Annotated in this window: 107 protein-coding genes (2 of these 107 only partly in view); 45 read left to right on the top strand and 62 right to left on the bottom strand. The window is 53.9% G+C overall.

Going from position 1 to position 115343, the window contains the following annotated elements; translation table 11 throughout:
- Positions 1 to 627, top strand: partial view of an ADP-ribosylglycohydrolase family protein gene (locus GN112_RS20390; RefSeq protein WP_155311906.1) — the 3' portion only. 270 nt of this gene lie to the left of the window's left edge; the window shows 627 of its 897 coding nt (coding positions 271-897); its start codon lies beyond the left edge, outside the window; its stop codon occupies positions 625 to 627.
- Positions 628 to 665: 38 nt separating this feature from the next.
- Here the strand turns inward: GN112_RS20390 and GN112_RS20385 are convergent, their stop codons facing one another.
- Genes GN112_RS20385 through GN112_RS20375 form a run of 3 tightly spaced genes read right to left on the bottom strand, consistent with a single transcriptional unit; the run spans position 666 to position 3206 of the window.
- Positions 666 to 1706, bottom strand: a complete 1041-nt coding sequence (locus GN112_RS20385; RefSeq protein WP_155311905.1) for an MlaD family protein — start codon at positions 1704 to 1706, stop codon at positions 666 to 668.
- A gap of 39 nt (positions 1707 to 1745) precedes the next feature.
- Complete coding sequence (locus tag GN112_RS20380) at positions 1746 to 2423, bottom strand: ATP-binding cassette domain-containing protein (RefSeq protein ID WP_155311904.1); 678 nt, start codon at positions 2421 to 2423, stop codon at positions 1746 to 1748.
- A 6-nt stretch (positions 2424 to 2429) separates the two neighbouring features.
- Positions 2430 to 3206, bottom strand: a complete 777-nt coding sequence (locus GN112_RS20375) for an ABC transporter permease (protein ID WP_155311903.1) — start codon at positions 3204 to 3206, stop codon at positions 2430 to 2432.
- A 161-nt stretch (positions 3207 to 3367) separates the two neighbouring features.
- Here GN112_RS20375 and GN112_RS20370 point away from each other — a divergent pair, with 161 nt between their 5' ends.
- Entirely contained in the window at positions 3368 to 4279 is a 912-nt protein-coding gene (locus GN112_RS20370) for a TP0624 family protein (RefSeq protein ID WP_155311902.1), read from the top strand.
- 9 nt (positions 4280 to 4288) lie between these two features.
- Positions 4289 to 4660: a hypothetical protein gene (locus tag GN112_RS20365; RefSeq protein ID WP_155311901.1), complete on the top strand. Its 372-nt coding sequence runs from the start codon at positions 4289 to 4291 to the stop codon at positions 4658 to 4660.
- Between the two features lie 78 nt (positions 4661 to 4738).
- On the opposite strand, the gene ahcY is transcribed toward GN112_RS20365, so the two are convergent.
- The 9 genes from ahcY to GN112_RS20320 all read right to left on the bottom strand — a co-directional run bounded on the left by ahcY (position 4739) and on the right by GN112_RS20320 (position 18531).
- Entirely contained in the window at positions 4739 to 6193 is a 1455-nt protein-coding gene (ahcY, locus tag GN112_RS20360) for an adenosylhomocysteinase (protein WP_155311900.1), read from the bottom strand.
- A gap of 108 nt (positions 6194 to 6301) precedes the next feature.
- Positions 6302 to 7468, bottom strand: coding sequence for a methionine adenosyltransferase (gene metK, locus GN112_RS20355; protein ID WP_155311899.1), 1167 nt, complete (start codon positions 7466 to 7468; stop codon positions 6302 to 6304).
- Between the two features lie 268 nt (positions 7469 to 7736).
- Positions 7737 to 8369, bottom strand: a complete 633-nt coding sequence (locus tag GN112_RS20350; protein ID WP_155311898.1) for a cytidylate kinase-like family protein — start codon at positions 8367 to 8369, stop codon at positions 7737 to 7739.
- Positions 8370 to 8427: 58 nt separating this feature from the next.
- Entirely contained in the window at positions 8428 to 9306 is an 879-nt protein-coding gene (locus GN112_RS20345) for a universal stress protein (RefSeq protein ID WP_155311897.1), read from the bottom strand.
- Between the two features lie 56 nt (positions 9307 to 9362).
- Positions 9363 to 9755 (bottom strand): response regulator, encoded by a 393-nt coding sequence (locus GN112_RS20340; RefSeq protein ID WP_155311896.1) that lies wholly within the window; start codon positions 9753 to 9755, stop codon positions 9363 to 9365.
- Positions 9756 to 9930: 175 nt separating this feature from the next.
- Positions 9931 to 14712: a PAS domain S-box protein gene (locus tag GN112_RS20335; protein ID WP_155311895.1), complete on the bottom strand. Its 4782-nt coding sequence runs from the start codon at positions 14710 to 14712 to the stop codon at positions 9931 to 9933.
- A 38-nt stretch (positions 14713 to 14750) separates the two neighbouring features.
- Positions 14751 to 15638 (bottom strand): universal stress protein, encoded by an 888-nt coding sequence (locus GN112_RS20330; RefSeq protein ID WP_162459045.1) that lies wholly within the window; start codon positions 15636 to 15638, stop codon positions 14751 to 14753.
- Between the two features lie 17 nt (positions 15639 to 15655).
- Positions 15656 to 17218 (bottom strand): sodium:proton antiporter, encoded by a 1563-nt coding sequence (locus GN112_RS20325; RefSeq protein ID WP_231717079.1) that lies wholly within the window; start codon positions 17216 to 17218, stop codon positions 15656 to 15658.
- Positions 17219 to 17472: 254 nt separating this feature from the next.
- Positions 17473 to 18531: a S1C family serine protease gene (locus GN112_RS20320; RefSeq protein WP_162459044.1), complete on the bottom strand. Its 1059-nt coding sequence runs from the start codon at positions 18529 to 18531 to the stop codon at positions 17473 to 17475.
- A gap of 141 nt (positions 18532 to 18672) precedes the next feature.
- Between GN112_RS20320 and GN112_RS20315 the strand changes: the two genes are divergently transcribed.
- Together GN112_RS20315 and GN112_RS20310 are read left to right on the top strand one after the other, a co-directional pair.
- Positions 18673 to 19536: a DMT family transporter gene (locus GN112_RS20315; protein ID WP_155311892.1), complete on the top strand. Its 864-nt coding sequence runs from the start codon at positions 18673 to 18675 to the stop codon at positions 19534 to 19536.
- A 92-nt stretch (positions 19537 to 19628) separates the two neighbouring features.
- Complete coding sequence (locus GN112_RS20310) at positions 19629 to 20162, top strand: type I restriction enzyme HsdR N-terminal domain-containing protein (RefSeq protein WP_162459043.1); 534 nt, start codon at positions 19629 to 19631, stop codon at positions 20160 to 20162.
- A 15-nt stretch (positions 20163 to 20177) separates the two neighbouring features.
- On the opposite strand, the gene GN112_RS20305 is transcribed toward GN112_RS20310, so the two are convergent.
- The gene (locus GN112_RS20305) at positions 20178 to 20741 is read right to left on the bottom strand and encodes a nucleotidyltransferase domain-containing protein (RefSeq protein WP_155311890.1); all 564 of its coding nucleotides are present in this window, start codon (positions 20739 to 20741) and stop codon (positions 20178 to 20180) included.
- Positions 20742 to 20914: 173 nt separating this feature from the next.
- Complete coding sequence (locus GN112_RS20300) at positions 20915 to 21592, bottom strand: zinc ribbon domain-containing protein (protein ID WP_155311889.1); 678 nt, start codon at positions 21590 to 21592, stop codon at positions 20915 to 20917.
- A gap of 465 nt (positions 21593 to 22057) precedes the next feature.
- Here GN112_RS20300 and GN112_RS20295 point away from each other — a divergent pair, with 465 nt between their 5' ends.
- Positions 22058 to 22396: a hypothetical protein gene (locus GN112_RS20295; RefSeq protein ID WP_155311888.1), complete on the top strand. Its 339-nt coding sequence runs from the start codon at positions 22058 to 22060 to the stop codon at positions 22394 to 22396.
- 291 nt (positions 22397 to 22687) lie between these two features.
- Here GN112_RS20295 and gltA read toward each other — a convergent pair whose 3' ends face one another.
- A complete protein-coding gene (gltA, locus tag GN112_RS20290; protein ID WP_155311887.1) occupies positions 22688 to 24100 on the bottom strand; it encodes an NADPH-dependent glutamate synthase in 1413 nt (470 codons plus the stop codon).
- 79 nt (positions 24101 to 24179) lie between these two features.
- Complete coding sequence (locus GN112_RS20285; RefSeq protein WP_155311886.1) at positions 24180 to 25016, bottom strand: sulfide/dihydroorotate dehydrogenase-like FAD/NAD-binding protein; 837 nt, start codon at positions 25014 to 25016, stop codon at positions 24180 to 24182.
- Between the two features lie 222 nt (positions 25017 to 25238).
- Here GN112_RS20285 and GN112_RS20280 point away from each other — a divergent pair, with 222 nt between their 5' ends.
- Entirely contained in the window at positions 25239 to 26042 is an 804-nt protein-coding gene (locus tag GN112_RS20280) for a TatD family hydrolase (RefSeq protein ID WP_155311885.1), read from the top strand.
- A gap of 5 nt (positions 26043 to 26047) precedes the next feature.
- Here GN112_RS20280 and GN112_RS20275 read toward each other — a convergent pair whose 3' ends face one another.
- From GN112_RS20275 to GN112_RS20265, 3 genes are read right to left on the bottom strand one after another with little or no spacing between them, the layout of a single operon-like run.
- On the bottom strand, positions 26048 to 27238 hold the full coding sequence (locus GN112_RS20275) for a vWA domain-containing protein (RefSeq protein ID WP_155311884.1): 1191 nt from the start codon (positions 27236 to 27238) through the stop codon (positions 26048 to 26050).
- A 2-nt stretch (positions 27239 to 27240) separates the two neighbouring features.
- A complete protein-coding gene (locus GN112_RS20270; protein ID WP_155311883.1) occupies positions 27241 to 28095 on the bottom strand; it encodes an AAA family ATPase in 855 nt (284 codons plus the stop codon).
- Between the two features lie 32 nt (positions 28096 to 28127).
- Positions 28128 to 29198: a uroporphyrinogen decarboxylase/cobalamine-independent methonine synthase family protein gene (locus GN112_RS20265; RefSeq protein WP_155311882.1), complete on the bottom strand. Its 1071-nt coding sequence runs from the start codon at positions 29196 to 29198 to the stop codon at positions 28128 to 28130.
- Positions 29199 to 29499: 301 nt separating this feature from the next.
- Here GN112_RS20265 and tatA point away from each other — a divergent pair, with 301 nt between their 5' ends.
- Complete coding sequence (tatA, locus tag GN112_RS20260; RefSeq protein ID WP_155311881.1) at positions 29500 to 29682, top strand: twin-arginine translocase TatA/TatE family subunit; 183 nt, start codon at positions 29500 to 29502, stop codon at positions 29680 to 29682.
- An 87-nt stretch (positions 29683 to 29769) separates the two neighbouring features.
- Here tatA and GN112_RS20255 read toward each other — a convergent pair whose 3' ends face one another.
- Complete coding sequence (locus GN112_RS20255; RefSeq protein ID WP_155311880.1) at positions 29770 to 30969, bottom strand: phospholipase A; 1200 nt, start codon at positions 30967 to 30969, stop codon at positions 29770 to 29772.
- 214 nt (positions 30970 to 31183) lie between these two features.
- On the opposite strand from GN112_RS20255, the gene GN112_RS20250 reads away from it, so the two are divergent.
- On the top strand, positions 31184 to 31369 hold the full coding sequence (locus tag GN112_RS20250; protein ID WP_155311879.1) for a DUF2065 domain-containing protein: 186 nt from the start codon (positions 31184 to 31186) through the stop codon (positions 31367 to 31369).
- A gap of 14 nt (positions 31370 to 31383) precedes the next feature.
- Here GN112_RS20250 and GN112_RS20245 read toward each other — a convergent pair whose 3' ends face one another.
- The gene (locus tag GN112_RS20245; RefSeq protein WP_155311878.1) at positions 31384 to 31980 is read right to left on the bottom strand and encodes a lytic transglycosylase domain-containing protein; all 597 of its coding nucleotides are present in this window, start codon (positions 31978 to 31980) and stop codon (positions 31384 to 31386) included.
- Positions 31981 to 32192: 212 nt separating this feature from the next.
- Here GN112_RS20245 and GN112_RS20240 point away from each other — a divergent pair, with 212 nt between their 5' ends.
- The 3 genes from GN112_RS20240 (at position 32193) to cmoB (ending at position 35414) form a co-directional block, all read left to right on the top strand.
- The gene (locus GN112_RS20240) at positions 32193 to 33518 is read left to right on the top strand and encodes a uracil-xanthine permease family protein (protein WP_174247667.1); all 1326 of its coding nucleotides are present in this window, start codon (positions 32193 to 32195) and stop codon (positions 33516 to 33518) included.
- A gap of 196 nt (positions 33519 to 33714) precedes the next feature.
- Entirely contained in the window at positions 33715 to 34440 is a 726-nt protein-coding gene (gene cmoA / locus GN112_RS20235) for a carboxy-S-adenosyl-L-methionine synthase CmoA (protein ID WP_155311877.1), read from the top strand.
- Positions 34437 to 35414, top strand: a complete 978-nt coding sequence (gene cmoB, locus GN112_RS20230; RefSeq protein ID WP_155311876.1) for a tRNA 5-methoxyuridine(34)/uridine 5-oxyacetic acid(34) synthase CmoB — start codon at positions 34437 to 34439, stop codon at positions 35412 to 35414. Before cmoA ends, cmoB begins: the two co-directional genes overlap by 4 nt.
- Before the next feature lie 41 nt (positions 35415 to 35455).
- On the opposite strand, the gene GN112_RS20225 is transcribed toward cmoB, so the two are convergent.
- Complete coding sequence (locus tag GN112_RS20225; protein WP_155311875.1) at positions 35456 to 36202, bottom strand: hypothetical protein; 747 nt, start codon at positions 36200 to 36202, stop codon at positions 35456 to 35458.
- A gap of 138 nt (positions 36203 to 36340) precedes the next feature.
- Between GN112_RS20225 and GN112_RS34470 the strand changes: the two genes are divergently transcribed.
- Genes GN112_RS34470 through GN112_RS20210 form a run of 3 tightly spaced genes read left to right on the top strand, consistent with a single transcriptional unit; the run spans position 36341 to position 38326 of the window.
- Entirely contained in the window at positions 36341 to 37033 is a 693-nt protein-coding gene (locus tag GN112_RS34470) for a YbjQ family protein (RefSeq protein WP_231717078.1), read from the top strand.
- A 9-nt stretch (positions 37034 to 37042) separates the two neighbouring features.
- Entirely contained in the window at positions 37043 to 37492 is a 450-nt protein-coding gene (locus GN112_RS20215; protein ID WP_155311874.1) for a YbjQ family protein, read from the top strand.
- A complete protein-coding gene (locus tag GN112_RS20210; protein ID WP_155311873.1) occupies positions 37493 to 38326 on the top strand; it encodes a M48 family metallopeptidase in 834 nt (277 codons plus the stop codon).
- Positions 38327 to 38359: 33 nt separating this feature from the next.
- On the opposite strand, the gene GN112_RS20205 is transcribed toward GN112_RS20210, so the two are convergent.
- The gene (locus GN112_RS20205; RefSeq protein ID WP_155311872.1) at positions 38360 to 39952 is read right to left on the bottom strand and encodes a PilT/PilU family type 4a pilus ATPase; all 1593 of its coding nucleotides are present in this window, start codon (positions 39950 to 39952) and stop codon (positions 38360 to 38362) included.
- A gap of 221 nt (positions 39953 to 40173) precedes the next feature.
- Between GN112_RS20205 and GN112_RS20200 the strand changes: the two genes are divergently transcribed.
- Together GN112_RS20200 and sat are read left to right on the top strand one after the other, a co-directional pair.
- Positions 40174 to 40971 carry a sulfite exporter TauE/SafE family protein gene (locus tag GN112_RS20200; RefSeq protein ID WP_155311871.1) on the top strand — a complete coding sequence of 266 codons (798 nt, stop codon included), beginning with the start codon at positions 40174 to 40176 and terminating at the stop codon, positions 40969 to 40971.
- Positions 40972 to 41169: 198 nt separating this feature from the next.
- The gene (gene sat / locus GN112_RS20195; protein WP_155311870.1) at positions 41170 to 42441 is read left to right on the top strand and encodes a sulfate adenylyltransferase; all 1272 of its coding nucleotides are present in this window, start codon (positions 41170 to 41172) and stop codon (positions 42439 to 42441) included.
- On the opposite strand, the gene GN112_RS20190 is transcribed toward sat, so the two are convergent.
- Entirely contained in the window at positions 42438 to 42746 is a 309-nt protein-coding gene (locus GN112_RS20190) for a hypothetical protein (RefSeq protein WP_155311869.1), read from the bottom strand. The genes sat and GN112_RS20190 overlap by 4 nt on opposite strands.
- Before the next feature lie 33 nt (positions 42747 to 42779).
- Between GN112_RS20190 and GN112_RS20185 the strand changes: the two genes are divergently transcribed.
- Together GN112_RS20185 and GN112_RS20180 are read left to right on the top strand one after the other, a co-directional pair.
- Positions 42780 to 43184: a YajD family HNH nuclease gene (locus GN112_RS20185; protein WP_155311868.1), complete on the top strand. Its 405-nt coding sequence runs from the start codon at positions 42780 to 42782 to the stop codon at positions 43182 to 43184.
- Positions 43185 to 43207: 23 nt separating this feature from the next.
- Positions 43208 to 43732 (top strand): pyridoxamine 5'-phosphate oxidase family protein, encoded by a 525-nt coding sequence (locus GN112_RS20180; RefSeq protein WP_155311867.1) that lies wholly within the window; start codon positions 43208 to 43210, stop codon positions 43730 to 43732.
- A gap of 4 nt (positions 43733 to 43736) precedes the next feature.
- On the opposite strand, the gene GN112_RS20175 is transcribed toward GN112_RS20180, so the two are convergent.
- The 6 genes from GN112_RS20175 to GN112_RS20150 all read right to left on the bottom strand — a co-directional run bounded on the left by GN112_RS20175 (position 43737) and on the right by GN112_RS20150 (position 47539).
- Positions 43737 to 44081 (bottom strand): hypothetical protein, encoded by a 345-nt coding sequence (locus tag GN112_RS20175; protein WP_155311866.1) that lies wholly within the window; start codon positions 44079 to 44081, stop codon positions 43737 to 43739.
- A gap of 7 nt (positions 44082 to 44088) precedes the next feature.
- Positions 44089 to 44520: a DUF120 domain-containing protein gene (locus tag GN112_RS20170; RefSeq protein WP_162459042.1), complete on the bottom strand. Its 432-nt coding sequence runs from the start codon at positions 44518 to 44520 to the stop codon at positions 44089 to 44091.
- Positions 44513 to 45250, bottom strand: coding sequence for an HAD family hydrolase (locus GN112_RS20165; RefSeq protein WP_155311864.1), 738 nt, complete (start codon positions 45248 to 45250; stop codon positions 44513 to 44515). Before GN112_RS20165 ends, GN112_RS20170 begins: the two co-directional genes overlap by 8 nt.
- 131 nt (positions 45251 to 45381) lie before the next feature.
- Positions 45382 to 46464 (bottom strand): type 2 isopentenyl-diphosphate Delta-isomerase, encoded by a 1083-nt coding sequence (gene fni / locus GN112_RS20160; RefSeq protein ID WP_162459041.1) that lies wholly within the window; start codon positions 46462 to 46464, stop codon positions 45382 to 45384.
- Positions 46465 to 46610: 146 nt separating this feature from the next.
- Positions 46611 to 47357 carry a LysR family transcriptional regulator substrate-binding protein gene (locus GN112_RS20155; protein ID WP_155311862.1) on the bottom strand — a complete coding sequence of 249 codons (747 nt, stop codon included), beginning with the start codon at positions 47355 to 47357 and terminating at the stop codon, positions 46611 to 46613.
- Positions 47354 to 47539: a LysR family transcriptional regulator gene (locus GN112_RS20150; protein ID WP_155311861.1), complete on the bottom strand. Its 186-nt coding sequence runs from the start codon at positions 47537 to 47539 to the stop codon at positions 47354 to 47356. The genes GN112_RS20155 and GN112_RS20150 overlap by 4 nt, the downstream gene beginning before the upstream one ends.
- A 422-nt stretch (positions 47540 to 47961) precedes the next feature.
- Here GN112_RS20150 and GN112_RS20145 point away from each other — a divergent pair, with 422 nt between their 5' ends.
- The 4 genes from GN112_RS20145 to GN112_RS20130 all read left to right on the top strand — a co-directional run bounded on the left by GN112_RS20145 (position 47962) and on the right by GN112_RS20130 (position 52713).
- Positions 47962 to 49629: an AMP-binding protein gene (locus tag GN112_RS20145; protein WP_162459040.1), complete on the top strand. Its 1668-nt coding sequence runs from the start codon at positions 47962 to 47964 to the stop codon at positions 49627 to 49629.
- Between the two features lie 35 nt (positions 49630 to 49664).
- Positions 49665 to 51173 carry a UbiD family decarboxylase gene (locus tag GN112_RS20140; protein ID WP_155311859.1) on the top strand — a complete coding sequence of 503 codons (1509 nt, stop codon included), beginning with the start codon at positions 49665 to 49667 and terminating at the stop codon, positions 51171 to 51173.
- A 152-nt stretch (positions 51174 to 51325) separates the two neighbouring features.
- Positions 51326 to 51967 (top strand): UbiX family flavin prenyltransferase, encoded by a 642-nt coding sequence (locus GN112_RS20135; protein ID WP_155311858.1) that lies wholly within the window; start codon positions 51326 to 51328, stop codon positions 51965 to 51967.
- Between the two features lie 575 nt (positions 51968 to 52542).
- Entirely contained in the window at positions 52543 to 52713 is a 171-nt protein-coding gene (locus GN112_RS20130; RefSeq protein WP_155311857.1) for a hypothetical protein, read from the top strand.
- A gap of 88 nt (positions 52714 to 52801) precedes the next feature.
- On the opposite strand, the gene glnA is transcribed toward GN112_RS20130, so the two are convergent.
- From glnA to GN112_RS20100, 6 genes are all read right to left on the bottom strand, one after another.
- The gene (gene glnA, locus GN112_RS20125) at positions 52802 to 54214 is read right to left on the bottom strand and encodes a type I glutamate--ammonia ligase (RefSeq protein WP_155311856.1); all 1413 of its coding nucleotides are present in this window, start codon (positions 54212 to 54214) and stop codon (positions 52802 to 52804) included.
- A 243-nt stretch (positions 54215 to 54457) separates the two neighbouring features.
- Positions 54458 to 54796 carry a P-II family nitrogen regulator gene (locus GN112_RS20120; protein ID WP_155311855.1) on the bottom strand — a complete coding sequence of 113 codons (339 nt, stop codon included), beginning with the start codon at positions 54794 to 54796 and terminating at the stop codon, positions 54458 to 54460.
- 62 nt (positions 54797 to 54858) lie between these two features.
- Positions 54859 to 56148, bottom strand: coding sequence for an ammonium transporter (locus tag GN112_RS20115; protein WP_155314312.1), 1290 nt, complete (start codon positions 56146 to 56148; stop codon positions 54859 to 54861).
- A gap of 70 nt (positions 56149 to 56218) precedes the next feature.
- Positions 56219 to 58861 (bottom strand): [protein-PII] uridylyltransferase, encoded by a 2643-nt coding sequence (gene glnD / locus GN112_RS20110; RefSeq protein WP_155311854.1) that lies wholly within the window; start codon positions 58859 to 58861, stop codon positions 56219 to 56221.
- 355 nt (positions 58862 to 59216) lie between these two features.
- Positions 59217 to 60623: an ammonium transporter gene (locus GN112_RS20105; RefSeq protein ID WP_155311853.1), complete on the bottom strand. Its 1407-nt coding sequence runs from the start codon at positions 60621 to 60623 to the stop codon at positions 59217 to 59219.
- 71 nt (positions 60624 to 60694) lie between these two features.
- Entirely contained in the window at positions 60695 to 61033 is a 339-nt protein-coding gene (locus GN112_RS20100) for a P-II family nitrogen regulator (RefSeq protein WP_155311852.1), read from the bottom strand.
- 666 nt (positions 61034 to 61699) lie between these two features.
- On the opposite strand from GN112_RS20100, the gene GN112_RS20095 reads away from it, so the two are divergent.
- From GN112_RS20095 to GN112_RS20085, 3 genes are all read left to right on the top strand, one after another.
- Complete coding sequence (locus tag GN112_RS20095; RefSeq protein ID WP_155311851.1) at positions 61700 to 62881, top strand: pyridoxal phosphate-dependent aminotransferase; 1182 nt, start codon at positions 61700 to 61702, stop codon at positions 62879 to 62881.
- A 64-nt stretch (positions 62882 to 62945) separates the two neighbouring features.
- Entirely contained in the window at positions 62946 to 63350 is a 405-nt protein-coding gene (gene mce / locus GN112_RS20090; protein ID WP_155311850.1) for a methylmalonyl-CoA epimerase, read from the top strand.
- Positions 63351 to 63396: 46 nt separating this feature from the next.
- Positions 63397 to 64677, top strand: a complete 1281-nt coding sequence (locus GN112_RS20085) for a (Fe-S)-binding protein (RefSeq protein WP_231717077.1) — start codon at positions 63397 to 63399, stop codon at positions 64675 to 64677.
- A gap of 318 nt (positions 64678 to 64995) precedes the next feature.
- Here GN112_RS20085 and GN112_RS20080 read toward each other — a convergent pair whose 3' ends face one another.
- From GN112_RS20080 to GN112_RS20065, 4 genes are all read right to left on the bottom strand, one after another.
- Complete coding sequence (locus GN112_RS20080; RefSeq protein WP_155311848.1) at positions 64996 to 66816, bottom strand: molybdopterin-containing oxidoreductase family protein; 1821 nt, start codon at positions 66814 to 66816, stop codon at positions 64996 to 64998.
- A 3-nt stretch (positions 66817 to 66819) separates the two neighbouring features.
- Entirely contained in the window at positions 66820 to 67050 is a 231-nt protein-coding gene (locus tag GN112_RS20075; RefSeq protein ID WP_155311847.1) for a hypothetical protein, read from the bottom strand.
- Positions 67051 to 67780: 730 nt separating this feature from the next.
- Positions 67781 to 69046, bottom strand: a complete 1266-nt coding sequence (locus GN112_RS20070; RefSeq protein ID WP_155308364.1) for an IS4 family transposase — start codon at positions 69044 to 69046, stop codon at positions 67781 to 67783.
- 223 nt (positions 69047 to 69269) lie between these two features.
- On the bottom strand, positions 69270 to 72332 hold the full coding sequence (locus GN112_RS20065; protein ID WP_162459039.1) for a DUF5714 domain-containing protein: 3063 nt from the start codon (positions 72330 to 72332) through the stop codon (positions 69270 to 69272).
- Between the two features lie 211 nt (positions 72333 to 72543).
- Between GN112_RS20065 and GN112_RS20060 the strand changes: the two genes are divergently transcribed.
- Genes GN112_RS20060 through yedF form a run of 3 tightly spaced genes read left to right on the top strand, consistent with a single transcriptional unit; the run spans position 72544 to position 74545 of the window.
- Entirely contained in the window at positions 72544 to 72783 is a 240-nt protein-coding gene (locus tag GN112_RS20060; RefSeq protein ID WP_155311845.1) for a DUF1858 domain-containing protein, read from the top strand.
- Positions 72784 to 72833: 50 nt separating this feature from the next.
- Positions 72834 to 73895 (top strand): selenide, water dikinase SelD, encoded by a 1062-nt coding sequence (selD, locus tag GN112_RS20055; protein ID WP_155314311.1) that lies wholly within the window; start codon positions 72834 to 72836, stop codon positions 73893 to 73895.
- Positions 73896 to 73948: 53 nt separating this feature from the next.
- On the top strand, positions 73949 to 74545 hold the full coding sequence (yedF, locus tag GN112_RS20050; protein WP_155311844.1) for a sulfurtransferase-like selenium metabolism protein YedF: 597 nt from the start codon (positions 73949 to 73951) through the stop codon (positions 74543 to 74545).
- On the opposite strand, the gene GN112_RS20045 is transcribed toward yedF, so the two are convergent.
- The gene (locus tag GN112_RS20045) at positions 74535 to 75746 is read right to left on the bottom strand and encodes an aminotransferase class I/II-fold pyridoxal phosphate-dependent enzyme (RefSeq protein WP_155311843.1); all 1212 of its coding nucleotides are present in this window, start codon (positions 75744 to 75746) and stop codon (positions 74535 to 74537) included. The two genes, yedF and GN112_RS20045, sit on opposite strands and share 11 nt — an antisense overlap.
- Positions 75747 to 76391: 645 nt before the next feature.
- Between GN112_RS20045 and GN112_RS20040 the strand changes: the two genes are divergently transcribed.
- From GN112_RS20040 to GN112_RS20030, 3 genes are all read left to right on the top strand, one after another.
- Positions 76392 to 77153, top strand: a complete 762-nt coding sequence (locus GN112_RS20040; protein WP_155311842.1) for a YdcF family protein — start codon at positions 76392 to 76394, stop codon at positions 77151 to 77153.
- A gap of 266 nt (positions 77154 to 77419) precedes the next feature.
- Entirely contained in the window at positions 77420 to 78346 is a 927-nt protein-coding gene (locus GN112_RS20035; RefSeq protein WP_162459038.1) for a tetratricopeptide repeat protein, read from the top strand.
- A gap of 12 nt (positions 78347 to 78358) precedes the next feature.
- Positions 78359 to 78814, top strand: a complete 456-nt coding sequence (locus tag GN112_RS20030; protein WP_155311840.1) for a hypothetical protein — start codon at positions 78359 to 78361, stop codon at positions 78812 to 78814.
- Between the two features lie 18 nt (positions 78815 to 78832).
- Here GN112_RS20030 and GN112_RS33660 read toward each other — a convergent pair whose 3' ends face one another.
- Genes GN112_RS33660 through GN112_RS20015 form a run of 3 tightly spaced genes read right to left on the bottom strand, consistent with a single transcriptional unit; the run spans position 78833 to position 81202 of the window.
- Positions 78833 to 79501 carry a response regulator gene (locus GN112_RS33660; RefSeq protein WP_162459037.1) on the bottom strand — a complete coding sequence of 223 codons (669 nt, stop codon included), beginning with the start codon at positions 79499 to 79501 and terminating at the stop codon, positions 78833 to 78835.
- Between the two features lies 1 nt (position 79502).
- Complete coding sequence (locus GN112_RS20020) at positions 79503 to 80408, bottom strand: sensor histidine kinase (protein WP_162459036.1); 906 nt, start codon at positions 80406 to 80408, stop codon at positions 79503 to 79505.
- Positions 80409 to 80443: 35 nt separating this feature from the next.
- Positions 80444 to 81202: a MinD/ParA family protein gene (locus tag GN112_RS20015; protein WP_155311838.1), complete on the bottom strand. Its 759-nt coding sequence runs from the start codon at positions 81200 to 81202 to the stop codon at positions 80444 to 80446.
- 237 nt (positions 81203 to 81439) lie between these two features.
- Here GN112_RS20015 and GN112_RS20010 point away from each other — a divergent pair, with 237 nt between their 5' ends.
- Both GN112_RS20010 and GN112_RS20005 read left to right on the top strand, forming a co-directional pair.
- Positions 81440 to 82831, top strand: coding sequence for a TolC family protein (locus GN112_RS20010; RefSeq protein ID WP_155311837.1), 1392 nt, complete (start codon positions 81440 to 81442; stop codon positions 82829 to 82831).
- A 33-nt stretch (positions 82832 to 82864) separates the two neighbouring features.
- Positions 82865 to 84277, top strand: a complete 1413-nt coding sequence (locus tag GN112_RS20005; protein ID WP_162459035.1) for a TolC family protein — start codon at positions 82865 to 82867, stop codon at positions 84275 to 84277.
- Between the two features lie 108 nt (positions 84278 to 84385).
- On the opposite strand, the gene GN112_RS20000 is transcribed toward GN112_RS20005, so the two are convergent.
- The 5 genes from GN112_RS20000 to GN112_RS19980 all read right to left on the bottom strand — a co-directional run bounded on the left by GN112_RS20000 (position 84386) and on the right by GN112_RS19980 (position 87574).
- Positions 84386 to 85714, bottom strand: coding sequence for an ABC transporter permease (locus GN112_RS20000; RefSeq protein WP_155311835.1), 1329 nt, complete (start codon positions 85712 to 85714; stop codon positions 84386 to 84388).
- 1 nt (position 85715) lies between these two features.
- Positions 85716 to 86468 (bottom strand): ABC transporter ATP-binding protein, encoded by a 753-nt coding sequence (locus GN112_RS19995; RefSeq protein WP_155311834.1) that lies wholly within the window; start codon positions 86466 to 86468, stop codon positions 85716 to 85718.
- A gap of 3 nt (positions 86469 to 86471) precedes the next feature.
- Complete coding sequence (locus GN112_RS19990) at positions 86472 to 86726, bottom strand: phosphopantetheine-binding protein (protein WP_155311833.1); 255 nt, start codon at positions 86724 to 86726, stop codon at positions 86472 to 86474.
- A gap of 64 nt (positions 86727 to 86790) precedes the next feature.
- Entirely contained in the window at positions 86791 to 86994 is a 204-nt protein-coding gene (locus tag GN112_RS19985) for a DUF6485 family protein (protein ID WP_155311832.1), read from the bottom strand.
- A 1-nt stretch (position 86995) separates the two neighbouring features.
- The gene (locus GN112_RS19980; protein WP_155311831.1) at positions 86996 to 87574 is read right to left on the bottom strand and encodes an HDIG domain-containing metalloprotein; all 579 of its coding nucleotides are present in this window, start codon (positions 87572 to 87574) and stop codon (positions 86996 to 86998) included.
- Positions 87575 to 87804: 230 nt separating this feature from the next.
- On the opposite strand from GN112_RS19980, the gene surE reads away from it, so the two are divergent.
- Genes surE through GN112_RS35325 form a run of 3 tightly spaced genes read left to right on the top strand, consistent with a single transcriptional unit; the run spans position 87805 to position 89174 of the window.
- Positions 87805 to 88488: a 5'/3'-nucleotidase SurE gene (gene surE, locus GN112_RS19975; RefSeq protein ID WP_155311830.1), complete on the top strand. Its 684-nt coding sequence runs from the start codon at positions 87805 to 87807 to the stop codon at positions 88486 to 88488.
- Between the two features lie 4 nt (positions 88489 to 88492).
- A complete protein-coding gene (locus GN112_RS19970) occupies positions 88493 to 89044 on the top strand; it encodes an NUDIX hydrolase (RefSeq protein ID WP_155311829.1) in 552 nt (183 codons plus the stop codon).
- A gap of 28 nt (positions 89045 to 89072) precedes the next feature.
- Positions 89073 to 89174: a hypothetical protein gene (locus GN112_RS35325; protein ID WP_155314310.1), complete on the top strand. Its 102-nt coding sequence runs from the start codon at positions 89073 to 89075 to the stop codon at positions 89172 to 89174.
- A 158-nt stretch (positions 89175 to 89332) separates the two neighbouring features.
- Here GN112_RS35325 and GN112_RS19960 read toward each other — a convergent pair whose 3' ends face one another.
- The 7 genes from GN112_RS19960 to GN112_RS19930 form a co-directional block, all read right to left on the bottom strand.
- On the bottom strand, positions 89333 to 91399 hold the full coding sequence (locus GN112_RS19960) for an invasin domain 3-containing protein (RefSeq protein ID WP_162459034.1): 2067 nt from the start codon (positions 91397 to 91399) through the stop codon (positions 89333 to 89335).
- 160 nt (positions 91400 to 91559) lie between these two features.
- Positions 91560 to 93920 (bottom strand): type IV pilus secretin PilQ, encoded by a 2361-nt coding sequence (gene pilQ / locus GN112_RS19955; RefSeq protein ID WP_155311827.1) that lies wholly within the window; start codon positions 93918 to 93920, stop codon positions 91560 to 91562.
- A gap of 1 nt (position 93921) precedes the next feature.
- Positions 93922 to 94536, bottom strand: coding sequence for a pilus assembly protein PilP (locus tag GN112_RS19950; RefSeq protein WP_155311826.1), 615 nt, complete (start codon positions 94534 to 94536; stop codon positions 93922 to 93924).
- Between the two features lie 13 nt (positions 94537 to 94549).
- Positions 94550 to 95185: a type IV pilus inner membrane component PilO gene (locus GN112_RS19945; RefSeq protein ID WP_155311825.1), complete on the bottom strand. Its 636-nt coding sequence runs from the start codon at positions 95183 to 95185 to the stop codon at positions 94550 to 94552.
- Between the two features lie 11 nt (positions 95186 to 95196).
- Positions 95197 to 95760 (bottom strand): PilN domain-containing protein, encoded by a 564-nt coding sequence (locus GN112_RS19940; protein ID WP_155311824.1) that lies wholly within the window; start codon positions 95758 to 95760, stop codon positions 95197 to 95199.
- Positions 95757 to 96815 carry a type IV pilus biogenesis protein PilM gene (gene pilM / locus GN112_RS19935; RefSeq protein WP_155311823.1) on the bottom strand — a complete coding sequence of 353 codons (1059 nt, stop codon included), beginning with the start codon at positions 96813 to 96815 and terminating at the stop codon, positions 95757 to 95759. The genes GN112_RS19940 and pilM overlap by 4 nt, the downstream gene beginning before the upstream one ends.
- 11 nt (positions 96816 to 96826) lie before the next feature.
- Positions 96827 to 97024: a helix-turn-helix transcriptional regulator gene (locus GN112_RS19930; RefSeq protein ID WP_155311822.1), complete on the bottom strand. Its 198-nt coding sequence runs from the start codon at positions 97022 to 97024 to the stop codon at positions 96827 to 96829.
- Between the two features lie 657 nt (positions 97025 to 97681).
- On the opposite strand from GN112_RS19930, the gene GN112_RS19925 reads away from it, so the two are divergent.
- A complete protein-coding gene (locus tag GN112_RS19925) occupies positions 97682 to 99106 on the top strand; it encodes a sensor histidine kinase (protein ID WP_155311821.1) in 1425 nt (474 codons plus the stop codon).
- Entirely contained in the window at positions 99106 to 100488 is a 1383-nt protein-coding gene (locus tag GN112_RS19920; RefSeq protein ID WP_155311820.1) for a sigma-54-dependent transcriptional regulator, read from the top strand. Before GN112_RS19925 ends, GN112_RS19920 begins: the two co-directional genes overlap by 1 nt.
- Positions 100489 to 100542: 54 nt before the next feature.
- Here the strand turns inward: GN112_RS19920 and GN112_RS19915 are convergent, their stop codons facing one another.
- The 5 genes from GN112_RS19915 to recN form a co-directional block, all read right to left on the bottom strand.
- Positions 100543 to 101229 (bottom strand): tetratricopeptide repeat protein, encoded by a 687-nt coding sequence (locus GN112_RS19915; protein WP_162459033.1) that lies wholly within the window; start codon positions 101227 to 101229, stop codon positions 100543 to 100545.
- Positions 101229 to 102218 (bottom strand): adenosine kinase, encoded by a 990-nt coding sequence (locus GN112_RS19910; protein ID WP_331457536.1) that lies wholly within the window; start codon positions 102216 to 102218, stop codon positions 101229 to 101231. The genes GN112_RS19915 and GN112_RS19910 overlap by 1 nt, the downstream gene beginning before the upstream one ends.
- Before the next feature lie 24 nt (positions 102219 to 102242).
- On the bottom strand, positions 102243 to 102680 hold the full coding sequence (locus GN112_RS19905) for an SH3 domain-containing protein (protein WP_155311818.1): 438 nt from the start codon (positions 102678 to 102680) through the stop codon (positions 102243 to 102245).
- 198 nt (positions 102681 to 102878) lie between these two features.
- The gene (locus tag GN112_RS19900) at positions 102879 to 103130 is read right to left on the bottom strand and encodes an FmdB family zinc ribbon protein (RefSeq protein ID WP_155311817.1); all 252 of its coding nucleotides are present in this window, start codon (positions 103128 to 103130) and stop codon (positions 102879 to 102881) included.
- Between the two features lie 78 nt (positions 103131 to 103208).
- On the bottom strand, positions 103209 to 104906 hold the full coding sequence (gene recN, locus GN112_RS19895; protein WP_155311816.1) for a DNA repair protein RecN: 1698 nt from the start codon (positions 104904 to 104906) through the stop codon (positions 103209 to 103211).
- Between the two features lie 565 nt (positions 104907 to 105471).
- Here recN and GN112_RS19890 point away from each other — a divergent pair.
- The 6 genes from GN112_RS19890 to GN112_RS19865 all read left to right on the top strand — a co-directional run bounded on the left by GN112_RS19890 (position 105472) and on the right by GN112_RS19865 (position 114860).
- Positions 105472 to 107532, top strand: a complete 2061-nt coding sequence (locus tag GN112_RS19890; protein WP_155311815.1) for a serine protein kinase PrkA — start codon at positions 105472 to 105474, stop codon at positions 107530 to 107532.
- Positions 107533 to 107737: 205 nt separating this feature from the next.
- Entirely contained in the window at positions 107738 to 109132 is a 1395-nt protein-coding gene (locus tag GN112_RS19885) for a DUF444 family protein (protein ID WP_155311814.1), read from the top strand.
- A gap of 25 nt (positions 109133 to 109157) precedes the next feature.
- Positions 109158 to 110807 carry a SpoVR family protein gene (locus GN112_RS19880; protein ID WP_155311813.1) on the top strand — a complete coding sequence of 550 codons (1650 nt, stop codon included), beginning with the start codon at positions 109158 to 109160 and terminating at the stop codon, positions 110805 to 110807.
- Between the two features lie 16 nt (positions 110808 to 110823).
- Positions 110824 to 113115 (top strand): serine protein kinase PrkA, encoded by a 2292-nt coding sequence (locus tag GN112_RS19875; RefSeq protein WP_155311812.1) that lies wholly within the window; start codon positions 110824 to 110826, stop codon positions 113113 to 113115.
- Between the two features lie 26 nt (positions 113116 to 113141).
- A complete protein-coding gene (locus tag GN112_RS19870; protein ID WP_155311811.1) occupies positions 113142 to 113765 on the top strand; it encodes an alpha/beta hydrolase in 624 nt (207 codons plus the stop codon).
- Between the two features lie 441 nt (positions 113766 to 114206).
- A complete protein-coding gene (locus GN112_RS19865) occupies positions 114207 to 114860 on the top strand; it encodes a cytidylate kinase-like family protein (protein ID WP_155311810.1) in 654 nt (217 codons plus the stop codon).
- 35 nt (positions 114861 to 114895) lie between these two features.
- Here the strand turns inward: GN112_RS19865 and GN112_RS19860 are convergent, their stop codons facing one another.
- Positions 114896 to 115343 carry the 3' portion of a DMT family transporter gene (locus GN112_RS19860; RefSeq protein WP_197743360.1) on the bottom strand. Its footprint extends 461 nt past the window's final position, so 448 of the gene's 909 nt are visible here — the last part of the coding sequence; the start codon falls outside the window, past its right edge; the stop codon is at positions 114896 to 114898.

Raw genomic sequence — 115343 nt, 5'->3', positions numbered from 1 at the left:
GAGGATTACGCCGGCTATTTCGACAAGGCCACCAAGGCCACCCTGGAAAAGATGAACGCCGGCGGAGACCTGACAGAGTGCGGCTCCGATTCGGACGACCTGGCCGGTGCATCGCGGCTGGCCGCCCTGCTGCCGGCCTACCCGGACGACCCAGAACAATTTGCGGATGCGGCCCGCGATCAAACCGCGATTACCCACGCCAACCCACTGGTGATCGCCAGTGCAGATTTTTTTGCTCGTACGCTTGCAGTCGTTCTGAGCGGAAAACCGCCTGTGGCGGCACTGGAAGAGACCCTTGCGGCCCGCTTTGCCGACAGCCCGATTGCCCGCCAAATCACCATGGGCCTTGAAAGCCGGGAGCGGGATACCCGCGAAACCATCGCCGAATTCGGCCAGATGTGCAGTGTTGACGCAGGCCTGCCCGGAGCGGTGCATCTCATTGCCCGTTACCCTGACGATTTTAAAACGGCCATGGTGGAAAATGTAATGGCTGGCGGAGATTCATCGGCACGCGGGAGCCTGGCGGGAATGGTGCTGGGCGCGGCCCATGGCATGGCTGCGATTCCCGAGGCGTGGATATCGGAAATGGCTGCCGGCCAGCGGATCAAGGCCCTGCTTACCCCATAGGCAAGCGTTAAAACAGGGAGGGGAAGCAAACAATGCCTTCAGGGACGCAGGCCGGCATCCGTATCCATGGAGGTCGGTCCCTCGGGCAAATTGGAACGGATGATGATATTGCGCTGCAGGCTCTTGACCACCCGATCGATATTTGCCACCCCCTCGCGGATCTCGCGGATGCCATCCCGGGCCGTGGCGGTGACCCGGGGAATATCCAGACTACCCTTTTTGAGGTTCTCCAGGGTGACCTGGGTCGTGGCCACGGACTGGCGGACATCTTCAAGAAGTCCCTTGAGGGCTTGCACATTTTCCACCACCCCGTTGCCGGCCGTCTGAATCGTGGCCAGATTGCCGCCAACCTGTTCCATGATCGCCGGGCCTCTGGATGAGGCTGTCTGCAGATCGCTTAACACCGCATGGATCTTCTCCAGATTCGACAGGACCCCCGCCACCAGTTCACGGGAGGCCACCAGTGATCCCAGCGTCCCCCGCCCATCTTGGATACCGCCGGTGATCTGCGCCAAGTGCGCCGATGTTTTTTCCAGGTTGGACAGGGTCGTCAGCAATGGACCCTGGGGATCTTTCAGGATGGAGACCAGCCCGGCGATTTGTTTGATCATCTGCACCATCAGCATGGCTGTTTTTTCGACTTCGAACTCTTTGAGAATGTCCGAAATGGATTTCTTTTCTATGGACGGGATCGTACCGTCGGGGGGAATTTTCGCGGCGGTGGGAGGACCGGGAGCAATGGAAATAAATTCCGATCCGATCAGCGTGGGACTGTCCACCACGGCTACGGAGCCTTCACGGATCCGTGAAGCATAGCGGGATAGGATGGCCAGTTGGACCTTGACGTTGTCCTCTCCCAGCGATATCCGCTTGACCTTGCCGATATCGGCCTTGAAGAGCTTGACGGCCGCGTTTGCCTGAAGGTTATAACTCTCTTTGAAAACAGTGTAAAAAACAACCTCTTCGGCAAACCAGTCTTTTCCCCGGCCGAGCATGACCACTGTGGTAAGCAGCAGAAGCGCAATACAAACCACAAAGATACCGACGCTCTTTTCCGCCCGGGTGTATTGAGTTTCCATTGGATCGCCACCTTCCGGGGTCAAGTCGTTTTCGCCCTGTCAGACGGATTGCAAGTGGATCTCGCCGCCCGACAACGTCAGCTGTGACGTGGCAAGATCGATCATACCGGGATTCTGCGAAAAAAATACCACGGCAGTTCCCGACTGGACCATATTTTTGAGGGCGTTAAAAATGGCGTCCCTATCCGCAATCGCGATAAAATTTTCCGGCCGATGCACCAGCATCAGCAGGGGCGCTTTGGCCATCTCCCGGATCGTAATGGCCTTGAGCAGTTCCGCGTCACTGAGCGCCGCCGGGCGCTGGTCGAGTTTTGATCCCAGACCGGCATCACGGCACAGAACGTCCACAGTTTCGTCAAGCTCGATGGCCAGGTTGTTTTCGAAGTAAAACCGCGATAAAAGCAGGTTCTCCCGCAGGGTCAGATTACTGATCATGGCGGCGTCCGCGGCCACGTAACCGATCCGCCGCTTTACCGGCAGGCACTGACGGTAGTCATCCAGATCCAGCGGACGGCCGTCGAACCGGATGGCCCCCTGTACCGGACGGTCCAATGTGGCCAGCATCCGCAAAAACGGTCCCGCGTCCACCGGCTGATCACACACCACGGCCATGACCGCCCCGGGCTCCACGGCAAACCGGGGGCTCGCATAGCGCCGTGAAGTGCCGGGTGGAAGAACCACCAGATCGGTGATCTCAACGATGGGTAAAGAGCTCATTGGCGTCTACACATAAAATATAAAAGAGACGAAAATATTGATCACCAGGCAGTAAAAAAAGCAGTCCATGGCAGCCCGGGAAGTGGCTACCGGGACCTGGGTGATCTGGCTTTTGCGGGCAAGTCCGTGGTAAAGGCAGGTGACCGTGATGGTGATGCCGAAAAAAAAACCTTTCAGCAGGCCCACAACAATATCCGTACCCTCAACCCCCTTGGCAATCTGCTGAATAAAGCCCTCCACCGGCAGACGGGTGACGCCCCTGACAACGGCATACCCACCAATGATCGCCGTCAGGTCAAACACCAGCACAAGACTGACAACAGCGGACGTAATGCCCATCAACCGGGGCAGGCAGACCGTATGCATGGGATCGATTCCGGCCATCTCCAGAGTGTCGATCTCATTTAAAACCCGCATATAGGACGTTTCGATGGTCACGGCCGTGGCCGAACGCAAAATCACGACGATCGCGGTGATCATCGGGCCAATCTCCCGCAGCATTAGCAGAACCACCAGCTTTCCCAGGTCCACCTGGCCGGACAGCTGCGAAAACTGGACGATCATCAGGCTGCCGATGATCAGTGCGACGGGGATGATCACCGGCAAGGCCTGAACCGCGGTAAAGTAAACCTGCTCTACCATTACCCGCTTGATCAGCACCCGTCCGATATGGGGTAATTGGATGGAAATCGCCAGCAGACGGTAGGTCAACGCACACAGATCCATCAGACGGTTGAGGGAATGAATGGTGCTTCTGCCCAGTACGCCAATCAGGTTTCCCATGGTGCCTGAAAATCCCTTTTTGTGATGGACGATTACGCCGACATGCCCGTGTTGACTTATCTGACTTCTTACAATATAACATTCAAATGGGTCAACCCAATAGGCGTAACTGTCAAGAATTGAAAGCAAATTTTAATTTTTTGCATATGCTTGGGCGCTTGTTGCCGCTCGTTCTGCTGTTGTTACCACCGGCTGAACCGGCCGTGGCCGATGAGCCTGTGATCCAACAGCTTGAAACCGGCTGCATCAACTGGAGTGCTGCCGTGGTGCAGGCAAAAGGACGCAGCACCCCGGCTGAGGCTGACGCCGAACGGTCGACGGACGCATCCACAGCACGCCTTGATGCCGCCCGGCAGGCAGCGGTGGGAAATATTCTGGAAACCGTTGCGGCCATCCGTATTGATGCCACCGCCCGGGTGTCCTCGCGTATGGCGGCAGCCTCGTCTTTCCGGGAAGGGTTGGTCAATCTGGCCCGCAACGCTACCCCCATCCGCCAGGAATACCTTTCCGACGGCACCCTGGAAATTGAATTGAGCATGCCGCTGACCGGTGGTTTTGCCCAGTTTGTACTGCCCGCGGAGATCCGCCAGGTGGATACGGTCACTGCCACGGTATCGGCCCATCCATCACCGGACAATTTACCCCAAGGGGAAAAAAACGGCACTACTGGCACCCACACCGGGTTGATTCTTAATGCCATCGGCATCGGCGCCCAACCGGCCCTGGCGCCACTGGTGGTGGACGAAACCGGTGAAGTGGTCTATGGGCCGGCCTTTGTCAGCCGCGAGTATGCGGTATCCCAGGGGATGAGCGGTTTTTCCACGACCCTGGCGGCGGCCCGCGAAAATATCCGGCGGGTGGGTGAGCGGCCCATGGTCATCAAGGCCATCCGAACCGATGCACGCGGTTCATCGGCATTGGTCATCGCCAACACCGACGCAGCCCGCCTGCGCAGTTCTGCCGCCTACCTATGCTTCCTGAAGGCGTGCCGGGTCTGCATTGTGCTTGGCCCACCGCCGCCACCCGTCACGTCGCCAGACCCTGCACCCATTCCATCCGACGGCGACGAATAAGGAGCGTTTATGTATCGAAACATACCGCTTGCCGGGCTGATTCTCTGGATGCTGCTGCTCGGTGCCTGTGGCCCGGATACCATCTTCCTGCGGCCCGGCCTGGACACGCCGGATCAGCATGTTAAAAACGGTCTCAGCCTGCTTTCTTGTGGGAAAATCGATGCCGCGCACACCGAATTCTTGCACGCAAAACGTCTGAATGGCGCCTTTGCGCCGGCATATGTGGGCATTGCCCTGGTTCAGGGCCATCGGGGAGACATCACCGGCGGTTTTGAAACCCTCCGGCAGGCCAGGCAACTGGCCATTACACAGAAAGAGATCGGCACCGTGGATCAGGGGGTTGAACAACTGCGTGCAATGCAGTTGGAAACAGGGAAATAAAAAGGAAATCAACCACCTGTGGCCGGTTCACCGGTGACCGGCCGGTTGACGTCCCGGCCGCCACCGATGAACAACGCCTCAATAGCGGTAGTGCTCCGGCTTGAACGGTCCATCCACCGAAACCCCCAGATATTCGGCCTGGACCGGAGTCAGCGTGGTCAGCTTGACGCCCAGGCGGGCCAGATGCAGCCGGGCCACTTCTTCATCCAGTTTCTTGGGTAGGGTGTAGACATTTTTCTCATACTCCCCCGAGGCTAACTCGATCTGAGCCAGGCACTGGTTGGTAAAGCTGTTGCTCATGACGAAACTGGGGTGGCCGGTGGCACAACCCAGGTTGACCAGCCGTCCTTCGGCAAGCACAATGATCGTGCGGCCGGATTCAAGCGTCCACTTGTCTACCTGGGGTTTGATGGGAGTTTTCTTGCACGCCGGATTGTTTTCCAGATAGCTCATCTCGATTTCATTATCGAAATGGCCGATGTTGCAAACGATGGCTTCGTTTTTCATCAGCTCCATGTGGGCGCCGGTAATCACCTGGTAGCAACCGGTGGCAGTAACGAAAATATCGCCTTCGGCAAGGGCATCGGCCATGGTGGTCACCTCAAACCCCTCCATGGCGGCCTGCAGGGCGCAGATGGGATCCACTTCCGTTACCAACACCCGCGCGCCATAACCGCGCATGGAATGGGCACAGCCTTTGCCCACGTCACCGTATCCGCAGACCACCACCACCTTGCCGGCCATCATCACATCCGTGGCCCGCTTGATGCCGTCGGCCAGGGATTCCCGGCAGCCGTACAGGTTATCGAACTTGGATTTGGTCACCGAATCATTGACGTTGAAGGCCGAAAAGAGCAGTTCACCCTTCTGGGCCAACTGGTAAAGCCGGTGCACCCCGGTGGTGGTTTCTTCGGAGACGCCGCGCACGGTTTTGGCGATACGCGTCCAGAACCCGGGGTCCTTCTGGTAACTGGTCTTCAGTCGGGCCATCAGAAGCTGCATGTCGGCGGAGTCGTAGGCTTCTTCCAACAGAGCGGGATTGTTTTCGACCGCCACGCCCTGGTGGATAAACATGGTGGCGTCGCCACCGTCATCCACGATCAGGTCCGGTCCGCTGCCATCGGGCCACACCAGGGCCTGCTCCGTACACCACCAGTACTCGGCCAGGCTCTCCCCCTTCCAGGCAAAGACCGCTGCCGAGCCTTTCCGGGCGACGGCGGCGGCAGCATGGTCCTGGGTCGAAAAAATATTGCACGATGCCCAGCGAATATCGGCCCCGAGCTGTTTGAGGGTGTCGATGAGCATGGCGGTCTGAATGGTCATGTGCAGACTGCCGGTAACCTTCATTCCCTTCAGCGGCTGCCGTGAACCGTATTTTTCACGTACGGCCATGAGACCGGGCATTTCATTTTCCGACAGTTGCATCTCCTTGTCACCGAAATCGGCAAGGGCAGGATCGGCAATCTTATATGGCAATGACGGATCGTAGGCCAGCGGGCCATCGATCGCCACGACAGGATCGGCTTGTGTCATTGGAACGTCCTCCACGTCGCACCGGGGCGAGCACCCGGCAGGACAATCAATGGAAATGGGACCAGACTGTCTGTTTCCATCTCCTTTTTTTAAAATCTGTTGGCGAGTCTACAGTCCGGCCTTTTCACGTATGATATCGGCCTTGTTGGTATGCTCCCAGGAAAACTCCGGTTCGGTCCGGCCAAAATGGCCATAGGCCGCGGTATTGCGGTAGATGGGACGCAGCAAATCGAGGTACTCGATAATGGCCGCCGGTCGCAGGTCGAAAACCTCTTTGACAATCTCCTCCACCCGTTCCTTGGGTACTTTTCCGGTATGCATGAGATCGATCATCACCGACACCGGTTCGGCCACCCCGATGGCGTAGGCAATCTGGACTTCGCACCGCTTCGCCAGCCCCGCGGCAACAATGTTCTTGGCCACATGCCGCCCCATGTAGGAGGCGCTGCGGTCAACCTTGGAGGGATCCTTGCCGGAAAAACACCCGCCCCCATGGCTCCCCTGGCCGCCGTAAGTATCCACGATGATCTTACGCCCGGTAAGCCCGCAGTCACCCATGGGCCCCCCCACAACGAACCGGCCGGTGGGGTTGACGAAATAGCGCGTATCGCCATCAATCATGCTGGCCGGGATCACTTTTTTGATCACCTCTTCGATAATCGCTTCGCGCAGGTCCTCGTGGGTCACATCGGGTTTGTGTTGGCTGGAAACAACGATGGTGTCCACCCGTTTGGGTTGGCCGTCTTGGTACTCAATGGTCACCTGGGATTTCCCGTCCGGCCTGAGAAAGTCCAGGGCGCCATTTTTACGCACCTGGGTCAGGCGACGGGTCAGTTTGTGCGCATACATGATCGGCATGGGCATCAACTCCGGTGTCTCATCCGTGGCGAAACCGAACATCAGCCCTTGATCGCCAGCTCCCTGATCCTTGTAAAGCCCCTGCCCCTGGTTGACCCCCTGAGCAATGTCCGGGCTCTGGTGATCAATGCTGGTGATGACCGAACAGGTCCGCCAGTCAAACCCCATCTGGGAGGAATGATAACCGATATCCTTGATGGTGTCCCGGACGATCTGGGGCATATCCACGTAGCAATCGGTGGTGATTTCGCCGGCGATGAAGGCCAGCCCGGTGGTAACCAGGGTTTCGCAGGCCACCCGGCACCCCGTGTCCTGGGTCATGATGGCATCCAAAATGGCGTCTGAAATCGCATCGGCCACTTTGTCCGGATGGCCTTCGGTTACCGATTCGGAGGTAAATAAAAAATTGTTGGTCATGCAGGTCTCCTTCTATGGAATAAACGGGCAACCCCGAAACATATAAAATACCTTCTCTTAAAGTCATTAGCAAGGTCTGTGGCGTACGATTTGCTAACAATACAACAAGCAAGAAAGCCGCTGGCACCCGTTGTCCACCAGCCACGTTTTATCCGTAATCTATTTCGGACACATACCGGAGCCGAAATCTCCTGTGGCTGGCAGCCGTTAGCGGTCAAAGCGGCTCTTCATGATAAAGGCAACCGGATTGGGGCATAAGCCCGCTCGTTCAAGCGGAGTTCGCGGCCATGCGTTCTTTGACGGCATCACAAATCATATCACGGGCCGTTTTCATATCCATCTTTCCCATGTTTAACACCAGATGATATAAACGCGGATTCTCAAAATCCGTTTTACCCAACCGTTTATACAGGCTGACCCGCCGCCGATCTTCACTTTCCACCGTACGCCGAGCCTTTTTTTCAGGCATATCGTATTGCTTCATCATGAATTTGACACGGTTTTCAAACTCATCCATCAACAGCACATGGATGGCGTCGGGATGATCGTTAAGGATGTACTGGCTTCCCCGCCCGATAATCACCACATTGCCTTCATCGGCGAACTGGGCAATAATCAGAACCAGATAGTCAAGATAGATCTTTTCATCCAGGTAGCCCCGCTCGTCGCCAAGCACTCGATCGATCCAGCGTTTGGACACCATGCTGGAAACAAGCCGGGAAAGTTTGCTGCCGGCTTCTTTTTCAAAGGATTCGACCCAATGGGTGGAAACATTGGCCTCTTTGGCCACACGCTGAATGATATCACTGTCGGCGAACGTGTAGCCCAAAGAATCGGCAACCATTTTGCCAAGGGTAATGCCGCCTGCGCCAAACTGACGCGATATTGTAATGACCGCCATCGTGCCTCCTCAATCTCGTTGCGGGTTAGATTCGTTTTTTTAACGGTTGCTCCGGTGGCTACCCCTCCTGGGGGGGGACGAGCAGCACCGGGAAAACCGATTTTTCCGTCAAGCCTTTACTGATGCTGGTTCCCCATCGGTCCTTCCACAGACGCTTTCCCGGAGAACCGGCAATGATCATGGATGATTGGCACTCCCGGGCCGCCTTGTCGAGTTCCTCGACCGTCTCTCCGACATAAACATGCGGTTTGGCCGTGATGCCGACATCCTCCAGTTCATCACACAAGGTTTCCAGCTTTTTGCGGTTTTCCTTGCGGGTCTTCTGGATCGCCATGGCAGAAGTGCCCTTGAGTTCCTTTTCGCTGGCCACATAGACCACATCGACTTCACGAATGACCGCTTTCAGGGCCTTCAGATAGTCAATGGCACGCCGGCTGGCATCGGACCAGTTGGTCGCCAGCAATGGTTTTTCAAACGGATTTTCGGCCAGTGGCCCCTTACGCGAAAGGTATTTATAGACCAGTACCGGCGTGGCGGAACGGTGGACAATTTCGGTAATATCAGAACCGGAATAAAGCTGCTCCAGCCTTCCTTTTTTTTCGGGACTCAACACGATCAGGTCCACCGTCTCTTTTTCGGCGGCCTGGATCACCTGAGCCGCAAAACTGCCCACGACAATGTAGACTCCGACCTCCATACCTTGCTCGAAAAGGGTCTCCGCCCAGTCGATGAAACGGATGTTGGCTTTTTCGCGAAGCCGTATCTCAGCGCTTTTCTCGTACCCTTTGCCCCTGCGCATGGCCACTTTCTCACGCTCAATAACATTGAGAAAGACCACATGGTTGAGGGCCGCTTTCTTCAGGTCCATCAGCGACTGCAGCGCATCAAAACGGAGATTGTTAAACCGGGTCACAAACAGCAGCTTTTTTATCTCCATGATATTTCATCCTTGCCTGCCAAAGGAATAAAATGGGCGCTTCGCCCGCGGGCCGGCTACTTCAAAAACTTTTCCATCTCCGCAGCCAGCTCATCCGGCTCGACCGGTTTTTCCAGATAGCTTTCCGGCTCGGGAACCGGTTTATCACCGAATTCCGTGAGGGCCTTCTGTGATCGCAGGAAGGTCCGCTTGGCCACGCCGGACAGCATGATCACCGGAATATCCAAAAAGGCTTCGTCGGATTTCAGCTCCCGGTAAAACCGGATTCCGCTCTGTTTGGGCATCAATACATCTAACAGCACCAGGTCGGGCTTCTCTTTCTTGACCAATTCGAGCCCGTCTTCGCCGTTTGCCGCCTCAATCGGTGTATAGCCGTTTTCTTCCACTACCGTTGCATTGAACAGTCTGACGTCCGGATCATCGTCTATAATCAATACCTTTTTGCTCATTGCAGGGCCTCCTATTAAGTTAATCACAATATTGAAAATGTTCCAAATTCATTTGTTGGCAAAATCGATAGCAAACGGGCCGGCTGGTGGCCAGCACGGCTGAAAAAGCCAAACCAAGGCGACGCGCCGGTCATCCACCGCCCCCGCATAAGACGATACGAATGCGGGCATATTTTCAGTTCGGGTTGACGGTCTTGGGCAGCCTTGCCGGAAAACGAAGGGTAAAGGTGGTCCCCTTCCCTTCCGTGGAGGTCACGTCAATGGTGCCTTTTTGCTCTTCAACCAGTTTTGCGGTCACCAGCAGACCGAGACCGGTTCCCTTGACCCCCTTGGTGCTGAAAAAAGATGAAAAGAGTTTGGCCTTGACTTCCTCGGACATGCCGCTGCCGTTATCACAGATATCGAAGCGGACCATGTCCCCGCCGTCTTCACGACTGGTGATCACCGTTACCTGGTGCTGTTTGTCCATCGCTGGATCAAAAATACACGCATCAATGGCATTTGTCACCATATTCATCAAACTGCGATGAACGCTTCGTGGATCCAAGACCATAGGTTCGATTTTCTCAGAAAGTTGCCTCACCAACCGAACGTCGTGATCCTCTGCAACCCCGCTGAGCAATTCGCAGACGTCCTCGGCAATCTCGTTGGGATGACACGATTCGTATTCCGGCTCACGTTCCTTGGAGTAGGAAAGCAGGTCCATCACCAGGTCCGATGTCCGCGTGATGTTCCGCTGGATCATCTCCCAGCCCTTTTTCAATTTATCGGCATTGTCCCGGTCCAGCCCCACATCCACCAGATAGCTGCCGCCTTTGAATCCATGCAGGATGTTCTTGATGCAGTGGGCCATGCCGGCAACGGTCTGGCCGACGGCAGCGAGGCGTTCGCTGTTGACCAGGTCCCGCTCCAGCCGTTTGATCTCCCGCAGGTCCTGGAAGAAACTCACCGTCCCCATGTTTTTTTTGTTTTCGCGCAATACCGACCCGGAAAATCTCACCGGAATCGTCTCACCGGTGCTGGCGGTGATTTCAGTTTCCGCCCAGGGTGAACTTGCGTTGGCATCGATAACGGCATCCGAATTGGACAGCAGCGTTTCCTGCACCAGCTGCGGCAGATAATCCCTGGCGTCTTTGACCGTAACCACGTCGTCGGCAACATAACCGAAAATCCGCTCCGCCCCCGGATTGAAAATGACTGTTTTCCAGTGTTCATCGGTGGCGATAATTCCTTCGTTGGCGCTTCCGATCAGTTTCGCCTGAAAGTTGGATTTGCGGATGATTTCGTCGTGTAGAATGGCATTTTCGATGGTGGCGCCGATACGGTTGCCGATGAGATCCAAAAGATGCAGTTCTTCGGCAGAAAAACGGGCGTTGGCCTTTTCAATGCGCATGACGCCAATTCCCTTGGTGTCCTTGGCGCTGATGGGAATATAAGCAAACGCCGTCGCCTCGGTCTTTCCGTTTTCCCCGTCATGGGTTTCGATATGATGGACCTGGGGCTTATCGGTACGCGACACCGTTTTGATAATTTCGGGCTCCTCCGCCGGGCCGGCCTGGCCATACCCCGGTTCGGCATAGCAGGCATTGAAATACCGCAGGTCAAAGCCTCCCGAATCCTCGGCCATATACAGGCAAACACTTTCCGCGCTTAAAAAGTCGCGGATTTCCAATACTGCCCCACCAATCCGGTCCTGAAGGGTCGTGGGGGCATTCAGGGCCGTGTAGATCGAACACAGGGTTGTCAATTCACGGTTGCGCAGGCGCTGCTCCTCCTGCGCCCGCTTGACTTCGGTGGTATCAAAAAGAGTTTCAATGGCACCGATCAGACTGCCGTCAGCGGCCTTCAATGGCGCAGCGGTAAACCAGCACCAACGGCCACCATGTCCCAGCCTGGGGAAAAAGACCTCCGCCTCGTAGCCCCCTTCGATCAGTTCCGATTTTTTACATCGGCCGCCGTAAAGATTCCAGATTTCATGCTCACTGGATTGATCGAGAATCAAATCCCCTATGGAGGGTCGCTCATTATCCCAGAACGGCGCCCACTGACGATTGGTCCCCACCATCTCCGAGGATGCATGGCCGGTGAATTTCTCCATGGCCTGGTTCCAGTGGGTAATGACATGATCCGGATTTAATACAAAGGTGGGAATCGTGCTGCCCTGAATGATCTGGGACAGGGTTCGCTGATTCTCTTCCAGCTTACGCGTATATTGCCGTCGATCGTTTTCAGCCTGTTTTTTACCGGTATTGTCCCACAAGGTTTCAATGGCACCGACCACGCTGCCGTCGGCGGCCTTGATGGGAGCGGCGGTAAAAAAGAGCCATTTGCCTTCATTACCCAGTTTGGAGAAAAAAACTTCGGCTTCGTAAGCCCCCTCGATCAGTTCCGATTTTTTCCATTTGCCACCGTAAAGATCCCAGACCTCTTCATCGCCTTTCTGATCCAGAATCACGTCGGCCATGGTGGGCCGTTCCTGATCCCAGAACGGCACCCACTGGCGGCTGGTCCCCACCATCTGGGCGGCCGGAAAACCGGTCAGGCGTTCGAGGGCCCGGTTCCAGTGGGTGATCAGGTGAGCATCGTTGAGCACAAAGGTAGGAATGGTGCTGCCTTGAATGATCTGACTGAGGGCCCGTCGACTCTCTTCGAGTTCACGGGTATACCGCCCCCGCTGGGCTTCGGCCTCTTTTTTCTCCGTGGTGTCCCAAAACGTTTCGATGGCACCCACGATATTGCCGTCGGCAGATCGGATCGGTGCGGCGGTGAAAAAGAGCCATTTGCCGCCTTTACCCAACTTGGGAAAAAAAACTTCCGCCTCGAAGGCGTCTTCGATCAGTTCTGATTTTTTCCATTTGCCCCCGTAAAGGTCCCAAATCTCATGATCGCTGCTCTGATCGAGGATAATGTCGGCCATGGTACGCCGTTCCTGATCCCAGAATGGCGCCCACTGATTGCGGGACCCCACCATGCGCAGGGCGGAGTGGCCACTCAACCGCTCCAGGGCCCGGTTCCAGTGGGTGATCACATGCTCCTGATTGATCACAAACGTGGGGATGGTGCTGCCCTGGATAATTTGACTGAGCCGGTGCTCGCTCTCCTCGATGCGCAGCATGTCCCGACGATGTTCGGCTTCGGCACGCTTGGTATCCGTGCAGTCCCACAAGGTCTCGATCGCCCCTACCAGCGTCCCGTCCGGAGCTTTGATAGGGGCGGCGGTAAAAATCAGCCAGCGGCCGTTATCACCCAGTTGTTCAAAAAATTCTTCCGCCTCATAAGCCCCTTCAACCAACGACGAGGGCCGCCATTTGGCACCATAATACTGACTGATCTCGCCGGTCTCATACTGATCCAAAATAACATCGGCCATCAAGGGGCGGGCTTTTTTCCGAAAAGGCTTCCAGTGCTGGCGGGTACCCACCATTTCGTCGGCTGAATAACCGGTCAGGTTCTCCAACGCCCGGTTCCATTGGCTTACGATATGATTCCGGTTGATCACGAAAGTGGGGGTGGTGCTCCCCTGAACGATCTGGGAAAGGGCCTGTTCATGTTCTTCCAGTTCTTTAACGTAGCGCCGGTTCTCCGCTTCGGCCCGTTTTTTGGACGTGGTATCCTGAAACGTCACGATGGCGCCAACCGCCACGTCACTGGTTCCTTTGATCGGCGCGGCAGTAAACCAGCACCAACGGCCGTTGCTGCCCAGCTTCGGGAAAAACACCTCCGCTTCATAGGCATCTTCGATGAAGTCCGATTTACGCCACTGCTCCCCGTAAAGTTCACGGATCTCATCCTCACTGCGCTTTTCCAGAATCACATCGGCTATGGAGGGCCGCTCGCTTTCCCAAAACGGCTCCCAATGTCGCCGGGTGCCCAACATTCTTGCGGCAGGATAACCGGTCAGCTTTTCCAGGGCCTGATTCCAATGGGTAATGACATGGTCACGGTCAAGCACATAGGTGGGAATCGCGCTGCCCGAAACAATCTGGGCCAGCGTCCGCTCGCTTTCTTCGATGCGCCGGGTATAATTGTGCCGTTCGACCTCGGCGCGGTGATTTTCGGTGTTGTCCCAAAGGGTTTCGATGGCGCCGATAATGGTTCCGTCCGAGGCCTTGATGGGCGCAGCGGTGAAAAACAGCCAGCGGCCATCGTCGCCCAGGTGATCGAAAAATTCCTCGGCCTCGAAACCGCCTTCCACCGTTGTGGAAGGCTGCCACCGGGAGCCGTAATAGTGGTTGATTTCACCGGTTTCCAGCTGGTCGAGAATCACATCGGCCATGATGGGCCGTGTATGCCGACGAAACGGCTTCCAGTGATCGTGGGTACCCACGATCTGATCCGCCCGGAAACCGGTAAGTTTCTCCAGGGCATGGTTCCAGTGGGTAACCATGTGGTCCCGGTCAATGACAAAGGTGGGAATGGTACTGCCCTGGATAATCTGGGAAAGGGTTTTTTCCTTTTCGTAAATTTCGCTTTCGATTTGCTTGAAACGGCGGTTGCGCTGCATCAGAATATCGGCGGTGCGGCGAAAACTCTGGTCAAGTTGTGCCTGGATCGTTTCAGGCGTTACACTTGCCGTTGTAAGAGCGCTTAAGGACTCTTCACGAATGGTTTCCAGTTTCAACAGATCCCAGAGAAAACGCGAGTCCTGATGATCAATCAGCGTAACTTCTGCCGGTTTGATCTCGGCAATGCAACGGGCCAGGTCCAAATCCCAGGTTACTTCGATGATCGTCTCAAGCCCATCCAGACGACAGATGTCGCGATAGTCCCGGCAGGTATAAATGCCCCGTTCACGGGCATAGATCATCCCCACCGCCTTATCGTTCAGATCAGCGACGCCCAGGACCTCCGGGCGCCGGCCGGAAAAGTGTTCGCCAAACAGATGCCGGAGCAACTTTTCACAAAACCGTCCGCCACCCACAATGGCGATTTTCGTATTTTCAATTTCGCGTATCATAAAATTTCGAATCGATCCCCTTTTTTTCTTTGTGTTGCTTACGGGATCAACAGCACCGGCAACTCACTCAGTTCGGCCACCCGATGGGATACGCCCCCCAGCCAGTATTCCTGAAACCAGTCCTTACCGGTGCGGCCCATGACGATCAGGGTCGCGCCATAGTCCCGGGACATTTTGAGAATGGCTTCCACCGTACGGCCCATGGCCAGATGAGGTTCAGCTTGGATGCCGGCCGCTTCAATCTCCTGGCAGTAATCCCGAAGCCGGCGTTCACTCTCGGCTTCAAGTCGCTGGACGGCCGCCGCTTCCAGATTTTTCGTCCGGCGCCGTCCCAACACGTGGGTAACACCAATTTTTTCCACCAGTGGTTTCATTGCCAGGGTGGCATCCAACGCCCGCCGGGAAGGATCCGACCAGTCGGAGGCCAACAGCGGCCGTTTCCAGATCTGTTCATTGGTCCGCATCAGTGACTCGCCCTGCCACTCGTATTGTACCATATATTTACTCATCAGTACCGGCACCGTACTGCGGCGCAACACATCCAGCACGTGCGTTCCCACGTAAACCTTTTCCATCAACGTCCGTTTTTTGCGCCCAACAACGATCATATCGGCCTTCTCCGCTTCGGCCATCTCAAGGATTTTCGCATTGGGCGCACCGATTTCAATACGCTGGGTAAAAATTAACTGGGAGTCGGCAATGGTCTGGATCCAGTCGTCGAAAGTCACCCGTGCCTCCTCGCGAAGGCGCTTTATATCCGCCTTCAAGGTGCCGCCATAGGGAACGAAGGCCACATCATCCCGCGGAATCACATGGGCCAGGACCACCTTTTTCAGGCCGGCCGTTTTCAATTGAAGAACGGTTTTCAGCGAATTAAAAGCCAGTTCCCTGAATCGGGTATGAAAGAGCAGGGTTTCAAAACGCATCCTCGGCCTCCCGTTCATTAAAAAAAGAAGATAAAGGTGACCACCGCAAAAGCGGGCAGCAGAAAAACGAGCGTGTATTTCAATATGTATCCGAAAAAACTGGGCATGGGTGTGCCGGCCTCTTCGGCGATGGAGCGAACCATAAAATTGGGTGCATTGCCGATGTAACTGCAGGCGCCAAAAAAAACGGCACCGGCGGAGATCGCCTCCAGGTAAAGGATTTTTTCCGTCATCAACAGCGGCACGGCCTGGGCTTCGGCCATCCCCGGATAATGACTGCCCAAAGCGGTATTGAAAAAGGTCAGATAGGTGGGGGCATTATCCAGAAAACCGGAAAGCGCCCCGGTAATCCAAAAGTAGTGAACCGGCGCCTTGACGGCATTGATCAGAAAGGCCAGATGCCCATGGGCGCCGGCTTTCAGAATCAACAGGCAGGGAATCATGGTGATGAAGATGCCCACAAACAGATAGGCCACCTCAATGATGGGAAACCAGGTAAAATCGTTGTCCTCACGGATCTCCAGGGAAGTCGTGACCATTGAAAAAAGCCCCATGGCGATCAGGAGGCCATCGCGAACCCAGTCCTGAATTCCCCGATGGACCCCCAGCACGTTGACGTGCCCCCAGTCAACCATACCGCTTATCAACACCGCGCCGATGATACCGCCCAAAAAAATAAAATTATGGATGCCCACCAGCTTCAGCGGGGTTTTTTCGGCTTCATCGGCGGGAACCCGGCCGGCTTCCCTGTGGAAATGGTAGCGGTCAAGAAAAAAATAGACCACCAGCAGCAGGCCGGAAACGGTCAGCATGTGAGGAAGAATATGCATGGTCCAAAAAAAAGAGACACCGTGCAAAAAGCCCAGGAATAGCGGCGGATCCCCCAGTGGCGTCAGTGAACCACCGACATTGGCCACCAGAAAAATAAAAAAGACCACCATAAACGTACGGTTTTTGCGGTAGTTGTTGGCCCGCAGAAATGGCCGGATCAACAGCATCGCCGCCCCGGTGGTCCCCATCCAGGATGCCAGCAGGGTACCCAGGGTCAGAATGGCCACGTTGACCAGGGGTGTTCCGCGCAGGGATCCTTTCAGCAGAATACCGCCCGATACCGTATAGAGGGACCACAGCAAAATGATAAAGGGAACGTAATCCGCCAAAAGAATATGGAAAATTTCATACATGGCGGTGCCCTTGTAAACAAAGAGAAAGGGAACCGCCATGGTCGCGGCCCAAAAACCGGAAACCTTGCCGAAGTGATGATGCCAAAACTCCGGGGCAAGGAGGGGAAACAGGGCGATGGAAAGCAGCATGCAGGCAAAGGGAACACAGCTCCACAAAGGCAGAATCGGCCCCAAATCCGCGTGGCCATGGGCCCCTTCATGAAGGGTTGCTTCGCCTTCGGGTTCCATATGTCCCGTGGCGGGATGGCTCTCCAGCGACGAATCCACTGCAAAGTCATCTATACTTATGTTTTGTTGTTGATCCGACGCCACCAAAACCGCCGGCTGGGCCAGGATGAAGAGGATCACCACAATCCACAGCAGAAAAACAATCGGGCGCCTACCGGGTGTGCTCATGGTTTTTCGGCCTCACAGCTGGAATCAGGGTCGATGCTGGCGTTGACCCGTGGTATAAAAAGAAAACTACCGGTCCGTGTTCATTAACGAACAAATGGGGTCACCACCCATTCGGAATATCATATAACCATTAGATATGAAATGAAATGTAGTGCATGCATACTACGGTTCTGCTTTTATTGTCAACTGGTTTGGCATGTCGCCAAATCGGGCAAAAAGGCGCTCGGCAAAGGATCGGACAAGGTGCGGACGAATCAGATGCTATCCAGATCCTCCAACACCACCTGGATGGACACGGCAAATCCGAGCCCTTCAAATTTGTGGGTCAGCCGTTTGAAAGTATTGATGCCGACCACATGACCCCGGGCGGTCACCAGGGGGCCGCCACTGTTTCCCGGGTATATCTGGGCATTGGTCTTTACGAACGGCCCCTCGAATCCGGAAATAACGCCGGAGGTAACCGAGTTTCTCAGTTGCACGGGATTGCCGATGGCATATACCGGCTCCCCCTGGGCAACCGCAAAGGGTCGTGGAGGTGAAAGAAAGGGGGTGATGTAGCCATCCACTTTTAACAGGGCGATGTCGTATGTCTCACTGATTTCAACCACATAGGCATAAAGGGGGGTGTTATCGGCCAGATGGATGGTAAAATTCTGGTTTAACGCCGCGAGACCGGCATCGACCCGCTGCTGCAGCCGGGCTGCCTCAAACGCCGAGTGTTGAGCGGACAATTTCTTTCGCGCGGCATCCAAGGATTGTCGGCCGGCTTGATATCGTTGCAACGCCTGCGCATAACGGGCTTCGTTGTATTGCCGACTGGCCGAGTCTGGCTGACTGTCCAGGTAACGCCTGAAGTCGTCAAGCTCTTTCCTGGCAGTTTGCAATCTTTTGGCCTGATTTTCGATCTGCGCCGCATGGCGCTTCAAGGCTTCGGCCTGGGCCGCCGTAGCGCGGTCCTGGATATTTCCCGGGCTGCTGGCCGGTCGGATCACATGCCTGTTGGTGATCAGGTAACCATCGGCCGTAACAAAAAAACCGCTGCCATGTCCGAACGCCGTTTCGACCCATACGGTGGCCAGGGTTGCCGCCTCGACACCGTTTTTTGGTGAAAACGCAGCCGTGAGCCGGGCGTTCAGATCATTTGCGGTGGAGCCTTCCGGCAAATTGGCGGCGCTCGTTTCAGGCCGCTGATCTGCCGGCAAGGCCGCCGGATCGTCGGTAAAATGCCAGACACCATCCTTTTTATACTGGTAGACGGTCGCCTGAACCGTTCCTGGGGAAAGACACACGGCGACACAACACCCAATCAGCATCACATTAATGATCCATCCTCGCATAACCACTCCACACCGTTACCAATTCAATCCAACCCGCCGTTCATGCATTGATCAACCACCTTGTTTCGGTATACAAAACAAGCTTGATTACGCCAAACCAATTTCCAAGTGAAGAAAATGGCAAATAATACTCACCCGTCCGGACTCGTTGAAATCCATGTTGCTGTACTGCTTTTCGGCCTGGCCGGACTTTTTGGCAAGTTTTTAGTTATCCCCGCATGGCTAATTGTCCTCGGCCGCACGGGCTATGCCACGTTGGCACTGGGTCTCGTGCTCATCATCAGCAATGACCGGCATTGGCCCAAAGATGGCCGTACCCTTGCCCTGTTCAGTTTGTTGGGACTGCTCCTGGCGATCCACTGGATCACCTTTTTCCATAGCATTCAAGTCTCCAGTGTGGCCATCGGCCTACTGGCCTTTTCCACCTTCCCGGTCTTCACGGCGCTGATCGAACCCTGGTGGTTCAATGAACGCCGCCGCACTATTGATATGGTCACCGCCTTTCTGGTGTTTGTCGGGCTGGTCATCATGGTATATCCGGCACCCTTTGGAGGCGCCGTGTTTTCCGGTGCCATGTGGGGAACCGCTTCCGGGTTCACTTTTGCGATTCTCTCCCTGCTGAACCGTAAATGGGTTCGCGCCTACCCCTCTGTAACGATCGCTTTTCTCCAAAACGCAACCGCGACCATAATCCTGCTTCCCATGACCCTATGGATCGATGTGGCTGTCAATGCGCAACAACTGGGTCTTCTGGCCATTCTGGGAATTGTCTGCACAGCTCTATCCCACGCCCTGTTCATCCGCGGATTGGCCTTTGCGCGTGCCCAACTGGCTTCGATTATCGCCTGTCTCGAGCCGGTCTACGGAATTGTTTTTGCTTACCTGTTGCTCGGTGAACACCCCGGCCTGCATACCCTTGCCGGGGGGGGGATAATTCTGGTAACCACCTTCCTGGCCATGCTCCAGCGGGTCAGGGTTTGACAATGGGCCAAGGGTATGAAATCCAATATGCACCCATTCGGTTCACACAAAATCGTACTGCTCAAAATAACTTTGATGGAGAATACAGACAAATGGACACCAACACCGATGTCGTCATCGATTTCATTACCGGCCAATCCGTTCCCAACGTGGGGGCCGAGGCCAACCGCCAACAGGTGGAGCGCTACCTGGTCGAGAAAAAGGGGTACGGACTTGATGAGATCGCCGTGGACAAGCCCATCGTTGTTGAGATCGATGGGGATGTTTATCACTCGGCCGTGGATCTGGTCATAGAGATCAATGGCCGGCCCATGATGGCCATCAAATGTGCTGCCGGGTCACTGGGCTCCAGGGAACGCGAAATCATCAGCGCCGCAAGACTGCTGGCCACCTCACCATTGCCCCTGGCCGTGGTTTCCGATGGTATGACGGCCACGGTTCTGGATGTGGCCACGGGCAAGAAAAAAGGTACGGGGCTTGACGCCATTCCCCATCGTCAGGAAGCGCTCACTCTTGCAGACACGACGACGCTGCCCCCCATTGCACCCGAGCGACTGGCCAGGGAGAAGCTGGTCTTTCGCTCCTACGATTCCATGAATGTCAATGTGCAGCCCAGAGGGGCATGACAGCCGGGGATCGATTTATCCATCGAACCCGTCAACCCCCGCCAGTTTGTCGGAAAAACGCAGCAACGGCCCACGCCGTTGCTGCGCGTAGCATCTCAGCCGCGCCCACCATGCATCCCCAATCAATACCTGGTGAATGGAATAATCCCGGGTGTCGGTGATTCCATCCCGTTCGATCTGCTCGATGCCAAAATTGCCGTAGGCAGGCCCCAGCAACATGGCAGCGGCAATCACGTCGATGGCGTGTTTGCGGGTCAGAACGCTGCCATATAGTTTGGCGAGGGCCATTGGCCGGCTGTCGTAACGAAGTGCTCTGGCGATGCCGACCATCCTGTTAACGGTAAAGCGATGTAGTTCGACAGGGCAGCCGAAATCCCGTTTCATCAGCGCCAACGGCGGATTGCCGGTAACCACCAGCAGATCGATGTCGTTGGGCGGACGGTCTCCCGGATCGCCGGCCAGGTGACGTGCCAGGGAACCAAACAGGAGCAGGGCACGGGGATAATATGCCTGCATGTCGATCTTGATTCGCGAAATGGCGGTAAGCATCGATTGCAGACGGTCCATGGAGTTTGCCATGGCAATGTCCCCCGTGAATCATTGAACATTCTGGCCAGGGTGAACAATCATCGGTAAAACGATGGATATAATGGAATGATCGTAACGGGTCGGGACGACAAAGGCAAGCATGCGCCGTCTCCGGAAAACAGAGGAAACGGCGCAGAAAAAGGTAACGCACCATTCAACGAGATCTACTGGCCAGCCACCTCCTTGCCGCAGTGTTTGCACACCTTGGCCCGGCGCTTGATAATTTCCGCACAGAACGGACATTCGCGGGTAAAAAAGCGGCCATGGATTTTTTGGATGGCACTGTCCACCTGCTCCTGCAGACGCTGGTTTCCGAATTTGAGGTTACGAATCGGCTCGATGGCTTCCAGTTCACCGATATCACCCATCATCTCCGCCGCTTTCATACGAACCCGGACCGGTTCGGCCGGATCGGTAAGCAGTTTGAGAATCGTTACCCCATCCTGGTTGACGTAACAATCCGCCAGAATGGAGAACCCTTTTTTTATGTTCTGTTTCAGGGCCTCCTCTTCGGCCATCACTTGGTCATCGATCATCTGACCCTTGGCACCCATGGGGCTGAAGACGGGAATCAGTTCGAACTGTTCGGTGCCGGGAAAATTGATACACCGGTAGGAGGCGCGCTGGGCATAGTTCTCCATCATACTGTCCCATCCCTGGGTGTAGAGGGGGCAGTTGTCGTTAAAGCACATGAACAGGTAAGGCGTCCCCCACCCCAGACCGTCACCCACGTTAATCGGCGGGACCTCCCAAAGGCTCATCTCTTCTTTGCAGTGCGGGCAAACGGGTTTTTCCATCTCCATGATTTTTTCAAACACTTCTTCTTTGGTTTCAAAAGCCATTTGGGGCCTCCATCGTGTGTGTCTATCGGGTCGATCAGGGGGCGTGACCGCCAGAAGGATCAATCGGATATCAGTGGCTAAATTAAGGCGGCCATGCGTATTGTCAACCAGCGGTGGTCCGCCGGCCTGCCAAGAGTCATTAATAGGCGGCCGTCTTTTGAATTGCAAGTTGAATCCACCAACGGTATAGGAAGATCCGATCCGGAAACAGGTCAATTTGAACGGAAAGGTTGGACTATCTGTACCGGCAGGCTTTGGATGCCGCTCTGGGCGGCAGCGATATGGCACCGACCGTCAATGCCGGCACCATTATCCGCATCGTTAAATAATTTAAAAAAAAGCTAAAGCTTCCTCACTCACCTGCCGATAATTAGAACGATTCATTTTAGCTGCGCATGCCAACTCACCAGCATCCGGAAGAAGGCGTGAAAGCGGCGTTGGCGCATCCAACAAAGGAGGGACAACATGCAAATCGAAAATCCAAATCCGGTCGGCTCGCCAGTCCACGGGCTGGAATCGACACCCAAAGTCAGTGAAATCAAGCGGGAAAAGGAAGAGGTCAGCGAAGAACTGGCCACTAAAACGGAAGAGACCCCGGATTATCAACTCACCCTTTCCGATGAGGCAAAAAATGCGGTGGCGGAGATGAACCAACCGGATGCAGCCGATCAGCATGAACCGGTCAGTAATCTTTCGGAAGACGAGGCGGCTCAATTGGCTGGCCAAGCCGCGCAACAGTTGTCCCAAACCAATATGGGCATTGCCAACCAAGCTATCCAGAATGCCATTGATCTGTTCACTTGATCAACGTCGTCCATCTACTGCAGCAGGCCTTACCAAAGCCGGTTCATCAATATGATAAACCGGCTTTGGCTTATCCGTGATCAGGGACGGACGCCTGGCGGATTTTTTTCCGGTTTCTATTCCGCAGGCTTAGGATTGGGGATGAAATTAATTGGACGTAATTGCGCCGGGCTTGTGTTCGTCTTCAAGGCGCATCAACGGTTGCATACTGGGAGTATGTGGCCGTTGATGCAACGCCGAAGACGGGCGCAAGAACAAGCAATTTTGTTCAATTAATAAAATTCCCGATCCCTACCACCCCCACGTCAAATACTGGTGAATGGAATCGGCCGCCTTGCGCCCGGCGCCCATGGCCAGAATCACCGTGGCTGCGCCGGTAACGATATCACCACCGGCCCATACGCCTTTCTTGGTGGTTTTTCCGGTTTCCGGATCGGCCTCGATATAGCCCCATTTGTTGAGTTCCATGTCCGGTGTGGACTGGGTCAAGAGAGGATTCGCCCCGGATCCGACGGCCACGATGACCAGGTCCGTATCCATATGGAATTCGGAGCCCTCAATAGCAATCGGGCGCCGACGTCCGGAATCATCGGGTTCGCCAAGCTCCATCCGCAGGCACTCCATGCCAGTCAGGCGTCCCTTTTCGTTGCCTATAAAACGGGTGGGATTGGTCAGCAGGAAAAATTCAATGCCCTCTTCCTCGGCATGGTGGATCTCGGCGGCTCTGGCCGGCATCTCCTCTCGCGACCGGCGATAAACGATTTTGACATTCTCGGCGCCCAGGCGCATCGCGGTTCGGGCAGAATCCATAGCCACGTTGCCGGCACCCAGCACAACGACGTTTTTTCCCTTGGGAATCGGTGTGTCCACGTCCGGAAAACGGTAGGCCTTCATCAGGTTGGCACGGGTGAGGTATTCATTGGCGGAGAGAATGCCAATTAAATTTTCACCCGGCAGGTTCATGAAGCGGGGCAAACCGGCACCCACCCCCAAGTAGATGGCTTCATAGCCCTGTTCAAAGAGTTCGTCCAGACTGACGGTCCGACCGATCACGGCGTTGACTTCAACATTTACCCCGAGGCGCTCGAGAAAATTGACCTCCTGAGCCACAATCGCCTTGGGCAGGCGGAATTCGGGAATACCATAAACCAACACGCCGCCGGGCTTGTGAAAAGCTTCCAGGACGGTTACCGAATGCCCCTTCTGGATCAGATCGCCGGCAACGGTCAGTCCGGATGGGCCCGAGCCAACAACCGCCACCTTTTTTCCCGTGACCGGTGCTTTCGGCGGTAATTCACCCGTGCCTTTTTCGCGTTCCCAGTCCGCCACAAAGCGCTCCAAGTTGCCGATGGCCACCGGCTCGCCTTTTTTCCCCACGATACAACGGCCTTCACACTGACTCTCCTGGGGACAAACCCGTCCACAAACGGCCGGCAATGCATTTTTTGTCCAGATGTGCCGAATGGCACCGGTGAAATCGCCTTCGGCGATCAGGCCGATGAAGCCTGGGATATCCACACTGACCGGGCATCCTTCCATACAACCGGGTTTTTTGCACTGCAGGCAACGAGCCGCCTCTTCCTGGGCCATGGCCACCGTATAGCCGGTAGGAACCTCTTTGAAATTGCGCTTTCTGATCTCCGGCGCCTGCTCAGGCATTGCCAAACGGGCGGCTTTACCTTTTTTTACTTTTTTCTCCGTCATCTCAATCCCTCCATATGCCAATCGCATCTGCCGACATACAAACATCAGTTGTCAGCACCATTATGGTTTCGCACGGGTATCAGGTCGCATCCTGAAGGGTGCAGAAGTCTTCGTAACAATGTTTTTCTTCCTCGCAGTAGGCCTGTAGCCGCATCATCAACTCGTCGAAATTGACCTGATGACCATCGAACTCCGGTCCGTCCACACAGGCAAATTTCGTTTTGCCACCAACGGTAACCCGGCAACCACCGCACATACCGGTGCCATCGATCATGATCGGGTTAAGGCTCACCAGAGTCTTGACATCATACGAACGGGTCAGATTGGCGACGGCCTTCATCATGGGCACCGGGCCAATCGCCACCACCAGTTTGACATCTCCTCCTTCAAGCGCCTCCTTGAGGACATCGGTAACAAAACCATGATGACCATAAGAGCCGTCGTCCGTACAGACTTTCAGTTCATTCGATGCCGCCTTCATCTGGGATTCGAGAATCAAGAGATCCTTGGTGCGGGCACCGATGATACAGGTCACATCGTTGCCGATCTCTTTCAGGGCACGGGTGATCGGATGGAGAACGGCGACACCGGTCCCTCCCCCCACGCAGACCACTTTGCCCAATTTCTCCAAGTGGGTGGGTTTTCCCAGCGGACCAATCACATCCTGGAAACCGTCTCCCACCTGAAGGGTCTTGAAAAGGGCCGTCGATTTCCCCACCACCATGTAAATGATGGTGATGGTGCCCTTTTCCGCATCGGTGTCAGCCATGGTCAATGGAATTCGTTCGCCGTCTTCGTTTGCCTTCAGGATTACGAACTGGCCGGGTTTTGCTTTGTTGGCAATCAGGGGCGCCTCAATTTCATTGAGAATCACGGTCCCTTCGGCCATCTCTTCACGTTTTACAATTTTGAACATTTGCGTCCTCCAAGTCGGTTGTCGTTGCAGCTACGCTGCCGCAAATCACACCTTCAATAAGCTACAATTTAGCCACTATACACAGCTTAGTTTTGAAATCAAGCTCAAAACATCAATGGGTACAGTGGGAAGGGGTAACAATCCCACCTCGTTTATGATAAAAGCGATAACCTTTTAATCAAAGCCTGATGGATTGGTAAAAAGCATGGGGAGTTAAAAGCAATGCAAATATTTGACAGTCACTGCCATATTGATGATCGCCATTTTGAACCGGACTTTGCGGAGATGCTTCAGCGTGCCAAAATCGCCGAGGTCAATCGCATGCTGATTGTCGGCGTCGATCAGCGCACATCGGATCGTGCCGTTACCCTGGCCCGTCGTCATACAGCGCTATTTGCCGCCGTGGGGGTCCATCCCCACGACAGCCAGTCCTGTTCGGAAAACATATTAGCGCATCTGCAAACATTGGCATCCGATCCCAGGGTGGTCGCCTGGGGTGAAATCGGACTCGATTTCAACCGCATGTATTCGCCCCAAAAAGAACAGGAGCATTGGTTCATCCGCCAACTGGAGATCGCCGAAGCGTTGGGTCTGCCGTTGATATTCCACGAGCGAGACAGCCAAGGGCGTCTGCTGGAAATCCTCAAGATGCACCCCTGTTCCCGGAGAAAGGCGGTTGTGCACTGTTTCAGCGGAACCGAAACCGAACTGGCCCAGTACATAGAAATGGGATTTTGCATCGGAGTTACCGGGATCGTCACCATCCGCAAGCGGGGGGAACCGCTTCGCCAAATGATCCCGTCCATTCCATCGGACCGGCTGCTGGTGGAAACCGATGCGCCGTTTCTGACCCCCACCCCCCAACGGAACAAATTTCGTCGCAATGAACCGGCCTTTGTCCGTGAGGTGCTGCTGAAAGTGGCCGAGATCCGCAGGGAAAATCCGGACCAGCTTGCCGATCAGATTTGGGCCAACACCTGCGGCCTGTTTGGTATCGATCCGTCGGACGACGCCCCACAGGCATGAGCCCCCTATGCCGCCATGAGATGCTGAACCGCCTTCTCCAACCCGTCGATGGAAAGCTCGAACATGGCAAAAATCTGGCGCATCATCATGATGGTGCGGGTGTAGCCCCACATGGACGCCGGCACCGGGTTCAGCCAAACACTGTGGGGAAAGGTCCGTACAAGCGTACGCAGGCACTCGACGCTGGGCTTGCCACTGCGATCCTGCACATAGATCGATCCATCCCGGGACATCAGTTCGTAAGGTGCCATGCTGGCATCGCCGACCACAATCAATCGGGTATCCGGATCTAGGCGCGACAATTCGGCCATGCGCATCGGTTTGCGGTAGCGCGCCGGATCTTCCCAGATGGTGTCGTAAATGGTGTTGTGAAAGAAAAAGGTGCGCACTTCCTTGAACTGCGCCCTGGCGTAATCGAAAAGCGTCTGCACCACCGCCACATAGGGATCCATAGACCAGCCGCCGTTATCGATGGCCAGGATCACCTTGAGCCGGTCCTTCATGCGCCGGTCAAAGGCGATTTCGATCTCACCGGCATTTTTCATGGTCCGGTAAATGCTCTCGTCAACATTCACCTGATCCTTGGGGCCGGCCGGCACCAGGTTGCGCAACCGTTTGAGGGCTTCGCCCACCATGGCCTGGGTCAAGGGGCCGGTAAGTGAGTAATCCTTGTACCGCCGATCCATGGCGACCTTCACGGCCGATTTGTTGCGCGACACCCCTCCGACGCGCATGCCGCCCGGGTGGTAGCCGGAATGGCCCACCGGTGAGGTGCCGCCGGTACCGATCCATTTGCCCCCCCCGTCGTGACGGCCATCCTGATCTTTCAGCCGCTCCTTGAAATACTCAATCAGTTCTTCGGGGGTCATGCGGTTGAGTTCGCTCTCATCAATACCCAGCGCATCGGCCATGATCTTCGGATCTGCAAGCCACTGTTCCAGCATGGCTCGGGCGAGTTCATCGATTTCCAGCCCCTCGGCATCGGGCAGTTCCACCCCCTGAAAGTGGTAGGCAAAAACCTGGTCAAACAGATCGAAGTAGCGTTCGCTCTTCACCAGGATGGTTCGCGATGCCGTATAGAACTCGTCCAGGCTCGAGATCAGATGGTTGGCCAGCGCACGGTGCAGGGTCAGAAATGCCGTCGGGCTGACTGGGATCCCCACCTCTTTCAATTTGTAGAAAAAGTTCAGGAACATGGTCAGAACATCTTTCGTCGGTTGACAAAAGTACTGGCCCGTTCGTAATCGCCGCTCTTTTTGAACAGAACGCCCAGGAAGGGCAGATCACCCTTGGCCAGCCGTTTGGGCTTGAAATCCGGATCGGCCTTGAGGGCACGGATCCAATTGATCAACTCGCGGGTTGCCGGTCGCTTCTCAATGGCCTCCAACTCCCGCATGCGGTAAAAGGCATCGATGGCGTTGTCCACCAGTTCGTTGCTGATTTCGGGAAAATGGACACCAATAATCCGACGCATCATCTTGGGGTCCGGAAAGGCGATGTGGTGAAAATTGCAACGCCCCAGAAAGGGATCCGAAAGGTCTTTTTTGGCGTTGGAGGTAATAATGAACACCGGGCGATGACGGGCCGTGATGGTTTTGTCGATCTCGATGATATCGAATTCCATTTGGTCCAGGACATCCAGCATGTCGTCCTGAAAATCCGTGTCCGCCTTGTCGATTTCGTCGATAAGCAGCACGGTGCGCTGATCGGCCATGAAGGACTGGCCGATCTTGCCCATCTTGATGTACTCTTCAATGTTGCTGACATCCCGCCGGCTATCGCCGAAACGACTGTCATTAAGCCGGGTCAGGGTGTCGTACTGGTACAATCCTTCCACCAGCTTCATGCTCGATTTGACGTTGAGCACGATCAGCGGCATATTCAGGCTCTCGGCAATGGCGTGGGCCAACATGGTTTTGCCCGTGCCGGGCTCGCCTTTGAGGAGCAGGGGCATTTCCAGGGCCATGGAGATATTGACAATCTGGGCCAGCTCTTCATCCAATACATAGCGGGATGCGCCGGTAAAGGACGCATCAGTTGCTTGCGCGGTCATAAACCCCTCTCTGTATCTTTGTTCAGTTGTATTTAAATCGATTGGCGCACATTCAGGGACAAATCCCGGGTCAGCATCAACACCCGTTGGGCCAGCTCCGGACTAAGCGAACCGACTCCGCAACTGGGCGTGATAAACGACTGAGCAAGAATTTGTCGGGCCTCGATACCAAGGGCTTCCACTTGGCGGAAACGGGCCTGCCAGCCGGCATACAGGCTCTGGGTGGTCTCCTGTTGAATCTCTTCGGGCTTCAGTGTGGGAACAATACCCCAGGCGAGGCAGCCACCAGCAGACATAAAATCGAAAATCTGTGAGCCGTAAAGGATAAAGCGATCAAAATACTCATAGGCATCGAAATTGACAATATCCACTCCGGATTCCAGCACCAGCGACCAGTCTGTATTGGCACACACATGGATTCCGGCAAATCCCCCATCGGCATGAACGGCATCCACCACCTCCTTGAGGCAGGCCAGGATGTCCTCCTTCGAAATGCTGATCAGTTCCGACGAACCAAATCCGGCCAGCGCCGGTTCATCGATAAAAACGATCACCGGACAACCCGGCCCGGAAAGCGTACGAATTTGCCAGCGGGCATTCAGCGACAGGTGTTTGACCGCCGCATCCCGGAGGGTCTCATTATAAAAAATGGCCCGGCCCTCCTGGTCCTTGACCCCGGTACAGAAGGTAATCGGCCCGGTCACCTGCCCCTTGACCGCAAACGGTTTGCGGTCCAATCTGGCCAAGGTCTCCAGCAGCGCTCGAACGCCCCCGCCTGTGGATGCAGTCAGTGCAAACCGCGACCCATCCAGCCGGCCGGGATCTTCGCTGGCCGCCATGTAGTCTTCGAAAAAAGCAAGCAGTTCACTGTCAAAGGCATCACTGGCGACATCGATAAACCATTTGCCGTCACGGTCGACAACAGCCGGCATTCCCGGTAAAAACTGAGGGATCATACCTTCCTGGGGAAAAATCGGCAGTTGCGCCCACAGAGGAATATCTGGCGTGTAATCCATAATCAAGCGGGATGCTGCCGTATGATCGTCCAGGGGAAAGCTGCCAATCAGCATGGGCAGACCATCCGGTCGCAAGGTTAGGGCCATGGATACGTCCTTTCATTTTTTTAACAGCGTTAAGCGGATCTTTTTATCACGACCGACCTTTTTTCACAAGGCTGGCACCAGCCACTTTTTTTGAACCCCCAAACGGCGTTGAATTGACACCCGATGGCCACAATGGTATTGTTCGGCGGTAATTTCGGCCCTTCCATGGAACCGCCCAACAAGCGGCCCCCAAGGCTTGGAAAGGGGATTTAAAAAAGCCATAATCGCCGGTTGCCGTGGAGAGACAATTTTCTCCAAAAGCTGTGCCGAAGAATACTTGGACTACATGTAGGAGGAGTACATGTTTGGAATTGGCATGCCCGAATTGATCATTATCCTGGTCATTATTCTTATTATCTTTGGGGTCGGCAAACTGCCTGAAATCGGAGGCGGCATGGGTAAAGCCATTCGAAACTTCAAGGACGCGTCCAAAGAGGCGGAAACCGAAGAACCGGAAAAAATCGAAGACGAAAAAAAATCCTGATGGGCATTTTTTTACGATTTGCAGCATCGCCGGCCAATGGGATGTAAAGCGGTACCCGGTGAATCGTCATGCCCACGCAGGCTCTTTTTAGCGAACGATGGAAAATCCCAATCGAAATACATCCTGCCGTTGATCGTAATGCAACAAAGTTTCAGCGTAGCCACTGAAGTATTGGGCATGCAGGTAAAGGCTCAGTGATAGCGGCAGCAGCCGGGGCATGGGATAGCTCAGATCGAGCTGCAGCGTCGCGCCTTTGTCGGCCCACCAGAGATGCGACTCCAGGGCCAGCCCATCCGGATCGATAATTTCCGTCGCCAGGTCAAAGTATCCGCGATAATCTTTTAGGTCCGCGTTGGTATCGTCGTTATTGTTCACATAGGTGTATATTTTGGGGGCAATCTTGAGAAAAAAGGGGCCGCCCAGATGAATCCCCATAATCGGTTCCAAATAGACATAGTTGGTGCTGCGGGACTCGTTACCGGCCTTCCCATTGGATTCGTGCATGAACCCAGCCCGTAAACCGAAAGCGGTAATGCGGTCGATATTCAGATCGATCTTGGGCAGCTCGAAAAAAATTTCCGGCATATAACTGGTGTCGTCAAAGGGCTGGGAGGCGCTTTTCAGATCCCAGACCGACCGCTGGGTATAACCCAGGTAAAGCGATGACACCATGGGCGCAATCGCCGCCAGATCGCCGTCCGGATTGAACAGGCGATATTTGAAACTGAACTGGAATTTGCTCTGTTCGATTCCCGGGTCCACCCCCAGCAGAAAATACATGGGTTCGTGAACTGAAAAATTGTCCAGAAAAGACTGAATCATCGTCGGGCCCTCATCCAGGGGAACCTGTTCTCCCTGCCAGGCTTCGGATGACGGTTTTTCGACGGACAGGGTCAGGGCATTGGTTTCCAGGGTCAACAGCTTGAGATGAACGGTTCCCATGGCGTAGGCGGGTAAATACAGGCGGTACTGCCGTCTGGCGAATCCCTGTTCAGGAATATCCACCCTGGACATCGCCTGCCCGCCCGACAGTTCTGCATAGATCGTCCGCTGGGTCCGTCCGGTGTCGATCCGACAGGGTGCCCGTAGCGGCAACTCACGGGAAATGACGGCATCCGTGTTGTTGTGCAGATAGAGTTCCAGGGCCACCGAATCGCCACCTCGAACCGGCGGGTCGGGTGGCGCCATCAGGATATTGACCGCAGCCGCCCATGTACCGGCCGGCAAAATCAAGGCCAAAATGAAAAAGGCCAGAATAAAAGCTGTGCAGCGAAAATACCTTTTCATCCCAAGCTCCCATTTTGTCCCTGTGAGGGGACGCCCGTTAACAATTTGATTTTCTGTAACAACATGTTTGCCCAAAAACTGGGGACAACGCGTCTTTACTATCACAGGGAAATCGGTTTTTCACGTCAGGGATGCAAAAAACAGGATTAATCCCAAAATGATCTGATGCCAATTTTTCAAACCGCTTCTTGCCACATCGGACAACTGACTGACAATGGACTATTTTCTTTGTGTAATCGGCATGGTGATGATCGTCGAAGGCGTTCCCTATTTTGCGGCCCCGGAACGGATGAAAACGTGGATGGCAAAAATCATTGAACTCGCGCCGGCGCGCCTCCGGCGTTTCGGGCTGGTGATGATGGTGGCTGGATTGCTGCTGGTTTACCTGGGCCGGCGATGATGCGCTGAGGGGGTCTATCCGTTTTTGTAAAGCTGGAAGAATCTCATCACTTTCTTGACGTACTCCTCGGTTTCGCGAATTGGCGGAATGCCCTGATAGGCATCAACCCTCTGCGGGCCGGCATTGTAGGCCGCCAATGCCAACGGAACCTGCCCGTCAAAGCGCTGCAGCAGGGATTTCAGGTAGCGCGCCCCGCCCATGATGTTCTGCCAGGGGTCAAAGGGATCGTAAACCCGAAAGGCGTCCAGGTTTTCCGGCATGATCTGCATCAGCCCCATGGCCCCTTTTTTGGAGACCGCTTTGGGATCAAATGCCGACTCGGCCCGGATGACCGCCTTGAGCAGGGGAAAGTCCAATCCATGAAGGGTGGCCGCCTCGTCGATAAAGCGATCAAACCGATTGGAATCCATGCCGCGCCCCTTCCGTTTGGGACGTTCACGGATGTAGACCTTGTAATCGCTGGATGTGGGCGCATTGGTAAAATGCATGACCCCATTCCTGTCAACATACATATAAATGTCGGCAATGGCCGGCCGCACCAGAAGCAGGAGACCGAGTGCCAGCCAAAGGCAGCAGGGTTTGACCCGCCGGAAAGGAATCGATTCTCGCATCGGTGATTTCGCCATCATGGATGGGTGAGTTGTTATCATTCGTCAATTTATGCGAATATCGGCACAACACATGGATTTGTAAAGTTTTTTTTGAATATTGGCAAGAAAAAAGGCAACCCGCCGGCAGGCTTGACACCCACCGGCTTTGCGCATATAGACCGATCCAACTTTTAAGCCGCTGCGATCCCACCATGAAAAAGGAAGGAGGTGTTATGCCTGTGCAGCCGTCAGCCACCGATTATGTGTTCAGCCCCAAAGACAGCCTGGTAGGCGCCCAGATGCTCTTTGTCGCCTTTGGCGCACTGGTCCTGGTTCCCCTGCTCACCGGGCTGAACCCCAATGTTGCCCTCTTCACCGCCGGAGCCGGCACCCTGATCTTTCAATTCGTCACCAAGCGCATGGTACCCATTTTCCTGGCCTCCTCCTTTGCTTTCATTGCACCGATCATTCATGGCGTGAGCTCCTGGGGCATTCCCGGCACCATGTGTGGTCTGGTCGCCGCCGGCCTGTTTTACGTGGTGCTGAGCCTTTGCATCAAAACCTTTGGATCGGGATTTCTCAACAAGCTGCTGCCGCCCGTGGTCGTCGGCCCGGTGATCATGGTCATCGGTCTCGTTCTGGCACCGGTGGCGGTACATATGGCCATGGGGCGTACCGGCGATGGCTCAGCCTGGCTGGTTCCCCAGGCAACGGCGATGATCGTGGCTGGCGTCGCCCTGCTGGTTACGGTGCTCACCTCCCTTCTGGGAAAAGGATGGCTGCGACTGATTCCGATTCTGGTCGGCATCGGTGCCGGCTACCTGGCCGCCCTGATCCTCGATCTGATTGGCATCTCCACATCCATCCAGGCCGGATTCGACCCAGGCAGCCTGAAAAACCTTACCGGCCCCGCGCTGGTCAGCTTCCAGCCACTGCTGGATGCGCCCTGGTTTGCCGTCCCTGACTTCGTTCTGCCCGAGTGGAACCTGCAGGCCATTTTCTTCATCGTACCGGTGGCCATCGCTCCGGCCATCGAGCATTTCGGAGACATCCTGGCCATCGGCACCGTCACCGGCAAGGACTTCGTCAAGACCCCGGGCATCCACCGGACCATGATGGGTGACGGCATCGCCACCGCCTTCGCTTCCCTGCTGGGCGGCCCGCCCAACACCACCTACAGTGAAGTGACCGGCGCGGTGACCCTGACCCGCATGTTCAACCCCGGCATAATGACCTGGGCGGCCCTGTTTGCCATCGCCCTGGCCTTCATCGGAAAAATGGGCGCCCTGTTGCAGACCATTCCAGTTCCGGTCATGGGCGGCATCATGCTGCTGCTGTTCGGGGCCATCACCGTGGTGGGGCTCAACACCTTGGTCACAGCCGGCGAAGACCTGACCGAGGCACGCAATCTGACCATCGTGGCATTGATCCTGGTCTGCGGGATCGGCGGCATGGTGCTGCCTTTCGGTGCCTTCACCCTGGGCGGTATTGGCCTATCCGGTGTGATTGGCGTGGTGCTCAACCTGATCCTGCCCGGAAAACATTTAGAGTCTGTTTGAGAAGTCTGGATCAGGCTCGATAACAAGGCGGAAAGTGGCTCAAAAGCGGCGCATATATGTAATATGTGAGCATTTTGAGACACTTTCCAACGCCGTTAGCGGGCCTTAGGCGGATTTATCAAACAGGCTCTTAGCCGGCAAGCGCCTGGCGAACGGCCATGAACCAGTCATGCCATCCGGACCGGAAGATGGGAAGATGACGAAAGATCGTATTTACCGAACCCCGCAGGAACCGATTCCTCCCTTTGAATTCAACGCCGCGGTGGTAAATGTCTTCGACGACATGATCCACCGCTCCGTGCCCATGTACGCAGAGATCATCCGCCAGCAGACCCGGTTGGTCCAACGGGGCTACCAGCCCGGCACACGGATCTATGACCTGGGGTGTTCCACCGGCAATCTTGCCCTGAGCGTGTGCGCCGGCATGCCGCCGGGCAGTTTCCGGATGGTGGCCGTGGACAGTTCCCAGCCCATGCTGGACGCCTTTGACAAACGGATGGCCGAATGGCCGCAGCGAACGGATATCCGCCTGAGCTGTAACGACATCCGGGATGTGCGGCTGGCCCAGGCCTCGGTGGTGGTCGTCAATTTCACCCTGCAGTTCATTCCGCCGACGGATCGGGATCGGCTGGTACAACGGATTTACAATGCACTGGTGCCCGGCGGGATGCTGCTTTTCTCGGAAAAGACCGTTCACCCGGACGCGGGGCTGGCAGATCTGCAGGTGGAATTCTATTACCGCTTCAAGCGCGAAAATGGCTACAGTGAACTGGAAATCAGCCAGAAGCGGGAGGCCCTGGAAAATGTCCTTGTTCCGGAAACCGTGGCTCAGCATCATGACCGGCTGAACGGCTGCGGCTTTTCGGCCATCGATGTCTGGCTGAAGTGGTTCAATTTCTGCTCGTGGATCTGCATCAAATGAACCGGCTGGCCGAGCTTTCCGCCGACCCGGCGATGGCCCCTCACCTTCCTGAATTGATTCGGGCGGTAAGCGCCCGTGAGGAAAACTTCTTTCAGACCAATAAAAAGGGGATGGCCCTGGCCCGCGCCCTGGAAAAGCTTCCCACCGTCAGGCCATCGTCCAACGATGTGGATCAGGATCGCATCCGTATCGGCACCCGAGATGACCTTGACGATTCTCAATCATCCCGCCTGCATGAGGCACTGACCGGCCTGAAACCCTGGCGCAAGGGCCCGTTTGACGTTTTTGGCATCCCGGTGGACAGCGAGTGGAACAGCGCCATCAAATGGAACCGCCTGGCGGCCCATCTGCCGTCCCAGTCCGGCAAACGGGTCCTGGATATCGGTGCCAGCTGCGGCTACTACATGTTCCGCATGGCCAGTCACCAACCGGCCCTCGTCCTTGGGATCGAGCCTTACGCGACCTTCTATTTCCAGTTTCTGGCCCTCTCCGGCTACCTCTCCATTCCCCGGGTGCATTGCCTTCCCTTGCGGCTGGAGGAACTGCCGGTCATCCGGCGCTGTTTCGACACCATCTTGTGCATGGGCATCCTTTACCACCGTCGATCGCCCCTGGATACCCTGCTGCAGATCCATCAGCTCATGGCGCCCGGCGGGCAATTGGTGCTGGAAACCCTGATCATCGAGGGAGACGGGGAAATGGCCCTGTTTCCTAAAAAACGCTACGCCCGGATGAACAACATCTTTTTCATCCCCTCCGTCACCTGCCTCTCCCATTGGCTGGCACGCTGCGGTTTTGCCGATATCCGCTGCGTGGACATCTCCCGGACCACCCCGGACGAACAGCGCAAGACCGATTGGATCGACACCCAGAGCCTGACCGACTTTCTGGATCCCCGGGACCCTGCAAAAACCGTCGAGGGGTACCCGGCACCGGTGCGGGCTATGGTGCTGGCCACCGCCTCCCCCAAATGACATGTATCCGTGGCGGATCTGTATAACCGCACCGGCCGACGCTAAAAAGACTTCCAGCGCTTCTCCCAGTAGACCATCGGTTCATAGCCATAGATCGCATTCAGGTGGTGAAGCAGGGCATGGTATCCCTCCTGCTGCCAGATGCGCGTGACCTCTGCATTAACCCGCTGATAGTGAGCCAACAGATCGGTCTCAAGGGTGGATTCTGGGGCACCGTTTTCTCGGGAAACCTGATCGACCATCGCCAGCCACATGCGGCTGACCCCCATAATGTAATGGGGCCAGGCATTGCGCATCACCGGAGACCAGCTGGGGTCACTGGTATCTCCCACCGCCGGTCGCTCGTTGCGGTCAAGGGCATCGGTGACCACACGCTGAACAACGCCTTGATGGAGCAGTTGCGTCACCAGGGCGTCATCCATCACCCGTCGATAGATCCGGTCAGCCGTCACCGCCGTACTGTAGAAGATGAAACTGAACTGGTGGCTGGCGGCATCGTTGTTGGAACGGCGGTGAAACCGCCACAAACCGATATTCTCCTCTTCTTCTGCAATTATGGGCGCAACAATCCGATGCGCCAGTAAAAGATCCTTCTCCCATCGGGTTTCGTTGTCAGGCCGGTCCATCCTGAAACGAACGGCCCACCAGCCCTCTTCGGCGGACTGAAGTTGTGGCGGCCCGGATGGCGGCGAGACCACCGGGGACGCCAACATCCGGGCGCTGCATCCGATGGTCGAGCACAGGATGAAGACACACAGCAACAACGTGTATTTGTTAAAATCATTCATTTTTTGTCTCATGTTATAATCGGCGGTGTCCGATATCGATCGTTAGTCTATTGAATCGTGTGGGATCCTGTTGCATGGTAACATGGTCACCCACATCGCTGGCCAACCCTGGTTTCCCATAGGAGGAGTCAAATTGCCATGAGTGATCGGTACAGTGTTGTCTTTGAAGGCAGAATCATGCCTGGAAAAAACGCGGACATGGTCAAGGAGCGTTTGCAATCCGCCCTGAAAACCGATGACCAGGGAATTGAACGGCTCTTTTCCGGCAGTCCCGTTGCCATACGAAAAAACACAGACCTGAAAACCGCCGAAAAATACAAGCAGGCATTTGCCACAGCCGGCGCATTCTGTGAGATTCGGAACGAAACAGCGCCGCTGGCCGCCGAGTCCACCACCCCGCCCGACGAGGCTGCGGCCGCACCGCCCACCGCTCGCGACGCCCCCCCGGAGGAGCCCCCCCAACCGCCCGTTTCGGCCGTTAAGGTTCACTATATCACGACATCCAATGGAGGAAAAATGATTATCACGAACATTGAAACGGTTCCCGGTAAAACCGTCACCGAGCATTTCGGCCTGGTTTCCGGCAGCACCATCCGGGCCAAACATGTCGGCCGGGACTTCATGGCCAGCCTGAAAAACCTGGTGGGCGGCGAGCTCAAGGGATACACTCAGTTGCTTCAGGAATCCCGCCAGGAGGCCATGCAGCGGATGATCGAGGAGGCCCGCCTGATGGGGGCCAACGCGATTGTCAACGTGCGCTTTTCCACCTCGTCGGTGGCCCAGGGAGCCGCCGAACTGTATGCCTATGGAACGGCCGTAACGGTAAAATAGGAGGCTGACATGATCGACCTGATCGTCTTCCTGACACTCTTGGCCCTGGGTTATGGTGCCGGCACCTGGGCAGAAAAACGGCACTATCGCTCCATCGTCGCAAGGGAACAGGCGACTCTCAACCTGCCGGCGGTGACAATGAAATCCGCCCATATCGCCGAAAACAAAATTCGTTCGGCGCGCATGGTGCGTGGCAGCGCAGTGATCTCCGTGGATTATTTCAAGCGGATTCTGGCCGGGTTGCGCAACATCTTCGGCGGAAAGGTGAAATCCTACGAAAGCTTGATGGACCGCGCCCGGCGCGAGGCCCTGTTGCGCATGAAAGCCATGGCCGGCGATGCCACGATCATTGTCAATGTGCGGATTGAAACCGCCGCCATCGGCAAGCAGTCCAAACGGAAAAACATCAGTTGCCTGGAAGCTATGGCCTACGGCACGGCTCTGACCGTGGAGGAGTAGTTGAAATTCACCCCGCGGCATCCCGGAACCAACGTCAACGTATCCCCGACCCATCCGCTGAAAGAGTTTGCCGTGCTGGCCGGCGGATTGCTGGCCCTGACGGTGGTCGTCTACCTGGTGCTGGGACTCGCCGTGGACCTGTTGGTTCCACGCATCTCCATGGAGCTGGAAAAAAAACTGGCCGGCGCCTTCATGCAGCGCTTCAACGCAGCGGGAAACGAATCCGACACCAGCCGCTACCTGCAAGGCCTGGTGGACCGCATCCAGCAGCAGTGCACCAACCTGCCCTACACCATCACCATCCACGTGCAGCCCTCGGATGCGATCAACGCGGCGGCCCTTCCCGGTGGCCACATCATCGTGTTCAGCGGCCTTCTGGCAGAAATGCAGTCGGAGAACGAACTGATCTTTGTTCTGGCTCACGAACTGGGGCATTACGCCCACCGGGACCACCTGCGTGGCATCGGACGGGCCCTGGTGCTGATGAGCGCATCGACCGTCCTGATGGGCGCAAACAACAGCATCAGCAATATGATCGGCCAGGGCGTCACCCTCACCGAGCTTAATTTTTCACGCAGTCAGGAGATCCGCGCCGACACGTTTGCCCTGGAGACGCTCGTCTGCCATTATGGAAACACCGCCGGTGCCACCGATTTCTTCCGTAAAATTCCGAAGGCTGCCGACCCGGGCCGCTTCGGCCATTACTTTGCCTCACACCCGGAAAACCGGCGTCGCATCGACCATCTGGAAAACCTGATCCGTCAACGCGGCTATCCAATCGGCACCCCGACCCCCTTGCCCATGGATCTATCACTGCCGAAAACCAATCCCTGAAAAAGACTCCCAACAAAGAATAACTATCTATTATCAATTCTTATCCGCCGGCTGGACCAGACTGCGAAAAAACGAATCGTCTTCACAATGGGTCAGCCCGTCTTCAACACGGATCAGCCCCTGCTTGACCAGTTTGGCCAGGGAAATGTCGATGCTGGAAAAATCGTCGCTGCCGGTCTGCATCTGGGTTCTCACCTGATGGGTCTTGCCCTCGCGGATAAATCCTTTCATGCGGTGGCTGTTGACAAAATATTCCAGGGCCAGCATCCGGCCATTGCCATCCTTGCGGGTCACCAGTCGCTGAGCGATCGAGATTAAAAGGGACTCCGCCAGAGTCATGCGGATCAAATTCTGTTCAAAGGGCTCAAACATGTTGACGACCCGCTCGATGATGGAAGTGGAGTTGTCCGAATGAACGGTGGAAAGGACCAGATGACCTGAATTGGCCGCCTGCAGGGCGATCCGGAAGGTTTCTCTGTCACGCATCTCGCCAACAACGATCACGTCCGGTGAATGGCGCAGCATATGACGCATACCCTGACCGAAGGAAGGCACATCCCGGCCCACTTCACGCTGGCTGATATTGCTTTTTTTATGTTTGTGCAAAAACTCCACCGGATCTTCCATGGTAATGATATTGCACCCCCGACGGCTGTTGATGATATCCACCAAGGCGGAGAGCGTGGTGGTCTTGCCATGGCCTGCCGGGCTGGAAACCAGAATCAGCCCTTGGGAGCGCAGGGCGAATTTGGCGATCCATTCCGGCAGGTTCAACTCGGACAATGGCGGCATATCGTCCAAAATCGGCCTTAAGGCGATGGCCACGGAATTCCGCTGACGATAAAGCGCCGCCCTGAATCGCCCCAGTTCCTTTGAAGTGATCGTGAATTCGTGGTCGGTCTTCTTTTGAAATTCATGCCAGCCCTCATCGGAAAGCATTTCCCGAACATAACCGATGCAATCCTCGGGAGTAAGTGGAGGAATCGCCATTCGTTTCAGTGAGTTGGCAACCTTGATGGATGGCGGAGAACCGACCGTGAAGATCATATCGTTGGCGCCGGTCTTTTTCAGGTAACGCAAAAGGGGCATCAATCGGGGAGACTTTTCGCTCTTCTCCATTTCTACCAGCTCTGCCAGCACAGCCCCTTGCAGATCGCCGTCCGGGTTAGCGCTGACACTGCGAATGGCGCTATCCAGCATGAAAGCCGGCATCACCACCGGCCTGATTTTTTTTCCCAGGGAAAACTCAAGTTCGCTAATGGTGGCAAAATCCTGCGGATTAACCATCGCCAGGACCAGGTTCTGGCCATCCAGCGATACAGGCAGAACCCGCTTGGCAACCATTTTCTCGATGGGCAGCAGGTGAAGCACATTTTTTCCAATGTTGCGTTGGTAAAGGTTCACTCCTGGAACACCAAACTTTCGACTGAGCAGGTCCAACAAGTCATCCAGTTCCACGAAGCCCATTTCGATCATGATGGAACCCAACTTTCCGCCGACCTGGGCCTGCCGATTGAGCACCTGCTGGAGCTGTTCCGAATTGATAAGGCCGTCGTCGAGCAGTTGCTCGCCGATACGCCGCTTTTTTATATCGTTGGGAGCTTGGGGGGAGGGGTGAACGCTCATGGATGCTGTTCTCCTGTTACCATATTCGTCGAATTAAAATTAGTGAACACGTCGCTGATTTTTTATCAATGCGAATCATACGCCAGCACTATAAAATTGTATCCTTTTGTTTTCGAAAAGATCCGATCACACCTTGTGGACAGCCGGTAAACATGCTAACGGCACTCTGCGATTTACCCGTCGCATCTCTCTGTCCCCGTCATTGACCACGGAGTAACTCCATGACGACAATTTTGTTGATGTACATCCTGGTTGGCGCTGTCGCCGGCATTCTGGCCGGACTTCTCGGTATCGGCGGCGGGCTGGTAATCGTTCCCCTGTTGGTTTTCTGTTTTGTCCGCCAGGGAATTCCCGACGCGGTGATCATGCATCTGGCCCTGGGCACCTCCCTGGCCAGTATCATGTTCACGGCGGTTTCCAGCTTTCGCGCCCATCACAAGCGGGGTGCGGTTCACTGGAATGTGGTGCGCAAAATCGTTATCGGCATCTTTAGCGGCACCTTTATCGGGAGTTGCATTGCCGCCCAGCTTTCCACGCGTTTTCTGAAAGTGTTCTTCGTCATTTTCCTATATTATGTGGCAACACAGATGCTAACCAACAAAAAACCGAAACCATCCCGGCAGATTCCGGGCCATGCCGCCATGTTCGGTGTCGGCAACGTCATCGGGATCGTGTCGAGCCTGGTGGGCATCGGCGGCGGCACGCTCTCCGTCCCTTTCATGCTCTGGTGCAACATGCCGGTTCACCATGCCATCGGCACGTCAGCCGCCATTGGCTTTCCGATCGCTATCGCCGGAACGATCGGCTATGTTTACAATGGGTTCAACGCCGCCGAGCTGCCGACCTACTCCGTGGGGTACGTCTATTTGCCGGCACTGGTGGGTATCGTGTTGACGAGTGTCGTGACGGCCCCCTTGGGCGTTCGCCTGGCCCACAGCCTGCCCGTCGATCGGCTCAAACGGGTCTTTGCCATCCTGCTGCTGGTGGTGGGCACCCGTATGCTGATCGGCATTCTTTAGCCAGGTTTGGCACCGAATTCGGCTTTTTGTTTGTTATCGAATTATTTATTTCAGCCATCAATCGGCGCCGTTATGAATGTTCTTGACAAATATACCGTTCCCGAATAGTTACATCTACTTGATATTTTCATTCCTTCCCGGCTATTCATCTGTGCTTACAGATTGTGAAAATCTAAAAATTGAAAGGAGAGAGAACACATGTCCACACTCATCCCCCCCCATGGAGGCAAAGGTCTGACCATCTGTCTGCTCGAAGGCGCCGAAAGGGAAGCCGAACTGAAGAAGGCTGCCGGCCTGAAGCAGGTCGAGATCTCCCCGCGGGTCAAAGGCGACCTGATCATGATCGGTATCGGCGGTTTCAGCCCCATCACCGGCTTCATGACCAAAGCGGACTGGAAAGGCGTTTGCGAAAACTTCCTGATGGCCGACGGTACCTTCTGGCCCGTGCCGGTGTGCCTCGACGTAACCAAGGAAGATGCTGACGGCATCGCCGATGGTGACGAAATCGCCCTGGTCGATCCCGAAAGCAAAGAGATCATGGCCACCATGACAGTCACCGAAAAATTCGAGATGACCGATGCCGACAAGACCTGGGAATGCGAAAAAGTCTTCATGGGCGAAGGCACCCCGACGGCCGAGGAATTCTGGAAAATCGCCAAGGAAGATCATCCCGGCGTCCAGATGGTCATGAGCCAGAAACCGATCAACCTGGCCGGCCCGGTCAAGGTCCTCAGCGAAGGCGAATACCCGACCAAATACGCCGGTGTCTACCATCGTCCGTCCGAATCCCGCAAGCTGTTCGAGGATCGTGGTTGGAGTGAAGTGGCCGCCCTGCAGTTGCGCAACCCCATGCATCGCTCCCATGAGTACCTGTGCAAGATCGCCGTGGAAGTGTGCGACGGCGTTTACATCCACTCCCTGGTCGGCAACCTGAAACCGGGTGACATTCCGGCCGAAGTCCGCGTAAAATGCATCGACGCCCTGGTGAAAAACTACTTTGTCGAGCAGAACGTTATTCAGGGCGGCTATCCTCTGGATATGCGCTATGCCGGTCCCCGTGAAGGCCTCCTGCACGCCGCTTTCCGCCAGAACTATGGCTGCTCCAAAATGATCATCGGCCGTGACCATGCCGGCGTGGGTGACTTCTATGGCATGTTCGAAGCACAGACCATCTTCGACAAGATTCCGACCCCCGAGGGTGGAAAAGGCCTGCTTTGTACGCCGCTGAAGATCGACTGGACCTTCTACTGCTACAAGTGTGACGGCATGGCTTCCCTGAGAACCTGCCCCCACGCCAAGGAAGACCGCGTGCTGCTCTCCGGCACCATGCTGCGCAAGATGCTGTCCGAGGGCGGCGATCTGCCCGATCACTTTGGTCGTGATGAAGTTGTCGCCATCCTGCGCGAGTACTACGAAGGTCTTACCGAAAAGGTTGAAATCAAGACCCACAAGGCCGCTACCGGCGACTAATCGCCAGTCACTGCCGACTTTACAAGAAAAACCACAAAGCGGGATGCACTTGGGTGCGTCCCGCTTTTTTTGTACACCGTTTTTTCCGGCCCGCCCATCAACGAAACTGAACACAGGCCCTGACGCGCCTGCCGGGCATAGCCGTCGAGACTGCTCCATGCCGAAGCCACTATAAATTCATTGAGCAGCGCATGTTGTGGGGCGTTGACACCGATGCTCGCAGCATCGAGAGACGGCTTGTTCAGGGGCGGTGGGGATGGTATGAACAGTAAACGCCGAGGTGGGAAATTTTCAAATGGTGCCATCCATCAACGTTCAAATTCCATGGAGTCAGAAAGATGCCGAAAAACAAAACCAACGATTCGAATCGACTTTCCCAGGTCGTGGCCGATGCCCGTCGCCATATGCAGGATCGGGAAAAAACCTACCGCGAAAAAGCGCTCAAGATGTATCCGCATGTCTGTGGTCGCTGTGGTCGGGAATTCAGTGGCAAGCAACTGCGGGAGCTGACCGTCCACCACCGGGATCATAACCACGACAACAATCCGCCCGATGGCAGCAACTGGGAACTTTTATGCATCTATTGCCATGATAACGAGCATGGCCGCCTGGAAGTGGCCGAGTCCTACGACAATCATTCCCCATCAAAAGAAAAATCGGCGGATTCGGATTTTTCCCATAAACCCTTTGCCGCCCTGGAAGCCCTGCTCAAATCCAAAGGCGGAGATGACGCTGATCATTGACACCGAAGCTATGGAGACCAGAGATGAGCAAACCATTGGACGCGCCCATGTCGAGACACAAGACCGCCGCGCTTGAATTGATTGACCAGCAGTCCACGATGACCCTGGCAACGTCAGCAAACAACCGGGCCTGGGCGGCACCGGTCTATTATGTGCGGCAGAAAGCGGCCTTTTATTTCTTTTCCAAACCGGAATCGCAACATGTTCAGGAGGCACTGGCGAATGATTCGGTGGCCGCTGCCATCTATCCGTATGCCGAGACGTGGCAGGGCATTCGCGGGATTCAAATGTCCGGGCAGGTATCACCGGTACGACCGGGGTTCCGGGCGCTTCAGGCCGTACGCGCCTATATCGGCAAGTTCCCGTTTACCAGTGATTTTTTCGAGGACGGGCAGGTGATTGATCTGGTTGGTTTCAGCAAGCGCTTTCGAGTAAAGCTGTACTGCTTCACGCCACAGTGCGTTTACTACCTGGACAACAGCGTCCAGTTCGGGTTCCGCAGCGAAATCGATTTATATAGTATGGCTCAGCCGGAACACAGAGAATAAAGGATCAACCGGTGCAATACTTTTCTGCTTTCTCTTTTTTCTCTTTCTCAAAATCCTGTGGAGAGTCAGGCGGATTGCCCGCTGTCATTGATTTCAGGGACCGTACGTGCCTGTGCGTCTCTCCAAGAACCGCAGCAATCGATTGCCATGCCCTTCCCAATGTCCGGTCCACGGATGTCTGGACACATTGCCTGACTTCCTCTGGAAGCAGTCGATATTGATTCTCAAGATTCCGAATCCAATTGTCGAGATGATCCGCCTGCAGATCCTTTTTTAAGAAGACGTAGCCTTCCAGGGCACCCGCGGATGCGGCAAATTCGTAAATCTCATTGTAAATTTTTACGGTCATGATTTCGTCACTTTTTTATAATTGTGGTTTTGCCGATGATACTGATCTGGTCGCCATCGTGAAGGCCAAAAGATTGCTTGAAACTGTGCGGTGAAATGATTTCGAGAATCCGATCTTCATGAATGCGGACATCCTCGGTCGGCAGGACCACCGCCGCCGGAACGCCTTTGATCATCACTTTCTTAACCGGCGCGGCACAAAACGAACGATCTTCAGGGACGAGTTCGGCGTCCGTTTTCGCCAAAAAGTGCTGCAGTTTGGGAACGTCTTCATCGCGTACCCGTATGTTGAGGGTACCTGGAAACGGTGCATAGCCCAGTTTGTCTTCACACTGTTGAACGACCCAATCCAGCGATGTGAAAAAGGAGCCTTTGCCGACCCCGCTTTGGATACGTCCCGATATGGTCATGGTCTCGTTAATTTTCGTTTTTTTATGCATGGTAGAGGTATTCCCCGCTTTTCTCATGGTTATTCGGACAAGAGAAATACTCATCCAAAGTGCGCCATATGGCGGCGATGTTCTGAACGATTACTGTCGGCCTTTCTCTGTCAAGCGTATCGAAATCATCCAGGCCACTGAGAACGGCGATGGTTTTCATCCCCGCGCTGCAGCCGGCGCGGATGTCCACATAAGAATCGCCGACATAGACACAATGCTCGGGGTTGACGGAAAGCTGCCGCGCACAAACGAGCAAGGGATCCGGGGCCGGCTTGCGCCGGGGCGCATCTTCAATGGCAACAATGGCATCGACGGCCGCGGCAACACCGATTCTTTTCAAGGGCAGGAGTTTTCTTTCGATAAACTCTCTTTCGGTCGTGGTGACAATTCCGATGCGGATGTCATGACGAACCAGCAGATCAAACAAACGCTTGACATCAGGAAACCCATCGACCGTGTCACGGAACATATCGCGGGATATCCGCCGCCCCACGTCCAGGCACTGGCGGATCATCGCGTCCCGGTCAGCAACCATTTCCGGAGGAATCATTTTTTCAAACACCGCCGGCCCGGTAGTAATAAACTCCTTTTTCAAGGCAAGCGCGGGTTGCGGCAAACCCAGGGTGTCAAAAATGCCTTCCAGCAGGCGGAAATAAGGCGGGATGGAGTCGATCAGGGTTCCGTCCAGATCAAATATCATGCAGGCAATCGTTTTTGGGTCAAGCAGCATAACGCTGTACCGTATTGGGGTTGATGTGGCTGTCAAAAAGAGGGCCGTTTAAAGCGATCAGGATGCAACGAAGTGTTGCATCCTGCCATCATTGCCAAAACAACAAATTTTATGGATTCCGTATGGTGATGTTATGAAACGGTTGGCCGATGCATCAACGGCCCATAACAGCATGCCCGCTCGACAACCCGGGTTGCGGAAAGCCCCTGAATCGTCGCTGCCCCCGCCAGAAGCATGGCCATTTTCAACTCGCTTGCAAATTGCGTCAGTTTGTCGATAACGGCCTGATAGGATTGCATGGCCGGTATCAGCAGGGGCAGAGCAAATCCTACGATCGAAGCGCCCATGGCGAGAGCTTTGGCAGCGTCCACGCCGGACCGGATTCCCCCGGAGGCGATGATGGGAATTTGTATCGCGCACCGGCACTGCTTTAACGACGCGGCCGTCGGGATGCCCCACTCGAAAAAGGCTTTGGCCAGGCTGGCGCCGCGGTGATGTTCAACCCGGGTAAAGGAAGTCCCCCCGGCACCGGCGATATCCAATGCATCGATTCCGAGGGATTCCAGTGTCGCCGCGATTCCGCCGGCGATGCCGCAACCCGTCTCCTTGGCGATGATTGGACCGTTTACGGCGGTGCAGACCTCTTTGATGTGAACAATCATATTGCGCCAGTCCTTGTCCCCTTCGGGCTGGCATAACTCCTGGGCGGCATTGAGGTGAACGGCAATCCCGTCGGCATCGATTTCTCGAATCAGACCGGCGATCGCCTTCCCATGCCGGCCGGCCAGCTGAGCAGCGCCGATATTGCCCAGCAGCAGGATGTTCGGAGCCACGCTTCTCACCTGGTACGTATAGGCAAGTGATGGATCGTCGAGCATGGCCCGCTGTGAGCCGACGCCCATTCCGATTCCCATCTCCTCCGCCGCCCGGGCGAGATTCTGATTGATCGTTTCCGTTCCCGGACAGCCACCGGTCATCGCTTCGATGAAAAACGGGAGGTTGAATTTTTTACCGAGAAATGTGGTTGACGTATCGATCTCCTCAAGGCAGCGTTCGGGAAGGGCCTGGTGTTCGAGGTCGTAGCACTCAAAACCGCTGCTCTTTTCGAACGTGACATCGTTTTGCGTACAAATGCGGAGATGCTCCCACTTTCGCTGGCCGGTGGATCCTGTTGCTACCGGATCAGCTCGGGGGGCGAACATGTCATGGCGCATCGGCATTCCTGATCAAGCCCCTTCCGTCCGCAGCATGGTAATGGCGTGGTTGAGTTTGTGGCTTTCCCAGTGCCGAAAGCAGCGGTTCTCAATGCGGAACATGTCGAAAACCTTACCCACCAGCCAAAATGGTTATCTATTATTACCTATTTAACTGAACCAGCGCTCACTTTGGTGGAAATGTTATTGAAATGTTCGATGGCAATATCCAGAAAGGCTTTTGAAGGCAGGGAAAGACTGATATTTGCCTGAAAAACGGCATCTATCCCGATCTTCAGCTGATCGCTTTCTAATGGAATGATTTTAAGCGTTTTATTCAAAATTTCTTCTTTGACATTTGGGAAAAATTTCAGGCCAATTCCTGCGTCCTGCTTGATCAGATTTTTCATGCCTTCGATGCTTTCAATTTCAGCGGTTATAACGGGTTTAATTCTATTTTTTTTAAATGCATCAAGAATTATATTTCGCCCGGTCATGCCTTCTCGATGAATAATCAGCGAACAACCTTCCAAGTCCTTCCAGATTACTTTTTCTTTGCAGGCCAAGGGATTCTGGGGGAAGGAAACCAGTACCAATCTGTTTTCAGGTGCAACAGGAATCACATTGAGTTCACGAACCGACTGCTCAATCGTGCCGATAAACCCCAGCATCAGTTTGAAATCACGAACATCTGCAATGATTTCTTGGTCAGTGCCTTCTCTGAGCGTTACCATTACATGGGGGTAGTATTGCTTGAATTTTTTAATCAGAACAATGAACTGTTGGGTCAGGGGACTTGCTATGCCAATACTCAAATTATTGTTTTTTTGCTCCTGAAGAAAGGTTTCCGCCTTGATGGCCGACAGGTAGAATTGCTCAGCATAATGGAACAGCTTCTGTCCTGTTTCTGTCAAGCTAACTTTTTTTTTTTTACATTGACCAACTTCAGGTCATAAAATTTTTCCAACGATTTTATTTGCATGGTCACCGCAGGCTGGGTCACGCAAAGTTTTTTTGAGGCTGCACTGAAGCTACCTTCTTTGGCCACGGTATAAAAGCTAATAAGTTGGTAGAGGTTAATTTGAGGAGGATGCATAATACTTGTCCTTTAAAAAAGGGTAAGCATTTCAGATTTATCCGTAAATTTTGGCACAATGGTACTGCCAGCCATCCTTTTTGAATAAAAAAACCTATTTTTTTAAATAGTTATGGTCTATCTGAATTTTATTCATTTTTTCTTGTATGAAAATTTATTTTTATAAAATAAAAAAGTCAAGTTTAAAATTACTTATTATATTATAAAATTCTATGAATTGACTTGTTTGTTGCCTGCATATAATTCTTCAAAAGAATTAATCTGATTCATTCCTTGAATAAATTAAAAAAAACTATCTAATTCATTCCTTGGATAGTGCTTCATCCCTGCCTTGGGGATGGCAAGCCGAAGATCCGGTCCTCAGGACCAGATTGCTCTTACCCTAACTTGACTCAATGAGTCGAAGAAGAGAGGAACAAGACATGGTTGATTTATTATCAGGGTGCGTGCCTTACAAAGAAGAAGATGTTAAAAAGTACAACGAGTTAAAATGGTGGGAGGGATTGACGTTTGGCGATCTTCTTGATCGTGCCGCGGATGTTCATCCGGACAAAGAGGCTTTTGTAGATCGTGTCACCCGGTTAACCTATGGTGAAGCTAGAGAAAAAGTAAATCAGTTGGCCATCGGTATGATGGATTTGGGCATTCAGCCCAAAGATAGAGTTATGGTGCAGTTACCCAACTGGAACGAGTTTGTTTTCGCTTATTTTGCCCTTCAAAAAATCGGTGCCATCACGGTTCTGTTGATCGACCGGTATCGCCAGTATGAGATCAATCATTTGACGAACATAACCGGTGCCACCTATTGGGTTGTTCCTGTCAAGCACAAAAAAACTGACTACACGCCTATTATGGATGACGTTCTGAAAGAAAATCCCGGAATTAAAAAAGTGATTACAGTCCGGGGCGAACGGGCCGGAGAAAAATTTGAAAGTCTTGAAGGCTTAATGGCAAAGGCTGACATGACCCAAGAGAACCTGGATCGTCTTGTACAACGACGTCCGGATCCCATGCAGATTGCACACATGGGCCCCACCGGCGGAACCACAGGAGCACCTAAAGTTGTTCCCCGCAGTCATAACAGTCTGGTGACCGGCATTACCTATTGTTCAAGATCATGGGAACAAAGCAATCTGGATATCAACCTCATCGCCGGTCCTATTGGTCATGATTTGTCCTTCAGCAAAGGCTTCATGGGCTCTATCATCACCATGGGCAAGGTAGTTCTGCTGGACTCTCCGGATAATAAAAGCATTTGTGAAACCATTCAACAGGAGAAAATCACTTCAATTATATGGGTACCGACCCTGGCCCAAAGACTGCTGCAATACGAAGATATCAATCAATATGATTTGACTTCCCTGCAGAAGATGCACAGTGCCGGCGGTGCCAGCCATCCGGGTATGGTAAAAGACGTCATAGACAAATTGAACTGCAAATTTTTCAATGGATATGGCGGAACAGAGGGACCGACCACCATCACTCGAATCAATAATGACCTTGAAACCATCTGCGGGACCGTGGGGCGACCTACCTGTCCCTATGATACCTACAAGGTGATTGATCCTTTCGGAAAAGAAGTGGAAACCGGCAAACAGGGCGAGCTGGTTCTCAAAGGCCCCGGGGTCTTTACCGGGTATTATGAAAATCCGGAAGAAAACAAGACAGCATTGAATGAAGATGGATTTTTCAAAACCGGCGATCTGGCCAGGATCGATGAAAACGGCTACATCACTTTGACCGGCCGTATCAAAGAGATGATCAACCGGGGAGGAGAAAGCATCAGTTCTACAGAAATTGAAAAATTGATCACGCTTCATCCGGAAGTTGCCATGGTGGCGGTGATTCCCATGCCGGACGAGGATATGGGAGAAAAGGCGTGTGCCTATATTCAGCCGACCGAAGGAAGTCAACTGGACTTTGATAATGTTATTGCTTTCTTAAAGGCCCAGGATGCGTCTGTACTCCAACTTCCCGAGCGTATAGAATTCATTGATGAGATGCCGTATACCGGCGCACAGAAACTGGATAAGCGGACTCTGCGTGAAGATATTGAGAACAAACTCAAGACTGAAGCCCAGATGGCATAATCTTGACAACTCATTATCATCATAAAGGAAAAAACATGAAAAAAGAAGAATCCAACAGCGGTGTATCGGGATCCGATATTATTGACCTTCGTTCTGCATTATCTTTTCTTTCAACCCAGCCCGGCCAGCTGATGCAAACAAATGAAGAAGTGGACCCCCATGCTGAACTGGCAGGCGTTTATAAAAAAATTGGAGCTGGAGGAACTGTCAGCCGCCCGACCCAGACGGGTCCCATGATGCTTTTCAATAACATTAAGGGGTATGACGACGCGCGGGTGGCCATTGGCGTGGTGGGCAGTCGTGAACGTGTCGGACTTTTGTTGGGAACGGATCCGCGTTATCTGGGTCATAAAATGAATGAAGCGTTGAAAAATCCCCTGCCTCCTGTGATGATCTCCAAGGAAAAGGCGGTTTGCCAGGAAGTTGTTCACCGGGCCACGGATCCCGGTTTTGATATCCGCAAACTGATTCCAGCGCCAACCAACACCCCGGAGGATGCAGGCCCATTTATTACTATGGGGCTGGTTTATGGTTCAGATCCGGAAACCGGTGAAGAAGATGTAACCATTCATCGCCAGTGCCTGCAGTCAAAAGATGAGATTTCCATGTATTTCGTGCCGGGAAGGCATATTGGTGCTTTCCGTGAAAAGGCCGAAGCACAGGGAAAATCACTTCCCATTTCAGTAAGCATCGGCCTGGACCCGGCCGTTTACATTGCCGCCTGCTTTGAGCCCCCGGCCACACCCATTGGCTACAATGAGCTGGATATTGCAGGTTCCCTGCGTAACCGTCCGGTGGAAATGGTGGAGTGCCTCACGGTTAATGCCAAAGCCATTGCCAATGCCGAGATTGTTATTGAAGGAGAGCTGTTGCCGGACCGTCGTGTTGTTGAGGATATGAACACCAAAACAGGGCGTGCCATGCCTGAATTCCCTGGTTACAACGGGCCGGCCAATCCATCCCTGCCAGTATTCAAAATCAAGGCTGTTACCCATCGCATTCATCCCATTACTCAAACCACTATCGGGCCCAGCGAAGAACATGTGAACCTGGCAGGTATTCCCACCGAGGCGAGTATTTTAACCGTGGTTGAAAAAGCTATGCCTGGCCGTGTCTTGAATGTTTACTGTCATCCGGCCGGCGGCGGCAAGCTTTTGGCCGTAATTCAGTTCCGTAAAATAGTCCCTGTAGACCAGGGACGTGAACGTCAGGCGGCAATTTGTGCTTTTTCCGCTTTCCCGGAGTTGAAGACCGTGATTCTGGTGGATGAAGATGTGGATATTTTTGACAGCAAAGACGTTCTATGGGCCATGATGACACGGTATCAGAGTGATGTGGATACCATTTCCATCCCCGGCGTACGGTGTCATCCTCTGGATCCGTCACAGAGACCGGATATAAGTCCATCCATTATCACCCCGGGCACATCGTGCAAGACCATATTTGACTGTACCGTCCGCTATGATCTGAAGGACCGCTTCAAAAGAGCGGAGTTCATGGAAGTTGATATCACGCGTTTTCTTGAAAACAGCGAAATGTCATAAAAAAACGGCATATCAGTTGTTTTGAAATGGATTACCCCTTCCTTCACAACTGAACGTGGGGGAAGGGTTCTTTTGGGCTTGAAGTGTATCGTTGGAACCAAAGATATCACCTAAAAAAATAGTGTTAACCGCGGAATCCAAAGGGGTCGGATATGGCAAAGCGATTAATCGTAGGGATAGCCGGGGCAAGTGGCGTCATTTATGGCGTCAGAATGCTTGAAGTTTTGAAAAATATAGGCATTGAAACCCATCTGATTATTTCAGAGCCCGGAAAGCTCAATATCCGGATAGAGACTGATTATGATGTGGATGACGTCCTTGCCATGGCGGATGTCACCTATAGCAATAAAGATATTACCGCATCTGTTGCCAGCGGTTCATTTTTGACCATGGGCATGGTGGTTGCGCCCTGTACGGTTAAAACCCTGTCTGGAATTGCCAATTCTTATAATGAGAATCTCCTGATCCGAGCCGCAGATGTCCAACTCAAAGAAAAACGTAATGTGGCACTGCTGTTCAGGGAAACCCCTTTGCATAAAGGACATTTACGGCTGTTAATCCAAGCCGCAGACATGGGGGCGCATATAATCCCGCCAGTGCCGGCGTTTTATCATCATCCCAAAAGCCTTGATGATATTATTAATCAGTCCGTGGGAAAGGTCCTGGATTACATGGGTATAGAACATGACCTGTTTCAACGCTGGGATAATTCACAACTGGATAAATTGATGAACAAATCTGTAACCGGTAAAGATGAAAAAAGACCTGAAGAAAAACTGATTGCCATGAAATAAAATTCGATTTTATTTTTAACCCATCTTTGTCACTGCAAAATTGAAAGATCAATGATAACATAGCTTTTTGGACTATCATTCTATAGCCTCGAACGTTTTTAATTTCGCCCGGAGATTCCCTGCGGTACTTTCTGCTGACCACGAGGTATCTGAATCCTTTTTTCTCTCAGCCATTGCACGTTTTCTTTCGTCGCGATTCCGACATCCATTACTATAGCATTTAAGATAATGTTTTTGGCAAGGCCAGAGGGAGGAAGCCGTATTGTCATACTGCGACGACCGATAACGCAGCCCAAAAACATTATCTTGAATGCTATATCAGCGACTTGTCTTCTCCGAAAATCTTCCCGGCATAGCACTGCGCAGTCTTTTCAACTTCCGCGGGAAGTTCAAACAGCGACATTTGGCCGCTCAAGATGTCCCTTATCCGGCAGCATATGTCGGGCCATGCCTCTCTCGGATATGGGAAATGCCTTCCCAAATTCATTCGCAAATATTCGCAAGGTTCCCAAGATCGAGAAGTCCATGATGCGCGAGGTTCAGGGGCCGGGTAAAAACAACTATCACCGACCGGAATGCTGCTTCCCTTTGGTTACAACATGTTCGTGGCCTTCTGGGCGGCTCATTATGCTGCCGAGAAACTGGGGGTGGAAGTCATTCCCGGCGGTGTGCTCAATACGGAAGCGCGGATTTTAAAAATGCAGGAGCTGGATTTCTGCGATGCCGCGGATATGCTTCTGAAATGAAATCAAAACGGTAGCCCGCCGCATGTGGCGAGCTACCGTTTTCAGGGAGGACCGGTTCGTGTCGGGAGGAATCGGTCGCATTCGATCATTAGATGTCGTAGTACAGGTGGAACTCGTGCGGATGCGGACGCAGCTTCACTGGGTTGACCTCGTTTTCGGTCTTGTAGTCAATCCACATATCAATCACGTCCTTGGTGAAGACGTCGCCTTTGAGCAGGAATTCGTTATCTTCGGCCAGCGCTGCCAGCGAGACATCCAGAGCGCCCGGCGCGGACGGAATTTCGGCCAGTTCTTCGGGTGGCAGATCGTAAAGGTTCTTATCCAGCGGATCGCCCGGATCGAGTTTGTTCTGGATGCCGTCGAGGACGGCCATCAGCATGGCGGAGAAGGCCAGGTAGCCGTTGCAGGACGGGTCAGGCGTACGGAACTCGATACGTTTGGCCTTGGGTGATGCCGAATACATGGGAATCCGGATGGCGGCGCTGCGGTTCCGGCTGGAGTACGCCAGATTCACCGGTGCCTCGAAACCCGGCACCAGGCGTTTGTAGGAGTTGGTGGTCGGGTTGGTGAAAGCGCACAGGGCCCGGCAATGTTTCAGGATGCCGCCGATGGCCCACAGGGCTTCCTGGGAGACGCCGGCATACTTGTCACCGGCGAACAGGGGTTTGTCGCCGTTCCAGATGCTGATGTGGGTGTGCATACCGGTACCGTTGTCCTCGAAGAGCGGTTTGGGCATGAAGGTCACGGTATGGCCGGCTTGGTAGGCGACGTTTTTAAGGACATACTTGAACCACATGAGCTGGTCGGCCATCTGCACCAAGGGTTTGAAGCGCATGTCAATCTCGGCCTGACCGGAAGTGGCCACTTCGTGATGCTGGCACTCCACGTCGATGCCCAGGGCTTCCAGGGTCAGCAGCATGTCGGAGCGCAGGTCCTGAAACTTGTCCGACGGCGGTACGGGGAAGTAGCCTTCCTTGTGGCGCGGTTTGTATCCCAGGTTGGGCTCTTCACAGCGTCCGGTATTCCAGGTGCCTTCCACGGAATCCACCGCGTAGAAACAGCCATTGCGGTTGCTTTCGTAACGGATGTCGTCAAAGATGAAAAATTCGGCTTCGGGGCCAAAGAAGGCGGTGTCACCGATTCCGGTGCTTTTCAGGTAGGCTTCGGCCTTGTTGGCGATGTTGCGCGGGTCGCGGGAATAGGCCTCCAGGGTAATGGGGTCGACGATGTTGCCGATTACGGCCAGGGTCGGGGCCTTGAAGAAGGGGTCGATTTTCGCCGTAGCGGCATCGGGCACCACCAGCATGTCACTAGCGTTGATCGGCTGCCAGCCACGGATACTGGATCCGTCAAAACCGAACCCTTCATCGAAGCTGCTTTCACTGAGTTCGCTGATCGGAACACTGAAGTGCTGCCACATTCCGGGAAAATCCATAAAGCGGATATCGACGATTTTTACGCCTTTTTCCTTTGCCATTGCCATAACTTGTGCTGGTGTCATGTGTCCTCCACAAAAAAAAGAAGTGTTGAAAAAGTTGGTAGTTTATTCCGTTTGAAACAAGAGTATTGACACTGATTCGGGTTAGGATCGGGGATGAAATTAATTGAACGTAATTGCGCCGGGCTTGTGTTCGTCTTCAAGGTGCATCAAGGGTTGCATACCGGGAGTATGTGGCCGTTGACGCAACGCGGAAGACGGACTCAAGAACAAGCAATTTCGTTTAATTCATAAAATTCCCAATCCTTAGATGGCGTCTTTACCCTTCTCGCCGGTACGAACCCGGATGACCTCTTCAATGGAAAAGACGAAAATTTTACCATCACCGATTTTTCCGGTGTTGGCCGATTTCTGAATCGCGTCCACCACCTGGTCGGCCCGATCGGCATCGACGATGATCTCAATCTTGACCTTGGGAATGAAATCCACCACATACTCGGCACCACGGTAAATTTCCTTGTGACCCTTCTGGCGGCCGTACCCTTTGACCTCTGAAATGGTCATTCCCTGGACGCCGATCTCGTTGAGGGCCTCTTTGACATCGTCCAGTTTGAATGGCTTGACGATGGCCTCGATTTTCTTCATTGCTAACCTCCTGTTGTTAATGGCCGAGAGGGCGATGGACGCCTCCCCAAAAGTTAAACCGTTTACGCAATCTCAAATCCGCGTTCACCGTGCAGCGCGTTATCCAAGCCCATAACCTCATCGTCCTGTTCGACCCGCAGGCCACCGGTGACGGCCTTGGTGATGAAGATGATAATCAGCGTACCCACCGCCGTGAAAACGGCCGTGGCGACAATCGAAACGACCTGGGTCCACAATTGCCCGGGGTTGCCGTAGAACAGGCCGACAGCACCCTCATTAATGGCGGGATTGGCGAAAAGACCGGTGGCCAATGCGCCCCAGAGGCCGCACATACCGTGGACGCCAAAGGCGTCCAGGGAGTCGTCGTAACCGATTTTATGTTTGACGACAGCCACGAAAAAGTAGCCCAGGCACCCCGAGACCAGGCCGATAATCAGGGATGCGGGCAGATTGACGAACCCGGCAGCCGGTGTAATGGCAACCAGGCCGGCCACCACACCGGAGGCAATGCCCAGCACCGTAGGTTTGCCGGTGACGATCCATTCACAAAACATCCATACCAGCGCGGCCGTGGCAGCGGAGGTATTGGTGACCAGAAAGGCTGAGGCGGCCACACCATCGGCGGCCAGTTGGCTGCCGGCGTTGAATCCGAACCAGCCGAACCACAAAAGCGCTGCCCCCAGTGCAGTAAGGGCGATACTGGAGGGAAACATGGCCTCCTTGCCGTAGCCGATGCGTTTTCCCAAAACCAGCGAGAGGACCAGACCGGCCACACCGGCATTGATATGAACCACGTTACCGCCGGCAAAATCGAGAGCGCCCATCTCTCCCATCCAGCCACCGCCCCACACCCAATGGGCGATGGGACAATAAATGAAAGTGACCCACAGGATGGTGAACACAATCCATGCGGAAAACTTCATGCGGTCGACGATGGAACCGAGCACCAAGGCTACGGTGATACCGGCAAAGGTCATCTGAAACAGGGCAAAGACAAAGGTCGGAATGGTGCCGGAAAGGCTGTTGACGCCAATGCCGGCCATGAAAAAGTGATCGAATCCCCCGATGATTCCCCCGTTGCTGGTTCCAAAGGCAAGGGTGTACCCCCACATCATCCAGATAATGCTGGCCAGGCAATAGGAGACGAAGGTCATGGCCAGGGTGTTGAGCAGATTTTTATACCGGGACATGCCGCCATAAAACAGAGCCAGCCCGGCGGGCGTCATCATCATGACCAGTGCGGTGGAGACGATCATCCAGGCGGTATCACCGGTATTGAGCACATCCTCGGCAAACGCCGGGGTCGCAATCAGTCCAAACGTCAACGTCAGCCAAACAGATTTTAATCTCATCTTGTCGTTTTCCTCTTGTTTTTTTCGGCGTTGAACCTTGTACCTCTGAATTTCCTCGATGCGGGTCTGCTCAGCCATGTTGCGGATCTTCACCCGGGAGAATCTCCTTGATGGCTGCCTTGACGGATTCAACCTGCTGCGGTGCGTCCACCTTCTGGCCGTCGAAATCCCTCACGTAAAACACATCGACCACTTGATCTACCTTGGTGGCGATTTTGGCCACCCAGATATCCAGGCCACTTTTGAACAGGGCGTCGGTGACCCGGAACAAGAGGCCCGGAAAATCAAAAGTAACAACTTCAATAATGGTAAAAAAGCTGGAGGTCTCGTTGTCAACAACAATTTCCGTGGGCCGCTCGGCCGTATAAGGCTGGATCGGCGCGGTATCGTTTTTCTTGCGGAGCAGTTCCTTGCTCAGTTCCAGCTGACCGGCCAGAGCATCCTCGAGATTGCAGCGGGCGCGTTCCCAACGCTCATCTTCAAAAATCGGGTCCGGCGGTGGGTTCACCTCGAAAACGTCGAGGGCGATATTGTTGCGCCAGGTGAAAACCTGCACGTCGAGAATGTCGATCCCGTTCAGGGTGAAGACGCCGGCAATCCGCGAAATGAGACCGGGCCGGTCCTTGGCGCATATGGTAACCGTACGGGTATCGGCGTCGGCCGACTTGTCGATGTGCCAGACAAAAGGTCGTTCACCCAATTCAGTGTGTAGCGCCAGGTGCCGGGGAATGTTCTCGACAGGGGTGTATAGCATATATCGGGGCGACATGAAATTGAGCAGTGCATCAAGCTGTTCGGCCGCTATCGTTTCCGTCATGGACTGCGCTACGGCCTGGCGTTTTTTCTCGACGATTCTCACGGCCCGCCCGGATGCCAGTTCGCCATTTTTGAGAATATTAAACACTTTTAGAAAGAGGTTGCGCAGCAGCGATGAGGTCCAATCGTTCCAAGCTTTGGGTCCCGTCGCCATGGAGTCCGCCACCGTGAGCAAATAGAGCATTTTCAATGTCTCGATCTTTTTGATCGTGCGGGCCAGGGAGATGGCGGTCTCTTCATCATTGATATCGCGCCGTGTGGCGTTCTGGGCCAAAAGCAGATGGTGCTCGACAAGAAAGGCGACCGTTTTGGCATCGGCAGGATTGAAGCCCTTTTGCAAAAGGATTTTTTCGGCCATGGCCGCGCCCCGTTCGGAATGCCCGGCAATCGGCTCACCCTTGCCGATATCGTGAAGCAGTGCCGCCCAGAGCAACAGCTTTTTCTTCTTCAACTCCTTGTATAAATCCGTTACCAACGGATCGGCCGGTGCCAAGGCATCGGCATCAAAATTACGAAGAATCCTGATCGTATACAAAAGGTGCCGGGCAACCGGGTAAAGATGGTACTGGTCAAACTGAATCCGGTTGACCACATCCTTGAATTCAGGAATAAAGCGGACCAGAAAGCCCGTGTTGAGCATCTGGTTGAGCACTTCAAAGGCACGTGAGGAACGGATCAAAATCCTTTCGAATTGCTTGACGACGTCGGGATCGGAACGGAAACGATCATCGACCAGGTAGCTGAAATCTGCCACCAGGCGTTTGGCCTCACTGTTCAGCGGCGCTTTCTGGGCCGCGCTCTCGACGAATATGTCGATCAGCAGGCGCGGGTTGTTGAGAATTTTTTCCGGGGAGGTGAAGTTGAGCATGCCCCGGTTGAATTTGAGACCCTTGATTTCGGTGGTTTTCAGGCCTTTGTTCTTTCTTTTCAGCCGCTTCTGCTGTTCCATCTCATAGAGGAACATTTCATGCTGCTGCTTCACGTATTCCATATGCCGGTGCAGCTCGCCCAACAGATATTCGACGGGCAGATGCCCGTTGACCGGCGGTATGCCCATCGCCTCGGCCAGCTTGCGTTGCTGCTCCAAATGAATCTGGTCCGATTTTCGATTCATCATCAGGTGAAAGCGGTTGCGCACGTCCCAGATGAAATTGAGCGCCTCATTCAGGCGGGCATAATCGTCATGGGAAAAATAGCCGTAATACTCAAGATCCCGGCGCTGCTTGATGCCGGACTTGATCTTGGCGATCCACAACATGGTGTGGTAGTCGCGAAGACCGCCCTGGCCTTCCTTGAAATTGGGCTCCAACAGGTAGGAAGAATCGCCAAATCGGCGGTGACGGTCACGGTTGGTGTCCACCAGCCAGGAAATGATCGAGTCGGGTTTCAGATTAATGAACTTGCTGCGAATCTGATCCATCAGTTTCATGAACAAGGGGGACATCCCGCAGATAAAACGGGCATCCAGGATCGATGTGAGCACCTCGAAATCCTTGCGCGCCATGGCCATGCATTCTTTGATCGACCGGGTCGCGTGCCCCACATCCAGGCCCATGTCCCAAAGCGGATAAATAATTTCGCGCACCAGATCTTCGGCAACCCGGGGGACCCGCTTTTCGAACAGAAACAGAAGGTCAACATCCGAATAGACACACTGCTCACCTCTGCCGTACCCCCCCAGGGCCACGACGGCATATGGGTTTTTGGCGATGTCCATTTTCGGGCCGACGACGCTTTTTTCATAGCTTTGGCGAAAGTAATCGTCGATCAGCCGGGCGTGGTCATCGAGAAAGGTGGGTGCTTTGCCGGCCAGCAGGTTGTCGATGAGCGTTGCCCGGCCCGCTTTCAGGGCCTGTGAAACATCGGCGTAGAGGTTTTGAGTGTGCGTGTCTGTCACGTCATTGTCCTTGTTAAATGCTTGGCACCATTAAAGTTAGCAACACACATGCCACTTGCCACAAATGAAATAAAATACAAAGAATACAAGATATTGCAATTTCCCTGAAGCGTTTCTTTATTTGGCGGTCAACTACAATAACGTAACTTGTAAATTTTATAAATTACAAATTTGGCATTTGTGTTTTGGAATGGCGATTTGAAACGTAATAAAAAGGTAAAAATGGGATATTTTTTGACAGAAATCGCCTAACAATACACCCCGAAGCAGCGCTGCCACTTCAGGGTGTATTGGGGAGGAGGAAGGCAACCGATTGGCCAGTCAGATCAACACAATCGATTTGCCGGCCAGCAATTTATGCCTGGGGAGCCGGTTTGCCCGCAGCGGCATAGCCCGCCATGGCGGAAGAGGACATTCCGGCGGTGGCGGAGGTGCCGCCAGTGGAGACACCGAAATCCGGGTAGCCGACACCCCCATGCTCGGAGTAATCCAAACCTTCGATCTCTTCTTCCGGAGAGACGCGCAGACCAATGGTTTTGTCGATAATTTTGAACATGATGAAGGCCATCGGAAAAGTCCACAGAAAACAGGCGGCGATGCCCAGCAGCTGGACCCCGATGATACCGGCGGAGGTTCCACCGATGTTGAAGATGCCGGCGGCCAGGGTGCCCCAGGCACCGTTGACACCGTGAACAGAGACGGCGCCGACCGGGTCGTCGATTTTGATTTTGTCAAAAAACATAACTGAGAAGACCACGATAACTCCGGCAATTGCACCGATAATAATGGAACTGCTGGGGGAAACATTGGCACAGCCGGCGGTAATGGCTACCAGTCCGGCCAGGGCGCCGTTAAGGCTCATGCCCACTTCGGGCTTACCGAATTTCATCCAGGAAACGACCATGGCCAGAATCGCACCGGCGGCGGCAGCCAGGTTGGTATTGACGAAGATCATGGCGATGCTGGTGTCGGCGGTGGTGGTGGAGCCGGGGTTGAACCCGAACCAACCCAGCCAGAGGACGAACACACCAACGGCGGCCAATGGAATGTTGTGACCCAGGATCGGTTTGATTTTACCGTCTTTGGTGTACTTGCCCAGACGGGGACCCAGAACGATGGCGCCGGCCAAACCGGCCCAGCCACCGACCGAGTGAACCACGGTGGAGCCGGCAAAGTCGATGAAGCCGAAGCCTTCCAGCCAGCCGCTGCCGTTGAACAGGCTGCCCCAGGCCCAGGAACCGAACACCGGGTAAATCAGGCCGGAGATAAAAATGCTGTAGATGATGTAACCGGTAAACTTGGTTCTTTCCGCCATGGCACCGGAGACGATGGTGGCGGCAGTGGCGGCGAAGACGACCTGAAACATCCAGAAGGCCAGCACCCAGGGATCACCGTCAGGGGTGAAATCGCTAAGGAAAAAACCTGTGGTGCCAAACCAGCCGGTAGCACTGGCACCGAACATGATGCCGAAACCAATGGCCCAGAAGGAGATGGAGCCGATGGAAAAGTCCATCAGGTTTTTCATCATGATGTTGACAGAGTTTTTCGCACGCGTAAAACCGCATTCGACCATGGCAAAGCCGGCCTGCATAAAGAAAACCAGGGCCGCGGCGACCAGCGTCCACACGTAGTTGGCATGGGTCTGGACCAGATCGATGGCTTCCTTGTTGCTCAGTACAGTGGGTTCGGGATCGGATGCCATGGCAACGGGAACACTGATCAGGGTTACCAGCAGCAGCAGGATAAAGGCTTTGAATTTCATTTTTTTCTCCTTGTCAATGGGATGGGTGTAAATTGTATGGTTATTCAAGGTCTTGTTTATGTCGGAACTGCTTAAATCGCCTCTTTTCCCGATTCGCCGGTCCGAATCCGCCAGGCACCTTCGATGGACATGACGAAGATCTTGCCGTCTCCCACACTGCCGGTATTGGCCACCTCGGTAATGGTGGAAATGACCTGGTCGACCATGTCAGCGTCGACGACCAGATCAATTTTGACCTTGGGTACGAAGTCGGTCTGGTATTCGGCACCGCGGTAAATTTCCTTATGACCCCGCTGGCGGCCGAAGCCTTTTACTTCGCTGACCGTCATGCCCGATACACCGATTCGATTGAGGGCGTCCTTCACATCATCCAGTTTGAACGGCTTGACAATCGCTTCAATTTTCTTCATTGCAAATCTCTCCTGTTGGTAAAAACGTTGAGCACTCCCGGGCTTTAACTCCTGTTGCCCTTTACTTTCAGCAACCGCTGTGCCAGAGTTGCTTCAGCATTGTTAACAATAAGAAATTATTATATAATAAAATTATCGGAGGTAAGTCTTCTCTGGAAATAATCACAACAATGTAATTTTATAACTGACAAAATTACTTTTTTTGTGTTTTTTATTTGATTTAATACAAATATGTCATTTTAAAGCCATAGCGCTTTGCCGGGTGTCCACAGACGGGCGGGTGCCCGTTAGAAATTGTGGGTGCGAAAAAGGGATCGCGGAATGTGGACGGGCCTTGGCAAGGTGCTTTTATGAAGCGGTCGCAAAAGGTTGCCGAGTCGTCGGGGGTACTTCCAATTCGGGTACGGCCAAGGGCCGTGGCGGCTGATATAGGTTGGATTGAAACGTTTATTCTAATGAACGATTACAAAATTGTATTTTTCCAATATACGCGGTATTTGCCCCGTGCCGATAATTTCGGGGTGACGTCGCATCCGGCCCCGCCGCTTTGTTTTCCACTTTAATTTATGACTTGAATTTTACCTTTGATATCCATAAGCTACTTTTTTTGACAAAGCTGACGGCACTCTTTTTACACAACGTATTCGTCCGACGGGAGAACCATAGATGACAATCGCTAAAAAAATAAACGAGATGATGACCAAATCGTCCTGGATTCGAAAAATGTTTGAAGAAGGGGCCCGGCTGAAAGCCGAGCATGGCGCCGATAAGGTGTTCGATTTCAGTCTGGGGAACCCAAACCTGCCGCCACCGGAAAAATTCAACGAAATCCTGCGGGATACGGTGGACAGCTGCGGGCTTGGCGACCATTGTTACATGCCCCAGGCCGGTTTTCCCCAGGTCTGTGTTTCCATTGCGGACTATCTGACCCGTGAACAGGGTCTTGCCATTACCTGCGATGAGATCATCATGACCTGCGGTGCGGCCGGTGCGCTGAATGTCATCTTCAAGGCGCTTTTGGATCCCGGTGATGAAGTGCTGAGCCCGGCGCCCTGTTTTGTGGAATATGGATTTTATGCGGACAACCACGGCGGCGTCCTTAAAATGGTCAATACCCGTCCTGATTTTACCCTCGACCTGGAGGCCATGGGTGATGCCATCACCGCCAAAACAAAAATTGTGCTGATCAATTCGCCCAACAATCCCACCGGCCAAATCTATGACAAGGCCAGCCTGGATGCGTTGGGCCAACTGCTCAGCCAGAAGAGCGAGGCATTCGGACACATTATTTATCTGATTTCCGACGAGCCCTATCGGAAAATCGTTTTCGATGGCGCTGACGTGCCGTCCATTTTTCAAAGTTACGATCAGAGCATCATCGCCACCTCGTATTCAAAAGACATATCCATTCCCGGCGAGCGAATCGGCTTTGCCGCGCTGAATCCGGCAACCACCCATAAAAAAGAGGTCATGGCGGGAATGGCGCTGGCCAACCGTATTCTCGGTTTTGTAAATGCCCCCGCCCTGATGCAGCGTGTGGTGGCCGGCATGCAGGGAATGAGTGTGGACATCGCCGAATATCAGCGCAAACGGGACCTTTTCTGTGACGGCCTGGCCGACGCCGGCTACGATTTCATCACACCGACCGGAGCCTTTTATCTGTTTCCGCGAACGCCCATCGCCGATGATGTGGCCTTTGTCACCGCCCTGCAGAAAGAACTGATCCTGGTCGTTCCCGGTAGCGGTTTTGCCGGCCCCGGCCATTTTCGCATCGCTTTCTGCGTTGACGATCAGACCATTGTCAATTCCCTGCCGGGTTTCAAGAAAGTGATGCAGCAATATAAATAGTTCCCATCCAGAAACAGATGACCTATTTTCATTCCACTGCTTCAAGCAAAAGGAGGATGCACACATGAAAATCTTAAAAATCGATCATCTGGGTATCGCGGTGAACAGCATCGAAGACGGCAAATCCTTCTGGTCTGGAATTCTGGGGCTCGATTTTGAAGGGACGGAAACCGTTGCCGAGCAGAAGGTCACCACGGCATTTTTTCCGGTAGGGCAAAGCGAAGTGGAACTGCTGGAGTCGACCGCACCGGACGGACCGGTGGCCAAATACATCGAAAAACGCGGCCAGGGAATCCAACATGTGGCCTTTCGGGTTGCCGACATCGAGGCCGCACTGGCGGAACTGAAGGAAAAGGGCGTGGCCTTGATCGACCAGCAACCCAGAATCGGTGCCGGTGGCGCAAAAATTGCTTTTTTACACCCCAAAGCCACCAATGGCGTCCTGGTGGAGCTTTGCCAGCGGGACTGATCTGATTGGTGCGTTTGCCCATAGCGATGGCTTAATGACGGCCTCCATGGAAGTACTTGCCCGCCTCATGCGGGAGCTGGAAGATCAACTGGATGCCTGCATGCGTTGCGGCATGTGCCATTCGGTCTGCCCGCTTTTTGAACAGACCGGTCGGGAGACTGATGTGGCCCGGGGCAAACTGGCGCTGCTAAGCGGCCTGATGGAAAGGATGTTCGACGACCCTCAAGGGGTCTCTCGGCGGATCGACAAATGCCTGCTTTGCGGGTCGTGCACGGCCAGTTGCCCCAGCGGAGTCCACGCCCAGGAAATTTTTCTCAAAGCCCGCGCCGTTCTGGGCGGGTATATGGGCCTCTCACCGGCCAACCGGGTGATTCTGCGGGGGATGCTGTCCCACCCGGCCCTTTTCGACCGATTGGCCGAGTGGGCGGCCCGTTTTCAGGCCCTTTTCACCCGTCCGGCCAATGACGTCCTGAACACCTCCTGTGTCCGGGCCATGTCACCATGGTTTCAGGATCGCCATTTCCAACTTCTCGCAGCAGAGCCCTTCCATCGCCAGGTTCCCTTCCTGGATCGACCGGCGGGCAAATCAGGGCTGAAAGTGGCCCTTTTTACCGGTTGCCTGATCGATAAAATCTTTCCCCATGTGGCCCGCAGTGTGGTCCGCGTTCTGGAGCATCTGGGAGTGGGGATCTATCTGCCGGAAAACCAAGGGTGCTGTGGTATTCCGGCGCTCTCCAGCGGGGACATGCAAACATTTGAAAAACTGCTGGCCCACAATCTGCAGCGCTTTTCAACGGGCGCGTTCGATGTGCTGGTGACCGCCTGCGCCACCTGCACCAGCACCATTCACAAAGTGTGGCCGCAAATGGCCGGCCGGCGCTATCGGCAAGAGGCCTCACAGCTGGCCGACCGGACCATGGACATCAGCCAGTTCCTGGTGCGCGAATCCGGATTGCCTGCCCTGCCAGAATCATCGGCAGCACCGCGCATGGTTACCTACCACGACCCGTGCCACCTGAAAAAAGGCCTGAATGTGTTCAAGGAGCCCCGCGCCGTAATCAACGCGGCCCCCGGTTACCGGCTGAAAGAAATGGCCGAGCCGGACCGGTGCTGCGGCATGGGCGGCTGCTTCAATCTGAAGTACTATGGTCTTTCCAGGGAAATCGGTCGAAAGAAAGCGGCTCAGATCATGGATACCTGCGCGGACGTGCTGGTTACGGGATGTCCGGCCTGCATGATCCAAATGGCCGACATGCTCTCCCAGGCCGGTTCAGGGATCGCCATCCGTCATCCTATTGAGCTTTGCGCGGAAGCGCTGGACGACTGAACCCGGAAGGCAACGGCCGGTATCCTCACCGCAAAATTGAGCGAAAAAAGAGAACGCGTCAAAACGGGAAACGGCACGCGTTGCTTGGAGGGCAACTTGCGCACCGTTCCCAATGTGGGTCTGTTTGGAAGTGGGTGCCGCCGTCTGCCGGCGGCCAGGTGATATAGCATTCAAAACAATGTTTTTGGGCTACGTTATCGGTCGAAAGCGGTATGGGTTATACAGCTTCCTCCCTCTGGCCTTGCCAAAAACATTGTCTTAAACACTATATTATATCGGCTGGCGCCGTCTTTCGACAAGCGCCGGCCCTGTTTTCGATTAAGACAGTTTAACCAACCGGCAGGCCACACCGCGCATGGTGATGTAACCGGAGACCGGGTCAAGCAGTTCGGCATCCAAAAGGACATTACAGTTGGCATCGGCCCAGCCATGGGGGACGTTAACGACGCCGGGCAGAATGTCCGGGGTAACCAAAGCGCGCATCTTGATGCTGCCGCGCGGGGTTTCGATACCGATTAATTCACCATCGAAGATATTGTACTTGTCGGCGGTAGCCGTGTTGATTTCCGCCTCGGGTTCAGGGCGGACCACGCGCAAGGTGGTATCGCGCATCTGGGCATCGATGTATTCGACGGTTCGGGCGCCGGTGTTAAGGACTTCCGGGTATTCCTTGGCCAGTTCCGGATTGCTGACCTTGCTCTGTTCGGGCTCGACATGCACGGGAATGGGATCGGCACCCAACTCGGCCATACGATCCGAGTAAAGCTCGACCTTCTTGCTGGCAGTGAAAAATCCTTTTTTCTCGTGGTACCCGTACTCTTTTTTACCGAAGTAGAGGCCTTCCGGGTTATCCTTCAACTGCTGCATGGTGATGCCGGAGGTGGAGAAAAAGTGTTCGGCCACTTCCTCGTCCGAGTTCCACGGGAAGTATTCCTCGTATCCCATCTTGCGGCCCAGTTCGCTCCAGATCCACCAGATCGATTTGCTTTCATACAGCGGTTCGATCACGGCTTTGCGCAGCATAATCCAAGGCTCGCAATAGGAGATACCGTAAGGGAATCCGCCTATGCCGGTCTCTTCAAAGCAGGTGCAGGCGGGCAGGACATAGTCGGCCAGGTTGGCGGTTTCGGTCATCATGGGATCCATGACCACGATCAGGTCCTGGTTTTTCATGGCGGCGTTGAAGCGCTTGGTATCGGCAAAGGTCACGGCCGGGTTGCCGCCCGAGCAGATGAAGGCCTTGATCGGGTAAGGGTTGCCCGTGATCATGGTATCGCACATCAGGGATGAGGACCCATAAGGGGGCGGATTTTTACCGAACTGATGAAATACGGGAAATTCATCATATCCCAAGGCATTGCCTTCGATTTTATCGGTCAGGCGCATGTCGGCCAGGCGAATCATCGGACAGGTGACCCATCCGCCAGGACGTTCGACATTGCCGGTGATAGCTTGCAGGATGGAGTAAAGCCGATGGTTCTGCAGACCATTGGTCCCCTGGTTCATGCCCCCCACGCCTTCAACGATGCAGCCGGCATTGGCATTGGCGAACATGCGGGAAATCATACGGATTTCCGCGGCGCCCACACCGGTGACCTTGGCGGCCCATTCGGGCGTGCAGTCGGCGACGGATTCGGCCAGTTTGTCAAAACCATGGCAGTATTTTTCGACAAACTCCTTGTCATACAGCCCTTCTTTGATGATCACATGGATCATGGCCTGGCCGATGGCCGCGTCCGTGCCCGGACGCGGCTGCATGAAAATGCCATGTTTGGAGATGGGAATGCGACGCACATCGATGGTGATCAGGGATGCGCCGGCTTTGACGGCATCACGGATGATGCGACCCATGGGAAAGTAGCTTTCATCCGGGTTGCGGCCCCAGAGAATGATACAGTCGGCGTTGGCCGGTTCTTCCACCGGATAGCGGCCAAAGGTGATCTGGCGGGCGAGGATACGGGAGCGGAAGCAGTTTCCTTCTGCGTTGAAGAAGTTGGGGCTGCCGTAAGCACCGCGGAAGCGCTGGTTGAAGGCGGCCATTTCAAAGTGTTCCACACCGACGGAGCCGGTATAGGTGGCCAGGGTTTTGGCGCCGTATTTGTCTTTGAGCTCCAGTAGCTTGTCGCCGATTTCCTGCAATGCCTAGTCCCAGGAGACCGACTGGAATTTGCCGTCGACCTTCTTCAACGGGGTCTTGACGCGGTTGGCGGAATAGACATATTCGGGAACGCGTTCGCCCTTGGGACAAATGGCGCCTTTGTTGAGCCAATGATCCTCAATTCCCTCCACTTTGATCAGCTTGCCGTCTTCAACATATGCATTGATGCCGCAACAGTTGATACATAGGCCACAATCGGTTTTAATGACTTCCATCGCAGACCCTCCAAAATTTAAAAATGTGGTTGACGTATTGAACGAATCTTCGCTTGCTTGTGTATACAATCAGCGTCTTCGGCAAGGCCGCCTGACGGTTCCAGCTGGGGCGGTAGGGCGGTTTCATTCCCGCCTTGAAGAAACCCGTATCGATCCACGTTGATTAACAGAATCCTTGTTAAGGTTCTGTGAAGCACTGTTGTTTCATATGTTTTCGCTCCATGGGCCGTTGCTTGACTTAAGATTCTCCATGGAGAACTATTGATCTCTATGTCTACCCAGGCGGCCAGATTTTGTCAAGCAAAAAAAAAATGCGATTCAGCGTTTTTTGGTATCAACATCGATATCTGCAAAGCTAGCGAAAACAGCCAAAATGCTATCCATATATAAATATGTCCTAAAATTTTAGTCTATTATCATCTTACCGGGTGATTCTTGACCGTTTGTACAGCTTAGCATATCAATCGTTCATATCAAAGATGATATACGATGGTGTTTTTTGGGCGGTAACAAAAAGCCGCCCCATAACGACCATGGGGCGACCATATTTATAAAAAATCCAAGCGGTTTTCATACGATGGTGGGTTGTACCGAACCGGTGGAGGCAGGTTGCATACAATTTTGAGGGGGAACAATAAACCGAGCTGGAAAATATCAGTCTACCAAACGCTGAACCCCTCAATGGATAGGCTGACATTACTGTATAAAAAACCAATACTGTTCGGCACATTCATTGATAAGAGTATTGAGCAATAACTTTGGCGATATTCACATCAAATATTTCTAACAAATTATTTTTTACTGCTAATAACCAGTGAAGACCAATTTTATAAAACTGTTTTAATTTTTCTCCAAGAAGAGTTACTAACCCGCAAACATATGGTCTTTTTGCATTTGAATTGGAGCATGAAGATGAAGTTAGCAAGGTTTCGTTCTTATTATTTTCTTCAGATTCATGCTCATCTTTTTCATTTTCTCTGCTTATTATTTCCGTATCTTGTTTGAATGATAATAACAATAGATAAGCAATCATATACAAGTAGAATTGTATCTGTACGCCATGAGGAGATTGGCTCATTAAGTGAATTCCCTTGAAGGTTCTTTTTATGAAGCGAAAAAAAAGTTCCACTTGCCACCTGTAAGCGTAAAGCATTATAATTTCGTAAGTTGTCAAATCATTTCTGTTTGTGATCAAAATGTAGTTTTCGCCCATAGCCGTAAAGCTAACAATACGATAACTTGCTTTGTTTTCATCGCTATTGAATATTATATTTGAATCTGTGATGTCACTGAAAAATTTCAAGAATGTATCCGGTACGGTGGCAGTGAGACACTCTTTTACAGTGTACGTCATATTCGACTTTCCGCGAATAATAAAAAATGCATTGCTGTCGGATATCTGCTTGAACAGATTGAAAGCGATATAGCCTCGATCACAGACATATGTAATGCCTTCGCGAAGAATTTGCTTAACAAATTCTTTTTCGGAAAAGTTACCTTCCGTACTGATAAATTCGGTTGGAATCATTCGGTTGAGTTCAAAAGATAAATGCATTTTGATCGCATTAGCGGTTTTCTTGTAACAAGCCCATGCCATATTGGAAATGGCCGGAAAAAGCGAACCATCTACAATTAGCATTTTTCCAAGATGACTGATTTCCGGAATTTTATGCAAATCCAATTCTTTTACCAACTGATGGAATATATCTTTAAATATTTCTGGGGGATAACGATTAAACGCTTCATTATACATAGACTTCGATGCGACGACCAATCCTAATGCCTTAGCAGTTGGTGATGTTTTGATCTCAGTGACGATTTGTCCAACGCTTTTAATTCTGGTTATTATTCCAAAAAGCAAATTTGTGGTGAACGATGATAATGAAAGCTTGTAAGTGTCCAAATCATTATGGAGACTATTTTGATTAACCTCAATCAATGGTAGCACCGGTGATAGAATTGTTTGAAAAACATTTTTGTCGATGTGTTCGCTCATGGAGACCTCCTGATTAATTAATTGTACCCACCATGATTAAAACACAAAGCGATCTTTTTGTCCAGTGCTATTTTTTATTTTAATAACAGGATGTTATGGCAATATATATGCCGAACAGTATTGATAAAAAACAATGCCTGTTTTTTTGATCCGGCGATGTTTCAGGAAATGGGTACGGATATCGCCCGTCTGTCCGAGCCCGCCAGACTGGCAAAGCCGCTTTTTACGATAAGTGCCCTCTATCCTCCCACCACGGGCAAACCTTGCCGGGACACTCCTTGTTCAAATGCCGCTGGCGGCAGCGGGTATCCCCTTCGGCTTTGAGCGCAATCGGCAGGATTTCCCGGGATTGTACGGCAACCGCTTTCAGAACGGTCCAGACTTCGCGCTGGCAGCAACGTGCGGCCTCAACCCTACTGATTCCTGCGATCAGTGCGCCGGTCAGATCCTGTACGATCTTGCGCTGGGTCGGCGTAAGCGGTGTGCTTTTCAATATCACTCCAAATGCGATCCCCGCCCCCAGGGGGGCACCGCAGCCGCCCCAGAATCCACAGGTGCCACCGGGAATCCCCTTCCCGCGGTCGATGGCGGTCTGGATGTCAGCATCGGCCACATCCCCCCCCCGATTACGGTAAGTGGCGACGATGGCCCCGGCAATGGCAAAGTGATGCTCCGGGCCATGCAGGGGAACGGCCGGGTGACTGCGGATGGTGTTGATCAGGGTGATCATATCCGTTTCGGCGGTGGTCTGGCAGATGCGCCGAACCACAAGGTCGGCATCCTGGCTGTGGCAACGGTCGCAGACGAAATGCCCGTTGGTGCACACCGCGTTGGCCGGCAAGGTCTCTCCACAGAAACAGCAAGCCATAGGACGATCTGCGGTGAGGTATTCCAGGGGGCTGCCACAGCGCATGCATCCGTTTAAAAGCCGCACCCCGGGGGAAGAGGCCGGCTCGGCGGCATGCTGTGCTTCGGGTGGTGTATAGCAGGCACAGGTGTTCTCGCCCTGGGCTCCAATCACGGTCCCCGTGTCGTCCAGCAGAAAGAGGGCGTTGCTGTCGGCATCGGTACCGCTCCAGGGGACTTCGGTGGTCTCGCCGCGAAGGAGGACCTGCCCGCCGTCGGTGATGACCGCGGCAAAGGGACCGGGGTAGATGACCGGCCGGGTCGTTGGTTTCTCCGGCCGATAGGCGGTAAAGGTCAGCGAGTGGAAACGGTGCCCCTGCACCTCACGGTAGAAAAACCGTTTGAGAATCTGAATGCGCTCAAAGCCGATGGATTCGAGCAGCGACACCAGCCGGCTTTGCAGCATGGCCCCGGAGATGCATTCCCCACGCAACTTGGCATCGTTGAGGATCGCCGCCGGCGGCAATGTGTCCGTGGTCACATCCGAAATGACCAGGCGCCCCCCGGGCTTGAGAATGCGGTAAATTTCGCTGAAAGTACGCTGTTTGTCCTCCGACAGGTTGACCACACAGTTGGAAATCACCGCATCGGCCGTCCGGTCATTCAGCGGGATGGCCTCCAGATACCCTTTTTTAAAGCTGACGTTGGCGTACCCCAGGTTTCTGGCAACCCTCCCGGTCGCCCCGTTGGCCAGGGCCAGCATGTCATCGGTCATATCGATGCCGAATACGGCACCCGCTTGGCTCACCTTTTTCGCAGCGATAAAACATTCGACCCCGGCGCCCGCCCCCAGGTCCACCAAGACTTCCCCGGGTTGCAGATCGGCGTCCATCACCGGACTGCCGCAGCCATAGGAACGCACCCGGGCGGAGTCGGGGATATGGGCAATTTCATCTTCAGCATAACAGACCGGGTTGATGATGTCGGTGTTGGGGGTTACCGCAGCCTGGGTGTAAAAAGCACCGACAACTTCCCTGGCACTGGCCACCGAGAGGACGCAGTTGCTGTGGGTCAGGCTGACGCCGTTACCGCCGTTATCGCAGGAAAGCAGCCGGTCGCCCATTTTCAGGCGAATCCGGGGCCGATCATCGTCTGCGGTCTCCACCGCGGCCTCGCTCATGAGCCACAGGGCCAACTGCCGGTAAAGCCGGCGATGGGGGTCGGCCCCGGAAAAACGACCGGCGGCGTAGTAGCTGTGATCCATGTCGCTGCCGCCGATGAGATAGCGGAGCGGATCGGTGGCTTCATCGGGATCGGTGGCGACCGACAGACCACGCAATTGCGCGAAAAAATCGCTTTTGCGCCACACCGTTTCAATCCCCTCGCGGATGTGGCCTGCGCATGCCGGACCCTGACCGATGAGTGCCGGGGTGGGATAAATTCGGCCGTCCGGCCCCACGGCGATGGAAGTCCACCCGCCGCCACCCAAATCATGGCGGGTGCCGGGAGGAGAAAAAATCCGTCCGGCAAGGCTGCTGATGTTGTCGATCTCGATGTTGGCGCCACGGGCTCGCTTGTTGGCGGCAATCAGTCCATTGAAAAGGGGCTCGGGATCCAGGGCGGTTTCGGGCCGGGCGTTGCCCGTTACCAAAAGCCACAAATAATGCACTCCACGGATGCCATGGGCACGGGCCACCTCCACCGGGTGGGACATGGCGGTCAGGTTGTCCCGGTCCACGGCCATGGCCAGGTTGGTATCGATGCCGCTCTTGCCCACCCATCCCAGCACCCTGACCAGCCGGTCATAACTGCCCGCCCCCCGGAGCCGGTCATGGGTGGCTCGGTCACCATCCAGGCTGATCTGCAGGTGGATGCGCTGCCGGGGAAGTGCAGAGATGGTTTCCCAACGCTCTTCCAAAAGAAGCCCGTTGGTCAGGATGACCAAATGATTCTGCTCCGAGTATTCCAGGATGGTGCGGCAGATTTGAGGAAAATCCGGGTGGATCAGCGGTTCGCCGCCGGTGATGAAAAAAAGCCGTGCCCCCAGATCGAAACTTTGCAGGAATGCGGCGTGGAAATCTTCCAAGGAGAGAGTGGTGCGCGTTTTCGGCGAGCAGGCGAAAAGGCAGTGGCGGCAAGCGAGGTTGCAGCGGTCGGTAATGTGAAACCAGCACTCTTCCAGCCGATCCAGACCCAACACTGAAGCGCGTCCCAAATAGGGTTCCGGTGCCGCAATGCTCATCTGGCCGATCAATTGCCGGGCGCGGGTCATCCCCAAGGGGTCGAAGCCGTTGTTTAAAGCACCACCGTTTTGGATGCGTTGAATATAGGCGTCACCGGCCGTTGTCGGAATTATCCAAAGGGGCAATTCCGGCTGCAGATAGATAGGGGTATCGTTGAATTCAAGGCGTTTCCACTGGCTCAGATCGGGTCGTTTCATGGGCGCGGGTCCATAAAATTGTTGGGGGTTTGCATCTCCGATTGACATAACCGCAGGTCGCTACGGGCAAGATTATTTTGGTTTTAAGATCATAATCAACGCTCCGGGACAAGTAAAATAGTATTTCTCGATACCATACCCATCGGTCATCGTTTATAGCAATTTGCTTTCCGCTATCTCCACGGTTAGTTTCAGCCGACAGGGAGGCACAATGGTCGAAAACAGTTCGATTTGCATTACGCCGGAAATGACGGTACTGGATATCGTCAGTCGTTACCGCCAAACCGAGACCATATTCAAACAGTGGGACGCCCGGGCCGGCGCCTGTATTTGTTGTCAGGCATTGTTCGATACCCTGCAGCAGGTGGCTGAGCGCTATGGACTGGACCTTGACCGGTTGGTGGCCGAACTTAACGATTCCGCCAGGCATATGAAAGCATCGTCAGTGTGAAGGAAGGATGACCTTACGGTAATTCTATGCCGGGCACAAGGAGAACCATGATGACCGAGAAAGCGCCGTACCCAAAAGGTTTGCGCCTGACCGAAACGGTCAAAGGGGCCGGTTGAGCCTCTAAACTGCCTCCAGGGGACCTGGACAGGGCATTATGCGGCTTGGATTTCCCAGCCGACAACAACGTGCTTGTGGGGTTGTCCCGGGCCGATGACGCCGGAGTGTATCAAGTCTCCGACGATTTGGCCTTGATTCAGACCGTCGACTTTTTCACGCCGGTGGTCGACGATCCTTACTGGTTCGGCCAGATTGCTGCGGCCAATGCCTTAAGTGACGTCTACGCCATGGGCGGTGAACCCAAAACCGCCATGAACCTGGTTGGATTTCCCTTGAAACAGATGGATCTTTCCGTACTGAGAGCGGTGATCCAGGGAGGAATCGATAAAATCAGGGAAGCCGGCGCGGTGCTTTTGGGCGGTCACAGCGTGGAAGACGATGAATTCAAGTACGGGCTGTCCGTTACCGGGTTTATCCATCCGCGGGAAATCCTGACCAAGCAGGGGATGCACGCCGGTGACCGCCTGGTGATTACCAAACCGCTCGGAACCGGCATCGTCAACACGGCCATCAAGGGAAATCTCGCATCCCAAGCCATGATCGACGAGGTGACTACCATCATGGCCACCTTGAATCGGACCGCCGCCATGGTCATGCGCCAATACCCGGTGCACGCCTGCACCGATATCACCGGTTTCGGTCTGATCGGGCACCTGGCCGAAATGCTTCAGGGCTCCGCTGTGGGACTTCGCATCGATACCGGTCGGCTGCCGGTGATCGACGCGGCCCTGGAGTTCGCCGCCATGGGACTGGTCCCGGGGGGCGCATACAAAAATCGATCGTTCCGCGAAGCCATGGTAGCAATGAATGAGGGGATCGACCCGGCCATTGGGGATATCCTCTACGATCCTCAAACCTCCGGCGGTCTGTGTATCGTCGTCGACGCTGGATCCGCATCCGCGATGGTGGACCACCTCAAGTCTGAAGGCGTGTCCCAGGCGGCCATGATTGGTGAGGTGGTGGATGAGCCGGCCGGTAAAATCCTGGTCCGTTGATCGCCGATAGCCGGCGCGCAATTGGAAAAACATAGAGAATAAAGGAAGCGGCAGTGAAAAAAATTGATGCGAGAGGGTTGTCCTGTCCGGCACCGGTACTGGAAACCAAGGCGGCTGTGGAGCAACTGCACCCAAATCAGATCGAAGTGCTGGTGGACAACGAACCGGCACAACAGAATGTGACCCGTTTTCTTGGCTCCCAGGGCTATCAGACTGAAGTGAAACAGGATGGGGAGCTGTTCACGATCGTCGGTACCGGTGGCGACGAGGCGCCTGAGCCGGTACCGGCAGATGGCCAATCGGATACCGACACCGGCAAAATCATGGTGATGGTGGCGGCGGATTGCATGGGCACCGGGGACGATGAACTGGGTGCCAAGCTGATGATCAACTTCATCAAAACCCTCAAGGAGATGGGCGATTCGCTATGGCGCCTGGTGTTTGTCAACGGCGGCGTAAAGTTGACCATCAGCGAGGCGGCCAGCCTGACGGATCTGAAGGAACTGGAGGCGGCCGGTTTGACCATTCTGGTGTGCGGTACCTGCTTGGACCACTTCAAACTGCTGGAACAGAAACAGGTGGGGCAGACCACCAACATGCTGGATATCGTCACCGCCATGCAACTGGCGGACAAAGTGATCAATATCTGATTTCTCTCTCCAACTCGGTCAACGCCCGGCGAATCTGGCGCAGTGCCTGCCGGATACGATTTTCGTTTTCCACCAGGGCCAGGCGCAGGAAACCGTCGCCCTCCTCGCCGAAACCGGCTCCGGGCGTAATGGCCACATTGGCCCGCTGCATCATTTCTACGGCAAATTTCAACGACCCCATGCGGCTCCAGGGTTCGGGTATTTTTACCCACACGAACATACCCGCCTTGGGTTTTTCCACCGGCCAGCCCATACGTTCCAATCCGTCACAAAGGACATCCCGCCGGCCCCGGTACGTTTCGGCCTGAATCGCAATGTCATCCTCGCAATCGCGCATGGCCACGATCCCGGCAACCTGAATGGGAGAAAAAATACCATAATCATAGTAGCCCTTGATGCGGCCCAGACCTTCGATGATTTTCGGGTTGCCCACACAATAGCCCAGCCGCCAACCGGCCATGTTGTAAGATTTGGAGAAAGAGCCGAACTCCACCCCCACATCCATGGCACCGGGCACTTCCAGAAAACTGGGTGCGGTGTACCCATCGAAGGTGATCCGACCATAGGCAAAATCGTTGACCACCATAAAGCCATATCGTTTGGCCAGTGCGACCACCTCGGTGAAAAACTCCTTCGATGCCAGCGTGCCGGTGGGATTGTGGGGATAGTTGAGCATGAGCAGGCGCGGCAGCGGCGTCAGGGATTCGCACATGGTGGTAATACGCTGCAAAAACTGATCTTCCGAGGCAATGGGGATGCGAATCACGTTGGCACCGGCGATGACCGCGGCGTAAACATGGATGGGAAAAGCCGGGGCAGCCACCAGGACCGTGTCGCCGGGTCCCACCAGGGCCAGGCAGAGATGCGAGATGCCCTCCTTGGAACCGATGGTGCAAATAACCTCTTCTTCAGATGCCAGTTTCACGCCATAATTGCGCTGGTAGTAAAGGGCGATCTCGCGCCGCAGGTTGCGCATGCCGCCGGCCACCGGATAGCGGTGGGTTTTGGGGTCCTGGGTCACCTCACGCAGCTTGCCGATCACCGTATCCGGTGCCGGGTCCATGGGGTTGCCCATGCCCAGGTCGATCACATCCTCACCATTCCAGCGCCGTTCCATCATCATCTTGTTGATCATACCGAACAGGTAGGGCGGCAGTTGGGACATGCGTTCCGAGAAATGAATGTTTACGGTTTTCTCCATCTTTTCTCCTTCATCGTTTTTTCGTTACCGCCACCACTGGGATGAAAAAACAAAAAACCCCCGTTCCGTCCGGCCCGGGGGTAAAGCGAAAAGGGCCGGCGTCGGGTCCGGCCCAATGATATCGGTGATTCAGCGTTATGGGGTGCTGCCGCCGACCGTCAATGGACCGAGTCCGTTGCGGCGGCCGCGGCGAGAAGGATATTGATCTTCACGGCAGTTGGCCTTTCACTTGGGGCAGCAGGTTGTCAATTAAAAATTCCATAGCAAAATCCTCACGCGTCTGTCAATGGATTGCTGATGCGAGCCATAAATTGGCGGACAGGATTTGACCCGGGATTTTCAACTGTCGTATAGTAAAATTTCGGATGATGAGGATACCGGATCTGAAACACGCCTGAACAAATCCGCCCTCGGCCAGCATCAAGGCGATTGTCGGATAAGAATATACCAGGATGCGCAGGATTTTCATTCGTATTCAAGGCGGGCTTTTTTACGCATAGTGGGGCTATGTGTGGAAACGCCCAACGCAGAAGACGGATGAAAAGACAAGCAGGCGGGTATATTCTTTGACAGAAATCGCCCAAGGCCTGGAGCAATCCACACGAAAGCACCCGGCTCGAAAAAGGATTGAGGGGTTGAACCGTCATGATGTTTATCCTGAAAAAGGTGATCGCGCCGTTTATCCTCCCACCGGGAATCTTCATCTTGATAATCGTTGCGATGGGTTTGGTGCTGACTTTCAGCCGGCGCTGGCGGATCGGGCTGATCAACCTGGCCATCGGGCTTAGTCTATGGGCGCTCTGCCTGGGACCGGTAGCCAACTTTCTGATGCGTGGCCTGGAAGCGGAGTTTTCCATTCCATCCGACCCGATCGGGGATGTGGTGATCCTACTGGGTGGAGGAATTGTCGACCGTGTGCCGGATCTTACCGGGAGATCGGCCCCATCGCCGATGATGATGGGGCGCGTGGTCACCGCAGCAAGGCTTTACCAACGCTTGAAGCTGCCCGTTATCGTCAGCGGAGGTCGGTTGTTCGATGACGGCGGTGCGGCCGAAGCGCCGGTGATCAAACGTTTTCTCGTGGATCTGGGAATCCCGGAAAGAATGATCATTACGGAAGACCGCGCGCAGGACACCGCCCAGAACGCTCGGCTGACAGCGGCCATCTGTCATCAGCACGGATACCGGCAACCGATTCTGCTCACCGCCGCTTATCATTTGAAACGGGCCCGCATGGCCTTCGAGAGTGCCGGCATGGCCGTAACTCCGTTTCCGGCCTATTTTCTTGGTGCACGTGACGTTCCCCATACCTGGCGCCAGTGGCTGCCCCATGCCGGCACTCTTTATATCAGTGCCAGTGCCCTTCACGAATATGTCGGCATCCTCTATTACCGGATGGTCGAATGATAACAGGGTAACCGCATTTAGAGCCCGGATTAGAAAAATTTGGTCGCAGGCATGGCCAGCTCTTACAGAAAATGGTGTAGAACCAAACGATTGGCACGCGTAGGAGCGGGCCATGCCCGCGAAAAAATAAAAATCAATCCAAATGCGGTCACCCTGCGAATGATAACCCTTGCGATGGATCGGTTGACAGCCTATGGTAACATATTTACGGGGACATGATACGAGCGACCGTAAACATGAACCGACACCACCAAGGATGGCTCACCATGAATCGACAAGCACTTCTTCCCCTCGTGATCCTGTTGTGGGGAGGACTGTGGGCCTGTTCGGTCCCGGTGTCGATGAGCACATCGGCCCGTATTTCCGCCCCCGGGGATCAGGAACTTAAAAACGGGATCTACTGGTATCAGAAGGGGTGCCTGAGAAAGGCCGTGGACCACCTGAACGCCGCCCATGAAATGTATTGCCTGGCGGATCACCCGGTGGGGGTGGCCCGCAGCCTGACCAGTCTGGGCAATGTTTACCGGCAGGCCGGTGATCCTGAAAATGCCGGGTATTTCTATGATGCCGCCATTGCCATGGCCAGACGGTGCGACGATCGGCAGATGGTGGCCCAGACTCTGGTCAACAAGGTGGCGCTGTTGATCGACAGGGACGATCGCTCCGCTGCCGAAGTTCTCCTGGAGGAAGCCCGTGTGCTCTCCCAGGAAAGCGGTTCGGTTTTTGCCGCGGTGCTGAATTACCAGGCCGTATTGATGATGAAGACGCAGCGAAACGATCAGGCGGCACTTTTGCTGGATCAGGCCGAATCGGTCGCGACCGGGAACATCCGGGCGACGCTGCATTATACCCGGGGGCGTCTGCTGATGCAAACCGGTAAAGCTTCGCGGGCCCGGAATTTTTTCGAGCAGGCCCTGGAGATGGATCGACAGGCCGGATTTTCCCGGGGGATGGCGGCGGATCTCTTCGCCATGGCCGATAGTTACGAATCCAGTGGCGAGTATGACGCCGCCCTGAGCTGCCTGGAGCGCAGCCTCAAAATTTACGCCCTGCTGGAAGACCGACAGCGTGTCCTGGCTGGCCTCGACCACCTGGAAGGACTGGCCCGGACTACCGGCAGCGATATCCGGGTCACCCTGCATGTCATCAACCAATGGCTGGCCGGAGAGGCCGTCGATGCCATCTGCCGCTGAGATATCCCGACCATGATGCTTTCGCGTTTCAAACCGGCGGTACCCAAATGCTGGCTCTTTTTTGCCTGCGGGCTGACATGGAGCGTGGTGGGGGGCCTGATGTGCACCAGGGCCATGGGGTGGCTGATACCCGAAGGCGTAGAGCGGAGTGCTAAATTTGAACTGGCCGGGCTGGTGATGGCCGTGGTGGCCCTCCGTTTCGGTTTCGGTGCCATCGCCCGGAAGAATATCGTACGGTTGCGCCGCCTGCCGGAACGCGGATGCTTTTTCGCCTTTCAGGCCTGGCGGAGTTATCTGATCATCATGGTGATGATCGGCATGGGGGTGACTCTGCGACACCTGCCAATCCCCAAAAGCGCCCTATCCATCGTTTACACGGCCATTGGGGGGGCCCTTTTCATGGGCAGCTTTCACTATTACGGCCATCTCTTCCGGCTGATGCGCGCGGTTTTCAACCGACGCGGCTGACCGGTCTGCCAGCCGCCACTAACCTAACGTCGTTGACGATTTGTCGAGATCCACGATGCGCTCCCCCATGGCATAGTCGCGGGTTTCATAACGGGTGATGCCCATCAACTTATGGGTAATGGCTCCCATGCGCTGCACCTGTGATTTGATTTTCTCGATTTTCGGGTAGAGTGGATCGTTCGGGTCGAGGGTGGCTATGAGCAGTTCGGTATGGCCTGAGATGGCCATCATGGGCTGATTCAACTCATGACAGATGGCGCCGGCGGTCTCCAGCACAGCCTGCAGCTTTTCCCGGTAAATACGCTCGGTCTCGCTGCGATGGCGATGCAGGGCAATTTCGATGGAAACCATCAGACTGCGGGTCTCGAACGGTTTGACCACATAGCCGAAGGGTTCCATCACCTTGGCCCGTTCCAGTGTCGCCGGGTCCGTATAGGCGGTCAGGTAAACAACGGGGATGTTAAACCGGTCACGGATCTGGCCGGCGGTTTCAATGCCGTCCATCCCGCCTTTGAGGCGGATATCCATAAGGATCAAATCCGGTCGCATGGCTGCGGCATGATCCAGGGCGGTTTCGCCGTCGTGGGCAACTGCGCAGACCGCGTAGCCACTTTTTTCCAGACGGCTTTTGATTTCCTGGGCCACGATGCCTTCGTCTTCCACCACCAGTATGTTTGCCTGGGTCATATCAGGATTCCTTTTTGGTTTGTTCAGGAACATTCAGAACGATACTGAACCGTGTTCCGTTTTCTGTATCGACGGTCAGGACGCCGTCCAGCTGTGTGGCCAGGGTGTTGATCAGGCGCAGCCCCAAAGATTGCTTTTCCTCCCCGTCGGACGTGGCGGTCAAACCGACGCCGTCGTCGGCCACGACGATTTCCATCCGGCCATTGTTCAGGAGACGCACGACAATGTCAAGCATGCCGCAGCCATGTTCCGGAAAGGCGTGCTTGAGGCTGTTGGAGACCAGTTCATTGACAATCAGACCGCAGGGGACGGCCATGTCCACCCCCAGGCGGACGTCGTCGGCGCAGACATTGAGTCGGATCCGTCCGGCGTCGATCCCGTATGCGTCAAACAAATTGGCGGTCAACCCTTGAACATACCGCCCAAAGTCGATTTTTGCCAAATCGGTGGTGCTGTATAGCTGTTCGTGGATCAGGGCCATGGATTTAACCCGGTTCTGGCTTTCGCGCAGAATTTCGACCCCCTTGCCATTGGGGTCCTGCATGGAATCCTCCTGCAGGTAAAGCAGGCTGGAGACAATCTGCAGGTTGTTTTTGACCCGGTGGTGAATCTCTTTGAGCAGGGCGTCCTTTTCGGCCAGCGACTGGCGCAGTTTGTGGTCCGAGGCCAGCAGTTCCTTCTCGGTCATCTGGCGCTCGAACAGTTCCCGTCGCAATTCGGCGGTCTTGCGTCTGACCATGCGATTCTGCTGCAGGTAGCCGAGAAAAACAGTAATGACCAGCACGACCACCCAGACCAGGATCCAGAAAAAATTCTCGTACCCGGAGGGGCCGCTGCCGGTGGCATGGGCCGGGATCGCGGTCAGCAGGAAGCTGAGGATTCCATAGCGGCATCCGATTCGCACCATCGGGTGAAAACGTCGCGTGATATCGACAGCCGGCATCAGATCAGGGAGTGAACCCGTTGGGCAAGGTCATGAATCGCACGGGTGGCTTTGCTCCCCGGCGTCTGTTCCACAAAGGGGACCTGATCGAGAACGGCTCGGCGAACCGCCTTGTCTTCTGGAATATTGCCCAGGTGAGCCAACTTAAGTTTAAGAAAACGCTGGGTGACGCGGTTGATGGTGTCCACCGTATGGTTGCCTTCACGCAATCCGCGTACAAAATTGAGCACCAGGTTGAAATGATTGATGCCGTAATCCCGGCAAAGCAGTTTGATCAGGGCGTAGGCGTCGGTCATGGAGGTGGGGTCGGGGCTGAGGATAAAAATATTGTGGTCGGCGAATTGGTTGTACCACAGTACCGATTCTCCGATGCCGGCAGCCGTGTCGATAATTACATAATCAAAATCTGCTGCCACCTGGCGAATGAATCCGGCCAGCCGTTCCTGCTGTTGAGTTCCCAGAGAGACCATCTCCGGCACGCCGGAACTGCCCGGCAGAACGGCCAGATTGGGGCGGGCGAAGATCAGCGCCTGACGGGGATCGGCTCCACTTTCAAGAATGTCCCGAACGTTGGTTTTGACGGAAAGCCTCAACAGCACATCCACATTGGCCAGCCCCATGTCGCCGTCGATCACCAGCACACGGCTGTCATTGCGCGACAGGGCAAGGGCGAAATTGACCGTGAAACTGGTCTTGCCAACACCGCCTTTACCGCTGGTCACGCAGAGGGTCAGCGGTTGTTTTTTGTTCGTGGCCATTTTGCTACCGTTCGGGCTCCGCTTTGGGTTAACTGAACTGTTTCCCACAATATCGGCCCTGGCCGGACTTACTTTAATGCGGGCTGCATTAAAATAGCACCCGGCCTAACGCTTTGGCGTTCTGCTGTGAAATGACGCCTGATGTCAATTTGCTGTTCAGAAAAACGAAATATTAAATTGACATGATTTCAGGTTTCATCGAAAAGTGATTTCGGTTACCGTAAAGGTGTGAACACGATGAAACGTTATCTGCTTTTGACCCTTTTCGCATTGTTCGGCTGGGCCGTTGCCATCAAATCCAGCGCCGCCGATTGGTCGACCATCTCCATCCTGGACCTTGACACCGCGGTTGCCGTGGCCTTGCGTGACAACCCCGGCCTGGAGGCGGCCGCGGCCCGCGTGGCCCAGGCCAAGGCGCAGGTGGATCAGGCCCGCTCCACCTATTGGCCCCGTCTGGACGCCAGCGCCACAGGTGCCCGCGTGGATCTGTCCGAAAGCACCTACCGGGAAAACCTGGCCCTGGCCCGGCTGTTCAACCCCTCGGCCAGCCTTACCGACCCCGAGGAATATTACAATGCGGGGCTGACCGCATCCTGGACCCTGTTCGACGGGTTCGAACGCAAGTTTTCCAATATCGCCGCCCGGTATGCAGAAAAGTCCAGTCTTGCCGCCCTTGACGATGCGCGCCGCCTGCTGGCATCTGCCGTGTCCCAGGCTTTTTTCTCAGCCCAGCTGGCCCTTGAAAACATAGCCATCGCCAAGGCCGACGAGGCCTTCAACCATCGCCAGCTGGCCGATGCCGAAGTGCGCCAGCGTGTCGGCACCGGTGCGCTCAGTGATGTGCTCAATTTTCAGGTGCGTAAAAACCAAGCCAAGACCAACCGTATCAACCAGGAGTACCAGCATACAGTTTCCCTGTTCGGACTGGCCGCATTGCTGGGGCTTCCCGAATCGCGCCTGCCGGCCCATGTAAAACTGGCGCCACTGTCGGCGGAAACGACAGACGAACTGTCAGCGCCCCCCTTGGACGACCTCATCCAAATTGCCCTGGACCGCCGTCCGGATATCCAGCAGCTGCGCTGGCGCATCAGCCAGGCCGACGCCCGGATCGGTATCGCCCGTGCGGGCCACTACCCGTCGCTGGTTCTGTCGGGCAGCCTGGATGGAGAACGGTCCGGTGATGCCAACTTCCGCCAGGACGACATCGGCAATAGTGTTCAACTGGGCCTAACCTACAACCTCTTTGCCGGCGGCTATACCCGCGCAAAAATCCAAGAGGCCCGTCAGCACAGGACGGAGCTGGAAAAACAGCTTTCCGAGCAGCGGCTCTCCACCACCGCCGATATCCGCAGTTCCGCGGCACTGGTGACCACGGCCCAGACCCAGGTTGCCCTACAACGGGAAAATGCGGATCTGGTTCGGCGTACCCGCGACTTGGTGGAAAAGGAATACAACGCCGGGCAAGGGTCCCTGGTGCGCCTCAATGAAGCCCAGAAAGACCTGATCACAGCCCAGAGCAATCTGGCCCTGGCCCTGGTCGGCCTGCGCCAGGCCTGGGTGGAGCTGAATACCCGCGCCGGTATTTTGCACGGATGGCATGCCGGAGCGAACCGCAATATCCGCCATTGAAATGAATTGATGGCAAAACAGGAGGGGAGTCGAATGGCTGATTTTGACAAAATGGGAATGCGTTTCTTCGGGGTCATCCTGCTGGCCGGCGTCTTGTGCAGCGCTTGGGCCATGGCCGCCGAACCGGTTCCTCAGCCCCTTTCAATGTACCGGGCCGTGGCCCTGGCGGCGGCCAACAACCGTCTGGTTCGGGAAGCCATCCAAAACGGGCGTGCCGCCGAGGCCGCCTACCGCAGCGCCCGGGCCGATCTGTTTGCCAAAGCCTCGGCCGGGTACAGCTATACCCGTTTCAAGGAACAACCTTACATGTGGGTGGAGGGGTATACCGTCGATACCAATCTGGGAACAATCACCGGACTGCGAAACTATCAGAAAACGACGTCCGACAAAGATCTGGTTGAATGGAACCTTACCCTTACCCAACCCCTGTTCACCGGTTTTGCTCTCACCACACGGTTAAAAATGGCTGAACTGGGGATGAAAAGCAGTCAGGTGGAGGAGACCATCGCTGTTCAGGATGTCGTCAAACAGGCCAAGCTGGCCGTCATCAATGTGCTGCTCGCCGAAAAGCTGCTCACCGTGGCCGTCGAAACCGAAAAAAGCATCGCCGCCCATGCCCGCAACGCCGAAAACTTCTATGACCAGGGATTGATTCCTTATAATGATCAGCTCCAGGCCAACGTGGCCCTGGCGGATGCCATCCAGCAGCGGGTTGCCCAGGCGGCCCGCCGGGAAATGGCCGTCGCCACCTTAAATAGCGTGCTGGATCTGCCCATCGGCCACCCCACCCGCGTGGCCGAACTGGCTGAGGGTCCGGTTGCCGCGCCGGATGATCCGGAGATGCTGATGGACCTGGCCATCCGCCGGCGACCGGAACTGAAAGCCTTGGATCTTGGCCGCCAAAAGTTGGTTCAGGGACGCGTCCTGGCCCGTAGCGCCTACTACCCGACCATTAATTTGGTGGGCCAATACCGCCAGAAGGGCGAGGATTGGGCAGCCACCGATAACAGCTATGACAATCCGCACAACGCCCTGGTGGGCGTGCAGGCCGAGTGGACCTTTTTCGAATGGGGCAAAACCCGGTCCGAGGAGGCCCGTGTCCGCCACGAGATCGAGGCTTTGGACGAAAAAATCAACGGTGTGAAGCAGGCCCTGCGACTGGAGACCAAAGACGCCTTCATCCGCCTGCAGGTGGCCCGGGAAAACGTGCGGACCGCCAATGCGGCCCTGGATCAGGCCCGCGAGAACCTGCGCATCGTCAACACCCGCTATGCCCAGCAGATGGCCACCTCCACGGATGTTCTGGATGCCAACACCAAACAGACCCGCGCCCGGGCCAACTATTTCGGAGCGGTGTATGGCTGCCATTCGGCCCTGGCTGAGCTGGAACGGGCTGTCGGCCAGCCACTCACCGCTGACCTGTCGGGCACCGTTCAACAGCCGTAGCCGCCCCACTGTTTATTTGCCATCCGTGAGGGAGGGATAACGCATCAGCATCCCGGCCGGCGATATCAAAAGAGGCGCCATGGATTATTTCGCGGGTTGTTGTTCCGATTATCCCTGACGCCGTTCCCAGCGCCAGGCCATCAGGATGCAGGCACAAAAAAAGGCGGCCAGGGCTCCGGCTTCGGGCAGCACGGCTGCCAGTCCGGCCCTCCGGACGAAAACGTCCAGGATGCCGTTGAGTCCCCAGCCCAGGGGGGAGACGACACTGACTTTTTGCATCAACGGCGGCATGGCGTAGACCGGCACCATGATGCCACCCAGGGCTGCGGCGATCACCACTGAGATCGGGCCGATCATGGCGGCCTGCTGGTAGGTGTCGATGACGGTTCCCAAAAGGATGCCGTATCCGGTGGCGGCCAGGATCGCGCAGGCCGTAATGACGAGAAGGGCCACGGCCGACCCGCCCATCGTCAGGCCCGGCGCCCCCCACAGGGGCAGCAGCCATTTACCGATGCCACCGATCAGGAGGCATTGGAGGCTGCAAACCCCCGCGTAGGCGATAATCCGTCCGCCGACCAGGGCCCCATATCCCACCGGCATGGTTAACAGGCGCAACCGCGTGCCGTTGATGCGCTCCTGGATGAAGGCCCCCGACATGGGCAGGACAATGAAGAAAATACCGAACAGGGTCCATGCCGGCACGTTCTGCTGTGCGGATGTGGGCAGCCGGGACGGCTGGACGGCCCGCGCATCCCCATCTTCTACCTGCAGCAGGGGCATCTCCGACCAGCGCAATTGAAGATCCAACGCCGGCAGTGCCGGAACCGGTTCGCCCATGGGGGCCAGGGTCTCGGCCAACGAGCGGTGGATCACCTCGGGAAGCAGCTCTCCCAGAGCCTTTATTTTCTCGGCCACCTCCAGCCGCAACACCATCAGGTCAAGCAGGTGGCCGACGGCCGAACGAAAGCTCCCCATAACGGTCGGATCGAAGTGCACTTCGATGCATGGCATCGGTTCGGTGGCCTCCGGCTCCGTCCCCTTTTTCTCCGAAAGGCTGGCCTGCGCACTCGACCGGGCACGGGCGCGCACCCGCTCGGTCATCCCGGAGGGAATAATCAGGCAGAGCTGGTAAACCCCATCGGCTACCAGGGCCAGGGCCTCGACGCGTGACGGCGCACGGCCCTTAACCTGGCGGGTGACCCTAACCCCTTCGGCCGCCTCCAGGGCCTCGACCATCTGACGGCCCAGGGCCCCGGTGTCCTGGTTGATCAATAGAATGCGGGTATCCACGGCCCCCATGGTTTTGAGGGCATTTTCCTGGACCAGGGTAACCACCACCACAAGTACGGCCGGCATGACGAAAAGCACCAGCAGCCCGGCCCGGTCCCGCAGGAGCAGCAGCAATTCTTTTTGAATGACAGCCATCAGGGAAAGCATACTACCCGTCCCTCAGCGCTTTGCCGGTCAGGTGCAGGAAAAGTTCCCCCAGATCGGCAGTTCCGGGGTTTCCGGCCAGCAGCCGATCCAGCGTATCCTGGGCCAGGATCCGGCCCTGATCCATGATGGCGACGCGTGAGCAAATCCGCTGGGCCTCTTCCATGCTGTGGGTGGTGTAGAGCATGGTGGTACCCTGGTTCCGGAAGGCCTCGATCTGTTCAAGGATCAACTGGCGCGACTGGGGGTCGATGCCCACGGTGGGCTCGTCCAGGAAAAGCACCTGCGGCTCGTGAAGCAGTCCCACGGCCAGGTTGGCACGGCGTTTCATGCCGCCGGAAAAGGTAGCGATGGGCTGATCCGCCCGCTGTTCCAGCCCCACTGCGGCCAGGGTAGCGTCGATCCGCCGGCGCAGATGCCGTCCCCGCAGGTTCTGCAGGCGTCCAAAAAAACGCAGATTCTCCCGGGTCGTCAACGACGGGTAAAGAGCGATTTCCTGGGGTACCAGGCCGATAATCCGGCGCACGGCCCGCCGATGGCGCCACGGGTCGATGCCGTTCATCATCAGCGACCCGGCATCGGGTTTCAGGATCGTGCTGAGGATCGAAATGGTTGTGGTTTTGCCGGCGCCGTTGGGCCCCAGCAGACCGAAAATTTCCCCTTTGTGCAGGGTCAGGTCCAGGCCGTGCAGGGCCGGTTGGGATGCACCCGGATAGCGGTGGGCCAATCCATGGGCCTCCAGGGCCAGATAGGGCATCGGTCAGTTCGGCAGACGGGCCGTGATGTAGGCCGTCAGGGTGTTGATGGTCTGCAGGGCCGTACGGGCCTCATTTTTGTCCTTGATGGAGATGCCAAAATGCTGTTCCACCTGGTAAACCATCTCCAATGCATCGATGGAGTCCAGCCCCAGGCGGTCACCGAAAATCGGTTCATCGTCGTCGATGGTCTCCGGCGGGATGTCGCGGATATTCAGCTCGGTCACCAGTATCTGTTTGAGTTGGGTCTGTAAGGTCATGGTTATCCTTTGACGAATTCGTAAAACCACCTGATCCTGCCTTAGCTTTCGGCAACCTGACGGATCAAATCCGCTTCGCCTGCACCAGGCGGGCAAAATGGTCGAAGCTGCGGTCATAGGTGCGTTCGGCATCGTCAGGAAACACACAGGCCGGCAACTGGCGCATCTTGACGTGGTATTTGATGCAGTCACAACAGACACCCTTTCGCGAACAGGGTTCGTAGGAGCAGTTACAGCGCTCGAGATTGCTTTCTTTTTTACACTCCATGTTAAGCGTCTCCTTTCAGTCCGATTTGCTCGGACACCTCACGCATGCCCATGATCGTGTCGGTAATCAGATCTCCCAAATCCACCCCCAGCATGTCAGCACCCTGCTGGATGATGTTGCGATCTACACCAGCGGCAAAGCGTTTGTCCTTCCACTTCTTCTTGACCGACTTGGCCTTCATGTCCAGCACACTTTTGGTCGGCCGCACCAGGGCCGAAGTGGCTACCAGGCCGGTGAGTTCATCGATGGCATAGAGTACTTTTTCCAGGGTGGTTTCGGGCTTGACATCCGAGCAGATCCCCCACCCATGGCTGACCACGGCCCGGATCAGATGTTCGGGCCATCTGTTCTGCGCAAGGATCTCCGCCGTCTTGGTGCAATGCTGATCAGGAAACTGCTCATAATCCAAATCGTGGATCAGACCGACAACTCCCCATTCGTCTTCATCCTCACCATATTTGCGGGCCATGTACCGCATCACCCCCTCGACGGCATAGGCATGTTTGATGAGACTGTCGCTCTGGTTGTATTTTTTAAGAAGGCTCAGGGCTGTTTCACGGGAAGGTATTTGATTGCTCATGGTCCTCTCCTGATCATTTTATTTTGCAGGTATTCCGGTCGAAACAAATGGCGGCACCCGTTTCCCAAACGCAAACCACTATTTGATTTATCATATGACCTGCTGCGCAACAACCCTCTCCCTTATTCCGATTCGTATCTTGAATTTATCGGTCAGGGTTGCATTCTCTTTTCGGGCTGATATGATCGTGACGCTGAGATCTTTCCCATAACTTATCAGGTGGAGCCTGTGTGAAAATTGTAATTACCAATGACGATGGATACGACCAACCCGGACTGGCGGCACTGGTTCAAGCGCTAACCCCGCTGGGCGAAATCACCGTGGTGGCACCGGCCGCCCCTCAATCCAATGTGGGCCACCGGGTGACCATGCGGGACCCCATACGGGTGGAACAACCGAACAGTCGAATGTATGTGGTTCATGCCACCCCTGCCGACTGCACGCGGCTGGCCCTAAAAGCCTTTGTCCCCGATGCGAACTGGGTCGTCGCCGGAATCAATCCGGGTGCCAACCTGGGCAGTGATGTCTACCAGTCCGGCACCGTCGCCGCCGCCCGGGAAGCATCCATTCTCGGGGTTCGCGCCGTCGCCATTTCCCAGTATATTGCGCCGCAATGGACCATTCCCTGGCCGGCGGTTCAAAGGCTGGCCGCGCACCTGCTTCCCATTATCCTAACGCAGCCCCTGGCGATCGGCCAATTCTGGAATATCAACCTGCCCAGCCCGCTGGATACCAAAATAATGCCCACCCATCGGTTTTGCTCGCTGGATAAACATCCTCATCATTATCGGTACAGCGAGGAGAACGGAACCTATCACTACCACGGAATCATTCACGACCGCCCCCGTTCCGCCGGCAGTGATGTGGATGTCTGTTTCGGCGGAATGATTTCCGTTACCCGTTTGGAGATATGAGTACATGAATTTTTGCTCCCAATGCGGCGGGCCTGTAACGCTTACGGTTCCTGCGGGCGATGACCGCCCGCGACATGTCTGCCAAGCCTGTGGTACCGTTCATTATCAAAATCCAAAACTCGTCGTCGGCTGCATCCCCATCTGGGACGACCGCATCCTCATGTGCCGCCGGAATATCAACCCGCGCAAGGGATACTGGACCCTGCCCGCAGGCTTTCTGGAGAACGGCGAAACCGTTGCCGACGGTGCTAGGCGGGAAACCCTCGAGGAGACCGGCAGCCGAGTCACCGACTTGAGACCGTACCGGATGATCGACATTGTTCACATCAACCAGATCTACCTGATGTTTCTCGCGCGGTTGGAGGCCCTTGACTTTCACCCCACCCCTGAAAGTGCCGAGGTAAAATTGATGCCGGAGGATGAAATCCCTTGGGAAACCATCGCCTTCAACGTGGTTGAAAAGACGCTACACGACTTTTTTCAGGACCGACCGGAAAACCGATTTGAATTTCAAATGGATAGAATTGATCTCAAATGGCAGGAAATCATCTCATGATGGATAAAACCATGGGTTTACGGATCATATCGCAAAGCCTATTCAACTGCTCTACTACCCGCCATATCACAGAAAATACAATCCTGTAGAGCAATGCTGGGGATTTTGGAAAAGCATTGGAACGGCGTAAGGTTGCCTATAATTGAGGCATTATAATCAGGCCTGCTTGAATTTTGGTATATTATTTATCGTAAATCATTAAGTCAACGACATTGGGTATAAAGCCATCTGCCCCGAGAAAACCCTTCGAGGCAGATGGTCAAGTTGAATATCACGGCAAATAATCACCTAGTCGACATACCCTATAATGGATAGTTCTTCTGTATTTCCTTCCCAATTCACGGTTATTGTCAAAGTTGTCAGCACGGGATCATTACTGTCACCGGAATCACTATCCATAATTGTCGCATTATATTCGATTTGCGGTAGATGTGACGTGTAGGAGCCATTTATGCCTGGTAAGGCACTACTGTCGTCCAATTCAATTTCATCCGCGAATAGCTTTCCGCCGCCTTCAATTGATACCGATATGGAAGTCCCTTCACTCAAATAATTAAGGTTTTCATCGCAAACCAGAAAGGTAAACGACTGAGAACCTCCGTCGGCGATGTTGAAAGTAGTCGGTGCAATGGCGATATGGGGTTCTCCGGTAATCAATATTTTGAAATTATAAAAAATATCTTTTTGATCATCCCATATCCCGTTATAGCTGTCCCACCCTGTGGTGTCGTTTGCATCGTTGTATATTTCTGCTGGGTCTGAACTGTCGGTACCGTCATATTCACCGTTGTCGTTGTAGTCGATGAATGGATCGTCAATGGTATCCTCAAACGTCTCGCCACTATCATATACGCCATTGGCATTTAGGTCGTCAAACCCCTCTTCACCCTCGGTATAGACAAGTATTGAAACCAAACCGTCCCGCGGGTGGGTCGTCCCCGCCCAGCCATAGGTGGTGCTGACATAGTCCATCAGTTCATTTTCCCAATCAAAAGGCGCCACATCCTCGCCGCCCGGAATTGGATCGATAACCGGATGTTGAGTACGTGCAGTAACTGTGGCTACCGCTGAATCGGACCCATCAGCGCTTGCAGTAACGTTGGCGGCATCAACGGCCAAAGCGGCTTCGGACCAGAACGATACGGTGGTACCCTCCAGAATATTGTAATTCCCGAAGCGATCAGTCAACCACGCTGTAATTTCGGTAGTTTTTCCATTTTCGTCCAGTCCGGGGATATTCAGCACGCTTGCAGAGACACTGAAACGGGAGGCCGAGGGAACACCGCCCCCAATGGAAACTGCCGCAGAATTGGCGACCATAGCCACACCATCAACCGTCATTTGTGCTCTAATGGTCACCGGCCCGGCGTTGGAACCGCTGTGCAGGGTTACAGTTGCCAAACCATCGCTAGCGGAAGAAACCACAATTTCTTCTGGTGTGCTATCCGTATCAATGTACTCACCCCCACCAGGTCCTTTTATGATTGTCATCGTAACGGCAATACCGCTCTTCGGGTCCCCGTTTTGATCTATAACTTGAAATGAAATGTCAGATGTTTCGTTTCCCCCGGATTCTTTAATCGCAATAATTTCCGGATCAGCGGCATTAAATGACAATGACGCCGGCTGGGTGTCATTAATAATAAGATCGACACTGTTGTTGATTTGACCAACCGACACCTCGACGGCGACTGTCCCGGCTGTAGATGAGGAAGTAAATGTCGAACTGGCAAACCCATTTGCCGTTGTATTTGTTGCCGGAGACATGCTGCCAAAATTATCATTGGCGACTTCAAAGGAGACCGAAGTCCCATCAGGAACCGCATTGCCATCCTTGTCAAGCACTTCGGCCTGGATTGAACTGGTTCCTCCAATCAATAATGTCATGGGGGTTGCCGTCACGGTTATTGTATCCGGTGATACACCCGACAAAATGCTAACGGTTTCATCATTGCTTGTAATTTCGTCGTTAGACGCAGAAACGATGATTTCGCCTTGTTTGCTTCGAGCCGTCAGTGTAGCCGTTACCTTACCATCTGAATTCGTTGTTGCGATGGATGGAGAAATATAAGCCAGGGAAGGATAATCAAGGGAAAAACTGATCGTAGTATTCGCCATCGGGCTTCCGCTGTCATCATACACCCAGGCGATGATTTCAGCGCTTTCCTCTACATTGATGGAGCTGTTCTCTGCTTCGACAAGAATTTCAGCAACGCTTGCAGTAGTCGTCGTATCGGTCGTGGTATCAGAACTGTCATCATCACCGCCTCCGCCGCCCGATGAACATCCCAAGAATACAAATAAAACAATAATTATAGCACTCGCAAAGCGAAACCAGCTAACTTGGTTTTTCATGAAACTTCCTCCAGAAATGCAAAATAATAAAAAATTATTAAAGTTCAAAGTTGACAGTCGTGTAAGAAAGCGACTTATTTTCCGGTGTCTGGAAAACATCAAAGCATAGGACGCTTGCACCGTTTTTTCGTCAGGTCGCAATTGAATTCTAAATGTTAATTCAATTGACCATGTTTCGTTGCTCCAACTGAACGATCTTCGGATTCATAAAAATCAGCAATTCGCTATTGTCGTTCTCTTCAAGATTACTTTGAAATAGCCAACCGAGAACCGGAACTTTGTGTAATCCTGGAAATGCATTTTTGGTATTTGACCGAGTCTTTTTGATAATTCCACCGATAACAATGGTATCCCCATCATTAACCAGCAATTCCGTTTCGGCTTCGTTCGTAGATATGACCGGTACATCGTCTACAAAATCGACCACATCATTCTTGGTAATCAAAATGCTTAGCGAGATCCTGTTGTCTGGAGTGACGTGCGGAGTTACCTCCAACAGCAAGTCCACATCCTTGAAAGAAACCGACGATCCACCAGAAGAATCCCTTTCAAGATAGCCATATTCTTGCCCTTGTTTGATCTTCGCCTTCTTGTTGTTCAGGGTAACGATTTTGGGAGAAGAGAGAATTTTGCCCTTCCCGTTCGTTTCCAAAGCGGTAAGCGCGGCGTCTAATGTGAAAGGCGTACCCGCGATTTTGTTATAGGTCAAACCAATTCCATTGGAAGTACTGGCCGGATAGTTCATGGCTACGTTGGTTTCGTAAGTTGTGCCGCCTTCATTCATACTGACCGGCCCAACGCTCAGCCCCCATTCAAATCCCACTTCTCTAGAAAACGTTTCACTGATTTCAACAATTCTTGCCTCAATGATCACCTGAGAAGTGACCTTGTCGATCTGCCTTGCAATTTCAATCGCCTGGGCAATTTTGTCGGCAGTGTCGGTAACGATGAGCTGATTGTTCTTGGTATCCACGGTGACAGACCCGCGATCTTTGGAAATAATGTTCTGAATGTGAGGCAAGACCTCTTTCCCGGCATCGGAATAACTGATCGGGATGTAGCGGGTTTCAAGAGGTTCCAACGCCTTGATCTGCTTTTTCTCTTCTTGCAGGGAGGCAATTTGCGCCTTGCGCAGGTCGTTTTCTTTTTTCAGAGTGGATAGCGTGGCGATGCGGATAATATCGCCCTCGACAATCATCCCGAGCTGATTCATTCGCAGCACCAGATCCATGACCTGGTCCCAGGGAACCGGTTTATCGAGGGTCATGGTCACTTTGCCGCTGACATCTTTATCAATGGCAAAGTTCTTGCCGCTCACTTCGCGGAGAATCCTAAATACATTTTTTATGTCGGTCTGGTAGAAATCCAGAGCAATCTTTTCACCCTTATAGGTTTTGATTTTTTTTGTTACGACAACAGCCTGATCCGAGTCGAGAACAACGTCCGGCATGGCTGGCTCACCCACGGTATCCGGATTCGGCTGTGATGCCAGGCGGGGGGTACCCGAGGATTGTGCCCCAGACCCTGTCATATCCATTCCACTCATGCCGAGAGTCTCCGTAAGGACCTTTTTCCAGGCAGGCAAATTGGCTTCATCGACAGGTGCCGGCGGAACAGAGGATGCATCAAAATGAACCAAAAGGAGTCCACCGACCTGCTCGGTATGATACCCAACGGGTTCGCGCAGTTCGATGGAAAAAAGAGAATACCCCCTCATTGATGGCAGTTGGACCGGCACGATTCGATTGACGGCACTTTCGAAACGCGTCGTAATCAGCGGACGCTGCCGGAATTCGGCGATATTGGTACCCATCAGACGCAGTTCCAAAAGCCGGTTGGAGACCTTGTTGATTTTATAATCCACGGGTGCCGTAGTCTCAATGGATAAGGTCGAACGACCGTTTGGCTCCCCTAAAAAGTCGATTCGATTCACCCAGATCTGATTTTCGCTGCCCACCGGCATCCCCGTTCCCTGGTAAACACCCGTTGATGCAACGGTCTGAGGCGTGGCTGGGGATGGGTTCGATTGAACGGATGGCGCTGGGAGAACCGTTGCGGCAGAACTCACGTCCAACGGAGTCTTTGAAAATTGTATTTTAAGCGCGTTGCCATCTTTAACAACGTTGTAGGAGCTGTCGGCAGCCAAAAGAATTTCGATCCGCGAAGTATCGATTTTGGCCTCAGCCTGGCTCGCATGAATAGCCTTGACGGGTGGTCCTGGGGATTGGAGATCCGGGCTGGTCAGAGTCAACCGGCTACCGGGAATAAGAATCACAACCCCAATGGGCTCCCTCTGCTTTACCGCCATATAGGTCAACGGTTCGGTCCCACGGATTACGACATTGGCGAAATTTACATCCTGGGACAATTCAATGGAGGTAATCTCTGCCAATGGGCTCGATGCTGCCTTTTCCATGCCCGATTGCCGGGCTGCACACCCAGCGGATAAAACAGCGACAACCAAGGCCATGCAAAAAGTGAGTGTCAATCTTTCTGAAAATTTAATCCCTAAGTTGCGCATATCACTCTCCAGCAGGTTTCTGAAGTTTTATTTCGGTATTTTGAAGAACCAATTCGCCCATTAGGTTTTCCAACTCTTCTTCGACGAAAATGCGGTTGGGTTCAATCTGAGTCACGATACCCGAATTCAATCCAATATAACTCCCCTTTTTAACAATATATCCCTTTCCGCTACTATCTTCCACAAGTGCCCTGTTTCCCGATCCTGCCCGGATGATGGCCACTAGTTTAAGCTGTTCAAGACTGATTTTTTCCAGAGGCGTTTGGGGCATTCGCCGCTTTCTTTTCGACTTCTCGGATGGTTGTGAAAGCGTTTCGCTGGTTTCTGTTTTAAATAGGGGAATAAAAGGATTCAGGCGATCTTTGGGATCATAAATCCGCTCTGCCACAAGCGACGCCTTTTCAACTTCAGGCTCTTCTTTCGACACTGGCTCTGACGGTGAAACCACAGCATGATCGGTTGTTTTCGGCGGAGCAGGCGCTGTATGCACGGCTATTTTTTTGCTGACAACCGGAGCTCTTGGTTCTTTCTTCTGATCGTCGCAATTCCAGAGAAAGCATGACAAAAGAACGATCAAGGCCACAATAATACAGGATTGTCTATTTTGCATTGGCATGGTTTTATCGCTTCTATTTCCTTCTCGATCTTTTTGATGGCTTCTTTTTTGTGTTCGATGCTTCGATAAATTTGTAAGTCACCGCCGTACAGGTCGTTGTCAGACTCTTGCCACCCTTTTCCGGTGTCAGATTGATATCGCGGATGTTCACGATACGATTCAGTCCGGCAACGCTTTCAAAAAATGTTGCCACACCATGATAATCCCCGGTAACACGGAGGGCGAGTGGAATTTCAGCATAAAAATCCTTTTTTACTTCAGGTTTGGGCTGAAAGAGAACAAACGTCAGGCCGGAGTCTTTGCCTGCCTTTGAAATTCCGGTAAGCAACGTTGGAATTTCTTCTTTTTCAGGCAATGCCCGCATAACGATTTTAAACTGCTCTTCGGCATCCTGCATCTTTTTTCGATAGTCATTCAACTGGCGCGCATTTTTCTTGGCCACTTCCAGCTCTTTTTCAACCTTGGCCAAGTTGGCGTTTAGTTTGTCGATCTGTTTAAACATGGGAAGATAAGAAAAATAGACAAAACCGACGATAACCAGGATCAGGATTCCGACCCAGATTCCAATCCGCTGAGCCTTGGAAAGCTGTTCAAGCTTTTCAAATAGTGGATTTATTTTTTCAGTGGAAACCGCTTTGCCCTTGTTCATTTCCTCAACACCTATTTGGATTCCGTTTTTTGGGGAGCTTTCTCGAATCTGATATCAAATCGCTTCAACTTTAGTTCTTTAATTGATGTATCCTGATTGATGGATACCAATTTGACGTTGGTGTAGCGTGCCGAAGAGTCGATCCTTGTCATATATTCCGCGACAGTGGGGTTGTCCAAGGCAACGCCGGCGACCTTGATCTTGCCGGATCGGTCTTCCAGATGGGTAAGCCACATCTGTTTATCAACAACCAGTCTGGACATGTCGTCAAGCAATTCGACCGGAGCCTTCCTTGTCAAATCCAGGGATTTGATAACTTCGATCTTTTTATTGAGTATCGCCAGTTTGTTCTTGATCTCTGCAATTTCTTTGTTGATTTTATTGTATTTTTCTACCTGCGCCTTGGTATCTTTAATTTTAGCGTTTAGTGTTTTTACTTTACCGGACAAATAAAAACTGAACCAGGAGGCAACAATAACAATTAGAAAAAGGGACAACAAAAATATGGATAACTGTCGTCTGACATTCTCTTTTTTACGTGCGGCGCGAAATGGGAGTAAATTTATGCGTATCATTTATCATCAACTTTTCTCGTTGCCAGTCCCATGCTGATTGAGGCCTGGGGTGATATGCGTTTAAGGAACTCCACATCAAACCGATTTTCATCGATATGAAGCCCATCAAAGGGGTTGATCGTGGTCACCTCCGCAGACGTTTCAACCGACAACAGCTGCCTGAATTCTTTTATATTGCCACCACCTCCGCTGAGCACAATCTTTTTAATCTGATCATCGGGGTAGGTTGAATAGAAAAAGTCCAATGCTCGCCTGATCTCGGTACACCAATCGGAAACCACAGAAGAGATGATATCGGTAAGATCACCGCTGGTTATTTTTTCCGACTGATCCCCGAATTTGATCTGTTCGGCTTCTTCGAGAGAACAATCGATCAAAGATGAGATCTTCTGATTGATCTGACCGCAACCGAGAGAGACGTCTCTCATGAAAACCGAAGTGCTGCCTTTTAGGATATTCAACGAGGTCTTACTGGCGCCAATGTCGATGAGGGCGATATTCTCATCTTCAGCCGGTGCATAATTGAATTCATAAATGTTCTGCAGCGCAAATGCGTCCACATCAATGATGCAGGGATTGAGTCCCGCCATCTGGGCAAGGTTCACATAATCGTTGACCATTTCCTTCTTGGCGGCAACCAACAAAACGTTCATCTGGTTGGGATTGTTTTCATTCTCTCCCAGAATCTGGAAATCCAGATTGACATCGGCAATGTCAAACGGGATGTACTGTTCTGCTTCAAAACTGATGGTATCCTGCAGTTGGTCGTCGGACATGGCCTGGACGTTGATCTTTTTCACAATCACCGAATACCCGCCGATGGAAAGGGCAACGTTTTGTCCTTTGATTCCATAGTTTTTGAATAATTGGCGAATGGTATCGGACACTTGCTCCGCATCTTTGATGGCACCGTCCTCAATCAAGCCCTGAGGGATATCGATAATCCCGAATCGCTCAAGGGTTCGGCCCTTCTTGGTCTCGGATATCTCTGCCGCTTTTATGGATCTTGATCCGATGTCAAGGCCAATAAGTCGATCTTTTTTTGCAAAAAGCATGGTTCACTCTTTTATTCACCAAAAATTTTTTTACTATCCGAAAGACTGTATCCCAGGGCCAGCAATATCTTCCTTTTGGTCTCCAGCCGACACGGCTTACCCTCTTCAATCCGCGTAATCGTTATCGGGGAGACATTTGCTTCTCTCGCCAGTTCCGACTTGCTCATCAAAAGGGACTCTCTAATTTCTTTTAACGAATTCTTCACCATTTGAACCATCGTCTTATGGCAATCAAAAAAGCAAACACAAAGCTCTCCACAAGGCTCTCTTCGATAAATATGATCCAGTTTATTAAATCAGTTAGGAAACAGGTGGCAATTCTTGATCATGATTCAACCCTGCCAACAATGTCTTGTCAAGCAAAATTATATGACTTTTATCTATAATTTGTTTACTTAATCCTATATTGTGGCTTCAAATCAATTGTTGCCTTTATCTTGTATGCCAAGGGAACTATTTACACGGGATCACTGATAACTGCCATAAAGATGGATCGTTAGGGGCCATTTTGCTTCGATTCCATCGGCCGGCTGATGCTGGCCACACCAAACAGAGTCTTTGGGGATGCATCGTTGGGTTTCATTGATGACGATACACCGGGCACCGTTGTTACAGCATAGTACCTTTCGGCCGCATTGACAGGATAATCAGGTTTTTCTATATGGTTAAAGGGTTATCATCTGCGGTCAGCTAAACAATTCGGCACTGGTTGAAAAAACTTTAGGGTGACGGCAGCCTTTTTCATTGAAAATATGTGAGTCCCAATTCAACCGGCATGCGTTGAGTGGACGGTCCACCGGAAACGCACCGCCAGCCGAGGACTGACAGGCAAATGGGTTGACACCAATGACGGCAACACAGGCATCATGAAACCATTGAACACAGCCGAGCGAGTCAAACCCTTTCGCTTGGTCAAGTATTTCACGTTTACCAGTCTGATTGTTATTTTTATTGGTACGATCATTCTCTCCGTTCTCAACACCCACTGGGTTCGGTCAATGCAGTACCAGAAAAGCGAAGATTACGCATTGCTGCTGATTGAAAACCTGAACCATCAGGTCTTTTTGCAGTTCATCCTCCCTGTGGGCTTGAAGTACGGCAAAATCGAACTGCGCCACAAGGAACAGTTCGAAAGGATGGACAATGTCGTCCGCAGCACCCTGCACAGTTTCAAAGTGGAGATGGTCAACATTTATAGTAAGGACGACATCATTGCATACAGTTTCTCGGAGGATCTGGTTGGAAAGCAAAATCTTGGCGGGACCTCCTTTAGCGGGGCTATCGATGGAAAGGCATCCTCCAAGCTGGTCCAAAACGGAACTTTTTGGGAAATTCTGCTGGGGATTCCAAAAAAGATTAAAATTATTACCTTTGCCCCACTGCGCGCCGAAAAACCATTATCGCCCATTTCGGGCCCCGTATTGGGCGTGATCGAAATCAGGCAGGATCTCTCCAGCGATTATCAACAGATCTTCAAATATCAGGTTCTGGTGATCTGCACCATCAGCATCGTGATGGGAATCTTGCTGCTCACATTGATATTTGTGGTTAAGCGCGGAGAAGGAATCATCGAAAAACGGGCGCTCGAGCGAATCCGTCTCAAAGACCAACTGGCTAAGGCGAAGCATCTTTCATCACTGGGTGAAATGATTGCCGGCGTATCCCATGAAATCAGGAATCCGCTGGGCATTATCAGTAGTTCGGCTGAACTGTTAAAGAAAAAAATGGGGCCCCGGGAACCGCTGAACGGAATTGCCGATATCATCGTCACCGAGGCACGGCGCCTGAACAATATCATTACCGATTTTCTGAACTACGCAAGACCGAAAGCGCCCAACCGCAGCACCTGTCACATCAATGACGTGCTTGATAAAAACATCCTTTTCCTCGATCAGCAGATCAAAGACAAGGGATATGTGATAAAAACCGTGTTCGACAACCATCATCCATGCATTCTCGCCGACAGCGATATGCTTTACCAGGCGTTTCTCAACCTGTTGATCAATGCCATGCAGGCGATGCCCGATGGCGGCGCCATCATGATCACCACCCATGCGGAAGAAGACGCCCTGTGGCTCTATATTGAGGATGAGGGAGATGGCGTTTCACCCGCAGTCATGGAAAAAATCTGGGATCCTTTTTTTACCACCAAAGAAAAAGGGACCGGCCTGGGTCTCGGCATCGTAAAAAACATTATCGAGGCCAACGACGGTATGATTCGAATCGACAACCGCCGTGAAAAAGGGGCCCGCGTGACCGTCAAATTCCCATTGGACCAGGAGGCACAGTGATGGAAACCATTCTGATTGTTGACGATGAACGAAATTATACGCTGATCCTGGCCGCCGTGCTCGAGGATGTCGGTTTTGAAACCCTGACCGCCAATAATGGGGCCGAGGCACTGGATACACTTGCGCAATCTGATGTGGACCTGGTGTTGACGGACATGAAAATGCCCGGCATGGACGGAATCGAACTGCTGGCCCGCATCAAACAAACCGATGCCGACCTTCCGGTCATCATGATGACCGCCCATGGCTCGGTAGAAAAGGCCGTCGAGGCCATGCAGAAGGGGGCCTACAATTACATCTTGAAGCCCTTCGACAACGAACAGTTGGTGCTGTACGCAAAAAAGGCAGCCTCCATGTACCAGGTCGTCAAAGAGAACCGCCAACTGCGCAGCACCGTGGAAAACCGCTACAGTTTCCACAATATCATCGGAAAAAGCAAAGCCATGCAGGATGTGTTCGGGATGATCCGCAAAGTTGCCCCGGCATCGGCAACGGTTCTGATCGAGGGAGCCAGTGGAACCGGAAAAGAACTCGTGGCCAGCGCCCTGCATTTCAACAGCCCCAGAAAAGACAAACCCTTCGTGGCGGTAAATTGTTCGGCCTTGGCCGAAACGCTTTTGGAAAGCGAACTCTTCGGCCATGAGAAAGGAGCGTTTACCGGTGCGGTATCCATGAAAAAGGGACGTTTTGAAATCGCTGACGGCGGGACCCTGTTTCTGGATGAAATCGGTGAACTTTCAGCAGGCCTTCAGGTAAAACTGCTACGCGTACTCCAGGAGCGGGTGATCGAGCGCGTCGGTGGCACCAAGCCCATTCCGGTGAACATCCGTCTGGTCGCGGCGACCAATAAATCCCTCAAATCGGAGGTGGCCGCCGGGAATTTCCGAGAGGACCTTTTTTATCGTCTCAACGTCGTCCCGATCACCTTGCCGCCGCTACGGGAACGGCTGGAGGATATCCGGCCTCTGGTTCACCATTTTATCGCCAAATACCAAGATGAACGAAGCGCCGGCGCACCGGTAACCGGAATCGATCGTGAGGTTGAACGGCTCTTTTACGAATATGATTGGCCCGGAAATGTGCGGGAACTTGAAAATGTCATCGAACGGGCTGTGGTCATGTCACCCGAGGCGATCGTTCAGGTATCGGATCTGCCCAAGGATTTTATCGACAACGCCCACAGCACCCTGCACATGGACGGAATCCCGGTGGATGCCAATTTATACGACACATTGGCCCTTGTGGAAAAAAACATGATCGTCCGGGCCCTGAAGAAGGCCAATTATGTTCAGACCCACGCGGCCGAACTGCTGGGCATCGGCAAAAGCGGACTGAATCAGAAAATCAAAAAATACAAGCTGTTTGAAAAGAACAAACCATAATGCGCCGGCCTCCAAAAAGCGTCGCTTCGGCAGCGATCCCACAGGCCGGCACGCTCAACCACTGATCCGCTCCCTGGCCAGCGCTTCATACATCGACCCCGGGAAATCGGCCAGCAGCTGCTGAAACATGGCCGTGCTTTTCTCCTTTTCACCGCCGGCTTCATATAGGCAGGCCATGTTGAACAGGGCATCGCCCTTCAAGGTCTTTTCCTGACCATCGGAGATCATTTTGAAATAGCGGATGGATTCCGGGTACTCTTTTTTCAGGGCATAGGCATGCCCAAGACCGCTGACAATAATATTTTTCAGCGCCGATGACTGCTCAAAATCGTCCAATGCACGTTTATACATGGCAACGGCCGTATCGGCGTCTCCGGCCTGGTAACTGATATCAGCATAGACGATACGGGCGATACGCACGGCTCGCCGCGATCCATATTGATCAAAAAGCGCTGAAAAATCATGTTTTATCCGATCGAATGCGGTTTTGGAATCGGTGTCCTGAAGTGCCGCCGAGTACTTGGCCATGGCTTTTTCGGTCAACATTGAAGCCCGGCGCTCATTGCGATCGGCCATCTGGCGGACCGTTACCACCACCACCACCAGGGCAATCATAACCCCGGCACCAATCAGAATCGCTTTCAGGTTGGACCGCCCAAAAGCGATCAGCTTTCCTGAAAAGGTGATAAATTTGTCAGGCTCCTTGAGCAGTTGTTTTCGTGAAACCGATCCTTTGGCCATTATTCCTCCAGCTGTTTTCGAATCCGTGTCCATGCATCGGCGGGGATATCGGCGCCGACCACCTGACATACCTCAAAACCACATGCCGAGGCAAGCCGGCCACTGTGTTCATGGCCAAAACCATTAACCAATCCGTATAAAAACCCGGACGCCCAAAGATCCCCGGCACCGGTGGTATCCACGGCAGCCCCCGACCCCTGGGCAGGAATCCGGTACGCCCGTCCGTCGTGCTGAATGTAACTGCCCCGGGCACCGACTTTCAGCACCGCCACGTCCACATGCCGGGCGAGCTGGGCCAGGGCTTCGTTTTCGTCTTTGATGCCCGTGTAGGCCAGGGCTTCATCCTCATTGGCAATCAGTACATCCACATAGCGCTCGATAATATCATCGAGCAACGCTTTGGACTGCTCAACGACCGTGAAGCTGGCCAGATCCAGTGAGATCAGGGCGCCGGCGTCCTTGGCCGCTTTCAGCGAAGCCGTCATCAAATCGGGATTGAAGAGAAGGTATCCCTCCATATGCACCAGGGCGCTGTCCGCGAAACAATCCGGGGTGATCTCCTCGGGCTGGGTATCGGCCGAAGCCCCCAGATAGGTGAGCATGGTCCGCTGGGCATCCGGGGTAATAATGGAAAGCACTCGCCCGGTCGGCAGTTCGGATGTCATCAGCAAGGGATCCACCCCTCGCTCGACCAGGCCCTGATGAAAAAATTGACCGGTGTCGTCACTTCCCCGCTTGCCGACAAAACGGGCCTGTCCGCCCAGGCATCCCACCCCCACGGCCGTATTGCAGGCCGACCCGCCGGGCACGATACTGGGTTCGGTGGAGGCGTCAGCCATTACCTTTTCGAGGGTCGGCAGATCCACCAGGGTCATCCCGCCTTTTTCCACACCGATTTTTCGGATAAAGTCATCGCTTTCATTCACCAGTACATCCACCAGGGCCGATCCAAGCCCCACAATACGCCGGCTTCCATTTTTCAGTTTCAAAATCAACTCCTCACACGTCCATCGCTACCAGACCAGTGATCGATGAATCCAGCCTTCATCACCGTCGGCGTGGATGACGTGCAGCCAGACGTCCTTCTTCTCCAGGACTTTGAATGGCACGCCGTTGTCAACGGTAAAGCGGATATCGTTATCGGTACCCGGTCCCGAACGAACGTTGCAGTTGTCGCCTTTGACAATCACCGTTTCGGTATCGGTCAAAAGCGATTTGTAAATCCATCCGCGATCGCCTTCAAAATCTTTGAACAGATACCAATCGCCCTGTTTCTTGACAATCTCCAGGGGATGGTATTTCTCTACCTGCCAGATCACTGCATTCCCGGTATCCGGTCCGGAACGGATGTTGGCGATATCGGCAGCGACACTCAGCCGCTGAGCCCGGGCCAAGCCGGAACCGGTCAGGGTCACGATGATTGCCAAAATAGAAATCAATAATTGTTTCATCAGCAAAAAAATCAGCGGCACGAGCACCGCGGTTGTGACAGCCGGATACGGCCATCCCTGAAGCCATCGCTATCATGCCGGGCTGGGTTTGACCGGCACCATCAGTTTCTGGGCCAACCCCCGTCCCAACACGATCCGTTTGTAGTCGACACCGACGACCAACTGCCCCCGCCCGGAAATCGACCCGGCATCGACGCGTCAGGCCGGCCCGGGAATCGTGTAGGTGGTACAGGACCCGGAGCTGCAGGTGCGTGTCTGGGTGCTGGCGCCTGTCCCCGCGGGCTGTCCGGGCATCCCCCCGGTAATGGTATGGTTGGTGGTGGAAAGAATCCGTTCGAGGTTACCGGAACCACACTTGGAACAGGTCATCTCGACTTCATCTTGTTTGTTCATCACCAAAATTTCGATGTATTCCTCACAGTCCAGACATTTGAATTCGAAAATGGGCATATTCTGCTCCTCAGTTATTTTTGGGTAAAATCTTTCCATTATCTGTCAATTGTCAAGCGCCGCGCCCATGGTTCAGGTTCAGGATGCCAGCAGGGCACGGGCATGTTTCATGGCTGTGGCCGTGATGATCTCGCCCCCCAGCATGCGGGCAATCTCCTTGATCCGCGCATCCTGGTCCATAGGCTGAATCGTGGTCGTGGTCCGGCCGTCCTTGACCGTTTTCCGGATATGATAGTGGTACCTGCCAAACCGGGCGATCTGGGGAAGATGGGTAATGCAGATCAATTGGTGTTTCCGGGAAAGCGTTTTCAGCTTTTTACCGACCCCATCGGCAACGGCCCCGCCGATCCCGGCATCCACTTCGTCGAAAATTATCGTCCCCACCGCATCGGTTTCCGCCAAAATGGCTTTTAAGGCCAATACCACGCGGGAAAGTTCGCCACCGGATGCAATTGCCGAAAGCGGTTTCAGGGATTCGCCCACGTTGGGGGCGATCATGAAAACCGCCTGGTCAATACCCGTGGAGGAAAGCAGGTGGCCGTCCACATTCAGCCAGGCGGAAGCCTGTTTGCCGCAAGGCAGACGGGTCAGGTCGATACCGAACCGGGTTCCGGCCATCTTCAGACTGCCCAGTTCCGCCTCAACCGACCGGGCGAGATTCGCGGCCACCTGCCTGCGCTTTTCGGACAGGTCCCGAGCCAAGTTGGCCATCTGTTCGTATTGGTCACGCAAACGAGCTTCCGTATCGGCAATATCGTCATCCAGATGATCAATGGCACCCAGTTCATCGTCAATGGCATCCCGTTTCTGGAAGAGTGCCACCAGGGAGCCACCGTATTTTCGCTTCATCCGATTGACGAGATCCAGGCGCGCCTCCACGGTCTCCAGCCGGTCCGTTTCGGTGTCCAACCGCCCCAGGTAGGCACGCAGCCGATCGGTGACATCCTCCAAGCCAAAAAGGTGGTCGCAAAGCGCCGTGACGTCATCGGCAAGGCCCTCGTCCATTTCAACGGCTTTTTCCAGGCTTTTACGAATCTCTCCCAACTGTTCCAAAATGGCACCATCGGCCCCGTGCAGGGATTCGATGGCCGAGGCCACCGAACGATTCAACAGTTCGGCATGCTTAAGCCGCATGCGTTCCTTTTCAAGATCGAGATCCTCATCGGGCAAAATGGCGGCATCGGCAATCTCCGCCGCCTGGAACCGGAGCAGATCCAGCTCTTTTTCCTGGTTGGCCTTTTTCTGTTTGAGCGCTTCAAGGGACTGAACAAGGGGGACCATCGCCGCAAAGTGCGCCCCAACCTTCTCGACCAGGGGCATCAGCCCGCCAAAGCGGTCCAGAATGGCCAGATGGGTCTCTTCCCGGAGCAATCCCTGGTTGGCATGCTGACCCGAAATACTGGCCAGATCCGCCGTAATCGCCGAGAGCATCTGAATTGTGGCCATGCGATCGTTGATGTAGATGCGATGCCGGTCATTGGCAGCGATCACCCGGCGTACCAAAAGCCCGTCACCCGGGTCATACCCGTTTTCCGCCATGATCGCTGCGGCGCCGGATGCGGCCGGAATCTCGAAAAAAGCGGACAGTTCCGCGACATCACACCCATCGCGAATCATCCGGGCACTGGCACGCGCCCCCAATAGCAGGTTCACCGCGTTGATAATAATGGACTTGCCCGCACCGGTTTCGCCACTCAAGATGGTCAAGCCATCCTCAAAGTGGATGTGCAGGTCGTCAATAATGGCGAAATTTTTGATCAACAGCTCTCTGAGCATGGTGAACTCCAACCGGGATATGCCTTATCGGTAACGGTCAATGGATCGCCGCCATCATAGAAAAGGCCATCGGGGGAATCAAGTCTTATCGTATACAGCGGCAACGCTCTGGATAATGAAAATCCATTGACCGGCCCGACCGATCGCATCCTAAGAAAACCGCCGGGTCCTGCCCGGCTTGGGAAATATGGACAAATGATTTGACATGCGTTCATCCAACGTTCGCTTTTTCAGGTTGAAGTTTGGCGATCAGGTGATATACTCAATTTATGGCAAGCGATTTCTCATCCTGAAAATAAGGTTAGCAGAAACGGTGGTCACGCCCGCCACACACACCAAGTCGTTGCCATCTTTTTTCGGTTCAACGCAGGCTGATACACCGGTTCCGGGGCGTATCGTTACTGCCATCCAGACACCTCAGCACGGCACGCTGTCAATGGCTTATCCCCCGGGTCCGACAATAGCGCCTCTCCAGCATGTCCCTGTCGCCACCATGGCGAAGGGAAATACCATTAACCAGTTCCACCATCTTCTGCACCGGCCATCAACAAATTAGGGGGACATCATGGTAAAGAAGAGTACATCGGTGCTGCACCAGCACTTGAGTGAAGTCAAGGAAGGAAAACGCTGTTTCGAAAACGCCTTTCAAGGTGTAGCCCGCATGATTCTCGAAAGCGACATCGAAAAGGTGGTCGTTAACGGAAAAACCACATACGATTTCAGCATCTTCAGACAAGGCAAAAAGCACATCATCGGAATGTATGATGAAATCAACAGCTTTGTTTCCTACGTCAAGGATGCGGCGGAAAATGGCTCCTCCAAAGAGATGGCCTTTGTGCTGGTGGGAGAGCCGGGCAACGGCAAGACCTTTCTGGTGGAATTCGTCTGTAACCGCTACCGCGAGTTCCTATCCCATGCGCCCAATCGAAAATATTCTTTCAAGTTCACCGGCCTGGACAAGATCGGCGGATACGGGAAGATCTCTACCATTGAATCCCAGACCTACGAGGATCCCATGATCCTGGGAATGAATATTTTCGAGGAACCGGATAAAAACCGGGAGTTTTTATCCCAGGAAATCGGTTTTTCGGACAACGAACTCGAAAACCTGTGGGTGGATTATCGTCCGCTGGGCGCCTGCAGCGCATTTATCTGGAACGACATCAGAAATTTTTGCAATGGCGACCTTTCCCAGATGCTTGAATTTATCCAGATCTTTCCGGTTCCCATGACCGAGAGCCTGGGGACGGTGACCGGCAAATACCCGGCCAAGGACAAAATCACGTCATCGGCCGTGGATCTGTTGGGCGAAGAGTCCATCCAGCGGCTGTTGCATATCACCGAGACCAACAACCCCTACCGGTTTGACCTGCGCCGCGGTGCCCTGGCCCGCGTAGCCGGTGGCGGCGTCCACTTTTCCGATGAGATCTTCAAGAACAAAAAAGATCTGGTCCAGGTTTATCTGGGCGTGATTCAAAACCGCAATATTGAAATCGACGGGTACAAATGGCCCATCGACACCCTGATCATCGCCACCAGCAACAACTCTGAATTCAACCGTTTTCTGGCCGAAAAGGAAGAAGCACCCATCGTTGACCGTTGCCGGATCTGCTACGTTTCCCACAACACCAACTACAAAATGCAGAAAGATCTGACCAATTACGCCATCGGCAACGAAACCCGCACCACGCTCAACCACGAATATCTGCATCAGGACCCCAACCTGAACTATGCCGCATCGGTCGCAACCGTACTGACACGCTTGGCCCGATCAGAAAAACTGACGCCGATCGAGACGATGAAGCTGGCTGCCGGCGAAGTGGCCGGTGAAAAAAGCATCAAAACCCTGGCCGAAGTGATCGACACCCTCAACCAGGACCCGGACATCACCAAACGGTTCGGACAGAAAGGGTTGGGGCAGCGCAACCTGGGCCGGGCCATGCAACTGCTCCTGGAAACCTCGGAGACCAATGAGGGCAAATGCATGTTTGCCTACGATATCTTCCGGGCACTGGAGCGCATCATTCTCGACTATGTCACCGATGCCAACGACCGGGCCAAGTACATGGAGGACATGAAATCCGCCAAAGGGCTCTACCGCGAACGGATCATGACGGAAATGTTCAACGCTTATATGGATGAACCGCTGGCCATCCGCAAGGATGTGATGAACTATGTGAATATGATCATCGGCATCGACGCCGAAAATCTGGGCCCGGACAAGATGTGGAAATACAAGGATCCCCAGACCGGCGAGTTGCGTGCCCTTAAAATCGACGAACGCTACATCAAGAGCGTGGAGGAACGGCTGGGACTCAAAACCGCCGAGCAGCGCGAAACATTCCGCACCTCCATTCGCAAAATCTACGGTCAGAAAATTTCCGTGGACCCGGATTACGATTTCATGGACAACCTGGAACTGGTCAAAGCGGTCACCGACGTGCGGCTCAAATCCGATATTGCCGGCGCCGGCAGCCTTATCGGCGCCCTGGCCAACCGAACCAACGAAGAGAATCAGAAATTGTACGACCGCATGGTGGATACCATGCTCAACAAACTGGGCTATTGCCACACCTGTGCTCAGAAAACCATTGAATATTTCTGTACCCAGGAAGATGAGAACTGAACCCGGTTCAATTCCTCATTTAGGATCGGGGATGAAATTAATTGGACGTAATTGCGCCGGGCTTGTGTTCGTCTTCAAGGCGCATCAACGGTTGCATACTGGAGTATGTGGCCGATGATGCAACGCGGAAGACGGGCGGAAGAACAAGAAATTCTGTTCAATTAATAAAAGCCCCGATCCTTAGCAACCACGGGTGAGACGACCGATGCACCAAAAACTTGAAAAATTATTCAATGACCTGAAAAAGGCCGGCCTGACACCGGAACAGGAAGAGAAATTCGCCCGTGAACTGGACGGCGATCTGACTCATGCAATACCGGTGATCAGAGGCAACCTGGCCGTGGTCACCACGGATGCAGGCGAGTTCCGATTGCTGGATCTGTACGATTATCACGATCTGATGGTCCTGCAGGCCCTCGCCCAGCCCAAAAGCGGCTACATCAGCCACATCCGCTCCATTGACGAGCTTCTCGAAAAAGACCGCCAGCGGGAAAAAGACGGTTTCCCCCGCAAGATTCGAGTGGGCAAAATGATCAAGCCCGGCAAGGCGGGCAAGGGCAAGGTCGTCGTGGTTCCCACAACCGTCGAAGAGAAGTTTATCCATGACCCCCGCTTTACCGAACAGGAAGAGGGTGAAGGCCAGGGCGGCAGTGGTGACGGCGAAGAGGGCGAGGTGATCGGCGAACAGCCGGTACGGGACCCGGACCAGGCCGGAGCCGGCGGACCGGGAGAAGGTGAAGGCGGCCAACATGAAATGGAGTCCTCGGCTTACGACCTGGGCAGAATCCTCACTGAGCAGTTTGAACTGCCCAATCTCCAGGACAAGGGCAAAAAACGATCCCTGACCCGCTACACCTACGACATGACCGACCGCAATCGCGGTTTCGGCCAGGTTCTGGATAAAAAGGCCACCCTGCGCGAGATCGTCGAAACGAACATTCATTTGGGCAATATTCCCGATATGGACGCCATCGACCCGTCCCGTTTCATCATATCGCCGAAGGATAAAATCTACCGCATCCTCTCCAAGGAGAAGGATTTCGAATCCCAGGCCGTGGTTTTTTTCGTACGTGACTATTCCGGATCCATGGCCGGAAAAGCCACCGAGCTGGTGGTCACCCAGCATGTACTCATCTACAGCTGGCTGCTCTACCAGTATGCCCATCAGGTGGAATCCCGGTTCATTCTGCATGACACCGAAGCCAAAGAGGTGGAGGACTTTTACACCTATTACAACTCCAAGGTGGCCGGTGGAACCCAGGTGTTCTCGGCCTATGAAATGGTCAACCGGATCGTCAAGGAAGAAAACCTGGCTGCGGATTACAACATTTACGTCTTTCACGGGACCGACGGCGATGACTGGGACACCGAAGGCAAAAAGGCCATTCCGGCCCTGAAAGAGATGTTTGGCTATGCCAGCCGGATCGGCATCACCATTGCCGAGCATACCAGCAGTTCCAAAAACAACACCGAAGTGGAACGCTACCTGAAAAAATCGGGCGTGTTGGAAAAATTCCCCAAACTCATCCGCCTGGACGTGCTCAACGAAAGCGCCGACGAACCCAGGCTCATCGAAGGGATCAAGAAGCTGATTTCCTGATCCCGCAGCGGAAATGGTCAAATCCATGGAATTGATCGATCAGCATACGAAAACAATTATGGAAGGCTGCAAGGAAAGGGCGCGGGATGCCGGCTTGCGTTTTGAAGATGAAAGCCTTGAATATATCGTCACCAACCGGGACCTGATCGAACTCTCCCCCAAGGTGATGATCCCGACCCTTTACGACTACTGGGTTCACGATGTGGAGGTGCTCAAGGAAAAAGGCAAGTACGAACTCTATCCGGGCAATCCATATGAAACGGTGATCAATACCCGTCCGGCGATCTCCTTTTACAACGACAACAACCCGGACTGGTTGAACGTGATGATCTTTTATCACGTGCTGGCGCATATCGATTTTTTCCAGAACAACCTCTTCTTCCGTCATACCTGGGATTACGATTTTAATGGTGAGGCTCTTTCCGATAAAAGGGCCATTGCCAAGCTACGGGCGGAACGGGGCCGCTGGGTGGACTATGTGATCGAATTCACCCGCGGTATCGACAACTTGGTGGGATACCACAGCCTGTTGTCAGGTATTTTCCATACACCGGATGCGAGCATCTCGGCCAAGGTGGACTATTACTTTGACATCTACCTCCAGGACGTTGCCAAAGCCAACATCAGCAAATACATCAAGGAACTGGAACGTTACAATGTTAGCGTAAAAGAAGATCCCGCTCTCGGCGAACAGAATTTTTTCGCCCGGATCGACCGGCGCCATCCTGAATTCGGTAGCCTTTTTAAAAAACATCAGGAAGAGAAGCCCCAAAAACCAAAGGATCTGCTCCAGTTCATCATGGAAAATTCCAAAATGCTGCGCCGGGAAGAAAATCAGTGGATGCTGATGGTCATGCAGGTCATTCGCAAAACCGGCCTGTTTTTCCAGCCCCAGATCCGCACCAAAATCATGAATGAGGGATGGGCCTCATACTGGCATGAGACATTGTATCTCAGCGATGATCGCATCAAAGGGCACGAAGTCGATTTTGCCCGGGTCAACGCGGGTGTCACGGCCATGCCCCGGGTGGGGCTCAACCCTTACGCACTGGGCATGCGCCTGTTCTATTTTCTGGAGGAGATGGCCGAAAAAGGGAAAATCTCCTGGGCCTTCCAGCGGACCCGGGATGCCAAAGCACGCAAGGATTTCGATATTCAGTCCGGTCAGGGAAAGGATTTCATCTTCAAGGTCCGTGAAAACTTTTCCGATTTTACTTTTATCCATAATTTTGTTGACCAGGATTTCATCAACAAAAACAATCTGTTTGTGGCCGGCAAACGATTGAATAAGCAGAAGATGGTTTGGGAGTATTACGTTAAAAGCCGCCGTGTCGAAGACTATCGGGAAATGCTGATGGCCTCTCTTTACCATCCGCCCCATATCGAAGTGGATCTGAAGAAAACCAAAGAGAATGCCCTTTACCTGATTCACCACTTTGAGGGCAAGCCGCTTTTGGCCGATTACATCCCCAATACCATGCTGGGTATCGAGTACCTGTGGGGCGGGCCGGTACAGTTGGAAACCACCGAAGTGATGGCCTCGCCCAGTACCCAGCGGATGCCGGCCATTCCGGGGTTGGCCGCAAAAAGCGACGCGCCCAAACCGCGAAAACTGAAATGGCGGCGGGTCCTCTACACGATGAAGGAGCGCAAGCTCAGTAAAAATATACTCTGACGGTATAAGGCAGCACATGGACAATATCAAAAAAGCCATGCAGCAAATCGATATCGGCGAGCACGGATCGAATCATCGCAAGCCGATTCCTTTCGAGGCGTTTCTCCAGGAGGTCCTGGATAATCCCACCGGCACGATCCGGAACGTGTTCCAGGTGTTCCACGACCTGTTCAAGGAATACGTTGGGGAAGGACATGACGAATATCCCAACGATCCGGAATCGATCCAGTATGTCAGTTATGATTGCAGCCAATTGCTGGTCGAGGATGCCGACCACCCTTTTTTCGCCGACCGGCTGTTTGCCAACCGGCTGGTCAACCACGTCGAGGCATTGCGCAGCGGCGCCCAGCAGAATAAAATCTATATTTTCGATGGCCCTCACGGCTGCGGCAAAAGCACCTTTTTAAACAATCTTCTGAAACGCTTTGAGGAATATGCCAATACCGGAGCCGGTACCCGCTATGAAACGGTCTGGCGCCTGGACCGCCGGCAATTGATGCGTGGTGAGGGACACAACGAAACCGCATCGATTCTGGAAAGTCTTTTCCGGATGCAGCAAAACCCCGATCAACGCCAATTTGATACCATCCGTTCCATGGCCGTCCATGATACGGACGGCGACTATGTGGAAGTCCCCTGCCCCTGCCATGACAACCCGTTGCTGCTGATCCCCAAATCTCAGCGCCGGCAATTTCTCGACGAGCTTTTCGAGAACAATGAATTCAAATACACGCTGTTCACCGATAAGGCTTTTGAGTGGATTTTTCACGAGGTTCCCTGTACCATCTGCGGATCCCTGTACGACGCCCTTTACGCCCGCCTGAAAAGCACGGCCAAGGTGTTCGAGATGATTCATGCCGTGCCGTACACCTTCAATCGCCGGCTGGGGAAAGGGATCAGCGTTTTCTCTCCGGGGGATCGGCCGGTCAAGGAGATCATTCTCTCCAACGAATACCTTCAACGGATGATCAATCGACTCTTCTCGGACAGCAACCAGGTACGCTATATCTACTCGCAATACGCCAAAACCAACAACGGCATCTATGCCCTGATGGACATCAAATCCCATAACATTGAACGCTTGATCGAGCTTCACAACATCATCAGCGAAGGACTGCACAAGGTCGAAGACATCGAAGAGAACGTCAGTTCGCTCTTTCTGGCTCTGATGAATCCTGAGGACAAGAAAAACATCAAGGATTTCCAATCCTTTTCCGATCGCATCGTCTATATCAACATTCCCTATGTACTGGATCTGAATACGGAAGTCGAAATTTACCGGAATATTTTCGGCACGCGTATCGATGACAGCTTTCTGCCCCGCGTTCTGCACAACTTTGCCCGGGTGATCATCTCCTCACGGCTGAGCCTACGCTCCGAAGCCATGCTGGACTGGATCAGGGAACCGGCCAAATACAACCGCAATTGCGACAAGAATCTCCAATTGCTCAAAATGGAGATCTACACCGGCCACATCCCGGAATGGCTGTCGGAGGAGGATCGCAAGGCACTGACCGCAAAACGTCGCCGGCGGATCATCAGCGAGTCCGAAAATGAAGGTCGGCAGGGGATTTCCGGTCGGGATTCGATCAAAATCTTTAACTCCTTCTTCACCACCTACGCCAAATCCGGCGAACTGATCGACATGTCCATGCTGTGTAAGTTTTTCCATGCCCAGAAGGAACTGAAAGCCTCCATCCCGGACGGTTTTCTCGATTCGCTGTTGCAGCTGTATGATTATTCAATTCTTCAGGAAGTTAAAGAATCCCTTTACTACTATAACGAAGAACAGATCCATCGGGAAATCCTGCACTATATGTTCGCGGTCAATTTCGAACCGGGCGCCGTCGAAACCTGCAATTACACCGGTGAAACGGTTCACGTGACCGATGACCTGTTCGATGGATTCGAGCGCCGCCTGTTGGGCGAAAAGACGGAAAAGGCCAAGCTTTTGGGCTTTCGTAAAGAGACCCAGAAAGAGTATACGTCACGCACCCTGACCCAGGAGATCATGGTGGCGGGCACTCCCCCCACCGAGACCCGCCTGTTCCAGTCATTAAAAGATCGTTACGAGTACAATCTTAAGGAGAAAGTGCTCGACCCCTTCCTGGAAAATGAAAATTTCAGGCGGGCAATCAAAGATTACGCCGAAGAGGATTTCAAAACCTACGATCAAAAAATCCGCGACGATGTCACCTTTGTCATCGATAACCTGATGAAGCGCTACCGCTACACCGAGCATGGTGCCAAGGCGATCTGCATGTACGTCATCGACAACGATCTGGCCCGAAAATTCACGAAACCGTAATGGATGATGACAACAGGTGAAACCGCATGCAAGAAGATAGAATTCGCTTTCCATCCGGCGAACTGGAGATGGATGGATTGTACTGCCCCAACCGCTCGCCGCGTGCCGTTGCGGTAACCCATCCCCACCCCCTTTATGGTGGTGACATGTTCAATCCCGTGGTCGAAGCCATCGTTGCCGCCTATCAAAAACACGGCTTTGGTACGTTGCGCTTTAATTTCCGGGGAACCGGCAAGAGCACCGGTACATATGATGAAGGTCTCGGAGAGCAAGACGATGTGGTGGCGGCAGTCGATTTTCTGAGGGATCAGGGATTTGACGAAATTCACCTTTCTGGATATTCGTTTGGAACCTGGGTCAACGCCATGGCCCTGCAGGATCGACTATCGGTGCGGCAACTGACGATGGTTTCCCCACCGGTGGCCTTCATGGAATTCAAATCGCAAATCCGCCTGCCGGCCCTCTCCGCCGTGGTTACCGGCAGCGAGGATGAAATCGCCCCACCACACCTGATTCAACCAATGATTGACGAATGGAATCGCCATGCCCGGTTTACGATCATCCAAGGCGCCGATCATTTCTTCTTCGGATTCCTGGATGACTTGGCAGCAACCCTTTCCGAGTCAATTCAGGTTGCCGGAAATAAATAATTCCCCAGATCGCGCCGGATTTGGGGTCGTCTACAAGGCGCCGGCACCGGTGCATATCGGGGAATATGTGCCGGTGCCGGCAACGCGGTAGACGGGCACAAAGACCAGCAGGATGGAGGAATTATTTATTTCCGGCAACCTTAGCCAATTATCAACGACTGCATCCGACGTCCCCATCAATTGACGGCTTGACACCCCTGCCATTGTTGAATAGACTTTTCTCAATGGCAGGCATTTTGCCCGATGACCTTGCGGCAATTGAGTACAGGCGCCACCCCAACGCTGAGGCTCCCTTTTCCCTGGCCTTCCGCATATTTGATGAATGTGCCATCGCAACTTTGTTGACCTTTACCGATCTCCTTCCATGCGGCATCCGAAACGCCCCAACCATCGGGTCGTCTTGAGCGTTGATGCGTCAACCCATAACCGGAAGGAGACGCCATGAAAGCCATTCATCAGATGATCGAAGAGCATGTCCGGCGCTGGGAAATTTCCAGGAAAGAAGAAAAAGAAACAAAGCCATTGCCCGTGATCACCCTCTCCAGGGAACCGGGAAGCGGTGGAAAACTGGTGGCCCGGGCGGTGGCCGACCGGCTTGGCCTGGATCTTTTTGATCAGCAGGTCATTAATGCCATGGCCGACAATGCCGACACCACGACCCGGGTGATTCAAACCCTGGACGAAAGGGGGGTCTCCATGATCGAAGACTGGGTCTCGGCAGCCATCAGTGACCGGCACCTCTGGCCGGACGAGGTTTCCCGCGTGCTGATGCGGGTAATCAGCGCCATCGGCCGGCACGGCAGGGCCATTATCGTGGGGCGCGGCGCCAACTTTATCCTGCCTCCGGAAGCCCGTTTCCGGACGCGCATCATCGCCCCCCTGGAAAACCGCGTCAGTCGGGTCGCCGAAACCCACGGGGTGTCAAAAGATGATGCCAGACGCCGGGTGCTGCGGACCGAATCCGATCGTCGGGCCTTTGTGCGCAAGTACTTCCACAGTGACATCAGTGATCCGGTCAATTACGACATGATTCTCAACACCGCGACGCTGTCTGTCGAATCAGCAGCAGCGGCAATCTGTGCAGCGCTGAGCTGACCGTTTGCCAGAAAATGGGGGATGACGTGTGGAAATTAGGTGTTGGACTGAGAACGGTGGGTCACCAGCCCGTAAAGCTGGGAGACCAGCATCCCCGCCAACATCAACACACAGCCGATCATGGCCCGGCCGGCCATGACTTCGTCAAGAACCAACCACCCTCCCACCGCAGCAAAGACCGACTCCAGGCAAAGCAAAATGGCAGCGTGGGCCGGGTGGGCGTCGCGCTGGGCAACCACTTGCAGGGTGTAGGCCACGCCCACGGAAAGCACACCACCGTACAGGATCGCCGTTGAGGCCGCGGCAACCCTGGCCACGCTGGCCGTTTCGATCCCCACGGCCGTGGCCAGACTGGCCAGGGCGCACACCATGAACTGGACAAATGCCAATTTCAGGCTGTCGGTTTTAGGCGACACCCAACCAATCAGATGAATATGGGCAGCCCACAGCAAGGCCCCCAGAAGTTCAAGAAAATCACCGAAA

The sequence above is a fragment of the Desulfosarcina ovata subsp. ovata genome, assembly GCF_009689005.1.
Classification (GTDB): Bacteria; Desulfobacterota; Desulfobacteria; order Desulfobacterales; family Desulfosarcinaceae; genus Desulfosarcina; species Desulfosarcina ovata.
The sequence above is the reverse complement of the archived record's forward strand: the minus strand, read 5'-3'. Positions and strand labels throughout refer to the sequence as shown.

Excerpts from the sequence above, each read along its gene's own strand:
- GN112_RS20385 (WP_155311905.1), bottom strand. The coding sequence starts at position 1,706 with ATGGAAACTCAATACACCCGGGCGGAAAAGAGCGTCGGTATCTTTGTG.
- GN112_RS20380 (WP_155311904.1), bottom strand. The coding sequence starts at position 2,423 with ATGAGCTCTTTACCCATCGTTGAGATCACCGATCTGGTGGTTCTTCCA.
- GN112_RS20375 (WP_155311903.1), bottom strand. The coding sequence starts at position 3,206 with ATGGGAAACCTGATTGGCGTACTGGGCAGAAGCACCATTCATTCCCTC.
- GN112_RS20365 (WP_155311901.1), top strand. The coding sequence starts at position 4,289 with ATGTATCGAAACATACCGCTTGCCGGGCTGATTCTCTGGATGCTGCTG.
- ahcY (WP_155311900.1), bottom strand. The coding sequence starts at position 6,193 with ATGACACAAGCCGATCCTGTCGTGGCGATCGATGGCCCGCTGGCCTAC.
- metK (WP_155311899.1), bottom strand. The coding sequence starts at position 7,468 with ATGACCAACAATTTTTTATTTACCTCCGAATCGGTAACCGAAGGCCAT.
- GN112_RS20350 (WP_155311898.1), bottom strand. The coding sequence starts at position 8,369 with ATGGCGGTCATTACAATATCGCGTCAGTTTGGCGCAGGCGGCATTACC.
- GN112_RS20345 (WP_155311897.1), bottom strand. The coding sequence starts at position 9,306 with ATGGAGATAAAAAAGCTGCTGTTTGTGACCCGGTTTAACAATCTCCGT.
- GN112_RS20340 (WP_155311896.1), bottom strand. The coding sequence starts at position 9,755 with ATGAGCAAAAAGGTATTGATTATAGACGATGATCCGGACGTCAGACTG.
- GN112_RS20335 (WP_155311895.1), bottom strand. The coding sequence starts at position 14,712 with ATGATACGCGAAATTGAAAATACGAAAATCGCCATTGTGGGTGGCGGA.
- GN112_RS20330 (WP_162459045.1), bottom strand. The coding sequence starts at position 15,638 with ATGCGTTTTGAAACCCTGCTCTTTCATACCCGATTCAGGGAACTGGCT.
- GN112_RS20325 (WP_231717079.1), bottom strand. The coding sequence starts at position 17,218 with ATGAGCACACCCGGTAGGCGCCCGATTGTTTTTCTGCTGTGGATTGTG.
- GN112_RS20320 (WP_162459044.1), bottom strand. The coding sequence starts at position 18,531 with ATGCTGATTGGGTGTTGTGTCGCCGTGTGTCTTTCCCCAGGAACGGTT.
- GN112_RS20315 (WP_155311892.1), top strand. The coding sequence starts at position 18,673 with ATGGCAAATAATACTCACCCGTCCGGACTCGTTGAAATCCATGTTGCT.
- GN112_RS20310 (WP_162459043.1), top strand. The coding sequence starts at position 19,629 with ATGGACACCAACACCGATGTCGTCATCGATTTCATTACCGGCCAATCC.
- GN112_RS20305 (WP_155311890.1), bottom strand. The coding sequence starts at position 20,741 with ATGGCAAACTCCATGGACCGTCTGCAATCGATGCTTACCGCCATTTCG.
- GN112_RS20300 (WP_155311889.1), bottom strand. The coding sequence starts at position 21,592 with ATGGCTTTTGAAACCAAAGAAGAAGTGTTTGAAAAAATCATGGAGATG.
- GN112_RS20295 (WP_155311888.1), top strand. The coding sequence starts at position 22,058 with ATGCAAATCGAAAATCCAAATCCGGTCGGCTCGCCAGTCCACGGGCTG.
- gltA (WP_155311887.1), bottom strand. The coding sequence starts at position 24,100 with ATGACGGAGAAAAAAGTAAAAAAAGGTAAAGCCGCCCGTTTGGCAATG.
- GN112_RS20285 (WP_155311886.1), bottom strand. The coding sequence starts at position 25,016 with ATGTTCAAAATTGTAAAACGTGAAGAGATGGCCGAAGGGACCGTGATT.
- GN112_RS20280 (WP_155311885.1), top strand. The coding sequence starts at position 25,239 with ATGCAAATATTTGACAGTCACTGCCATATTGATGATCGCCATTTTGAA.
- GN112_RS20275 (WP_155311884.1), bottom strand. The coding sequence starts at position 27,238 with ATGTTCCTGAACTTTTTCTACAAATTGAAAGAGGTGGGGATCCCAGTC.
- GN112_RS20270 (WP_155311883.1), bottom strand. The coding sequence starts at position 28,095 with ATGACCGCGCAAGCAACTGATGCGTCCTTTACCGGCGCATCCCGCTAT.
- GN112_RS20265 (WP_155311882.1), bottom strand. The coding sequence starts at position 29,198 with ATGGCCCTAACCTTGCGACCGGATGGTCTGCCCATGCTGATTGGCAGC.
- tatA (WP_155311881.1), top strand. The coding sequence starts at position 29,500 with ATGTTTGGAATTGGCATGCCCGAATTGATCATTATCCTGGTCATTATT.
- GN112_RS20255 (WP_155311880.1), bottom strand. The coding sequence starts at position 30,969 with ATGAAAAGGTATTTTCGCTGCACAGCTTTTATTCTGGCCTTTTTCATT.
- GN112_RS20250 (WP_155311879.1), top strand. The coding sequence starts at position 31,184 with ATGGACTATTTTCTTTGTGTAATCGGCATGGTGATGATCGTCGAAGGC.
- GN112_RS20245 (WP_155311878.1), bottom strand. The coding sequence starts at position 31,980 with ATGCGAGAATCGATTCCTTTCCGGCGGGTCAAACCCTGCTGCCTTTGG.
- GN112_RS20240 (WP_174247667.1), top strand. The coding sequence starts at position 32,193 with ATGCCTGTGCAGCCGTCAGCCACCGATTATGTGTTCAGCCCCAAAGAC.
- cmoA (WP_155311877.1), top strand. The coding sequence starts at position 33,715 with ATGACGAAAGATCGTATTTACCGAACCCCGCAGGAACCGATTCCTCCC.
- cmoB (WP_155311876.1), top strand. The coding sequence starts at position 34,437 with ATGAACCGGCTGGCCGAGCTTTCCGCCGACCCGGCGATGGCCCCTCAC.
- GN112_RS20225 (WP_155311875.1), bottom strand. The coding sequence starts at position 36,202 with ATGAATGATTTTAACAAATACACGTTGTTGCTGTGTGTCTTCATCCTG.
- GN112_RS34470 (WP_231717078.1), top strand. The coding sequence starts at position 36,341 with ATGAGTGATCGGTACAGTGTTGTCTTTGAAGGCAGAATCATGCCTGGA.
- GN112_RS20215 (WP_155311874.1), top strand. The coding sequence starts at position 37,043 with ATGATCGACCTGATCGTCTTCCTGACACTCTTGGCCCTGGGTTATGGT.
- GN112_RS20205 (WP_155311872.1), bottom strand. The coding sequence starts at position 39,952 with ATGAGCGTTCACCCCTCCCCCCAAGCTCCCAACGATATAAAAAAGCGG.
- GN112_RS20200 (WP_155311871.1), top strand. The coding sequence starts at position 40,174 with ATGACGACAATTTTGTTGATGTACATCCTGGTTGGCGCTGTCGCCGGC.
- sat (WP_155311870.1), top strand. The coding sequence starts at position 41,170 with ATGTCCACACTCATCCCCCCCCATGGAGGCAAAGGTCTGACCATCTGT.
- GN112_RS20190 (WP_155311869.1), bottom strand. The coding sequence starts at position 42,746 with ATGGCACCATTTGAAAATTTCCCACCTCGGCGTTTACTGTTCATACCA.
- GN112_RS20185 (WP_155311868.1), top strand. The coding sequence starts at position 42,780 with ATGCCGAAAAACAAAACCAACGATTCGAATCGACTTTCCCAGGTCGTG.
- GN112_RS20180 (WP_155311867.1), top strand. The coding sequence starts at position 43,208 with ATGAGCAAACCATTGGACGCGCCCATGTCGAGACACAAGACCGCCGCG.
- GN112_RS20175 (WP_155311866.1), bottom strand. The coding sequence starts at position 44,081 with ATGACCGTAAAAATTTACAATGAGATTTACGAATTTGCCGCATCCGCG.
- GN112_RS20170 (WP_162459042.1), bottom strand. The coding sequence starts at position 44,520 with ATGCATAAAAAAACGAAAATTAACGAGACCATGACCATATCGGGACGT.
- GN112_RS20165 (WP_155311864.1), bottom strand. The coding sequence starts at position 45,250 with ATGCTGCTTGACCCAAAAACGATTGCCTGCATGATATTTGATCTGGAC.
- fni (WP_162459041.1), bottom strand. The coding sequence starts at position 46,464 with ATGCGCCATGACATGTTCGCCCCCCGAGCTGATCCGGTAGCAACAGGA.
- GN112_RS20150 (WP_155311861.1), bottom strand. The coding sequence starts at position 47,539 with ATGCATCCTCCTCAAATTAACCTCTACCAACTTATTAGCTTTTATACC.
- GN112_RS20145 (WP_162459040.1), top strand. The coding sequence starts at position 47,962 with ATGGTTGATTTATTATCAGGGTGCGTGCCTTACAAAGAAGAAGATGTT.
- GN112_RS20140 (WP_155311859.1), top strand. The coding sequence starts at position 49,665 with ATGAAAAAAGAAGAATCCAACAGCGGTGTATCGGGATCCGATATTATT.
- GN112_RS20135 (WP_155311858.1), top strand. The coding sequence starts at position 51,326 with ATGGCAAAGCGATTAATCGTAGGGATAGCCGGGGCAAGTGGCGTCATT.
- GN112_RS20130 (WP_155311857.1), top strand. The coding sequence starts at position 52,543 with ATGCTGCTTCCCTTTGGTTACAACATGTTCGTGGCCTTCTGGGCGGCT.
- glnA (WP_155311856.1), bottom strand. The coding sequence starts at position 54,214 with ATGACACCAGCACAAGTTATGGCAATGGCAAAGGAAAAAGGCGTAAAA.
- GN112_RS20120 (WP_155311855.1), bottom strand. The coding sequence starts at position 54,796 with ATGAAGAAAATCGAGGCCATCGTCAAGCCATTCAAACTGGACGATGTC.
- GN112_RS20115 (WP_155314312.1), bottom strand. The coding sequence starts at position 56,148 with ATGAGATTAAAATCTGTTTGGCTGACGTTGACGTTTGGACTGATTGCG.
- GN112_RS20105 (WP_155311853.1), bottom strand. The coding sequence starts at position 60,623 with ATGAAATTCAAAGCCTTTATCCTGCTGCTGCTGGTAACCCTGATCAGT.
- GN112_RS20100 (WP_155311852.1), bottom strand. The coding sequence starts at position 61,033 with ATGAAGAAAATTGAAGCGATTGTCAAGCCGTTCAAACTGGATGATGTG.
- GN112_RS20095 (WP_155311851.1), top strand. The coding sequence starts at position 61,700 with ATGACAATCGCTAAAAAAATAAACGAGATGATGACCAAATCGTCCTGG.
- mce (WP_155311850.1), top strand. The coding sequence starts at position 62,946 with ATGAAAATCTTAAAAATCGATCATCTGGGTATCGCGGTGAACAGCATC.
- GN112_RS20085 (WP_231717077.1), top strand. The coding sequence starts at position 63,397 with ATGGAAGTACTTGCCCGCCTCATGCGGGAGCTGGAAGATCAACTGGAT.
- GN112_RS20075 (WP_155311847.1), bottom strand. The coding sequence starts at position 67,050 with ATGGAAGTCATTAAAACCGATTGTGGCCTATGTATCAACTGTTGCGGC.
- GN112_RS20070 (WP_155308364.1), bottom strand. The coding sequence starts at position 69,046 with ATGAGCGAACACATCGACAAAAATGTTTTTCAAACAATTCTATCACCG.
- GN112_RS20065 (WP_162459039.1), bottom strand. The coding sequence starts at position 72,332 with ATGAAACGACCCGATCTGAGCCAGTGGAAACGCCTTGAATTCAACGAT.
- GN112_RS20060 (WP_155311845.1), top strand. The coding sequence starts at position 72,544 with ATGGTCGAAAACAGTTCGATTTGCATTACGCCGGAAATGACGGTACTG.
- GN112_RS20045 (WP_155311843.1), bottom strand. The coding sequence starts at position 75,746 with ATGGAGAAAACCGTAAACATTCATTTCTCGGAACGCATGTCCCAACTG.
- GN112_RS20040 (WP_155311842.1), top strand. The coding sequence starts at position 76,392 with ATGATGTTTATCCTGAAAAAGGTGATCGCGCCGTTTATCCTCCCACCG.
- GN112_RS20035 (WP_162459038.1), top strand. The coding sequence starts at position 77,420 with ATGAATCGACAAGCACTTCTTCCCCTCGTGATCCTGTTGTGGGGAGGA.
- GN112_RS20030 (WP_155311840.1), top strand. The coding sequence starts at position 78,359 with ATGATGCTTTCGCGTTTCAAACCGGCGGTACCCAAATGCTGGCTCTTT.
- GN112_RS33660 (WP_162459037.1), bottom strand. The coding sequence starts at position 79,501 with ATGACCCAGGCAAACATACTGGTGGTGGAAGACGAAGGCATCGTGGCC.
- GN112_RS20020 (WP_162459036.1), bottom strand. The coding sequence starts at position 80,408 with ATGGTGCGAATCGGATGCCGCTATGGAATCCTCAGCTTCCTGCTGACC.
- GN112_RS20015 (WP_155311838.1), bottom strand. The coding sequence starts at position 81,202 with ATGGCCACGAACAAAAAACAACCGCTGACCCTCTGCGTGACCAGCGGT.
- GN112_RS20010 (WP_155311837.1), top strand. The coding sequence starts at position 81,440 with ATGAAACGTTATCTGCTTTTGACCCTTTTCGCATTGTTCGGCTGGGCC.
- GN112_RS20005 (WP_162459035.1), top strand. The coding sequence starts at position 82,865 with ATGGCTGATTTTGACAAAATGGGAATGCGTTTCTTCGGGGTCATCCTG.
- GN112_RS20000 (WP_155311835.1), bottom strand. The coding sequence starts at position 85,714 with ATGCTTTCCCTGATGGCTGTCATTCAAAAAGAATTGCTGCTGCTCCTG.
- GN112_RS19995 (WP_155311834.1), bottom strand. The coding sequence starts at position 86,468 with ATGCCCTATCTGGCCCTGGAGGCCCATGGATTGGCCCACCGCTATCCG.
- GN112_RS19990 (WP_155311833.1), bottom strand. The coding sequence starts at position 86,726 with ATGACCTTACAGACCCAACTCAAACAGATACTGGTGACCGAGCTGAAT.
- GN112_RS19985 (WP_155311832.1), bottom strand. The coding sequence starts at position 86,994 with ATGGAGTGTAAAAAAGAAAGCAATCTCGAGCGCTGTAACTGCTCCTAC.
- GN112_RS19980 (WP_155311831.1), bottom strand. The coding sequence starts at position 87,574 with ATGAGCAATCAAATACCTTCCCGTGAAACAGCCCTGAGCCTTCTTAAA.
- GN112_RS19970 (WP_155311829.1), top strand. The coding sequence starts at position 88,493 with ATGAATTTTTGCTCCCAATGCGGCGGGCCTGTAACGCTTACGGTTCCT.
- GN112_RS19960 (WP_162459034.1), bottom strand. The coding sequence starts at position 91,399 with ATGAAAAACCAAGTTAGCTGGTTTCGCTTTGCGAGTGCTATAATTATT.
- pilQ (WP_155311827.1), bottom strand. The coding sequence starts at position 93,920 with ATGCGCAACTTAGGGATTAAATTTTCAGAAAGATTGACACTCACTTTT.
- GN112_RS19950 (WP_155311826.1), bottom strand. The coding sequence starts at position 94,536 with ATGCCAATGCAAAATAGACAATCCTGTATTATTGTGGCCTTGATCGTT.
- GN112_RS19945 (WP_155311825.1), bottom strand. The coding sequence starts at position 95,185 with ATGAACAAGGGCAAAGCGGTTTCCACTGAAAAAATAAATCCACTATTT.
- GN112_RS19940 (WP_155311824.1), bottom strand. The coding sequence starts at position 95,760 with ATGATACGCATAAATTTACTCCCATTTCGCGCCGCACGTAAAAAAGAG.
- pilM (WP_155311823.1), bottom strand. The coding sequence starts at position 96,815 with ATGCTTTTTGCAAAAAAAGATCGACTTATTGGCCTTGACATCGGATCA.
- GN112_RS19930 (WP_155311822.1), bottom strand. The coding sequence starts at position 97,024 with ATGGTGAAGAATTCGTTAAAAGAAATTAGAGAGTCCCTTTTGATGAGC.
- GN112_RS19925 (WP_155311821.1), top strand. The coding sequence starts at position 97,682 with ATGAAACCATTGAACACAGCCGAGCGAGTCAAACCCTTTCGCTTGGTC.
- GN112_RS19920 (WP_155311820.1), top strand. The coding sequence starts at position 99,106 with ATGGAAACCATTCTGATTGTTGACGATGAACGAAATTATACGCTGATC.
- GN112_RS19915 (WP_162459033.1), bottom strand. The coding sequence starts at position 101,229 with ATGGCCAAAGGATCGGTTTCACGAAAACAACTGCTCAAGGAGCCTGAC.
- GN112_RS19905 (WP_155311818.1), bottom strand. The coding sequence starts at position 102,680 with ATGAAACAATTATTGATTTCTATTTTGGCAATCATCGTGACCCTGACC.
- GN112_RS19900 (WP_155311817.1), bottom strand. The coding sequence starts at position 103,130 with ATGCCCATTTTCGAATTCAAATGTCTGGACTGTGAGGAATACATCGAA.
- recN (WP_155311816.1), bottom strand. The coding sequence starts at position 104,906 with ATGCTCAGAGAGCTGTTGATCAAAAATTTCGCCATTATTGACGACCTG.
- GN112_RS19890 (WP_155311815.1), top strand. The coding sequence starts at position 105,472 with ATGGTAAAGAAGAGTACATCGGTGCTGCACCAGCACTTGAGTGAAGTC.
- GN112_RS19885 (WP_155311814.1), top strand. The coding sequence starts at position 107,738 with ATGCACCAAAAACTTGAAAAATTATTCAATGACCTGAAAAAGGCCGGC.
- GN112_RS19880 (WP_155311813.1), top strand. The coding sequence starts at position 109,158 with ATGGAATTGATCGATCAGCATACGAAAACAATTATGGAAGGCTGCAAG.
- GN112_RS19875 (WP_155311812.1), top strand. The coding sequence starts at position 110,824 with ATGGACAATATCAAAAAAGCCATGCAGCAAATCGATATCGGCGAGCAC.
- GN112_RS19870 (WP_155311811.1), top strand. The coding sequence starts at position 113,142 with ATGCAAGAAGATAGAATTCGCTTTCCATCCGGCGAACTGGAGATGGAT.
- GN112_RS19865 (WP_155311810.1), top strand. The coding sequence starts at position 114,207 with ATGAAAGCCATTCATCAGATGATCGAAGAGCATGTCCGGCGCTGGGAA.